Source organism: Rothia sp. HC945, from assembly GCF_051370785.1.
In the GTDB taxonomy this organism is placed as follows: domain Bacteria; phylum Actinomycetota; class Actinomycetes; order Actinomycetales; family Micrococcaceae; genus Rothia.
On sequence record NZ_JBFCSN010000001.1, the window covers coordinates 1,672,475 to 1,786,219 of the forward strand.

Below are 113,745 nucleotides of genomic sequence, written 5' to 3' on the forward strand. Positions count from 1 at the left end.
ACGTATCCGACGAGGGTGAAGACGAAGCTGTCGTAATTGTCCACCACAAGGATCTTGATGGTCATGGGATTCTCCTACTCGTCGACGGTCACGTTGGGGCTCAGCGGGCTGTACTCGGCAAGCCAAGGAAACAGGTACTCCACCATGAGGCAGACCACCGCAACCACCAGAACTATCGCAATGATGATCCGGACCCACAAGGGACCGGGCAAGTGGGCGAAGATCCAGCCGTACATCTATTTTCCGCCCTCTCCCACCTGGTCGGCAATCTCCATGGGTGGGCCCTCCGTCTGGGGCCGCCATCCCTCGTAGACAGCGTAGGCGATGATCCGTTCGGATGACCCGAAACGGGGGTTGCAACTGGTCAGGGTCATGAGTCGGTCCTGGGGTTCCGCCCCGGGGTTCCCGGGAACGGGGGTGATCACATCCGTGGCGGAGGGGAGCACGATTTCGTTGTTTCGGAAAACGTAGGTGTGGTACCCCGAAGCGGTCCTGACGTAGATGCGGTCTCCGGCCACCAACTGATCGATCTGGTCGAAAACCTTGCCGTTGGTCTGACGATGTCCGGCCACGGCGAAGTTGCCCACACCTCCCGGCATGGCACTGGATTCATAGTGCCCGATACCCAGGGTGTCCAGGACATCGCGCCCCGTTCCCTGCATGATCGGACGTTCGTAGTCGTGCCCGAATCGCGGAATGTACATGATGCCAAGGCCTTGCCCGTGACCCGGGGCGGCGTCGACGACAGGGTTCTCGGAGTCTCCCTGCGTGTTTTCCGGAGGCCAGGAGCGGAAGTCGTCCTTGAGGTGGGCGACGGCGTCGGCCTGCGTCTGGTCGGATTCCAGGTTGGTCCACCACAGCTGCCAGACAACAAAAAGAACCAGCACGAGTCCGACAGTGATGAGAAGCTCACCGAAGACCTGGACCACGGTTCCCACGACTCCGCCGCGACGTCGTCCGGCGCATTCGGGCCTCTCACCGGCCGACACGGCTACCTCCAGGCGCAGAATGTGTTGCCAAAATCATCTGGACGAGCTGTGAATCCACCTGCCCGTATCGGCAACACCCTGGCGGATTGGTTAGACTCGACAATCAGGCGAACGGACGCCGAAGAGGTGCCGTTGCGCGCAAGAATCATACCTGATGTGGACACCGCGGTCGTCGAGCGCGGGATTCCAGGAGGATCGAGAATGGCCGAGGACAAGAACAACGGCGAGGACACGCCCACCGGCGGCACCTCGCCCGACAAGAAGGCCCGGCGCGGGCGCTTCGGATCGCGCCGCTCCGGCTCGAGCGTCGCGGGTTCTGCAACCGACGCCGCGTCGAATGACACGGGCGACGCCGTCGCCGAAACGGACCGCCAGACCACACTTGTGGCCGACAAGCAGGACGAGAATGAGACCTCGGCGAACCGTTCGACCGCGAAATCCAAGCGGTCGTACGAGAGTGCCGAGGACGAGCGTCTCCGCAAGATCGCGGACGACATGACCTCCAACATCCGGCAGTCCTCACCGACCCCCACGTGGTACATCGCGATCATGCTGGGCTTCATGATCATCGGGTTGCTGTGGATCATGACGTTCTACATCTCCAACCAGGCCCTCCCCATTCCGGACCTCAGCTTCTGGAACATCGGAATCGGTATCGGACTGATGATGATCGGACTCATCATGACCACCAGGTGGCGCTGAGTGGCCGTTGACCGGTCTCCCCTCGGTCCCGAGGACGAGCCGGAGCGTGACCCCAACGCGGTGGACGGCACCGGCGGTGGGGTCGAGGACGGGCACGGTGACGACGTCGACCGTGGAGACGACGCGGATGCCGGGCCGGTCGCTCAACTGAGGACCGAGACCGACGCGGATGCCGACGCCCGCGCGCAGGAACCCCGCCCCGACATCAGGGCCGCGAAAACCGAAACGCGGCTCCGACGGTGGGCTCTTCTCTTGCTCGTTCTGGTGCCGGCGGTCTACTTCGTGATCCAGAAATTGGTCTCGTAGCGGGTTTTCCCGCGTGCGGCTTTCGGAACCGAGAGGACACAAGCCGAACACTCGGGCGGAGGCGCGGGTTCCGCCGCCGCTGCCGCTACCGAGGTGGCAGCGCCCGCGAGGCCGAACCAGGACGGGTCCGACCCCGGACCGGACTCAGGCGTTCAAGGCGGTGAACCCGGCGTCGATCGCCATAAACAGCGGGATCACCCAGAACACGGCCAGGACAAGGGGCGACGTCGAGCGCTTGAGTCGTAGCGTGGAGATCACCGCGATGGCCAGGACCCCGAGGATCGCGACCACGGCCAGCAATACCGGGGTTCCGGAAAAGACCATGGGGAGGTCGGCCCGCGAAAGGACCGCGCCCGCAACACCCATGACAATGGCGATTCCGAAGACGATGCCGAAGACCCATGCGTTGTAGATCGCGGTGCTCCCCCAGGCTGTCGTCGCCGTGGTGACCCCGACCAGGGCGACCAGAACGATCCAGCAGATCAGGGTGCCCATGTTGACCACGAGGTCGGTGCCCGTGATCCAGTCGCGGATCGCATATGAACCGACGAGCAGCAAGAGAACCTGCACGACGACCGGCAGAGCGATGTGGAGAATTCCTCGTTTCTCCGTGGACTTGGGTTCGAATCCCAAGGACCGCACGTAGCCCTGGGCGTCGCCGTATTCGTCCTCGGGGAATCGGTCAACGTCGTCGCAATGAGCGTGCACAGCAGAGAGCCGGTCGGCGATCTCCTCCGACGTCGCCCCTGCGCTCCTGAGGCTCAGAACGAAGTCATCGACCCAGGATCGGTGGGCTTTCGTCCAGTCTTCGAGCGTCGCCATGGCGAACCTCCGTCGGCGGGTCGGTCAATGTTTCTCCTTCGACCGTAGCGCACGGTCGAGGGCGCCCGAACAGTCAAGGCCTCCCGCCTCGGAATGAGGTCGGGAGGCCTTGCCCGGGATGCAATGCCGTCAGGCTTTCCTTACGCGGACGGAGCCACGAAAGCGACGTCGAGCGAGATGATGACCTTGTCGGACACCAGGACTCCACCGGTCTCCAGGGCGGCGTTCCAGGTGATGCCGAATTCCTTGCGGGAGATCGACGTAGCCACCGAGAAGCCGGCGCGGGTCGCACCAAACGGGTCGACGGCGACGCCGCCGAACTCGCCCGTGAAGGACACGGGGCGGGTCTCGCCCTTGACGGTGAGGTCACCATTGAGGGTGAAATCCTCGCCATCGGACTCGACGGAGGTCGAGGTGAAGGTCATCTCCGGGTAGTTCTCGGCGTCGAAGAAGTCGGAGCCCTTGACGTGCGCATCGCGGTCGGCGTTGCCGGTGTCCAGGGATCCGACGCTCACGGAGGCGGTCACGGAGGATGACTCGCCGACGTTGAGGTCCGCCGAGACCTCGTTGAAGGTGCCGCGCACCTTCGAGATCCCTGCGTGACGGACGGTGAACTCGACCTCGGAGTGAGCGGGGTCGAAGGTCCAGGTGCCGGGGGTGAGCTCGTTGAATGCGGTCATGATGATGATCCTTTCTCGATCTACGTTCTCCATTTACTTTACAGGTAAACCTTTTTCACCATAACCCCCCGACGTCAATATCTATTCCCGAGGCCACGCGAGCTTCCCGTTGCGCGGCAGCGGCAAGTCATGACGGAAATTTTCCCTCGATGACGTCCGGATCCCGACGCCGCCGCACATCTGTCACGCCACGAGAATTCCATCTACGCTGTTAGGTACACCTAAACCGATGGAGGACATGTGACTACCGCACCCGTGTTTGAGCCCCGAGAAGAATCCGAGCAATACGAGGCAGATCTCGTCGTGCTCGGTGCGGGCGGCACAGGAATTGCAGCAGCACTGGCCGCGGCCGAACAGGGAATCAGGGTCGTCCTGCTCGAAAAGGGCAACCGCCCAGGTGGGGCCGCGATGTTCGGCGCCACCGGCTTCGCCGCCTACGAATCGGACCAACAGCGCGAAGCAGGCGAGACCTTCAGCGTGCAGGACGCCTTCCACGCCATCACCGAGTACAACCGTCACCGGTGCAACGAGAAATTGGTGCGCGCCGTCGTCGGCCGGTCGGGCGAGACCGTCTCCTGGCTCGAGGGGCACGGGCTCAAAACCACCCTGGCCGAGCACGACGACGCCCACGTCGCCCCAGTCCGCGCCGAAACGGGGATCCTGACGGCCCATCGCAACGCCCGTACGTACCATCGGTACGCCTCCAAATTCGGCGGATTCAAGAAGATGTTGAAGTCCTTCGAATCCATGGGCGGGACCCTCCTGACCGAAACCGCGGCGACCTCCATCGAGATCGGCGACGAAGGAGAAATCCTGGGCATCCGAGCCGACAAGACGGAGGCCGGGAAGCCGATCTCGACCACGACCGCGCTCAGCAAGGATGCAGAGGAAGACCTGGCCTCGGACGAAAATTCTGCCCCCGTCCATGTCGATATTCGGGCGCGTGCCGTCGTGATCGGCACGGGTGGGTTCGTCGGGAACCTCGAACTGGTCCAGAAGGAACTCGGCCCCATCGACGCTTCGACCCTCCACTTCACCGGGGAACGCAAGTCCGTGGGAACCGGCCTGGACATCGCTTCTGCGGCGGGCGGCGTCGCGACCGCGGACCGGACCCTGGACATCCCGAGCTTCACGGTCCCCGGACGCTATTCCTCCCGGGCGCTCGCAGTGCTCGCGAACCTTCCTTTGCTGTGGGTCAACACCGCGGGCAAACGGTTCATCGACGAGGCCGTGACGTATCGGTTCGGTCAGCGCGGATCAGCGGTCTACCAGCAGGGCGGTCACTTCTGGATGATTCTGGATTCGGAAACGGTCGAGAAACTGTCCTCGGACGGGCTCGATCTTTCGCCGGCCGAGGACCACGGCGCACCACTGCCTCCCGGGACCGTGGGCACTCCGGCCCAGCCGCAACTCGTGGAGGCCCTGGGTGAAGCCGTGGACTGCGGATCGGCCTACATGGGCACTTCCGTCGAGGAGTTGGCCGGAGCCGTCGGTTTCCAGGCGCAGGAGTTCGCCGCGACCGTCGACCGTTACAACGAGGCCGTGGAGCACGGCGACGACGACGAATTCTTCTCCCCCTCCTCGATCCTGCGCCACCGAGTGAGCGAGGGCCCGTTCTACGCCGTCAAGGTGGTCAACACCGTCCGCGGGACGCTGGGCGGAATCCGAATCGACGAACGTGCCCGCGTTCTTGACGCACACAGTGTTCCGGTTCCCGGCCTCTTCGCCGGCGGCAACGAAACCACCGGTTTCTACGGCGGCACGTACCCTCAGATCGACGGCCTGACCCTTGCCTTCGCGTTCAATTCGGGCCGCATCGCGGGCGAGACGGCCGCGGAGTTCCTGAGCCGATAGAACCACCGCGTCCTGGTGCCGAGCACGCAGCGTCCGGGCGACCCGCTTCACCCCGCGATCCGCTTCGCCCACGGGACAGGGGGGGGCACCGTCATTGGCGGAGACGATCGTGAGCCGTGGCTCTGATTGCCTCGGTGAGCGTCTGGAGCGCCGGCGAGTCGATCGTCCACCGTTGCCAGTAGATCGGGATGTCGATGGGCCGATCGACGAGCTTGATGAGCTCGCCCCGTTCGAGCGCTTCCTCCGCCTGCAAGTCGGGCACGGCTCCCCACCCCATACCCAGGAGCACCGAACGGTAGTACTGGGTCGACGAAGGAATGTACACGCGGGGGGCCTGCGTTTGCGGCCTGAGACCGTGGCTCTCCGCGAGCAGCTGGACCATATCGTCGAGCATGATGTCCTTGCGTTCGAACTGGATCACCGGCGCCTCGCGAAGCCGGTGCTCCGTGAGCATGTACGGGACCCCTTCGGTACCAGGAAAAAAGTGGTCGATGAAGTCCGGGGACGCGGCAATGAAGTAGCGCGTGGATCCCAGGACTTCCACGGAACACCCCTGAACCGGCTGGGGATCCACGGTGAGTGCGCCCATGACCGACCCGGACCGCAACAGGGCCGAGGAATGCCTTTCGTCCTCTCGGTGGACCTCGCAGTATATGCGCTCGTCACGGGGCACCGAGGCGAGCGCGTCCAAGAGCCAGGTGGCCAGTGAATCCGAGTTGGACGCGATCGCCAGTCGCCGCGCTTGGTCCCCGCCGGTGAGTTCTCGTTCCGACTCCACGGTCAGCAGTTCGATCTGCTTCGCGAGTCGGAGGACCGTGGCCCCGGGGTCGGTCGGTTCGACCGGGTTGGATCGCCGGAGGAGGATCTGCCCACATGCTTGCTCCATGGCTTTGATCCGCTGCGAGACGGCGGACGCGGAGACCCCCAATACTGGTGCGGCTTCTTCGAAGGTTTTTTCTTCCACCACGGTTGCGAAGGTTCTGAGCTGCTCGGCGGTAAATCTCCTCATGCCCTTATCCTAAGCTGAGCTTAGGTATCCTGAAATAGTTTAGCTGTACTGTTTCCTGTGACCGCCTTACCGTGGTTCCATGACGATCGACTTCTCGCTGATTCTCCTGGGCCTGGGGACCACTCTCGCCCTCATCACGGCCATTGGCGCGCAAAATGCGTTCATTCTGAAACAGGGGATCCTGGGGCGCCCGATGATGCCGATCATCATCTTCTGCATCGCTGCCGATGCCCTGCTGTACGCGGCCGGTATCGGCGGAATGGGCTACCTGGTCCAGGAGGTTCCGTGGGTGCAGACCGTGTTGCTCTGGGCGGGTGTGGCCTTTCTGCTGGGCTACGGCCTCATGGCCGCCAAGAGGGCGATCTGGCCGAGCGGCGAAGCTCTGGTGGTGACACCCCAGGATGCCATCGGGCCGGGCGCGAGGGTTCCTGACGAAGGTTCGACCGCCCATCCCCGCGAGCGAGACGAGGTCGACGAGACACACCGGGGCGGCGTCGCCGTGAAAAGGCGTGCAAAGACCCGCACACGTTCCGCCGCTCGCCACGGCACGACGTCGGACCCCAGCGTGCTGGCCCTGCTTCTCACGTGCGCCGCGATGACCTTTCTGAATCCGCACACGTACCTGGACACCATGGTGCTCATCGGATCGGTCGGCAACCAACAAGGTGACCCGGGCCGGTGGCTCTTCTTCGTGGGAGCGGTATTGGGATCGACCGTGTGGTTCTTCGCCCTCGGCTTCGGAGCGCGACTCCTTCGCCCCTTCTTCGCGCGGCCCGGAACGTGGAGGATCCTCGACGGCTTCATCGCGCTGCTCATGTTCTTCATCGCAGGTCACCTGATCCTGGGCTAGGCATCTGCCTCTCTCGTGTGACGTCGCTTCCGTTCACGCGACGAGCGCCGTCCGTGCCTGGAGTTTGATGGCTCGCCGCGACCAAGGAGGATGAGCAGGGCCCATGTCGCGCCCTTGCGCTCCTCCGGTAAGGAATATCTGAAGGGCACTGTCATCCGTGTGGGTATCAGGAGGACCACGCTGGGGCACTATCCAGGTTTCACCGGAACCTCCGCCGCCACCCGGCGCTGCCTCTGGTTGATGCCCGAATGGCTCAGGCCTCATCGGGGTGGCACCCGACCATCGGTCTGGCCACCGTGGGCACAAACAGGCAATGAGCTTCCGGTTCTCATGGCGAGACCTGACTTGTGGCAGTTGACGGCCCGAGACGCCCCAGGGCAACGAAGGACGATGGGCGAGCATCAGCGAGGCCTACTCGACCGGTGACCGAGGCCAAGCCCCTGTATGTGGGCTGCGAGACACAACGCCCTCTCCCCCTGCCCCGCGAGGGGAACCACCGTCCGCGTGCGTTTCGCGGACAACCCTTCAGGCCGTCCCACGGCACCTCTGCGCGTCAACAAGCCTTGCCCTTTGGAGCGCAACGAGCGCACCACCGATCCAGCGACGCAACGCTCCTTCCGCAGACCTTCTGGGAGAGGTCACGGGCAGTTCAGCTCGAGTTCGCCTGGGCAAACCTACCGTGAAGCGTCGAGAGACCCGCCGGCCCGCTGCACGGGCCATCACATTCAAGGAAAGCAGCCATGAGAATCGCAATTTTTGGTTCGGGATACGTCGGGCTCGTGACCGGGGCCTGCCTGGCCGACGGCGGACACCACGTCACCTGCATCGATGTCGATCAAAGCCGTGTCGACATGCTCCGGTCCGGGGCCTGCCCCATTTGGGAACCCGGCCTCGAGGACATGATCCGTGCCAATACGGCTCAGGGGCGCCTGGACTTCACAGAAGATGCCGCCGACGGGCTCCGCGATGCCCGAGTAGCTTTCATAGCCGTGGGAACACCCCAGAGCCCGGACGGCTCCGCGGATCTGACGTACGTCGACGCCGTGGCCCGTGACATCGGTCGGCTCGCCGAGAACCGACTGCTGATCGCTAATAAGTCCACAGTTCCGGTGGGCACCGCCGCGCGCGTCCGAGCCATCGTGAACGACGCCTTGTCGCACCGCGAGAACCGCCCCAAGATCACCGTGTGCTCCAACCCGGAGTTCCTGAAAGAAGGGGCTGCGATCCAGGACTTCAAGCACAGCGAGCGCATCGTGATCGGCACGTCGTGTCCGGAGGATGAGCAGACGATGCGCGACGCATACAAGCCCCTCAACTGGCAGCACGAGAAGATCCTGGCCATGGACGTCCCCTCGGCCGAGTTGACCAAGTATGCGGCCAACGCGATGCTCGCCACCAAGATCAGCTTCATGAATGAAATCGCGACCATCGCGGAGGCCACCGGCGCCGACGTCGAGAAGATCCGCGTGGGCATCGGATCGGACTCGCGCATCGGATACCCGTTCCTCTATGCCGGAGCCGGGTACGGCGGGTCATGCTTCCCCAAGGACGTCGCCGCGCTCGCTCACACCGCCCGGGCCACAGGGTGTCAGCCGCGTATCCTCGACGCCGTCGGCGCCGTGAACGCGACACAGAAGGCCTCGTTGTTCCGGAAGCTGGCCAAGGCCGTACCGTCCCTCCAGGGCGCGACGGTGGCCGTCTGGGGCCTCGCGTTCAAGCCGAAGACCAACGACGTCCGGGAAGCACCTTCCCTCGACCTTGTTCGTTCCCTCATTGAGGCCGGCGCCAATGTTCGAGCATACGATCCGGTGGCCATGGAGACCTTCCGGTCCGCCCTGGGCCGGCAGGCCGACCAGGTCGTCTTCACCAGAGGCAACCTGGACGCACTCACCGGGGCGGACGCGTTGGCTATCTGCACCGAGTGGGAGGAGTTTCGCATGTTCGACCCCGATCGTCTCGCGTCCCGCATGCGTGGCCGAGTGATTGTCGACGGCAGGAACCTCTACGACCCGTCCCGCGTGGCAGAAGGCGGGTTCCATTACATCTCGGTCGGACGCCGGGAAGCGGAACCGGCGAATTGCGCGGAAGCCCGGTAGCGACCGACGACGCCGTTGCCCCTCGCGTGATGGACCCCCAGCATCCGAGACCGCACGATTTCACACTGTGGTCACATTGGGAGATGAGACGTAAGAATACGTCTTCGCCTGCGTGGCGCTGGACGGCCGCTCTATCGTGAGACGAAAGGCAGGCCTAGCGGGAATCTGGAGCGACCCCGCTGAAAGGATGATCGATGACTGACGCGAGTCCAGAGAACAGGGAGACCATCTCCGAGATCTTCAAGGAGATCTTCGGACACCACCCCGCGGGCGTCGCCATCATTACGGCCACCGATGAGGAAGGCCCCGTGGGCCTGACCGCCTCGTCCGTCTCCTCCATATCCGCCGACCCCGCGATCCTGGGGTTCTCCCTGGCCGCTCGGCGCGGGTCGGCGGCTCACATAGCCGATGCAGACACCTACCTGGTTCACCTCCTGGACGCCGAGAACGTGGAACTGGCGAAGACCTTTGCGACACACGGCGCACCCCGCTTCGGCGACGTCATGAACTGGGAAACTCTGCCCACGGGTGAACCCTTGCTCACGGACGTGAGTCGTGTGCTTCGGTGCCGCACCCTGACGCAGGCCCAGGCCGGCCCCGCCCTGGTTTTCACCGCCGAGGTCATCGAGGCCGCACGGAACGATGATCCGGGAACTCCCCTGGTTTATCACCGAAGAGCATTCCATTCTTTGGGCGACCACTCATACATAATTTAGTTACTGTCCAGTCCGCTATCAGGAAAAAATTTTTCTCCGTAATTTGTTGAAATAATTATTATGGCCCCTCATGGGCAGGCTAACTTTGTGGGGCTGGGTTGCTCGTGTGCACAGTGCGGCAATTCGGTGAGATGCGGTCAGACCCCCATAGACCGATCGCGTCATTCAATCACCGAAAATCACTACGGCATCTGATCCCCCAATTTTGATGCCGTCGGCACACGGCAACCCAGCGCGTCTCTTCGGTCAGCGGGGCCTTCGCCATCGCGCGAAACGAACTTCTTTCCGCCGGCGAGCCACAGACTAGGCTGGGCTCATGGGCGTTGACAAGGTTTCCACTGAACAGACCGTGCACACTTCCGGGCCGGCGGCCCTCCCCTCCTCGTTCGAGCAGATCGATCGGCTCCTCCGTTTTCCTACGGTGAGTGAGACCTCGAATCTCGACCTGATCGAGTACATCGAGGAGCAGTTCGAGCGCCATTCGATCCCGACGCACCGCACGTATTCCGACGACGGCGAGCGAGCCAACCTCTTTGCAACCGTCCCGGCCGCGGATGGTCGCACGAGTCGGGGCGTGGTCCTGTCCGGGCACACCGATGTCGTGCCGGTCGAAGGTCAGCCCTGGGACACGGACCCATTCGTTCCGACCATCAGGGATGGCAGGCTCTACGCCCGCGGCGGCGCCGACATGAAATCCTTTATCGGCGTCGCGCTCTGGTTGCTTCCGCGCGTGGTGGAGCAGGAACTCTCTGACCCGATTCATTTCGCCTTCACCTATGACGAAGAGCTCGGGTGCCTGGGCGCGCCCCGCATGATCGAGGAATTCGTGGAACGGGGCGTCCGACCCCAGTACGCGATCGTGGGTGAACCGACGCTGATGAATATCGTGGTCGCCCACAAGGCTCCGCAGCGCGGCCGCCTCACGTTCCGCGGGGTCCCCAAGCATTCTTCCCTGGCACCCCTGGGAATCAACGCCGTGAGACACGCCGGCGAATTCATCCACTTCTTCAACGGACTGGTCGACGACCTGCGGGACAACGGCCCCCGGAAGGAAGGTTTCAACATCACCTACACTACCGGAGGTGTGAACTTCGCGCAGGGCGGATCGGCCTACAACATCGTGGCCGACCGTTGCGTGCTGGAATACGACTTCCGGATTGTCCCCGGGATCGACCCCGACGACCTGGCCGAACGGATCCGCGAGTATCTCCGCACCACCGTCGAGCCGGCTCTCGAACAAGAGATTGACCGCGTACGCTCGTTCGGTGGTGCGGACGAGAAAGCCTTGAGCAAGGTCGGCGTGGACTTCGAGCTCCTGGCTCAGGTTCCCGCATTGAATACCGACGCCGATGCCCCGATCGTGAAGTTCGCCGAAGAACTCGGCGCGGTGCTCGATGGCGGCGGCGAGTCGCCGTATGTCTCCTACGGGACCGAAGGCGGACAATATTTTGCCGCCGGAATTCCGGCGATCGTGTGCGGTCCCGGTTCCATAGCTCAGGCCCATACGGAAAATGAATGGGTCGAGTTGTCACAGATCGAAGCCTGTGAACGGTTTATGATGGAAATCTTGAAAAAATCGAAGGCGTAAACCGACCGGCCTCACCGTTCAATGCGTGCCGCGCGAATAGCTTTTCATCGAAAAAATTGGCCGGGGAGGGTGCAGACATCACACATATTCGGAGGAGATGACATGCCCCGGAAGCGGCGTATGGAACACGAACAAGCACGCGAACTGATTCTCGGAACTGCGTTGAAGGCCTTTGCCCATCAAGGATTTCACAGCACCACGATGGATGAGATCGCGGAGACCTCGAACCTGTCCAAGCCGTTCCTGTATCGATATTTCAAGAGCAAGGACGACCTGTACCTGGCCGTTGTCGAGGACTGCTCCGAACAGTTCCTGTCCATGATGTACACGCCGCTCCACGCGGACTTGGCCTCCGAGGAACGCACGGAGAGCTCCATCCACGTGCTGACCGATTTCGTGATCCAGGAGCCCGATCGGTACACGATTCTGTTCGAGTCGGACATGCTCAACACCAAGGCGGTCGACCAACGTGTCGGAAAGTTGCGCGATCGTCTCGTGGACACCCTCACCCAGGTTCTGAGCGAGGAATCGAAATTCACGGAGGAAACCGCCTGCCGTCTCTGTGCGGAGGCCATCATCAGTGCGGCCCTGACGGCCTCAAAGGTGATCTCCACCGCCGAGACGCCCGAAGAGCAGAAAAGGCTCAGTGACGTTCTGGTCCGCTTCACCTGGGGCGGAATCAAGCACATGGACGACTGACCGACCAGCGGCCGTTCGCCTCCCGGCTCCAGGGCGAAACACCGGAACCGGGAGGCGACGCGACCTACGCGGCCGTCACTTTTCCTTGGTCAGGTCGTAGACCGTTGTGCCGCCGACGGTCGTGGCCTCGTAGTGGGCCTTGACCCATTCCTGGATTTCGGAGGACGACGATTCCCCCATTCCGCCGTCGCCCATGCCGCCGGCCACGAAGTAGCGGATTCGTCCCTCATCGACCATGGACGTGAATTCGTCGAGGGTCGGGTAGGGGTCGGAGCCCATCCAGCCACCGATGTCCAGGACCTCGGTATCCGACGACAGCATGTAGCTCGCGGCGCTCGTCGCGCCGACCGTGGCGGCGGAGTATTCCGTCCCGGCGTTCTTGAGAAGGTCGGTGAGCTCGCTGTTCGATTCTTCGCCACCCATTCCGCCGCCGTTGGCGCCGCCGTCGGGTTGCGACGACTGCCCCTGACCAGCCTGCTGGGCCGCCTGGTCCTGGCTGCCCTGGCCGTCGCCCTGTCCTTGGCCGCCAGCGCCATTCTGCGGGCCTCCCGCGCCTTGGCCCATTCCACTCTCGCCCGCGGCGGAGGGACCCGAAGTCGGAATCGACCCGCTGTGCGCATTGCCGACTGTTGCCAGGGTCCAGGCCGCGGACCCCAGACCGCCGAAGACGAGGGCCGCGACCACCAGGACCGCTGCACCGCGTCGGACCGACCCGGTTCCGGGCCTTCCCCGCCCCAGGAAGATCAGGACGGAAGTCACCGAGCCGCCGATCAGAAGCACCCACCGGACCCACGGGAGCCAATCCGGGGCCTCGCGCTGCATGAGGGCGAAACTCCAGATCACGGTCGCCAGCAGGGCCAACGCGGCGGTTCGTCGGGTCACCGAGTTTCGCCGTCCCCGCCAGAATTCGGCGACGCCGATGCCGACGATTGCGGCCACCGCAGGAGACAGAACTACCACGTAGTACGGGTGAATGGTCCCTTCCATGAAGGAGAAGACCCCGGCGTTGACGATCAGCCAGCCGCCCCACACGATGAGGGCCGCCCGCGTGGCGTCGGTACGCCGCGCACGGCGCGTCAACCAGAAGCCGGCGACCAGAATGATCACCGCGGCCGGAATCAGCCAGGAGATCTCGGCACCGAACGCGGAGTTGAACATGCGGAAGACTCCGACGTCGCCGCCGAACATCGTGCCGCCAGGCCCACCGCCACCGGGAGCTCCACCCGCCGCGGCGCCGGCCGCCGCGCCGCCCCCGGCGGTTTCCGCGGCCTGGTCACCCGCGCCTCCCGGCGCACCCGCACCTCCGGAATCTCCGAAGATCCTCGCCAGGCCGTTGTAGCCCATGACCAGTTCCCAGAAGGAGTTCGATTCCGTTCCGGCCATATACGGACGTGATCCCTCGGGCCACCAGGCGAAGACTGCTGCATAGGCTCCCACTGGGAGGCACACGCCGATACCGGCCACGACGACGTCGCGAATCCTGCGCAACCAGCCGACTTGGGCCGCGATCGCGAAGGCCACAACGAGAGCCGGAATGGTCATGAATCCCTGAAGCATCTTGACCAGGAACGCCAGGCCGAGGATGAGCCCGGCCGCGAGCATCCACCCGGCGGATGCGAACCTCACGGTGCGGTCGGACTGAATCGCGCGGATCGTGAAGTAGGCGCCCAGCACCAGGCAGAGCGTCAGCATGGCATCCGGATTGTTGAACCTGAACATCATCACGGCGACCGGGGTGAGGGTCAGCGCCGATCCGGCGACGAGCCCCGCGATCTTGCCGTTGGTCCGTCGGACGGCCAAAAACAGGACCCACACCGTGGCGATTCCCATGAGGGCCTGTGGGAGCAGGACCGTGAGGGAACTGAAGCCGAAGACGCGGGCGAAAAGGGATGGTATCCAGTAGGCCGCCGGCGGCTTGTCCACCGTGATGCCATTATTGGCATCCAGTGACCCGAAGAGCATCGAGATCCACGAGCTGCTCCCGGCTCTGACCGTCGCGGCGTAGAAACTGTTCCCGTAGCCGGAAATCGTCAAGTTCCAGACGTAGAGGGTCGCCGCAACGACCATCATCGCCGCAATGGCGGGGTTGATCCAAGCAGGCTCCCCGGGTGCTCTTCGAAAGAGGATGGGCCCGCGGCGCGGAGCAGGGTCGGCGTTCGGCTCCCCCGCGGTTGGGGCGGTACTGGTCATGGTGGGTGTGGTGATAGGTGAAGGAGTCATCGCAAGTCCTGGGTCAGTCAATTCGGGTGGGGTCGGGGTTACGCGACGGTCCGCGCGGCGTCGTCGGCCTCGCTCGGACGCGTGGATTCCGCCTCGGAGCGGAAGACCCACCACCGGAACATGAGGAACTTCAGCAACGTGGCCATCAGGTTGGCCATGACCAGCGCGCCCGTCTCGACGACGGCGTGGTCGCCTCGCAGTTGGTGGACGCCCCACAAGGCCCCCGAAGTCAGCGCCCATCCCAGTCCGAAGACGAGCAGCCCCTGAATGTGATGAGTCATGGCCTTGTTCCGCCCGGTCACGCCGAAGGTGAAGAACCTGTTGACCCCGGTATTGGCCACGGCCGTGATCAGCAGCGCGGCGAAATTGGCCCATTGCGCCCCCAACGCCGAACGGAGAAGCAGGAAGAGCACAATGTAGGCGAGGGTCGATCCGGCTCCGACCACGCAGAACCTCACGACTTGGCCGAACAGGTTGTTCGTCTGTCCTGCGATGGCGCCCCGGCCCAATTCCTCGCGTAGCGCCGAGATCGGGATCCTGCCGTTGGCCATGGCCGCGGAGAGTCGGACCATGCCTTTGAGGTCGTCGGTGGCGGTTCTGACGACGTCGACCGAGCTGTCGGGATCGTCCGTCCAGTCCACGGGAACCTCGGCAACGCGCAGACCGATTCTCTCGGCAAGCACGAGTATCTCGGTGTCGAAGAACCACGCGCCGTCGCCGGTGTGGGGGATGAGCTGACGGGCGACGTCGGCCCGGATGGCCTTGAACCCGCATTGTGCATCGGAAAAGTGGGCACCCATGAACGTGCGGAGCAGAAGATTGTAACTACGAGAAATGAACTCTCTCTTGGCGCCTCGCACCACCCGTGCGTTACGAGCGAGCCGGCTCCCGATCGCGAGGTCGGAGTGACCGGTGACGAGTGGCGCCACCAGCGGCTGAAGGGCGGCGAGGTCGGTCGAGAGGTCCACGTCCATGTACACGAGCACGGCGGCGCTGGGCTCGCTCCACACCCGCCGGAGGGCGTTGCCTCGCCCTTTTTCGTCCAGGTGCACGACCCGCACGTGGGGCATTTCCCGGGCGAGCCGCTCCGCGATCACCAGGGTCTGGTCGGTCGAGGCGTTGTCCGCGACCGTGACGGAAAAGGAGTAGGGAAAATGTTCTTCCAGGTAGTTGCCGAGCCTACGAATGCAGGTCTCGATGTCCTTCTCCTCGTTGTATACCGGGATGGTGATGTCCATGACGGTTTCGGCGGCGTCCGTATCAATCGCCCGCCGACCGATGTCGGTGATTCTGGACGACGCCGCGTGCAAAGTTACTGCCCGGTCGGATTCCGGGGAGGTTTTTCCTCCGAGGCCGTCCAAAGGTTCCGTGGGCTCGAGAGTGCCGGTACGGCCTGTCGTTGCGCTACTGGTTGATGTGATCATGCATCCAACGGTTCACGTCGGACTTATGCCGCCGATGGGGCTCTGCTGTGCCGCTCCTGTGACTGATTCCGGCGGCTCCGAGTGCGACTCGTCAAAAGGCCCAGTAGATAGAGAAGAGGCCCGTGTTTGGGGGAACCACAACCACAAACACGGGCCTCTTCGACCCCGAGCGTACCTTAAAAGTTTGAAACTTCATAAGGCCCTAGGGAGAGGGCTCGGGGCGATGAGCGTACCGACCGGTTACCCAGCGGTACAAGAATTATCTCCAGTCACCAACCTTATCGCAAGATCTTCACCGACGCATCGTCTCCGCCGAATGGAAGTGCATGCGGTGCGCCACGGTATATTCACGCCCCGGTACCACCCGGGTCCCCGGGCTTCTGCCCGTTCGTTCCGTCACCTGGCGGGTCGCCGACGCCCGGTGTCTGCTTCGACCCATCTGCCGCATCATTGCCGGCGCCGGAACCGCCGGTGGCACCAGCGTCGGCGTCGCCGTCCTGCCCAGAATCCGCGGCGTTTTCGGAGCCGCTGGCGCCTTGGGTGCCGTTCGCCCCCTGGGTTTCTCCGGCCTGCTGGGAGTCGGATGAGGCCTCCCCCGCCGAGGAGAGCCCATATGCGGTGGCCGTTGCGCCCCCGGTGACGGCGAGCGCGAGCGCGGCCGTGGCCACCGCCGTCTTGGCCGTGCTCGCGGGGCCCTTCGGGATTGCCGCCCCACGGTACTCATTCCATTCCGAGGCGGGCGCTCCCCAGGCGGGCCGGTCCGCGGAGGGCGTGGCCGGATACGTGGTCCGATCCGGATGGACGCTCCACGTTGATGTATTCATTCTCTTCGACGTCATGTACAGCCTTTCTGTCGACCGGATGGCCTTCCGTCTGGTCGTCTTCGCGGCCGTCGCCGTGGGTCATCCAGTAGGTCCTCGACCCGTTGGTCCTCGACTCTGTCCCTGCATCTTGTGAATCGCCTGTGTCTGGTCGAAGGCGTGTCTGTGAGCTCCGGGAATTCGCGCATTCGCCCTCCCGCCATGCCGTCCGCGGGATTAGTCTGGGAGCCATGAGCCAATCCCCTTCGTCCTCCTCGGCCGCGCAGGTCGCCAAGAACCTTCCCTTGCTGGAGCACCCGGACGGCAGTCCGATTCGTGCGCTCGTGGTCGACGACGAAGCTATGCTCGCCGAGCTCGTCGGCGTCGGTCTCCGCATGATCGGCTGGGACGTTCGGCAGGCGGGCGACGGCCCCACTGCGCTCGAAACGGCCCGCCGCTTCCTCCCGGATGTGCTGGTGCTGGACATCATGATGCCGGGCTTCGATGGGCTCGAGGTGCTCTCCCGCATTCGACGCACCCAACCCGAGGTTCCGTGCTTGTTCCTCACGGCCAAGGACGCCGTGGACGATCGGATCGAGGGTCTCGCGGCCGGCGCGGACGACTACGTGACCAAACCCTTCTCGATGGAAGAGGTCATGATCCGCCTGCACCGCCTGGTCCAGCGCTCCGGCGTGGCAGCGGTCGACGACGCCGAGCTCGTGGTCGGTGACCTCGTGCTCAATCAAGATACCCGGGAGGTCACGCGCGGTGGGGAAGAGATCCCATTGACGGCGACCCAATTCGATCTGCTGCGGTACCTCATGGAGAACCCCCGGCGGGTCGTCTCGAAGGCACAGATCCTGGACAACGTCTGGAAATACGATTTCGGCGGCCAGGCCAACATCGTCGAATTGTATATCTCGTATCTGCGCAAGAAGATCGACGTCGGCCGCGATCCGATGATCCACACGGTCCGGGGCGCCGGATACGTCATCAAGCCGGCGGTGTGATGCGGGAGGCGACCAGCAAGGACAGCGATTCGTCGACTCCCCGAAGGGGTCGCGCGTGGCGCCTGAGGACCCGACTCATCCTGATCCTGATGCTGTTCCTCGGGCTGGCCAGCATCGTGATCGGCGTCGTGAGCTACGGGGCCATGAACGCGACGCTGACCAATCAACTCGGTTCCCAGCTGACGGAGGCCTCGGACCGGGCGACGAATTTCTCGGGGGTCCGGCCGGGCGACGTCGGCGACGCTCCGCAGGGGGCGCCCAATCCCCTGAACGCGCCCGGACAGGCAGCGGGGACGCTCAATGCAAGGATCGACGACGGCCGGTTCCTCGCGGGCGGCATCCTGGACACGGGCGGATCGGTGGTGAATCTGACCGACTCGGATCGCGAGACCCTGAAGAATCTCGAACCCGGAAGCCCGGCCACGAAAGTCGACCTGTCGAAGGGCAAGTACTTGGTGGTCTCGGACGTCGACCACACGGGCCAGGTGGTTGTGACCGGATTGCCCCTCAAGAATGTTCAGCGAACCCTAAATATTCTGGTCGCGATCATGGTGGGGGTTTCGGTTGCCGCCCTGCTCTTGGTGGGATTGTTGGGTTCGGTCGCGGTCAGGCGCACCATGAAACCCCTCGAGCGTGTGTCGGCGGTTGCGACCAGTGTGTCGAGGCTCGACCTGGAATCGGGGCAACTTCCTGGTGCCAGCCGCGTGGCCCGCAGGGACGCGCACCAGGACACGGAGGTGGGCGCCGTCGGACATGCCCTGAACCGGATGCTCGACAACGTGGGCGCCGCGCTCACGGCTCGGCAGAAGTCCGAGGACCGGATGCGAGAGTTCATCGCCAACGCGTCGCACGAGCTTCGCACGCCGCTCGCCGCGATTCGCGGCTATTCGGACCTTCTGAAGTGGACCGAGGACTTCACACCGAACGGGGGGAAGTCCCTGGCCCGCATCGACTCCCAGTCTCAACGCATGTCAGGACTCGTGGAGGATCTGTTGCTCCTGGCCCGGCTGGACGAGGGCCGCCCGCCGGAGAAGGAAGCGGTGGACCTGACCGAGCTCGTGGTCGAGAACGTCTCGGACCTCCAGGTCGCCGCCCCGGACCACGAGTGGGAACTGGCCCTGCCGGAGGAGCCCGTTACTATCCGGGCCGACCGGAGACAGATTCAGCAGGTCCTGCTGAATCTGCTCTCGAACGCCCGCAAGCACACCGACCCCGGAACTCGGGTCTCCACGGGGCTGTACGCCTCGGCAAACCACCGCGATGCGATCCTGAGGGTTGCCGACGACGGCCCCGGGATCGACCCGGAATTCCAGGACAAGATCTTTGCGCGGTTCGCGCGTGCCGACCAGGCGCGTTCCGGGGAGGTCGGCACCTCCGGCTTGGGGCTGCCGATCGTCAAGGCGATCGTCGAGGCCCACGGCGGCACCGTATCCTTCACCTCTCGACCCGGGAATACCGAATTCGAGGTGAGGCTGCCGCTGCTGCTCAAGCCCGAGGACCCTGGCGAGAACGACCAGGCCACGGGCGAGCTGAGACCGTCACCGGAAGACTGAAGCGTCCATCCCCGCAACATAGGTGGCCTGACCCAAATGCTGCAGGGCGTCCTCGGTGACGCTGACCAGGCGGGCGCCCCGGCTCACCGGAGGATCCCACTGTTCGTCGATGATGTCGTCGAGGTCAGCGGGGCTCAAGGTATCGATGTAGTCCTGCTCGGCCGTGACCACGGCGTCGAGGTGTTCGAAGAGGAGACCGGCGTCGTCGACGACGATGGAACGTGCCCTCTCCGCCGACTGGCCGAAGCCCAATTCGTGCGGCTCCAGGTCGAGTCCGAACCGTTCGTCAAAGTTCTGCGAGACCCAGACCGTCTCACGCCCGGACAGGGCGCTGACTTGCTCGTCGATCTCGCGCGCGGTGTGCCAGAGCAACCATGCAACCGAATTGTCGTGCTCCCCGGGATGGGCATTGAGCATGTCATCCGTGACTCTGTCCTTGAGCCGGGCGGCGACTTCGGACGGACGGTTGGCCAGGTCCTTCAAGAGTTCGATCGCATCCATGGTTTCGACCCTACGCTCAGGCGCGCGGCGCCGTAACCCCTCCCCGCAGGGACCCAACAACGCGTCAAGAAATGCATTTGCCCAAGTCAGAGCGGGTTTATTAGAATAAGTATCGCTCGAGCGGCGTGTTGGCTCAAGAGCCGTTCGGGGGTTACCCCGGGCAGAGATCTTGTACGCTTCACCTGCCCGGGTGCCGGGCCGGTACTGAAGCTTCTGCTTTCGTACCGGCCCCTCACATGACCGCCGCCCAACGACGGAGACGGCAGATCCCCTCCTTCCGTGATGCATTGCCGGGGACGCCGTGCCATGCTGACGTCATGGCGCCCGGACATCGCCGCGTACCGCACCCTTCGCTTTTTGCAGGACCCGAATTATCCTTGCGATCAACAAGCCTGCCCTGACCAGGGAATAGAGGAGCTGAATTCTTGAGTACATCATCCGATTCGAAACCGAGCATCCTCGTAGTCTCAGACCCGGGGGTCCCGACGGCACGGGTCAAGCACTTCCTGCCGGACATCGAGACCGAGCTGAGCAAGGTGGTCGGCCACGAGGTCGACATCAAACACATCAAACATCTGATTCCGATCAGCCCGGAGAACGAGGTCACCAGCGACCTCGACCTCCCCGACGAGGCGCGCGACGTCGACTACGCCGTCCGGATCCTTTTCACCGAAATGCCCCTGCACCACAGTGGCCATCCCGTGGTGGCGCAGATCGACTTCAACCGCGGCATCCTGGTCGTTTCCTGCCCGCCCATGGGGATGCTCTATCCCCGACGTCGCCTCGTGAGCACCATCGGTCGCGGCGTGGAGTCCCTGATTCAGAATTCCGCGTCCGAAGGCGAACACGTCCAGAGCTGGAACGAATGGGGCAGCGAGGGCGACGACAAGGTCACGCGGCTGTACTCCAACACGTGGACCGGCGTTCCCCGCACGATCTTGGGCATGGTGCGCTCCAACCGACCCTGGAAGACCGCACCCAAGCTCTCCAGCGCGCTGACGGCTGCCTCCACGGCCGGGGCGTTCGGCATCTTCTACAACTCGATCTGGCAGATGGCGGAGTCGCTGTCGAGTCTCAGGATGGCGATCATCACTCTGGTCGCGATCATGGTCATGACCACCTGGCTCATCCTCCGCAACCGACTATGGGACAAGCCGCTCCACGACCGGCTGGCCCGGGTCGTCGCCCTCTACAACATCTCCACGGTGGTGACCCTGGTGATTGCGATTTCGATCCTCTACATCACCTTGTTCGTTCTCATTCTGCTCGGCGGACTCGTGGTGATCAGCCCCGGATTCATGCAGGAAACGCTGGGAATCCCGACCCATCCGAGCAACTACTTCGACATCGCGTGGCTCAGCGCCTCCATGGGGGTCATCGCGGGCGGGCTGGGATCCGGGTTCGATTCCGAGGCCGATCTGCAACAAATGACCCACGGCCGCCGCGAACGCCAGCGCGTTCTGAGCAAGGACAAGGACGAAGACGACTGAGTCCCGTTGACTGACGAGCCCGGGTCAATGGCATCCCAACGACTCCGGCTCAGGTGGCAGCCCAGGCGATGAGCACGCAAAGAGGGGCGGACTGTTCACAGTCCGCCCCTCTTCCGGTTCAGAGAAAGTTTCGCGCTATGCCTTGTTCTTCCGACCGAAGATCAGGCCCCAGATGAAGAGCACGATCAACGAGCCGACGAGGGCAAGAATCCAAGTGGTCAATGAGAAGAACCCATTGCCGTGGACGCCGAAGATGGCGCCACCCAACCAGCCGCCCAACAGGCCGCCGACGATGCCGAGGATCATCGTGACGATGATTCCGCCACCCTGACGCCCCGGCATGATGAGCTTGGCGAGAGCGCCGACGATAATTCCAATAATGATCCAGCCAATAAAACCGAGTCCCATGATATATACCTTTCGCGAGCAATTATATGTTTCTGGTGTTGGCTCTCTTTCAAGGATACCTTGTCGGACCCGAACAACAATAGTCCAAAATTCACGCATTGCACCGGCAGAATATATACTGCAGAATTCACATGAATATTGAGACAAAATGTGGTGCCGAGTTCGATGGTCTACGCAACTTGACGGTGCACCCAAAGCGCCCGGAAATCCGCCCGAAAACGGACAGAAAACCGGAGCATCAAGGCCTTGCCTTCGGCCCGTAACCGGGCCTCGGAGTCGTGGAGTCCCCCCAATACTCCCCGGCCGACCGTGTCGCGCGCCACGCCCGGTCCAGGAAACTCCACGACTCGATCCCCTACTGCAGCTTGACCTGTCGCTTGGATCGCGACTGCCGGGAGACGGCGTAGACGATCCCCACACTGCCCAGGGGGCTGCCCAGCGCGGACTTCACCGAGGGGAGCACCTGTTCTCTGATCTCCCGTGTGACATCGGTGAGGTCGGCACGCTCGTTGACCGTGACGTCCAGGACGAGATCGGCATTGGTTCGCTGGCCTTTGAGGCCTGCCTTCGCGTCCGTGACGTACGTCAGATCTTCAAGGTGCGCCGCCACCGCATCGGTGATGACTTTGGGCTCCACCTGCGTGAATCCGCGCTTGGGATCCTTGTGGAAGCGGAACGTCGAGGCTTTCTCGCTCCTCGGGATCTGGCGGACGAGCCACCAGAGCGCAAGGATCACGAGGACTGCACCCGCCACGATCAGCACGGGCGCAAGCCATGTTCCGTCAAGCGCGGACGATGCCCCCTGGAAGGGCTTGCCGGATGGTCCCCAGTGTCCGCTCGAGGCGCCGGAGGAGGCCAGCAGCCCCGCGGCCACAATTCCCCACAGCACGCCGGCCGCGAGAAGGACCACGCCAATGATCGTGAGCCATGTTCTGTTGAATGATCCAGCGGTTTTCTTCATGACACGTCCTTGGTCTGTGCGCTGACCCGCACCTTCGGGAATCGTGTGAGATCCGCCGAGGCGAGTCGCTCCTCGACCGCGGCCTTGACCTCGCCCACGAGTTCGGAACTCTCGTGCAAGGGCGTCGTCACGCGGACGGTTACGGACTTGGCCGTGGCCGATGACTTGACTCCCGACACGCCGTCGATCTGAGCCGCTGCGGATGAGGCCAGCGTGGCCAGACCCCGGTTGCCGATCACGGCCTCGATCGGGCCGCCGGAGTAGTCAGGATCCACCGGCTGCCTGTTCAGGCGTGCCGCGTTGAATCCGCCCGGCAACACTGCACACAGGAGCAGGATGAGTCCGAGAACCACCGCAACGGCAGCCGCACCCCACCCCCAAGCAGAGTTCCACGAGGCGGAGGACGCGGAATCCGCGGCGCTGCTCAGTTGCGGCCACCACTGTCCCGTGGACAGCTTCTGAATCCCGGCCCACAGCAGGCCAACGCCCACAATCAGCACAAGGATCAACACCACTACGGACGGTATGGCGCGAGAGGGGCGCCGTCGAAGTGATTTCACAGCAATACCCTTTCCTTCCGGCCCCGCTGAGGCACGAGATACGTGACCCTGATATCCACCTGCCGGACGTCGACGCCGGCCAGGTCGGACACCCTGCGCACGAGAGTCTCTCGGACTCTTTCGGTTGTTTCCTCGATGGGAAGCGGATACTCGATGCCCAGGTCCACGCTCAATACGGCGATCGAACCGGTCAGTTCGACCCTGACGCGCGGCCGGGAATCCAGATCCGCATGGCTCCCCACTCCGAGGAAACCTCCCTCTCGACCCCCGATGCCGGGGATTTCCGAGGCGCATTGCGCGGCGATCTTCTCGACGACGCGGTCCGCGATGACAAGATCCCCGCGGCTCTCCGCCGACGAGGAACCGTCGGTCGACCCGGCGTCCTCGCGATGGGACGGAGCCGGCCGATGTGCGCTGGCCATCATCTCTACCTCCTGTCAGAGCCGCGGCCGGTCATGGAGCGAAGATCCAGCCGACCCTCCAGGAAGAGCCCGACGCCCACACCGATCACGGCGAAGACGGCGGAGACGAGGAATGCGAAGAATCCGCCGAAGAAGGCGATCGCTCCCAACGCCAGACCGACGATGAGTCCCAATTGGCTCGGTTTCATGCTGATATCCCTTTCCATGGTGCGAGGGCAGGCCCCGAAGCTTCGGCTTCGGGGCCCGTTCTCATTACTGGAGTTCGCGGTCGTTGGAGTCCTTGTCGTCGTCCTCGTCGTTCGGGAGGTGGACGTCGGTGATATCGATGTTGACCTCGATGACCTGCAATCCGGTGGCCTGCTCGACCGTACGGATCACGTTGCGACGAATGCTGTCGGCGACATCGACCACGGAGGTGCCGTAGTCGATGACGATGCTCAGGTCGATGGCCGCCTGCTTCTCACCCTTCTCGACGGATACGCCGCCGGAGACGTTGGTCTGCGATCCGGGGATGCGCTCGGAGATGGAATCGAAGGCACGGCGGGCAGCATTGCCCATCGAGTAGACACCGGGGACCTCGCGGGCGGAGACGCCGGCGAGCTTCTGCACCACGGTGTCGTTGATGGTCGTGTTGCCCTTGGACGTCTGCAACGGGCTGTTCCGCTCGGACTCATTGCCCTGCTGTGCGGTCTTGACGTTGTTTTCGGTAGCCATGATTTCTAACTCCCTAAGTTCTGGTCGAAACGGGCTTGTACTTATACTGACGGGCCGTGTGCTGATTCGTCACGAAGTTTTTCGAAGAATTTTTTGAGGGTGCAGTTTCGGCGCTCATTCTGGAAGTATGGTCCGCGAGGGATGCGGCCGATTGCGGCGAAAAATGGATCGACGTCGAGGGGACTATGAGTTCGGACAGGAATGGCTCTTCCGAGCGCATCACCACGCTCGTTCTCCGTGCACAGGACGGCGACATTGATTCCTTTGAACAACTCGTGGACACCTACCAGGCTCCGCTCTTGCGATTGGCGTTCCGTATTCTCGGGAATCGGGCCGATGCGGAAGACGTCGCCCAGGAGTCCCTCATGAACGCGTGGGTCAAGCTCGACCTCCTGGAGACCCCGCAGGCCTTCCCGACGTGGCTCTACCGGCAGGCGGTGAACAAGTGCAAGGACATCCTCAGGTCGCCTCGACGCGATTCCACGGTTCCGATCGACGAAGCTCCCGACGGAAACCCCGTGTGGACGGATACTCGGGCGTCCTCGGATCCCCAGCGCGCCGCGGAGAACCGTTCAGGCATGGATGCCTTGTCGGCGATGTTGCAGAAGCTCCCGGCCGAGCAGCGCGCCTGCTGGATTCTCCGGGAACAGACAGGGCTTTCCTACGGCGAGATATCACAGACGCTGGCGATCCCTGAAGCCACGGTGCGGGGTCGTCTGGCACGAGCCCGCAAGACTTTGGCCAACGAGATGAAGGAGTGGCAATGACGGACGACGAGTCACTCGAGTGCGGACGCACGGTCGAGTCGGTGTGCGAGACCGTCGACTCCGAACCCGATGCCCATCAACGCGATTGCCCCTACTGCGGTGAGGTCCGCGAGCGGCTGAAACAACTGGATCGGTTGGCCCGCGAGGCGCAGGAGGCGGACAGCTCGCTGGAGATCGAGCCACATGTTCGACGCCGCATCGTCGACTTCGCACGAAGCAATCTTCGCCGCGGGGCGGACATACCGGTGCACCGAGAACCTGCGGCGACCGTCTCCTTCAGCGAGATGCTGATTGCCCGCACAGCGCGCGAAACGGTCGATACCTTCCCGGGCTTCACGGCGCGCCGGTGCAGGGTCAGGACCATTGCGACCCCCGATCACGGCCACCAGATTCTGGGCCTCTCGATCGGTGTGGTGATGGCCCCGGACGCGGTGGTCGAGATTCTCGACCGGAGCGTTCGCGACGCCGTCGTGGACGCCGTGTCCCGCAAACTCGGCGCTCGCGTGGCCGAAGTCGACTTCACGGTAGAGGATGTGCACTATGACTAGTGATCGCTCCACGGGTTCTCCGGATTCCGCGGCCGAGGAGACAGGATCGGCCGACCTGCTCGCAGCGGTGGCCCGCGCGGTCGACGCCGTGCCCGGCGTCGCGAGGAGGGAGCCCAGTGTGGGCGATTTTCTGCGGACGCTGTGGAAGAAGCCGGCGTCGGCGGAAGATCAGGCTCCAGACACCCGGGGACTGCGCCTGGACCAGGTCGACGGGAAGGCCTCGCTCACGGTTGCCGTCTGGGTGAGCCGCCAGGCACCAGGAAACCCCCTGATGATTTCCCAGGAGGTGGCCTCCAGGATCAATCACACGCTCATCGAGCGTGGGGTCGCACCCGGTTCCCACCAGGTCATCGTTCGCGAGATCGAGTAGGCGCCTCCGGGGCGACGCGTCCGACACTCCGTTGGACGAGCGCCGGACGCATCGTTGCGGGTTACTGGAGCCTGCCCGTGACGGATTCGACGGCGTCCAGAAGGGCCCCGGACGAGACGAGCTGGACGACGCTCTCGATTTCCGGCGCGAGGAACCGGTCCGTGCCCGGTCCCTGAACTCCGGACTCCCGGATGGCCGCGATGACTCGAGCCGTCGCCGGCGATGCCTCGGGTTCTCTCAGGTCGATGCCACGCGCGGCCGTGAGGATCTCGATCGCGAGGACCCGGGTCAGACCGTCGATGGCCTTGCGCAACTTGCGCGCAGCGGACCAGCCCATCGAGACGTGGTCTTCCTGCATGGCCGAAGACGGAATCGAATCGACCGAGGCCGGATTCGCGAGACGCTTCAGCTCGGAGACCACGGCCGCCTGAGTGTACTGGGCAATCATGTGGCCGGAGTCGACACCGGCGTCGTCCGCCAGGAACGGAGGCAGGCCCCGGTTCCTCGCGGCGTCGAGGAAACGGTCGGTGCGGCGTTCCGAGATGGAGGCGGTGTCGGCCACGGCGATCGCCAGGAAGTCCAGCACGTAGGCGACGGGCGCGCCGTGGAAATTGCCGTTGGACTCGACGCGTCCGTCCAGGGTGACCACGGGGTTGTCCACCGCCGAGGCGAGTTCGCGACCGGCGACCATGCGGGCGTGCTCGATCGTGTCTCGGGCCGCGCCAGCCACCTGGGGCGAGCACCGAAGTGAGTAGGCGTCCTGGACGTAGGTGCAATCATCGCCCTTGTGGCTGAACACGATTCCGGAATCGGCGAGGATCGCGGACATGTTCGCCGCGGAGGCCGCCTGCCCGGGGTGCGGGCGGAGCGCCTGGAGGTCTGCTTGGAACACCCGGTCCGTGCCGAGCTGCCCCTCGACCGACATTGCCGCGGCCAGGTCCGCCAACCTCATCAGGCGGTCCAAATCGGAGATGGCCAGGACCAACTGCCCCAACATGCCGTCGGTGCCGTTGATGAGCGCGAGGCCTTCCTTCTCCGCGAGTTCCACCGGCTCCAGACCGGCCTCGGAGAGGGCTTCAGCCGAGGTCGTCAACTCTCCGTCCCTGGTCCTGACCGGCCCTTCACCAATCACGGCGAGCGCGCAGTGTGCCAGAGGCGCCAGGTCACCGGAGCAGCCCAGCGATCCGTATTCGTGCACCACGGGCGTGATCCCTGCCGAGAGCATTCCGGCGTAGGCCTGTGCGACCTCGGGACGAACTCCGGTGCGTCCCGTGGCCAGAGTGGACAGTCGGAGCAGCATCAAGGCCCTGATGACCTCGCGCTCGACTTCGGGGCCCGACCCTGCGGCGTGCGAGCGGATCAGGCTCCGCTGAAGCTGGCGACGCATGTTCTGCGGGATGTGGCGGGTCGCGAGCGCGCCGAATCCGGTGGAGACCCCGTAAACGGGACGTTCGAAACCGGCCAGTTCACGAATCCGTGCGCTCGTCTCGGCGATAGCCTCGAGAGCGTCGTCGGAGATGCGCACCGGGGCATCGTGACGCGCGACGTCAACGATGTCCTGGATGCTGACCGGGCCGATGCCGACGACGACCTCGCGCCTGCCCTGCTCACCGTGGCTGTGCTGGTTTTCGTTCATTGCTCCTCCTGCTGGTGCGCACTCGTGTTCTGCGCGGTGGTGGCGATGCGGTGGACCAAGCGCGCGGCGCTGCGTGCGGTCCGGCCGTCGACGTCGTACTTCGGGTTCAGCTCGGCGACGTCGCACACGGCGAGCTTGCCGCTCGACGCGACGATGTCGCAGGCCAGTTGGACGATCTCGAGCGGAACACCGTAGGCCGCGGGGGCGCTGACCCCCGGGGCGGTCGATGCCGGGAGGCCGTCGAGATCGATGGTCAGGTACACCAGGTCCACGCCGTCCAGGAAGGATTCGACGAAACGGCGGACTTCCGGCGCATGGGTCACGGAGCAGTCTTCGTCCAGCATGTACTGGACGCCGTACTTCTCGGCGGTGTCGAAGAGGATCTGTGTGTTGCTCGGCTGGCTGATCCCCAGGACGGCGTACTGCATCGCCGTGCCGGCCGCCTCCTCGGCTTCGAGCATTTGGCGGAACGGAGTCCCCGATGAGGGAACCGGGTCGGGGCGGAGATCGAAGTGGGCATCCAGGTTCAGAACACCGAGTTTCTTGCCCTGTCGAGTGGCAGAGTTCGAGACACCCTGGTACGTGCCGAACGCGATCTCGTGGCCGCCGCCCAGGACGATGGGGAGCCGGCCCTCATCCAGCAGGGTGGTCACGGCCGCGCCCAAGCGCTCCTGACCTTCTTCCATCCGGTCGTCGGTGACGGCGACCGTACCTGCGTCCCAGGCCCGAATATCGGAGTCCCGGCCGGCTATGGCGAGCCCGCCGAGGGCTGCCCGCAATGCTTCCGGACCTTCTGATGAGCCTCGACGCCCTTTATTGCGTTCGACGCCCTCGTCGCTCGAGAAGCCGAGGAAGACGACGCCGCCCCGATTCTCCGTGCGTGCTCCCTCGTACGGACGCACCACTTGGTGCCACCGGAGGTGTTCGGTGCCCTGACCGTCGGTTCTCCCGGTCCAGGCGGGCGCGGGCTCGTCTACACGAAGTTCGGGTGCCGTGCTGTCAGTCATGCTTGACCTCCGATGCCGAGTACTTGAGCCGGCCTGCTTGCCACACCGACGAGACCAGGGGAACGCCGGGACGATACGCCAGGTGAAGGTGGTTCGGCGCGTCGAGGGCCATGAGATCGGCCCGCGCACCCGGGCGCACGACTCCGACGTCCTCGCGGCGAAGTGCGCGGGCACCGCCGGCCGTTGCGGCCCAAACGGCCTCGTCGGCGGTCATGTGAAGGTCTCGCACGGCAATGGCGATGCAGAACGGCATGTTGGTGGTGTAGCTGGTTCCGGGATTGCAGTCCGCGCCGAGAGCCACGGTGACCCCGGCGTCGATCAGGGCGCGCGCATCCGGATAGGCGTTGCGGGTCGAGAAATCGGCTCCGGGCAGGAGCGTGGCCACGGTCTCGCTTCCGGCCAGGGCCTCGATGTCCTCAGAATCGATGTGGACCACGTGGTCCACGGACGCCGCGCCGAGCTCCACCGCGAGCCGGACGCCCGGCCCCTGATGCAATTGGTTCCCGTGGACGCGGGGCGTGAGCCCGTGATCGATGCCTGCCTGGAGGACGCGGCGCGACTGGTCCTCGTCGAAGGCACCCTGTTCGCAGAATACATCGATCCACCGGGCGAGCGGCGCGCAACGGGGAATGATCTCCTCGCAGGCAACCCGCACGTATTCCTCGGTGTTTCCTTCGTATTCCGGGGGCACCACATGGGCCGCGAGCAGGGTGACCTCGTCGGTCAGCGACCGGGCGACCTCGAGGCTGCGCAACTCGGCCTCGACCGATTGACCGTAGCCGGACTTGCATTCGACCGTGGTGGTTCCCGAACGCAACGACTCGTCGAGCAGGCGACGCATGTTGTCCCGGAGTTCCTCTTCGGAGGCCTGTCGGGTGTGCTTGACCGTGCCGCGGATGCCGCCCGCGGTGTACTTCTCTCCGGCCATCCGCGCCGCGAACTCTTCCGACCGGTCTCCGGAGAACACCATGTGGGAGTGCGATTCCACGAAACCGGGCAGAACGGCCCTGCCGTGGAAGTCGTGCTTGGCATCCGTGGACGGCGCCTTGTCCGCTGGCCCGACCCAGGCGACGGCGTCGTCCTCGATGACCACCGCCGCCTCGTCCACGATCCCGAGCTTTCCCCGTCCGAGCCCGGGATCGTTGGTCACGAGTTCGGATATGCCTGTCAGCAGAGTCGATGTCATGCATTGCCTTCCGTCATCGGGATGCGGACGCCGCGCTCTTCGGCAACAGTGGCCGCGTGTTCGTATCCCGCGTCCACGTGACGGATCACGCCCATCCCGGGGTCATTGGTCAGAACCCGTTCGAGCTTCTGCGCTGCCAACTCGCTGCCGTCCGCGATGCACACCTGCCCGGCGTGGATGGAACGCCCCATGCCGACACCACCGCCGTGGTGGATCGAGACCCACGATGCCCCGGAGGAGGTGTTCACCAGCGCGTTGAGCAGGGGCCAGTCCGCGACGGCGTCCGAACCGTCCTTCATGGCCTCGGTCTCACGATACGGCGAGGCCACGGATCCGGAGTCAAGGTGGTCGCGTCCTATGGCGACGGGTGCCGAGAGCTCACCGTTGGCCACCATTTCGTTGAATTTGAGGCCAGCGCGGTGCCGCTCGCCGTAACCGAGCCAGCAGATCCGTGCGGGAAGGCCCTCGTAAGCAACCCTTTCCTCGGCCATCGTGATCCAGCGACGCAAGTGGTCGTTCTCAGGGAAGAGCTCCAAGAGCGCGCGGTCGGTGGCCTCGATGTCCTTGGGGTCACCGGACAGCGCCGCCCAGCGGAACGGGCCCAGGCCCTCTTCGAACAGCGGGCGGATGTAAGCGGGCACGAAGCCAGGGAATTCGAAGGCGCGGTCGTAGCCGGCCTTGCGGGCCTCGTCCCGAATCGAGTTGCCGTAATCGAAAACCTCGGCACCGCGGTCCTGGAACTCGACCATGGCCTGCACCTGTGCGGCCATCGACTCCCGGGACTTCTTGGTGAACAGCTGCGGGTCGCGCTGCGCCTCCTGCTTCATCTCGGCGAACGGGATTTCCGTGGGGAGGTAGGCCAGCGGATCGTGGGCGGAGGTCTGGTCGGTCACGATATCGATGGGTGCATCGCGCTTGAGGAGCTCGGGGAAGATCTCCGCCGCATTGCCTTCCAGGCCGATGGACAACGGCTTCTTGGCGTCACGGGCCTCGATGGCCAGCGCCAGGGCGTGGTCCAGGTTGTCTGCCTTGACGTCCAGGTACCGATGTTCGATGCGGCGGTCGATGCGCGTGACGTCGCAGTCCACGCAGATCGCAACACCCTCGTTCATCGTCACGGCCAGGGGCTGGGCACCGCCCATTCCGCCAAGCCCCGCGGTCAGCGTGATGGTTCCGGCCAGTGTCCCGTCGAAACGTTTGCGGGCGACGGCGCCGAAGGTCTCGAACGTTCCCTGAAGAATTCCCTGGGTCCCGATATAGATCCAGGAGCCGGCGGTCATCTGGCCGTACATCATCAGGCCCTCGGCCTCGAGTTTGCGGAAGTCCTCCCAGTTGGCCCAGTCGCCCACGAGGTTGGAGTTGGCGATCAGCACGCGAGGGGCCCACTCGTTGGTCCGGAAGACGCCGACCGGCTTGCCGGACTGGACCAGAAGGGTTTCATCCGACTTCAAGGTCTTCAGGGTGCGGACGATGCCGTCATAGGCCTCCCACGTGCGAGCCGCCTGCCCGGTTCCGCCGTACACCACGAGGGCATCCGGATGCTCGGCAACCTCGGGATCAAGGTTGTTCATGAGCATGCGCAGAGCGCCTTCCTGCTGCCACCCCAGGGTGTTGAGTTCGGTACCGCGAGGCGCGGAAACCGGGCGGGCCTGGTGCTCGGGCGAAGAAACCTCGTGCATGTCGTTTTCTCCTTACGGCTGATACGGGGCATCCTGGGCACGTGGCCCACGGACACCAGCTCGATGGGACGCTTCCGGCGTCACCTCGATGCAATGTGGATCACAAAAGTTCTATACGTCGTATAATCCTGTATATACAACCTGATGTCAAGCAGACGAGGAACCTGTGGATACCCAAGAGCTCACGAGGTCGTACCTCGCCCAAGGAACGCACAGCGGGCCGGCCTACCGCCGAATCATGGAAGCGATCCTCGCCGGCGTCGAGTCCGGAACATGGTCGGCCGGCGAACAGGTTCCTTCCGAGAACGAACTCGTCGAAGCCCTGGACCTCTCACGCATGACCATCAACCGCGCCTACCGGGAACTCACGACTGCGGGCGTGCTCAAACGCGTCCGCGGCGTCGGCACCTTCATTGCCGAGTTCAAGATGCCCTCGTCGCTGGTCGAGATCCGGAATATTGCTGACGAGATCCACGAGCGAGGTCATTCCCATCGCACCGACGTGTTGTTCGCGAGGGAAGAGACGGTCGAGGAAGACGCCCCCTGGCTGTCCGCGGAGGGGATCACGGGTACGGTGTTCCACTCGCTCGTCGTCCACTACGACAACGACGCTCCCCTTCAAATAGAGGACCGTTTCGTCGCCCCCTCGGAGGCCCCCGGCTACCTCGACCAGGACTTCACGACCACTACCCCGAATGACTACCTCACGCGCGTGGCCCCGTTGACCCGGGGCAAGCACATCGTGGAGGCGGTTCTGGGAACCAGCGAGGAATGCCGCCTCCTGGAGATCGACGCGTCCGAACCCTGCCTTCTGGTTCGACGTCGCACCTGGTCCAAGGAGGGCCTGGTCAGCCTGGCCCGACTCGTGCAACCGGGGTCCCGAGGCCGCCTGGAAGGAGAATTCGGGCAGTCCTGAAGCGAGCCTCCTGCCACCGGCCGACGACGCGGGGGTCCGCAACGTAGCGGGCCCCGCCCCGCGGCCGGCGCGGCAGGAGACAGGACTCAGAGTTTCGGTGTCCTCGCCTTCTGGCGCCGCGGCACGGTCATGGAGTCGGTCTCCTCGAGGGCCACACCCTTCGTCTCAGGGATGAAGAAGTAGGCGAACGGCAGGCTGATCAGTGCGAACAGCGCGAAGAGGCCGTAGGAGAATGCGAGCGAGAAGCCCGCAAGAACCGGGAAGAGCATGCTCACGGCGAAGTTGGCCAGCCAGTTCGCGCTCGTCGCGAGCCCCATTGCCTTGGCGCGGATCGTGTTGGGGAAGACCTCGCCCAGCATGAGCCACAACAACGGTCCCCAGGTTGCGCCGAAGGAAATGACGAAGACGTTGGCGAAGACCAGCGCGAGCGGCCCCCAGGCGCCGGGGAGGGACGGGCCGCCGTCGACCGTGACCGACTGGGTGAAGGCGATCGCCATGATTCCCAGGGACACGAACATGCCGACCGATCCCGTCAGCAGCAGAGGCCGACGTCCGACCTTGTCGACCAGCCCGATCGCGATGAGCGTCACCAGAACGTTGGTCACCGACGTGATCACGGAAATGGTGAACGAATTGGACTCGTCGAATCCGACCGAGCTCCAGAGCGTCGTCGAGTAGTAGAAAATGACGTTGATGCCCACGAACTGCTGGAGGATCGCCATGATGATGCCGACCCACACGATGGGCCGGAGCCCCAGCATGCTGCCGCGGAGGGACCCGGAGTTCGCGAGACGGTCCTTTTCGATGGCGTCCCGGATCTCGGTGACCTCGCCCTCAACCTGGTCCGCGGGGACGAGCGTCTGGAGGACGTTTCGAGCGTCGTCGTGCTTGTCCTGAAGCATGAGCGAGCGCGGCGATTCCGGCATACCCCAGGAAACGACGCCGTAGACGGCTGCCGGGATGACCCCGACGATAAACATCCAGCGCCAGGCCTCGACGCCGAACCAGAGGTCGTTCGCGGCCCCGCCGGCCCCGTTGGCGATCACGGCGTCGGACAGCAGTGCCACGAAGATACCGATGGTGATAGCGAGCTGCTGCATCGAACCGAGCCGCCCGCGGGAATCCTTCGGTGAGATCTCGGCGATGTACGCGGGGGCGGTCACGGAGGCGATCCCGATGCCCAGGCCGCCGATGACCCTCCAACCCACCAAGTCCCACACCGAGAAGGCGAAGCCGGCTCCGAGAGAGCTGACCAGGAAGAACACGGAGCCGAGAACCATCGCGCGGGTCCGGCCCCACTTATTCGACACCGGCCCGGCGATCCAGGCGCCGATCGCGCAACCGAGCAGGGCGCTGGCGACGGAGAAGCCCGTCATGCCGGAGGACAAGTCGAAGCGACCTTGGATCGAATCGACCGCACCGTTGACCACGGAGGAATCGAAACCGAACAGGAACCCGCCGAGGGCTCCCGAGAAGGCGAGAACTTTGACCCGGCTACTGGCCTTCGCGGCCGAAGGGGATGGACTATGACTCATGGTGCTCGCTCCTCAAAGGGGGATAGGGGTCGCTCCACCGGAAATTATGGTCCAACCTACTCCTTATAACCAGTCATCGCCCACCACGGCTCGGAGCGACGCGAAAACCGCGGAAGCATCGTGCGCTGAGCAGCGGAGCACGGTGCAGCGGGTGCCCGATCTGGCGGTCGCATGATGTGGCGGTTGCTTATTCTGGCGGTTGCCCGATTCAGTGGCGTTTTCCCCCGTTACGTGGGGGTTCAGCCACCTCCTGACGCGGGAAAACACCTCTCTTTCGGGCAACCGGCTCTCTTTCGGCGGGTCGGAGGCCCGAAGCACGTCGGCACCGCCGCCCCGCCCCTCGGAGCCGCCCGGAACCCCCTCGCAGGCGGGGACCGCACGAAACTGCCACCTCGGCACTTCAGGCTCGGACCGTACGCTCGGACCGTCGCACCGAACCCGCGGACCTCGTCGGCGCACCCTCGTCACAATGACCAAACCGGCCCTGACAAGGCACGCCATGGCCCGTCCCAGGTGTATTCGAAGCCGTCCGACTGTGTAGGGTGGAGCACAATTCTGGAAGGAGAGCCATGGCCGATTCTCGCGAGCCGAAACCCAAGAAGTCCGCGACGTCCGACTCCGCGTCTCGACCGGGCAGAGGCACATCGTCCCGCCCCGCATCCCCCGGACCCGAGAGCGCGGAGGCGGCACCCGCCGACAAGTCCGCAACGTCCCAGACCCCCGGCGGAACGGGAAAGCCCTCGCGATCCGGCGGTCCCGGCGGGTCCGGCAAGTCCGGCGGCTCCGACAAGCCCCAGTCCGCTCGCGGACCCGGAAAGCCTCAGGCTTCCGGCCGGAAACGATCGAATCGCAAGGCATCGAAGCAGACCGGCTCCCCCAAGTCTCCGGGTCCGGCCCAGACGCGCAACAAGGCTGGCAACACGACGGGGAACAACCGGGCGGAGCGGCCCACCGCGTCGCCGAAGGCGAACGCGAATGGTGCGCCCGCCGAGACCCCTCAGGAACAGGGCAAGCAGGCTCCGTCGGAGCGGCCCACGAACGCCAAGGGTCCTGGCACGTCGGCGGCCGCGGCAGCCGCCAGCTCGACTTCGAGTACGGGAGATACGGACACGCCAAACACCGGTGCACCCGGTAAGGAACAGGCCGCGACACCTCGGAACGGCGGGAAGCAGACAGCCGCACCCGGCGCGGGGCAGGGCAAGAAGTCCCCGGGCAAACCTCAAGACAAGCACCCGCAGGATCCCCGCCGCCCCAAATTCCCCGGAAGCACAGCCAACAAGGTTTTGCTGACCGGCTTGCTCGTCATCGGCTTCGCGCTGTTGATCACGGTCCTGGTGATTCTGATCGGATTCCCGCTCATGGAGTTCTAAGGGACGAACTCACCATTTTCTGCCCCGCCGTAAGATGAACCGGGAAGCGGCGGGGCACACAACTTCCACCACGCCGGGAGGAAGGAAGACTCAGGGATGCGAATCCACCGCATTTACAACAACAATGTGGTCCTCGCATGTGAAGATTCCGGCGACACCGTGGTCATGATCGGCCGCGGCCTGGGTTTCGGCAAAAAACGGGGAGACCCTGTGGACCCGGACAGGGTCGAACAAAAATTTGTCCCCGAATATCAGGGGGAAGATCATCTCACGACCCTCTTGTCCGACATTCCTCCCGACGTCCTGTCCGTGGCGACGGAACTCGAGACCATGGCGAGGGCGCACCTCCAGTCGAACATTTCCCATTCCTTCATCCTCCCTCTCGCCGATCACATCAATTACGCTCTGATTCGCGCGAGGGAGGGGCTCCGCATCGAATACCCATTGAGCGTGGAAGTCGGTCAGCTGTATCCGAAAGAAGTCGCATTCGGGCAAAAAGCCATTGGCGTGATCAACGAGCGCTTCGATACGGATCTCCCCGAGGACGAAGCGACTCCGCTCGCCCTGCATCTGGTCAATTCCCAGTTCGCGACCGCTGACCTTGTGAAGACCTTCAGAATGACGGAAGTCTTCACCCAGATCTTCGAGATTATTTCCTCCGCCTACGGGTACCAGGTCAACCAGTCGCACCTTTCCGTGGCCCGATTCGTGACCCACTTGCGCTACCTCTTCGTCCGCGCCGAGCAAGGAAAGGCCTCCAGGACCCAGGACCCTGCGTTCCCTGCGGTCCGGGACGCCGTCCGCGGTGGATACCCCCGGGCCTACGACTGCGCCCACAAAGTGTCCCTGCTCCTGCAAATGCACATGGATCAGGAGCTGACGGAGGATGAACACACCTATTTGACGATGCATATTGCGCGACTCGCCACGGACTTGTGGGGAGAGAGCTCGTCGACACACCACGCTTCCTGAGCCGTTGAGTCGGCGACAGATTCTCGGAAGACCCATTGGCAACCTTAGAATATGAGAACGATCCTGCACCTTCAGCGCTCCCAATAGAAGGAAGACCGTGACTTCACCCCAGAGCCCTCGGACATCCGTCATTATGCCGGTTTACAACACGGAAAAACGTGTTGTCTCGGCGATAACTTCAGTTCTCGCCCAGACCGACCCGGACTTCGAGCTGCTGGTCATGATCGACGCTTCTCCGGACCAGTCGTCGGAGACCATTCATCGATTCCTGTCCGAGCACCCGGACTCTCGGGTCAGGGTCTTCGACAATCAAACCAACCTCGGCGTCTCCGGGGTTCGCAATCAGGCGCTGGATGAGGCAAAGGGACGATGGGTCACGTTCATCGACTCGGACGACCGCTACCGCCCGAATTTCCTGTCCACCATGCACGCTTTCGCTCAGACGCACGACGCCGATTTGGTGGTCTGTGGGCACACTTTGGTGAGCACGGACGGGTCCCACCGGGACCGTTCGGCCGGATCGACGGGAGCACGTTCGGGAAACCAAGCCGGTCTCGAACTCCTCGAAGACAACCTCACACCGTATGTCTGGGACAAGCTGATTTCCGTTGATGCCATTGCGGACGTCCGCTTCCCCATGGACATCCACCGGGCCGAGGACGCCGTGTTCAGCCTGGGTGCGTACACAGGCTCGGAACGGATGGCCGTGATTGAGCCCTCCCTGTACGAATACACGGTCGACGCGAACTCGGCGACGTGGGGGAAAGTCGTACCGGTCGAGGAAAGCGACAGGCTCCTGGAACACCTGAGCCAACAGGCCGGGCCCCTGCTGGACGAGCCACAAGGACTCAGTGCATTCAAGATTTCCTGCATACTGACCTACCTCAACAATGCCCAACAGGCCATTGGTCTCGACAAGGCAGAGGGAGGCGAGATCATTTCCCAGTGCCAACGCAGAATCTCCTGGAATCAGATCGCCGCCGCCCTCCGAATCAAGCCGGTTTTCGGATTCGCGGGAATTCTGCTCAAAGCCTCTCCCGCCGCCTATCGCCGGCTCTACGGCACGTACGTTCGGCGAATGTACGGTATTTGAATCCGAGTCTTTAATTGACAAGAGACAAGCCCTGAACAAAAATTTGGCGCGAGACCCCACTCACCCCCGAAACCTCGGGTGGGGCCTCAACACTCGATTCATCACTCCATCTCTCGCACCTTTGACCAAGGGTTTACATGCGCACATTTCGCACTGTGGCCGGAATCTGCCTCGTGGCAGGCATCGCCATCTCAACCGTTCCTTCCGCCTTCGCTGCTCCCCCGAGCGGACCGACGAATCAACAACAGTCCCAGACCAAGTCATCGGGTGATTCTTCACTCGCCCAGGCTTCGGGCCAGGCCAAGGAGACCCCCTCGACCGTCGAACCGACCACGGATCGTCTGGTGGTCAGGTTCAAAGATTCCACGCCAGAGGACACCAAGTCTCAGCTCCTGCAGAAGACGGACGACGTCGCCCCCTCCGAAACCTCGAAGCTTCTCAAGGCGACGGCCAACCAGTCCGATGTCGTGCAGATGTCCAAGAAGCTGGATGAAGCCGCGCAGGACAAGGTTGTCTCGAAACTCGAGGAAGATCCTGCCGTGGAGTATGCGGAACCGGACAGGATCGTCAAGAATGCGGCGTCGTCCTACCCCAGTACCCCGAATGACCCGATGTACTCGTCGAACCAGTGGAACCTGAGAACCATCGGCGCCTCGGGAGCCTGGCAGCACGCAACGGGCGCCGGGCAGACGATTGGCGTCGTCGACACCGGGATCACGGACCACCCGGATCTCAATGCGAAGGTCACGGGCGGATACGACTTCGTCTCGCCTGACTACGACAGGGACGGTACGAGCGGTCGCGACGGGGACCCGAGCGATCCCGGGGTGCTCAACGATTCGGAGAACTGGCACGGGACCCACGTCGCCGGGATTGCCGGGGCCTCGACCAACAACGGCATCGGGATTTCCGGCGTCGCCCCCGACGCCAACATCGAACCCGTCCGCGCCCTCGGCATCGGGGCATCCGGCTACGAATCGGATTTCGCCGATGCCATCACCTGGGCCTCAGGGGGAGCCGTCGCAGGAGCTCCGGCCAACCCCCAACCGTCGTCCGTGGTCAATTTTTCGGCCGCCTGGGACGGACAGTGTTCCGCGACCATGAAGTCCGCCGTCGATGGGGCCCATGCGCGGAATGTTCCAGTGGTCGTCGCCGCCGGAAACGCAGGGGTCAACGCGAACGATGTGACGCCGGCGAATTGTCTCGGCGCGGTCGTCGTCGGGGCCTCCGCCTCGACCGATGTCATGACCGGGTACTCGAATTGGGGCCCGATGCTGGATGTTCTCGCGCCGGGCGGGACTACGGGTGCGGACATCTACTCCACGTACAACACCGGTAGCGAGTCGCCCGCGCAGGCCAGCTACGGCCCGCTCAACGGGACCTCGATGGCTGCACCGCACGTCGCCGGCGTCATCGCCCTGATGAAGCAGCGCGACCCGGGTCTGGACGTGGAGAGCATCCGGAATACTCTGGTCAGAACCGGCGCGGGCGTGAGCGGGTACTCACGCATCAACGCGGAGGCAGCGGTGGGCGCGGTCGAGTCGGTCGACAGCGGGCCCGTGGTCGTCAACGGGATCAAGGAGCTCTACGACGCCCAGGGCGGGGCCGCGAAGTTCGGGACCCCCAGGAACAACGAGAGCGGCGGACTGGTGGACGGTGGTGTCTTCCAGGAGTTCAGCAACAACTACACCATCTACTGGACTCCGTTCACGGGCACGCACTCGGTGAATTTCTCGGGCGCCATCGGTGCCAAATTCCGTGACGGCGGGTACGAGAACACCTACGGCTACCCCACGTCAGAAGAGGTCAGCGCCGACGGGTACGCGTACCAGTGGTTCCGAACCGCATCCGGCCAATCGAACCTCATGATGTGGACCCCGTCCGACGGCGCCCACACCATCATCGAGACCGGTGCCATCGGCGGTGCCTGGATAGAGAACGGCCGCGAACAGGGTTGGGGCAAGCCGACGACGGACGAGTTCCAGGGCGCGGACGGGAAAATCCACCAGAAGTTCAGCAATGGCGTCGAGGTGACGTGGACCAGCGACGAGGGTATTCGCGTGCTCGGCTGATCCTGGCCTTGGCACGGAGTCATCCGGATGCTGACTCATACTCGCCGATGTAATCCCTGATGGATGACCGGCAACTCGGAATGCAGAATAGGATGATCATGCTGGCGCCGATCGCGCATTGCAGACATCGGATGATGGGCTGCCACGGCACAGCGGGCTGGAAGGCCAGAAGACCGTAACCTAGGAAGCTGATGACGGCGTAGACAATGACGATAGCCAGCACGTGCCGGTTGCGGGCTTGCACCAGTTTGCGGGTGTAGAGCAGTGAGTTGATCCAGCCCAAGGCAAACAGGCTGCGCAGGGCGAGGATGAAGACCACCGCTTCGTGGGTGCGGATGCAGAAATCCGAATACTGCGGAAACAGGATCCACGAGAGGACCAGTGCAAGAAGCGAGAGTCCGATGATTCCGTAAACGAAGTACAGAAATGGTTTCAGGGCTCGGCGCACGGCGCGCTCTCCCGGTTTCACGGCTGATGGGGCTTCGGAATGGTGCGGGTGTCCGTCCAAGGACCGGCGTCGTGGCCGCATACAACGACTGTGCTCTCCCGGCTCAGCTCCCATAGCCGCGAGACCACGATATGCCGTCGTTCGTTGTCCAGTCCCGCCAACGGCTCATCGAACACGCTGATGGGTGCGGCCCGCAGGTGTTCAGTTAATCCTGAATGGGCAGGCCCCACGTGCTGACCTCTTGGTCCACCAGCGTGGACTGGTTGCCCCATCCACGTTCTTCCAGCGATGTACTCAGCTGTGCAAGGATACGTCGTCCCGATCCTGCTGTGATTTTTCTGCACGAGACAACAGGTCGCACCACCCGAGCAGCTCCTGCATCTCGTTTGAACCATCGCGACCGCAACCATTCCGGATTCGGGTCAACGAGTACGACCCGGCGTTGGTGGCAGCGATGGCGACTTCGGTTTTCGGAGCTTTGACCATCGTGAGCGTGGCAGCCACTGCGGAGACGTCTTCCGGAGTGGTTGCAACAGTCACAGCAGTCCGCGTGGACATGCTGGGCATACCTTCCTGAGTCGGTGCGACACCCTGCTCACCATTGACAAACGCCGAAGCGCCCGCGGAATCCAATTCCGGCGGGACACAGCAATCTCCGAATGCGACAGCCCGACCATGGTCGAACGAGACGGATCAGCAGTCTCAGTGGCTATGGAACGGCCAGCGCGGAAACACACAGAGGCCACTCACGGATCACAACGAAACGCTGGGGTCGATCCCTTGATGAGAATCAATCGGAAAGATCCTATGAATATCTATTGCTTCCTGGGTCTACAACGACAGCACCAGCCACAGTGCCGCCGCAATAATCAAAGGAGAGCAAGCAATACCATTGAGCAAACGGTACTGAACGATAATGGCAATAAATTCCCGAATAAAAGCACTCGGGACAAAATACCGAGCCGTAGGAGATCCGACAACAGTCGCATTGATCCCCGCCCGACGAGTCAGGCTCGCAGCCCGAAGGACGTGGTAATTATTGGTTACTACAACACACTCGTCCATTCGATCAGCCCGGGAAATGATCGATTCCGAAAACCGAATATTCTCCCAGGTAGTACGCGACTTCTCCTCTGGATAGACATCAGCTGGATCAGCGCCCTGCTCAAGCAAGTACTCTGCCATCGCTTGGCCCTCTGGTCGTGATTCATCACTGCCCTGCCCACCAGACGGAACCACAATGGGTCGCCCAGTGTCCTCAGCGGCGGTGGCCCCGTAAATCTGAAGAGCCCGGTCGAGACGACTGCGCAACAACGGAGACACTGCCCCGTTGATCAGCCCGGAGCCAAGAACAATAATTGCTGAAGGATGCACTTTGCGAGACATCCTGCCGTACACAATTGAATAGAATGCGAAAGAAACAAATGCGAGACTGTAATAGGCTATTATAAAGACTATAAAGAAACCTATTGATGCAGCAACAATATTCAGTGGGTAAGGTATCCTGCTCAGCGAAAACAAGCCGAAAAGAATTGCAGGAACAACCAGTATTAGCACGCCAGAAATTAGAGACAGCAAGTTCCCCAATCTGCGCCCCTCGTGCCTCAGCATCACGATTCCGTTTGCAATAAGAGCGATCGACAGAATCAGCACTGCCACCGGAACCAGAAACATTGCGGCAATAACGAGAGTCCAGGCAAACGGCACAACGCTCGCCAAAACGATTAACCCAAGTAGCGCCAGAGCGCTCACGCCGATCGTCAAGAATACGCCATTGCGCAACATGCGAGGGTCCTTGCGTCGCCCCCACCCGTAGAGCGCGAAAAAGAAGCCGGCAAGGACAAGGAGGGTAACGCCAATTTCCATGCATCAATCCTGACATAATCCAACACCAGGACCCACCACCGCGATCATCGCAGGGATCACGCCGGGGTGAAACTCACGCAATGAAGACATTGGCAAGATTGAACCACTCGACCATGGGTTCTCCGGGTCCTGGTTCCACGTTTACCGACGAGCACCGGCTCATTGACAGGATCAGCGACCACGAAATACGTATCACCGCATGTCGATACCACTACGGAAGCTGAAAACAGGATGGGCGAAATGAATGAGGTCTAGCCAGAACCGTGCTGGCTAGACCTCAGGCGGGTGGCAGACAGGCTGATAATTAGAGAACAGGCATCTACTGACTCACCGCCGAGTTTCAGGTGCTGCCTGTGATTGGTCGTCCAAGCGACGGAACCTGGGACGTTTCCACCAGGTCACGGCCCGCCAGACGTATTCCAGGGGTCCGTAGAGGAACGCCTTGAGCCACAGTGATGAGATGACCACCTGGCACGCCAGAATCACCGCACATCCCAGGATCATCATCCACCAACTCTTGTCCGTAGCGGGACCCACCCCGACTGCCCGGAAAACCGGGGCGGTCAGGATAACCACCAGGGTTGCAGCGACGTAGTTGGTCAGCGCCATTCGACCCAGGGGAACAAAGACACGGCTGAGAACAGCCCGCAGCGGCGTCCGGAGCAGAACCAGCGCCAGGGCGCAGTAGCCGATAGCCATGATCAGACCCACTCCTCCCGGGAAGCGGCTATCTGCACGCAACTCCTGGTTCCCCTCTACCAGGAGAATGCCGATGGTCGAGAGCACAGCAGTGCCGATCACGATGACAACGTTGGTACGGGTGGCAGTCTCAGCCCGCCGGACGGTATCCGTCAGTCCCACGGAATAACCCAGGACGATCAGACCGGGCACAAGACCGAGGCCGCTACTGCGAGTCAGCAAAACCCCTAGCAGCAGCACCGCACCAATGACAGCGCATATGCCAGGGGCCCACCGACGGGGGAGCCAGCTGAGCGGTAGCAGCAAGACAAGTCCGCAGAGGGCGTACGGCAGAAGCGCCTCACCGGGTTGGAGAAACTGGTGTATAACGCCCAGCACCAAAAGGGCAATGAGCCGGCGGAGCAATACCACCCGAGGGTGATTTGAACGTTGCATTGCCCCCCGTCAGAACGATGGCGAAGCTGATCCCGAAGAGAAAGGAAAAGATCGGGAAGAACCGCTCCTGCACGAACAAGTCCAACAGATGTCGAACCAACGTCGGGTGCCCTGGCGCGGTATAAGCATCGACTCTGAGCAAGTTAGGAGTGTTGACCAAGAGGATGCCTGCGACGGCGATACCTCGAATGACATCGAGCGACAGGATTCGCGATTGAGGGGCCGAGGGCTGAGGGCGCTGGTGCACCTGGCGGGAGGTTGCATTCGATACGTCACTTACGGTACCTGGGCGCGAAGAACGATCGATGTATTCGGGATTTCCTTGCATGGTTCCATTCCATCATCTCGATGGACGTTCCAGGCATCGGTGGGCGATGATCAACGTCACGGTTCCGAGGTTATCGTCGGACCCGGGATCTTGGAGATCAGCGCACGTCCGCGTGCAGTAGGACCAGAACTAGGCAGTAGACCCCCGCAGGGCCGGTCAGGTATATCGTTGCAAGCTCTCGACTACGCTTGACGTCTTGTCCAGAGTGCCGGTAAATCGTCGGCCCAGAGGCTCCGAAATCTCAGCAGGAGCGGAAGCAATGAGAGCGCTGGTAGAAGCTGCGGCGGTCCATGAAGTGATCACTCACCGTGACGCGCACCAGGAGCAACCTTCTGGTTGTTCGAGAGTCCGATTCCTGGGACGAGGACGGGTCTGATGAGGATGCTCTCAGTGTTCGAGTCCGCCGGAACGGTGAAGCCGAGGCACCCGTATCTGGGAAGAAGACGAGGGAGAAGAGCATCAGGGCCGAGGGGCACTCGATCACGCGTCCGCGCGGAATCGCGAGGCGTTCACCCTTTTCAGGCGAAGAGGGAATGCAATGCCAGCGGCACGGTATGGGTGCTTGGGTGGTTCCGCCAGGGGTCTACCCACGGGGCTCGCTGATGACACTGTTGACCTGCTAGAAGGACAAATCCGGGATCAGTGGGACGTCGAAAACCCCGGAGTCTGGCGGTTCTGGACCAACGGACAAGTAAAGACATCGCGGTTATTGAGGCCTACGCGATTAATGTACTGGGCAACCCGCGCGTATGAGGCCCTCAAGCCCGTCCGCGTGTACACGATATTGCGCTCACGGCAGTAGGACTCGATGATCGGGGCGATGCGACGCAGGTTGGGTCGGGGCATGGAGGGGAACAAATGATGCTCAATCTGGAAGTTCAGTCCACCCATCGCCGTGTCCAAGATGAGCGGTCCCTTGATGTTACGGCTCATCATGACCTGGCGAGAAAAGAAGTCGAGGCGACTTTTTGCGTCCACGATGGGCATACCCATGTGGTTCGGAGCGAAGGCCATGCCCATGTAGAACCCGAAGATCCCGAGCTGGACGCCCAGAAAGGCGAAAGCCAGTCCTGGCGTGAAGATCCAGAACACTAGGACTAGGTAACCGATGAGGCGCACGCTGATCTGGCCGAGCTCCGCCCACCGATGCTTGACCTTCCCGGGCGACGCCAGGCGTCGGATGCTGGAGACGTGGAGGGACAAGCCTTCCAGGAGCAGTAGGGGGAAGAAGGCGAGGGCTTGGTGGCCACGTAGCCACCGGATTATCGGCGAACGGTGCCGCCGCGCGGACTGCTCGGCAGTGACAGCGAAGATGGGCAACTCAATATCGGGGTCGGTGCCGATCTTATTGGGGCTGAGGTGGTGTTTGGTGTGCTTGCGCTGCCACCATCCGTGGCTCATGCCGACCATAAGGTTGACGAGCACCATGCTGGTCCAGTCGTTCCAACGGCCAGAACTGAAGATTTGCCGGTGGGCGGCATCGTGCCCCAGGAAAGCGATCTGGGCAAGGACCAAAGCTAGGGCGCCGGCCACGGCGAGCTGCCACCAAGTGTTTCCTATCCAGATCATGGCGAGCACTGCACCCACCAGCGCGGCCGTGAGGCCGATGATCCGCGTCCAGTAGTAACCATAGCGACGACGTAGCATGCCCTGCTCCTGCACGATGCGGGAAAGGTCAGCGAATTCTTGATTTGGGTTGGATGGTGATGAGTTTACTGGTGCCGCGTGTGAAGCAACCATAGTGATCCGATCCTGGCTCACGACGTACTACCTTGTGAGGGCAACCGGCGGTGAGCATGGAGTCCCATCAACGCGTTTTCTCGAAGAAGACCGAGAATGCGAGGTCGAGAGGGCCCGGAGGAGTCCGAAGTAGATATGGGCATAGACCTCTCTGTTACAAGGATAACAGGATGGCCTGGTCTCCGACGAGGAAGGCGGTGGGCCGCGGGCCGCGGGAGTGGAGCATAATCTCCAGTTCGCCGCCGAGTTCTTCCGTTACCGGCCACCGGCCGAGAGAGGCCTCCGTTCCCGCATGCTGCGTGAGCTGACCCGTATACACACCATGAGGGCATGGCAGCGGCCAAAGCCAAAGAGAGATGGCGGGACAAGAAACGGAAGGTCTCGGTGGCCCAGGAGAAGCACTTGGTCTCGCAGTATCGACGTGGTGAGCACACGACGGCGGAGGTTGCCGAGTTGTTCGAGGTAGCCCGGTCAACCGTCTACAGGGCCGTCCAACGAGCCGGTAGTTAACTGGCAGCGCCGGCCGGGGCGGGATTGATGAGTTGGTACAACACATCTAAGAAGAGGTCTTTCGCGTCGAGGGTACGTTGAGCGCGCAGAGCTCAAGAGTCGAGTAGTTTTTATCAGTAGTCAGTACCCAGAAGGACCATCATGAAGCATCATCACGCGTTGCGGAGTTGCAACGAGATGAATGCTTGCGGCCGACCCGCCGCGTCCCAAAGCTCCTCGCCCTAGGACCCTCGCAAAGAGACACTTCTCGTCCTCCTTGACCTTCGCGCCGAGGGGCTCCTCGTCCCGGACCTCGCCGGCACTCTTCGAAGCGGACTTGACCACAGACTCCTCGCCGACGGCCCCGCACCGAGGAGCTCCGCGCTCCTCGAACCTTCGCGAACACCACCATAGAGCTCCTTCGACGAGCCCAATTATTAAGAACGTTTCGACGCTTCGCTCGACGTGGACGGGTCGAAAAGGCGTAGCACACGACGGATCATGTCAACGAGGACAAAACGCCCAGGCCAGCCGAACAGCCGTGCGAAGAAGAAGCAACGGAAGTCTCAGATCGACCGGACCGACGAGCTGCGTCGCGCATACGGCCAGATGAAGCAGAACAAGCAGAACGTTGAGTCCGGCGAAACGTACGCCTCGCAGTATCGCCGCGCGCAGAAGCCCTCGGGTCGGAGCGACGGGCGGTGGATCTGATGGGTCTCCTGAAGCGGCTCTTCGGGCGGGACAAGGAACCCGAGGGGCGCGAGATGACCCCAGAGGAAATGACGGAGATGATCCGGACGCATCGTAAGGCAAGGATGCAGAAACTGATCCACCAGGCGCGCATCTCCTAGGGGCAGGTCTACGCGAACGGGACGCCGCGACCCCGAAACCGTTCCTCGGAGATCAAGGATATTGGAAACTTTCTCTAAGTCACGAACTAACAACACTTTGATAACGGTTTCATAACGAATCACAGATCGTGTTGATAATCCTCAGGACCTCTATGTACCCTCTGGTTGTGCTCCCGGTCACGTGACCATCTGAGCGCAATGAGCACAACACAGGAGGAGATCCCTAGCAAGCAGACAAGAAGGCCCACAGAGATGACCATCCCCTGAATTATTTCATTCTTTAATAGATAGAAGAGCAGGAATATTAGGGCGACGAACACGACGATTGCCATGTTGAGCGACTTGGTTCTCATGCTGTTCGCATCCTTTCGCAGGTCATGTCTGATTCTATCTATACAGCATCTACTGAGGAGAACCATGAGAAGCAGAACCACGAAAATTTTCGGATCAGTGGCCGCCGGTGCACTGGTGGCAGGTGGCATCACGATGTCTCCGCTTGGCGCGCAGGACGAAGCTCAAGCTGCCGTGTGCGGCTACTCGGTCGAAACGCAGAACTATGACTCCATCGTTCAGATCAACCTCCCGATCATTGGGTCAGTAGACGCTTTTGGTGGCGAACGCCGCGTGGCTCACTATGGACACTGCGGTGGCGGAAACGTCAAGATCAAGGTTGAAACTGAAAATGACGGCAATCAGGAGAAGTGCGTTACCCCAGGGGACACCGTCCTGGGATTCACGGAAAACGATCCAAAAATTAAGTTTGCTTCAGCAATCGGTGCCTGTTGAGAGGTTGAACTATGAATATTAAAAATATAGTATCGACAGGTTTGATTGCTTGTTCTGTCGCTATAGGTGTTTCCGCGGTTGGTGCTGTGCCTGCTTCGGTTGCCACCTGCGGCTGGTCTCCGGATTTTTCCAGCAATGTCGGCGGTCAGGATGATGGGTACTACGAACGTGGGACCTATAACCACTGCGCTGAGAGCGGGACAATTAAAATCAAAATAAACTACACGTACGCCAGTGAAGAAAAGTGTGTCACCAATGGGGAGACCAAACTTTATGCCAACCCAGACCTGGGTGCATTGCGTGATGCCGTGGCGATTGGTCAATGCTGACCCATTCTGGCACTCGGAAGGTCTCTGAAAATCTACCACTGAAATCGCTCATGACTGGTATTATGAGCGATTTCGAAGTCGAGTTGATCGTACGAGAGATCGAGAAGAGCTAGCGCTAGAAGGTCCCTCGATAGGACCCGCTCCGGCGGGCATGACCTTTTTGGGCATTTGTGCCCCGCGCCAGCGGGGATATCCCGGGATCTTCGGAAGGCCGGCAAGGCGAGTCAATGCCTTGCCGGCCTTCATATTGTCTTCTCAAGATGGATGAGTGAGGGGAATCTTCATGTGGGGTTGGGACTGGGGGACGGTGCCAGCTTGGGCTAGTGCTGCAACGAGTCTTCTTGCTTTTGGTGGAGTGATCTTTCAGCAGTGGACAGAGGCAGGGAGGCGCGAGTCTGACATAGAGAGAGAACGACACCTTCGGGAAGAAGGAGAAGAAGTAACCCGACTCCAGAAAGAACGTGCTCAAGCTGAGCAGGTTGCTGCTTGGGCGATGTAGTGATCGGGGAGGTTGGTTAACCGAGAGAACGGCGGCTGATGATTACACGCCGTGTGCGGGCGATGGTGATTGTAGTAGTGCAGCCAGCGATTCAGTTCTTCTCGGCGCTCAGCTTCAGAGGTATAGCAGCGGGCGTAGGCCCAGCCGTCAGCCAAGGTTCGATGAAAGCGTTCCACCTTGCCGTTGGTCTGTGGGCGATACGGTCGTGTCCGTCTGTGCGTGACACCGAGTCTGATACAGGTGTCTCGCCACAGATTCGAGCGGTATGCCCCGCCGTTATCCGACAGCACCCGTTCGACGGTGATGCCGCGGGCAGCGAACCACCCCGCCGCGCGGATCAGCACTAATGCGGCAGTCCTAGCCGTTTCGTCGTCGTGAACTTCGGCGTAAGCGAGGCGGGAGTGATCATCGATGATCGTATGGACGAATGCTTTGCCCATCAGCGGGTTACGGTGTTTGCTGCGGGGCTTGCCCGGTGTTGCGACACGGTGTTTCTCACCTTGTCTACGGCCAACGTAGCGCCATCCACCGCCGTCGGGGATATTGCCGAGTTTCTTCACATCGACATGCAGCATTGATCCAGGATGGTCATGTTCGTACCTTCTGATCGGTTCACCTGTCGCCCGGTCTGTGTACGACAGCCGGTTGAGATGGGCACTGCGAAGTATCCGATGGACCGTGGAGGCGGCGATGCCCAGCCGGTAGGCCAGTTGTACAGGTCCTTCGCGTAGCCGAAGTCGGAGCCTGATGCAACGCTGAGTGGTCTTGCCGCCGGTCTTGTGCGGCGAGCTGTGCGGACGTGAGGAAGCGATCTTGCATAGACTCTCCAGCCAGATAGCGCAGTACCCATCGCTTCACAGTGGGCCAGGAGACCTGGAATCTGGCGGCGACCTCGCTAATAGGCCAGTGTTCGTCGACCACGAGTTGGGCAACCTTGAGGCGATGTCTCGGGGTCAGGGCGGCGTTGGTGTGGCTCACGATATCCTCCCGGGATAGCGACGAAGAAAAGGGACCGGCCCAGGTGGGGCTAGTCCCTATGGATGAATTGCTTGGATGATCGGTTAGGCAGGTTGGACAGCAGTACTGCTGATCACTTCGGCCAATGCATCGGGACAGCTCCACATCGGCCAGTGGCCGGTGGGAAGATCAATGACGTCGATATTGTCGAGCTTGGACACCTCGGCGAACATCGGGTGTCCCCCTTCGGCCAACTCCAGTACTTGCCCACTGGGCATAGAGCAACACACCAGCGTGGTCGGTACGCTGGAGCGGTCATCATTTGTCAGATTCACAGTTGCACGCATGACAGGTGCCGGTTCGGCGACGGCCTTCTCGCGGAAGCGGTCGAGGTGCTCGGAGCTCAGGCCATCGAGGCTGGCCTGCTCACTGAGTGCCTCGAAAGCAGGCAGTGGCACCTCCATGACAGATTCGGGGAGATCCGGGGCAAAGGTGCTGCCTGGCGAGACCGGACCGGAGTCGACCCACACAACCCGCCGGACCAGTTCTGAGTGTCGGTCGATCACGACACTGACCGGAGCATTGGCACCGCTGTGTGCGACGAGAACAACATCACCTCCCTGTGCGTCGACTACTGATTGGATCGCCGCGACCTGCTCGTCGAGAGTCCTGGTTGCGCGCTGTGGGTCTTGATCGTCGAGGCCGGGAAGAGTGATAGGAATGGCCCGCATGCCGTCGGATGACAGCTGTTCGGCGACTTCGTCCCATGCCCATGCCCCAAGCCAATGGCCCGCGATCAGAATGATCACGGGAGGGGCCTTTTCCTGCTGTTTTGATGTCATGGTGCGATCATGTCAGTGCTGGTGGACAACAGATCGTTGACGTTCTTGATCCTCGGACGCGACAACAGGCTGAGCGACTGGCTGAGCGGGTGTGGGTCAATCCCCCCCCCCCCCCCCCGCCGCGTCGTTGAGGTCAATGCGTTCTGCATTGGAGCAAGCGATAACAGACCAGAAGGTAGTTCGGATCCAGTACGTCACCAACGAGGGGGCTGAAAGCTGCCGCGATGTCGAGCCGGTGTTGTTCGCTTCCACCGGCGGGCGTTGGTATCTGATCGCATGGTGCCCTCTACGATCAGCGGTCCGTTGGTTCGCGTTGTCGCGGGTGAAGAAGGCTGTTGTCACTAGTGAGCCTTGTTCTGGTCACGACATCAAGGAGGTTGGCATACCGCCTGTCAATGCGCGAAGCGTAAGCCCTCATCACCGGTAAATCACTCGATCAACGTTCCCGGACAGTACACCTAGCCGCGATGGTGGTTGTGGTGACATTCAAGCCAGGAACCACCTGAAGGCATACCGGTTCAACGATTGCGTGGGTTTTCAGCGTGTCGCGAGGTAGGTCGCCCATGATCCGGCTGAGGTGATGTCGGGTGCATCCATCGTCGCGAGGGGCTCGCAAAGGAACCCTAGTGCGGTGTCGCCGGTGTCGAGTTCGACCACTCCGACGGTCATGGGCGCGGCGAGCCCGGTGAGGAAGTTTCCGACATGTGCTGCGGGGATGGACCATCGTTCGCCCGTGATGGCTGCGCCCCCGCTCCCTACACGGACGAGGCCCGGCTTCGGTGGTGTGGTGGGCAAAGCGTGCAGGCGGTAGGTCGGCGCGGTGGTGATGGTCCCCCGGCAGACGGCACCGAGGTCGGTGAGCTGCCCGTTCAGGGGCTGGCCTGTCATGTGCGCACCGAAGACGGCGATGTCGATCGTGGGCGGGTTCCACGCTGCATCGACGGACGGTTCGTCGAGGAGCATTCGCCCAGCGAGGTCGGCGAGAGCGGCGTCGGAGAAGGCAGGCCCGATGAGGGTGACCCCGAAGGGCGCCCCATCGGCTTCGGTCCCGGGGACGGCAATGGCGGCGAGATCGAGCAGGTTGACGAAGTTCGTGTAGGTGCCGACCCACGAGTTGACGGCGATGGGGTCGGCCTGCACCTCGTCGATGCGGGGGTGTCCGGGCGCAGTGGGAAGGAGCAGGGCGTCGACGTCGGCGAGAACGGTCTGGGCGGTGAGTGCCGCACGGCGAAGGCTCTGCTGGTCTGCGACGAGGTTCACCGCGGTCTTGTCGCCGCCGCCGCGGATGATGGCGGTCACACTGGGGTCGGCGCGTTCAGGGTCGGTGTCGAGGTGGCGGCCGACGGCATAGGTGCGCTCGGCAACGATGGCGCCCTCGTACAGCAGTTTGGCGGCGTCGAGCAGCGGCGTGATGTCGGTTTCGATCAGCTCCACCCCGGCCTGCCGGAGGCTGTCGAGAGTCCGGTCGTAGCTGTCTTGCCAGGCGGGGCTCAGCGGGCTCAGGTTGTGTGCCTGCGCGACGGCGAGCCGGGGTGACGGGGATGCGGCGACGGGAGCGGTGGGGTCCCATGCACGGCTGGTCGCGTCCAGCGGGTCGACGCCGGTGATGGTGTCGACGATCGTGCGTGCGGTGGTGAGGGTGCGTGCGAAAACCGTGATCGTGTCGTAGGAGGGGGCGGCGGGCACCATGCCGCGGGCGGGGACGAGACCGAGGGTGGGTTTGATACCGACGAGCCGGTTGAACGCTGCGGGCACACGGCCGGAGCCTGCGGTGTCCGTGCCGAGGGCGGCGTCGACGATGCCGAGGGCCGTCGCCACGGCGGAGCCGGAGCTGGAGCCACCGGAAATCAGGTCCGGATCGAAGGCATTGCGGACCGCGCCGTATGGGCTGCGGGTTCCCACGAGGCCGGTCGCGAACTGGTCGAGGTTCGTCTTTCCGATCGCGATCGCGCCGGCCTCTTCGAGACGAGCGACGGCGGTGGCGCTGAGCTCGGGAACGTAGCTCGTTGCCGGTGCCGCGCACGTGGTGGGAAGACCCGCGACGTCGATGTTGTCCTTCACTGCGACGACCGTTCCGGCGAGGGGAAGGGAGTCAGCGCCGTCGTGGTCGAGACGCGTCTGCACCTCGCGGGCGATGGCGAGGGCGTCCTCGCGGGTACGGAGCGTGATCCAGATTTCCGGTCGATCGACGGCGGCGATGCGTTCGTAGGCGGCTTCGACGCGGCCAATCGGGTCGGCGGTGGATGAGAGGGGGCGGGTCAGATCATTGTTGGTGTTCATGCGGGTTCCTTTCGAGAGAGAGGCCGGGGGTGTCAGGCGGGTACGGGAACGTCGACGGAGGCGACGATCGCGAGGGGTTGGCCGGCGGAGACGGTGTCGCCTGCGGAGACGAGCACTTCCACGACGGTCAGGCGGCGCGGGGCTCGAACAGGGGTTTCCATCTTCATCGCCTCGAGCACAAGCAGGTTCGATCCGTCGTCGAGGACGTCGCCGGTGCTCGCGTCGAGTTTCCACACGGCCCCGGCCATGGGGGCCTCGATGACGCTGGCTCCTTCGGGAAGTCGCGCGTAGATGTCGTCCCCGGCTTCTGCGACGGCCGTGGCTGTGTCGTCCTTGGGGGCGAACTCGCCGGCAGCTTCCCAGGCGAGGCGTTCTTTTTCGAACGCGGCGGCCTGGCGCGCACGGAACATCTCGATGTCGGAGGCGTTGTCGGCGAGGAACTGTTCGTGCTGACGAAGCGAGAACTGACCCGGCCGGATGTCGAGTTCGAGCCGGTCCGCCGCCATTTCCGTGCGGAGCTCGGCGAGCTCTTCGGGGCTGACGAGGTGGAATTTGATGCGGTCGAAGAACCGCAGCAGCCAGGGGTGACCTTCGGTGAAGGAGGTGCGGCGTTCGCGCAAGCCTGCCCAGATGGGGATGGTCCTGCCGATGAGCTGGTATCCGCCGGGGCTGTCCATGCCGTAGATGCACATATACGTACCGCCGATGCCGACGGCGCCCTCGGCGGTCCAGGTGCGGGCGGGGTTGTACTTGGTGGTGAGCAGTCGGTGCCGTGGATCCAAGGGGGCCGCGGCGGGGGCCCCGAGGTAGACGTCTCCGAGGCCGAGCACCATGTATTCCGCGTCGGTGACGATGCGTTGGACATCCTCGACGGAGGACAGGCCGTTGGCGCGGCGGATGAACTCGATGTTCGACGGGTTCCAGGGGGCGTCGTCGCGGATGAGCGAGGAGTAGCGGCTGATCGCTTCGGTAACCGTCGGGTCGTCCCACGACAGGGGCAGGTGCACTTCGCGGCTGGGGACGACGAGGTCACTCGTCGAGGGGAGCTGGTACTCGATCTCGACGAGCATCTCGACGAGGTGTCGGATGGGAAGGATCGCGGGGTCCACGTGCAGATGCAGAGATCGCACTCCCGGGGTCTGATCGATCAGGCCCGCCGGTGCCCGCTCGGTGAGACTCTGCATGAGGGCGTAGATCCGCATGCGCAGGCCGAGGTCGAGGGTCATCGGGCCGTATTCGACCAGCACGTTGTCGTCGCCGCCGCGCCGGTACACGACCTCGGGGGTCGTGTCGGTCGCGGACACGCGGGCGAGGACGCCGTTGTCGCTATCGCGGCGAGACGCGGTGGGCGCGTACACGGAGTTGGAGCGGTTGGCGGCGGCGATGAGCGGCAGTTCGGTCGTGTCGACGGGCACGAAACGCAAGGTGTCTCCGGGGCGGAGCTGCCCCAGCTTCCACCGATCGGAGCTGACCACCGTGAAGGGGCAGGCGAACCCGCCGAGGCTCGGTCCGTCGGGACCGAGGATGGAGGGCGTGTCACCGGTGAAGTTGACCGCGCCGACGGAGTAGGCGTTGTCGTGAAGGTTGGAGGGGTGCAGGCCCGCTTCGCCCCCGTCGGAGCGCGCCCATGTCGGTTTCGGGCCGATCAGGCGGACACCGGTGCGGGCGGCGTGGAAATGCACCGTCCAGGTAGCTTCGTACAGCTTCTCCATGTCCTCGGCGGTGAAGTATTCGGGCGCCGGCTGCGGGCCCTCGGTCACGTGCAGGCTCCACTCGCCCGCTGTGGTGATGCGATCCTCTACCGGGATCGGCGCGGGAGCGGACGTTTCGACATCGGTTCGGGCGCGGAGGACGTCGCCGGTCGCGAGGGGGCGGCCTCCGTGGCCACCGAAGCGGGCCTGTTCGAAGGTCGAGGCGCTACCGAGGTAGGTGGGGACGTCGATTCCGCCCCGGATGGCGAGGTAGGTCCGTGCGCCGGTACCGCGCACGGTGCCGATGTCGAGGATGCCTCCGGCGGGGATGGAGAGCGGTTCCCACTGCGGTGCCGGGACGCCGTCGATGGTGACGGGGGCGGGCGCTCCCGTCACCGCGATGACGGTTTTGACCGCGAACTGCAGGGCCGGTCCCGTGACGGTGCACTCCAACGCGGGCGCACCTTCGTCGTTGCCGACGGCGGTGTTCGCGGCGCGGAAGGACCTATCGTCCATAGGCCCGCCTGGGCTGATGCCGACTTGCCAGTATCCGATCCGGCCGGGCCAGTCCTGGATGGTGGTCGATGCTCCCCCGCGGAGCAGATCGATGCGGGGGCGCACGTCGGAGACGTCGCAGAGGAGGTTGGTGGTCAACGTGGCCGCAAGTACGGTGTCGGTGGTGCAGATGGCATCCAGCAAGCCCAGGTTGGTTTCGATGCCGGCCAATTCCGTGGCGTCCAGTGCAGACCGAAGCGCCGCGAACGCCTCGTGGCGGTTATCTGCGGTGACGATGACTTTGGCGATCATCGGGTCGTAGATGGGCGATACCTCGTCCCCGGTTTCGACACCGGTTTCGATGCGGACGTCGCCTCGTTCGTGTCCGTCCGCCGTGGGGAACCGCACCCGCGTGAGCAGCCCGGTGGAGGGCTGATAGTTCTTCTGCGGGTCTTCGGCGTAGACACGCGCTTCGATCGAGTGACGGCCGTTGCTGCGTGGTGTGATGTGGGCGAGGAACCCTTCGGGGCCAGTGTCGCCGAGGCCGACCCGCAGCATCCACTCGACGAGGTCGACGTCGAAAATCTGCTCGGTGACGGGGTGTTCCACCTGGAGGCGGGTGTTGAGCTCGAGGAAGTAGACCTGCTCGGTGTCGGTGTCGTAAACGAACTCGACGGTTCCCGCCGACCGGTAGCCGACATGCGCGGCCAACGCGCGGGCGCTGTCGTGCATCAGGGCGCGAACGTGGTCGGGGAGGTTCGGTGCGGGGGCTTCTTCGATCACCTTCTGGTGTCGGCGCTGGAGGCTGCAGTCACGGTCACCGAGGATCTGTATCGTGCCGTCACCGTCGCCGAACACCTGCACCTCGAGATGACGTGCGCGGGCGATGAATTTCTCCACGAACACGCCGGGGGTTGCGAAGTTGGCGGCGGCGAGTCGGGTGACCGAAATGAACGCGGCGCGGAGGTCCGCCTCGTTCCAGCACGTGGCGATGCCGACTCCGCCACCCCCGCCCGACGCCTTCACCATGACGGGATACCCGATGCGTTCTGCTTCGATGGCGGCGGCGTCGGCCGTTTCGACCAGTCCGGAGCCGGGCACACACGGCACACCGCTCTCGGTCGCGATGGCGATGGCGCTGTGCTTCGGTCCGAACGCTTCGATCTGCTGCCAGGTCGGGCCGATGAACACCAGGCCTGCGGCCTCGACGGCGCGGGCGAAGTCCGGGTTCTCGGAGAGGAACCCGTACCCGGGGTGAACAGCGCCCGCACGGGTGGCGCGTGCCGCGGCGAGGATCCGGTCGATGTCCAGGTAGCTCTGCTCAGGCGCGGCCGGACCCAGCCGGAATGCCTCGTCGGCTTCGCGGACGTGCGCGCTGGCGCGGTCGGCGTCGGAGTACACGGCGATCGTGCGCAGCCCCATGCGCTTGGCGGTGCGGATGATGCGGCGTGCGATTTCACCGCGGTTGGCGACGAGAACGGTGTCGAATGCGGGGAGGTGCTTTTCAGACATGGCGTTGAGGTCCTTCCGGGGATGGCGTACGGAGTCGGAGCTCACACCGACGGGGGTCGGTACGAGTAAGGGGGGCGGGTGCTCAGAGGACGCCGCGGGTCACCATGTTGGTGATGGCGCGTGTTGCGCGCTGTATCACGGTGTCCATGGAGTCCCCGATGTGCGCACCCAGCGCCCCCTTGGCCTTCTCGAGGTGTCCGGTGATGAGGAGGTCACCGATTTCGAGATGCTCGTCGATGGTCGCGGTGATGCGGTCCTCGGTGACGTAGTCGTACATCCGCACGGCGCGGATGCGGTGGTTCACGCTTTCGAGGGCCTCGACAAGCGCCTCGTTACCCGCGGCGCGGCACAGTGTGACGTGGAAGCGCTCGTCATCCATCACGAACTGGGGAGTCGGTGCGGGCGGCGACTGCTGCAGGTCACGCCACCTGTTGAGTTCGGCGCCGAGCAGGGCGAAGTCGTAGCCGGCGAGTTCGCGTTCGGTGACGCGCTGCACCCCTCGCATCTCAAGCGTGACGCGCAGTTCGTACAGCTCGGTCAGGTGGTGAAGATCGGGCATCACGACGCGGTAGCCGTACTCGTCGTTGTCGATCAGACCGTCGGAGCGGAGCATGAACAAAGCGGCGCGAACCGGAGTGCGCGACACCTGGAGCTCGTGAGCGATCGCGTCCTCTCGGAGCCGCGCGCGCGGCGCGTAACGGCCGCTCATGAGCTGTTCTCTCAGGTGCTCGTAGACCGCATCGGTGCGCGAGACTTTCGCGCGAGGCACCACGGGTGAACGGTCGCTGGCGGGGGTCATCGCTGCTCCGGGAGGACGTAGCGACCCATCTTGTCGGTCGCGAGGGCGAGAGAGGAGATGTACTGCGGGGAGCCATCGGGGGCGGGCTCGGCCGAGAGCAGCATGTCGGGTCGTTCGAAGTCGAGGCCGGTGACGTGGCAGCGCAGCAGCTCCCCACTGGGGTTTCCTTCCGCGTCGAGCATCGGAAGGTCGATGCCGTCGTCGGTGCGGCGAAGGTAGAAGCGCCCCCGCGTGAGCGCGGCCATGAGCAGTGTCACGATGACGGGGATGGCCACGGCGAAGATGGCGGAGAAGGGTGCGATCTCGGGGCCGAAAGTGCCGAAGAACATGGCGATCGACACACCCGCGGCCAGGAGGAGCGAGACCACACCGACCGGGTTCCAGGCGTAGAGCATGCCACGGCGGAACTCCGGTTGCTTCGGAGACAGTCCGAGCAGGTACTTATTGATAGCGATGTCGGCGGCGACAGTGACGATCCAGGCAATGGCGCAGTTCGCGTAGAAACCAAGGACGGTGTTGAGGAAGTCGAACATGTTCAGTTCCATCAGCGCCAGCGCGATCACCAGGTTGACGATGATGAAAACGAGCCGGCCGGGGTAGGTCCGGGTGACGCGGGTGAAAGCGTTCGTCCAGGCGAGAGAGCCCGAGTAGGCGTTGGTGACGTTGATCTTGATCTGCGAGATCACGACGAGGATGACCGCCAGCGTCATGGCCAGCCAGCCCGGCATCATCCGTTCAAACACCCCGAGGAACTGGTGCACCGGTTCGTTCGCGGTCTCTGATGCCGCCGGGTCGAGGGTCGCGATGAGGTAGACGGCGATGAACAGGCCGACCGCCTGCTTCAGCGCCCCGAACACAACCCAGCCGGGGCCGGCGATGATCACCGCGCGCCACCACGTGCGACGGTTGGCGCCGGTGCGGGGCGGCATGAAACGCAGGTAGTCGATCTGCTCGGCGATCTGAGCGATGAGCGACAGGCAAACGCCGGCGGCCAACATCACCGACGCGAAGCTCACACCGGAGCCGGAACCGTCTTGGCCCGTGTACGCGAAGAAGGTCGACACGGACGACGGGTCCGACAAGAGCAGGTACGCGAGGGGGACCACCATCAGCACCAACCAGAAGGGCGTGGTCCACACCTGCAGCTTCGACAGGGACTTCATCCCGTAGACAACGAGGGGAATGACGATCAACGTGGATACCGCGTACCCGATCGGGCGGGGAATGCCGAGCCCCAGCTCCAGTCCCTGAGCCATGATCGAACCCTCGAGGGCGAAGAGGATGAACGTGAACGTCGCAAAGATCACGTTCGTGATCACCGACCCGTAGTACCCGAAGCCGGACCCTCGCGTGATGAGGTCCAGGTCGATGTTGTATCGGGCGGCGTAGTACGCCAGCGGAATGCCGGTAACAAAGATGATCACCGCGGCGACCAGGATGCCCAGCAGAGCGTTAGTGGTGCCGTAGGCGATGCCGGCGTTGGCGCCGATGGAGAAGTCGGCCAGATAAGCGATACCGCCCAGGGCGCTTGTCGCGACGACACCCGCTGTCCATTTGCGGTAGGAGCGCGGGGCGAACCGGAGGGTGTAGTCCTCCAGGCTCTCGCGGCTCGCGGAGCGCGTGGCAGCAGATGCGGAAAGGCGAGGGGCAGAGGAGGAGCCGTCGTGAGGTGCCTCGAAGTCAACAGACATGACAGACCCTTTCGATCGATGGAGCGCGGGTGGGATGACTAATGTGGAAACTCCCACCACGTCAGCGAGCAACCTCGGTGACGCGGCTCCAAGTCTGGCTGGCGAATGTTTCGTTTGTGTTTTCCGGATGGAACATCTCTGTGTCGACAGCCATGTGCACAATGTTGTGTACAACTTCTGGTTGCTAGCTTTTTGCTCTCAGGGAGCAACGTGACGATCTCCCTTCTTCCCGCATCGCGGTGCAGCGGCGCCGACCAATCCATGGCGGCGGTGCGAAGATCTGTTACCTCGTAAATGACGGTTACTTCAGGCACAAAATGCCCCGCGATCCGATGAGGGATCGCGGGGCATTTTCTCGGTGCGTGTCCTTAGGGAAGAGCCCTTAGTCCAGGCGGACTTTCTGGCCTGAGCTTGTCGCGTACGCACGGTCGTTGCTCTCACCTTCCAAAGGTGACGACAGCTGTAGAAGTCGCTCCCCCGTCATTGATGACAGGGTTAGAGACTGGACCCGCAACCCACCAGGTATCCCGGGTTGAAGGTTCTCTGGGTTTGGTTCCACCCTTCAGGCCGGTCGTCATCCCGACGCCAGCCATGCGAGACGAGCCGCGGTATCCGTCTGGGGCGAGGACGTCTCAAATCGACTTGCCACCATCATGACGACAGCAAGTCCGGGCCCCCGCTGCCCCCGCCGCCACCTGGGCCGGCCCGTGCTTGCGCTCCAGCAACTGGTATCAACAGTGACGCCCTTGCAAGCCTCGATACGGCAAGGATTTTTGATCCGTGGTTCTTGGTTTGCACGACCTTACCTATTTGTGACAGGAGTCATGTACTGCACATATAGCACGGAGAAGAGAGAATATTTAGGCTCCACTATTCGTACAAAGCTCTACTTTCCCGCTCTTTCCTTCGGGTCGGCATCGTGGAGAAATGATCCCCACCCCATAGGGCCATAGCTGCACCAACAGGAATGAGCGCCAGGATGGGGGTCCACTGCGTGATTATGAGTACAAGTACTGACACAAGAATCATGCACAGGGCAATAATTCGTACAGTTTTTTCCATTTCAGTCACCTGCTCTATGGTCCGACCAGGCGAATTCATAGAATACGCTAAGTATGCTTAGCAGTATATAGTACGCGTGATATTTGGGGTCCGAGGTCGGTTGAGCTGCTGAGTTTCTGGGGTGGTCTTCGCCGTTCGTCGGAGGGTCCCTCAGTGGGACACGTGCTGGGCCTCCACTTCAGCTCGATCAATGACATGCCGTCCCATTCAGCAAGCCGGGGCGCGTGCATAGCACCTGGAAATACCATCTGCCCGGCCCACTGGACTACGTTGCAACAAAAGGGGCCTGGATGGATTGACGCCCCCATTCGTGGTCACCTGGTCAACCTTTGTTGTGGACCGTGATCACACAGCCTTCCAGGTCACTGAAGCTGAATACGCGCCCACACAAGGCTCATCGGCCAGGTGAAGCCACGATCTGGACTCTGTCTCCGACAGTTACCGGCTCCAGCCGTGGATGCCCCTGCGGAAACCCGGGTGTCGCACGGGAGCCCGAACGGTCGCGCTCCATTGATGAAAGAATCCACGGCCATCACTGGGAGTACCTTTCAGGCGGGGTCTCCTTCCACATATGGAAAGCCCACGGGGGGAAGTGGCCTTTGAGGACACAGAGGTCACGGGGCCTGCCCCGGACCCGCGTCAGGACTGCCCCGGCCCCTTCCTGAGGGTCAGGATCTGCTCCGCGCGGCCGAAGGGGCCGTCCTCGTCATGGAAGATCGAGGAGGTGAGTCCGATCCCGTCAGCCCCGAAGGACACGGAATTGTCGATCCCCAACCATTCGCCCGCAGGTTCCCGGTACATGTGAATCTGCAGGTCGACATTCGGGAAGATCCAGCTGTCCGGCCCGGGGGCCACGCGAGTTGCGATGCCGTTGGTGGCATCGGCGACACCGATGAGTCGGACCCAGTCGGGCGAGTCGACGCCGTCGATCAGGGGAACGGTCGGCCGGATCCACGCGGTACCGCGACCCGGCCGGTGCGTGGACGAGTGGACCGAGTCGATGGACCGAATAAAACCGCCGGGCCACACGTCCGAACCGTTCCACACGACGCACTCGTCCCTGGGCGGGATGGAAGGGTCTTCGATCGCGGCGATCGGGGTGGTATCGGAGGTGATGAGCCGCCAGGCCTGGGCCCTGATCGCGACCCGACCACCGGCCACGAACTCGGCCTGGATGAGTTCGATGGTCCTGCCCGGGCGAATCGTGGAGGTGACGACCTCGAAGTCGCCACCGGGGATCATCCCCAGAATCTCAAAACTGATGCGCGCGATCCGCATGTCCTCGCGAGGTTCGTGCTGCTCCAAGCAGTGGGCGAGAATTCCCGAGGCGGGCCCCATGTGCTGCTCGCGCTCGTTCCAGGCGCCTTGCGCGTGGATCGAGGAACGAAAATGACCGTTGCCCCGATCCTCGTAGTAGGCCTCCACGTCGGCCAGACCCGGAATGTCCGTCCGCTCCTCGTTCTTGCCCATCATTTCTCCTTGTCCCTTACCTGTTCGTGCTCGAATCCAGATCGAGCATATCGGCCCCGAGTGATCGACGATACTTTGACGACGAGCCGTCCGACCCACCGCCGCACGCTCGGCACCCGTTCTCCCCGTAGAGTTGTCCCCAGGCCATTCCCCGTACAACTTCGCAAAGGAGCCCGCATGACGCCGAAGCTCATGGCGTTCGACCTGGACGGCACGCTCGTGTTCGACGGCAGGATCGAACAGGAGAGCATCGATGCGATCCACGAGTGGCAGGCCGCGGGCCACCTGGCCGTATGCGCCACCGGCAAGTCCATTGCCGCCACGAAGCATTCGCTGGAAGCGACGGGACTGAGCTTCGACTATTACGTGCTCTACACCGGTGGTGCGGTGACGGACTCCGAATTCACCGTGCTAATGAGCCATACCCTGCCCAATGAAACCGTCCGGGAGATCGTCGGCACGCTGACACGCCAGGAGGGCATCGCGGTCTACGGGACGACCCTGGATGCGCCCGACGACGTGCAGTTTCCTTCCACCACGGGCGAGAAGGCCAGCTCTATCCTCGCCTATTTCCGGCCGATGGAGCCGAACGAGATTCCTCAGCACGAGTTCGTCGGCATCCCCCTGTGGATCGAGAGCGACGAAGCGACCCTGGAACGGGCCCGATCCTGGATCGAGGAACACTTCTCGGACCAGGTCGACTGCCACAGGAACCAGGACTTCCTGGACATCGTGCCGCCCGACTGCACCAAAGGCACTGGTCTGATGTGGCTCGACGATGCGCACCTCGGTGACCGCTACGAGACCTATTCCATCGGGGACTCGTGGAACGACCTGGCCATGCACGCTTGGGCGAAGCATTCGGCGTCGTTCGATTACTCGCCGCAGGTCGTGAAGGACGCGACCGACGTCGTCGTCGATACGACCGCCGAGTACATCCGCACGGTGCTGGACCGGAACGACTGACGCCGCCCCATTCGGACTGCGGGAAGCCGCCGGATTGTATGACGGCCCACTAACCTCCGAAAGCACCCGTCGAAACGCGGTGTCACTTGCGTACACGCCGCGACGCATCCTTTGGGGAACCGCGCGAGGGCTCCATAGAGTGATCGAAATCTTGTACCTCGATCTCTGGAGCGACCATGCGCACGTTGATCCTCTTGGGCCTGATCGGACTGGCCGCGCAACTCGTGGACGGTTCGTTGGGGATGGCCTACGGCGTGACGTCCTCGACGTTGTTGCTGACCGCCGGCCTCGCCCCGGCCTCGGTCTCTGCGACCGTGCACCTGGCCGAAATCGGGACGACGCTCGCCTCGGGGGCCTCGCACTGGCGCTTCGGCAACATCGACTGGAGGGTCGTCGGTTTCATGGCCGTCCCCGGCGGGATTGCCGCGTTCCTCGGAGCGAACGTCCTCACGGCCTCGGGGGAGGCCGCCGAACCGGTCATGTCGGTTCTCTTGCTGCTCTTGGGCATCTACGTGGTCTGGCGGTTCCTGCGCCTTCCGGACCGACGCCCCAGTTTCTCCGGTAAGGTTCCGGGCTTTCTGCTGGTGCCGCTCGCGATGGTGGCCGGTTTCATGGACGCGATCGGCGGAGGCGGATGGGGCCCAGTAGGGACGCCGACGCTGTTGGCCTCCGGGCGGATCCGCCCCCGCAAGGTCGTCGGGTCGATCGATGCATCGGAGTTCGTGGTCAGTCTCGGCGCCTCGGCAGGTTTCCTGCTGGCCCTGGGCCACACCGGCATCAACTTCCCATTCGTTCTCGCGCTGCTGATCGGCGGAATAATCGCTGCCCCGGTCGCGGCCTGGCTGGTTCGACTGATGGCCCCGCGAATTCTGGCGGTGGGAGCCGGTGGGCTCATCATTTTCACCAACGCCCGCACGTTGCTTTCGATCGACGCCGTCGACGCCGTTCTTCCGGCCGCGGCCACCGCGATCATCCTGCTGGCCGTCGCCGCCCTGTGGGCCGCGGCCCTGACCTGGGTGATCCGCAAGGAACTGGCTGAGAAACGAGCGGAAACGTCCCTGCGGGAAGAACGGGTCGAGGCGTAGGAAACCCGGCGTCTACCGCGGGAACTCGCCCGAGACGAACGCCGTCCTGATGGAATCGGCGTCGCCCCCGACGAGTCCGAGGGATTCGGCCGTGCGACCCTCGCGTTCCCACTCGCGCCCGCAGAGCACTCCGCTGATGTTCACGAACGAATCCGTGATGGGCATCGCGACGCCGATCTGCGCGGCAATGGTGCTCCACGTCAGGAGCCCGAAGGGGATGTCCTCCGTGAAGTAACGGTGTGTGAGGGAATCGGGTTCCGGGAAGGCCTGACGCCCGTACCCTGCGACCACACGGTCGACGAAGCTGCCCTCACGGACCCCGTAGGACGTTTCGAGGAAGTCCCAGAAAGTGGGCAGCTCGACGCCCAGTGCACGGCCGAAGGCCACGCGCTCCTGGTCGAGTTCGTTGACCACTTCCCCGATCCGGTCGGTGACGAGCGTGTGCTGCGGACGCTGCTCGGCGTCCTCGACGGTCTTGAAGTTCAGGACCGCCGGAGGCACGTGGTAGACGGGGTTGATGTTGGTCAGGCCGACCCTGAGCGTGTCTCCGCCGTCGACGTATCGTTGACCGAAGAACGGCTCCAAGCGTTCCAGTACCGTGGGGGTCGCCGATCGGGGAATGGCCGAGACGGGCACAGCATTCTTGACCGCCCCCACGTATACCTCGGCCGGTCTCTGAAGCCTGCAGGTGTACAGGCTGGTCGAGGTCTCTGCGACCACGCCGGGTTCGCGGCCGGCAAGCTTCGTCTTTCGCGTGAGCTCGAGAGCGCTGCCCAGAACGGCCGGCTGGAAGAGCACCAGCTGGTCGGGCTCGATCACTTCGGCAAGTTCTCCGGACAGGTACGGGTGGGCGAATGCGGGAGCCGCCACGACGATCACGTCCACGCCTTCGACGGCGAGCGCCAGATCGGTGGTTAACCGGTCGGGAACGGCTTCCCCTTCGATTTCCCCGGTGAGCCGGATGCTGCCGCGTTCTTGGATGGCGGCATAGTCACTTTCGAAGCGTGAGAAGACGTGGACGCTGTGCCCTTTGAGCGTCATGTGGCCGGCTATGGCCTGACCCACATTGCCCGCGCCGACGATTGCGATTTTTCCCATGAGATTTCCTAACGGTTGGAGAACGAAAGACGGTTCGCCGTTTTCGGCGGCGACGGAGTGGTCAGCGGACAGGAACGCCGGGGCCCAGCGGTATGCCCAGCACGTACCAGAGGATGAAGAGACCGACCCACACGATAAGGACGACGCCCGCGATGGGGATCGTGAACGAAAGCTGGGTCCCGATGCCGGCACCTTTGCGGAATTGCTGGACGAAGCCGAGGGCAAGTACGAAGTAGCCGTTGAGCGGGGTGAGGCAGTTGGTGACCGAGTCCCCGATCATGAAGGCGACCGTGGCCGCCTCAGGCGTCATGCCCACGTACATCACCAGTGGAACCACCACGGGGGCCAGGATCGACCACATCGCCGATCCGCTCGTGATCAGCATGTTCAGAATGCAGATCGCGAAAGTGATGGTCAGGAGGATGACCAGGTGGGGCGCTTGGAGAGACCGAAGCAGGTCGGCGCCGTTGACGCTGATCACGGACCCGATGTTGGTCCAGGTGAAGAAGCTGAGGAATTGGGCGACCACGAAGAACAGCACCAGCACGGGCGCCAGGGACCGAATGCCCTCGGCCATGGCCGGCGGCACGTCGCCCAATTGTGGAATGGTTCCGGTGATCCGCCCGTAGGTGATACCCATGAGGGCGAAGACGATCGAGATGAAGATCGCGATGTGCTCGACGACGTACGAATCGAGGAGTCCTCCGTTCTCACCCCGGAACGGTGAACCCGGGAGCAGCATCAGAATGATCACGGCGACGCACAGCGCAAACACGGCCCCTGAGGCCAGTGTTGCTCGCCGTTCGGTGGTCGAGAGCTTGATCTCGCCCACGGCAGGGGCGGAGTCATCGGGACCCGTCGTATTGAACAGGGTGTCGGCGACCGCGAAGTCCGCGTCCAACTGTGTCGAGGAAAAATCGGGGCGCCGGGCGAGAATGCGGTCGACGACGAGGGCGATCGCTATCGAGAGGACCACCGACGAGGTCGCGGTGAAGAACCAGGTCGCCACCGGCGTCATGACGTAGTCCGGATCGACGATCTGGGCGGCCGCGGTGGACAGGGAGGAGCGAATCGCGTCCTGCGGGGTGACGAGAGGGCTCGCATTGAATCCAACGGCCGTGGACGCATAGGCGACCATGAGTCCCAGAACAGGGCTGCGCCCCGCGGCCCGGAATGCCAGGGCGCCCAGGGGGATCATCACCAAGTACGCGGAATCGCTCATGATGTGCGCGGTCATCGAGCTGAAAGCGAGAGCGAAGGTCAGGAGCCGATTCGGGAGGCGGCCCACGGTACATCTCAGGAGCGCGGTGAGCAGACCGCTGCGTTCGGCCACGCTCACGCCCAAGAGGACGACCACAACCATCGCCAAAGGCGGGAACGTCGCGTAATTGTCCAACGCATTCTTGATCGCGTACTGGGCACCTTCGACCGAGAGCAGGTTCTTGACCGCCGCGGTCTTCCCTGACGACGGGAGAGTGACCTCCACGTTCAACGACGCCAGGACTGCGCTCGCCACGGCCAGGACTGCAATGAGAATCACGAAGAGCCAGAACGGGTGTGGCAACCGATTGCCCGCTCTCTCGATCGCGCTCAGGGCTCGGTAGAACCGGTTGAGCGGTTTGCTCGCGTTCATCTCGTCTGACGTCGTCGTCATACTCTTCGCCTCGCCTCGATGGCCGACGCCGCCGGGAAACCGGCGGCCGGTGTGGAAACCACCTGATATCACGGTGATATTTCTGTGATATTTCTGATAGACGCTAGACTAGGCTCCTAGCGAAGTCAACAGGCAGAAGAAGCGAAACGGAGACCGGCATGGGGCGCCAGCAGTCGATGGCCGATCGAGCCTACGAGGCGATCAAACGGGACATCATTCAGTGCACTCTGCGCCCTGGAGAGGTCATCGTGGACGCCTGGCTGGCCGACAAATACGGCATGAGCAAAACGCCGATACGCCAGGCGATCAATCTTCTCGAGCGAGAGTCCCTCGTGGTCGTCGTGCCCCGTCGCGGAACCTTCGTCAAGAACGTCGACTTCACCGAAACACAGGACACGTACCGGTTGCGAGCGCTGCTCGAGCCGGAAGCTGCCGTCCTTGCGTCCAAGCGCGCCAGCAGCGAAGAACTCGATGAACTCGAGGCCCTGAGCCAGGCGACGGTGCACGGCGGTTCGGACAGCACGGCTCGGAACGAGGCGAACCGAAACCTGCATGTCCGCATCGCTGAGTTGACCCGCGTGCCCATCCTCGCGCGGACCATCACGGCCCTCAACGAAGAGATCGAACGGTTCCTGAACCTTCGCAAGGAGCTGGGCAAGCCATACACGGCCGTGAACCATGGCCGGATCGTCGAGGCGATTCGCCGAGGCGACGAGGCCGAGATCCACGACGTCGTGACCACGGGTATCGAACGGGCACGGCGACACATGGTCGAGACGATGCTGGACAGCGGGACTTTCTCAACCGCCCAGCAGTCCTGAGGGTCCCACCGGTCAGGCGAGCGTTCGTTTCAGGGACGCGCCGACGTCGGTCGGGTTCAGACCGTGCTCCTCGGTCAGCACGCCCGACCGGAGAATGGCGGGACGGTCCCAGAGGTATGCCTGGTTGCGCAACTCCGCCATCATGGGGTTGATCCGACCGGTTGCAGCCAGGAGGGCTCGGGGAATTCGTACGAGCTTCTTGTGGCGAACGCCGACCCTGCCTGACACGGTCCGGTTGAAGTCCTCCAAGGATCCCGTGTCCTGCGATGGGGCATGGAGGATGGCGTCGCCCTCGGGCGCCACTTCCGACGCGTGGTCGGCCGCATAGGCCATCGCTCGGGTGAGATCGGGAATGAACGTCAGCGTATGCGGCATGGTCGGGTTGCCCATCGCGAAGCCACGTTTGTTCTGGGGTCGCGGCACGAGAACGGACAGGTGCGCGACCGACGTCTTGGGTGCGGCCGTCGGCCCCCAGAGATCGGAGGCCACGACGCTGATCGTGCGGGCCCGGTGCTCCTTTCTGGCCTTCAGCAGCCGAGCGCGCACTTCGCCCAGGGGGCTGATCGGGGCGGGTTCTGCACCTTCGGACAGGTCCACGGATTGCTCGCCGAAACCGTAGACCGATTCGGGGAAGACGACGGGGACCCCGGCGTCAGCCGCGGCGTCCATAACCGCCAGCTCGCGGGTCGGCAGCACCTGCTCCCATTGTTTCGCGTCATAGGCGGTGTGGATGCAGTGGAAGACGGCGTCCACCCCGTCCATCGCCGTCGCGAGCAGATCGCGGTCCAGCACGTCTCCCCCAAGCACCTGGACACCACCCACATCTACTTGCCGACGACGCAGGACCACGACGTCGTGCCCGGCGTCGACGAGGTCATGGGTCAATTGCGATCCGATTTGCCCTGCTCCGGTCACGAGGTATTTCATGATGACACCCTTTCCGAGAGCACTGCTCTCTATTTGATGCTCTCAGCCTAATAGGGCGTATGGCATACTTCAAGAGCACCGCTCTCGTTTTAGGAATGGCACACTGAGGTCATGAGCACCCCACACCTGTCTCGGGCGGAGGCCCGGGCGCACATGGAGTCCGCGATCATCACGGCGGGTCGTGAACAGCTCGTTTCACGTGGAGCGGCGAACCTTTCCCTGCGCGAGGTGGCACGGTCGATCGGCGTCGTCTCCTCCGCGGTGTACAGGTATGTCTCGAGTCGCGACGAACTGCTGACGCTCCTGGTGGTCGACGCATACTCCTCGCTGGCCGACCATGCGGAGAGTCGCGTGGACGGAGTCGTGGCCGCCGTCGAGCGCTTCCGTCGACTCGCCTTCGGCATGCGGGAATGGGCGCTCGACCATCGGGAACAATGGGCCTTGCTCTATGGCTCGCCGGTCCCCGGATACAGCGCGCCGGCGGACAGGACAACGGGCCCTGGCACGCGAGTCATCAGTCTTTTCCTCGCATCGATCCCGTCTGAAGTGGACAGCCCCGAACCGAGCAGCGAATTCGCAGCCCGAATCCAGCCCGAGCTCGAAACTCTGGGAGTCGCGACCTCACCCACTCAGACGGCATTTTGCATCGAGGCATGGGGAAACATCGTGGGGTGCATCAGCATGGAAATCTTCGGACAACTCGGCCCAGGGATGGACGACCTGGGGGAGGAAATCATGTCTCGAACGGTCGATTCCTTGACCCGGAGGCTTGGGAAAGGCTGACGTTCAGGGGTGGAGTTCATGCTCCGGCGAAACCGCAGCCGGAAAGGTTGCGCGGCGCCACCCTCAGATTGACGTCCCCTTCAGGGCGTCAACGATCTCGAGCAGATCCTCCAGCCCTTGCGGACTGACCGTGGAGATGCCGAAATTGGTTCCCTTCGGAATCGCATCGAGCACACCCTCGACTCCCCCGCCCGCGAGGGCGGCGTTGTAATAGAGGCCGTCGCCAATCAGGAGGATGGCCGACGCGATGGCGGGTTGTCCGACTTCCTCGAGAATTATGTCGTACCAGTCCGCGTGGATCCGGCTCATCGCCTCCCGCGCCTTGGGCTGGGCGTCCTGCCCCAGGCTCAGCACCGCAACGAAAGTTCGGTCGATCCCTGCGGCCTGGCCCGAATCCTGGTCCAGATAGAACGCGGAGGTGCGGACGTAGTACCGGGACGGGCCTTCGGGCGACGCCCGCATGGCGGCATTGTCCTCCGCGGCGTACTCCAGGAGGCGTTCGATCAGCCCCTCGGCGAGCGCGGTCTTGTCCTTGAAGTGATAGAGCAATCCGCCCTTGGAGACTTCCGCGCGGGCCGCGACGGCATCCATGGTGGCCGCCCGCTCCCCCTCAGCAATCAAGATCGACTCATAGGCGTCCAGGACACGGCATTTCGCACTCATGGCCTCGACCATACTTGCTTGGCACTAAACCGTCCAGACGGTACAGTAATGCGGAAACGATCGTCCCGACCGGAGAGGAGAGCCATGCCTATCGCCCCGAAACGCCGCGCCGAGCGTCCGGCACTGCACGACCGTCGCTGGCTGGCTCTCGCCGCCTTGATGTCGCCGGTTCTCCTGGTTTCGGTCGACAACACGGTCCTCTCCTTCGCACTTCCCCCTATCTCGGCGGCCCTGAACCCGAGCGGAACGCAGTTGCTGTGGATCGTCGACATCTATTCCCTCGTGTTGGCCGGGCTGCTGGTTCCGATGGGCAGTTTCGGGGACCGCATTGGGCGCCGTCGGCTGCTCATGATCGGCGCCACGGGGTTCACCGTCATCTCCGTGGCGGCCGCTTTCGCCCCCAGCGCGGCGTGGTTGATCACCGCCCGCGCCGCGATGGGCCTCTTCGGCTCCGTGCTCATGCCGGCCACGTTGTCGCTGATCAGGAACATCTTCATCGACCCGAATGAGCGGCGGAAGGCCATCGCGATCTGGGCGTCGGCCTTTTCCGGCGGGGCCGCGCTCGGCCCCATCGTGGGTGGCTTCCTTCTCGAGCATTTCTATTGGGGGTCGATCTTCCTGATGGCCGTACCCATGCTCGTCCCGTTCCTGATCTTCGCGCGGCACCTGATTCCCGAGTCCCGCGATCCCCAGCCCAGCCCGATCGACATCACCAGCATCGTTCTGGTCATGGCGACCATGACTCCCCTGGTCTACGGCATCAAATCCTTCGCGAGCCACGGGCTCGGGGTCGCCGTGATCACCTGCTTCGCAGTAACCGTGACGTCCGGGGTCTGGTTCGTCCGCCGTCAGCTTCGCCGGCCGGACCCGATGCTGGATGTCCGGCTCTTCACCAACTCCGTGTTCTCCGGGGCCGTCGGATCGAATCTTCTGAGCGTGTTCTCGCTCGTCGGGTTCCTGTACTTCGTGTCCCAGCACCTTCAGCTCATCAGCGGGATGACGCCGATGGAGGCCGGCGTCGCCCTGATCCCGGGACTGGGAGCCACCATTGTGGCGGGACTGGCCGTCGTCCCCGTGGTCCGGAGGTTCAAACCCGCCCACGTGGTCGCAACCGGTCTCCTTCTGAACGCGATCGGTTTCGGAGTCATGTTCTTTGCCGGCCCTGCCGGGTCGGACGCGGGCCTGATCCTGGCGTTCGTGATTCTCGGCGTCGGCATCGGGTCCGCGGAGACCATCTCGAACGACCTCATCCTGGACGCCGTCCCGGCCCACAAGGCCGGCTCGGCGTCCGCGATCTCGGAAACCGCCTACGAGACCGGAGCGGTTCTCGGGACCGCGGTACTGGGATCGATCCTCAACGCCACGTACCGAGCGAACGTCTCGATCCCCGACGAGGTTCCGGAGGCTTCCCGCGACGCCGCCCGAGAGACGCTGGGCGGTGCGACCGACGTCGCCACACACATCGGCGGACCCGCCGGAGACTCCCTCCTGCACTCGGCTCGGGCCGCATTCGACTCCGGGGTGGGGATCACGTCCGGAATCGGCGTCGTCCTGATGCTCGGCGCGGTACTCATGGCCCTGCGGACCCTTCGCGATGCCAAGTCGTAGCGCCCCTCGGGCGCCCCGGGCACCGAAGTACTGAGAAATATCCCCGGTCTGGGCGATCCACGAGACGCGCAGACCCCCGAGAAGTGAGCATGACGGGAATCCTGCCCTGACGCTGCCGCCCGCATCTCGTCCCGCGCATACACATGTCGGAGTCCACCTGTTGTCCAGATTACATATTGCATGTAAATTGGCCGCCAAGGAGGAAAGACATGACTCAGCTCACATTGGATACGAGATCCATCAGTAGAGGCGATGGCCTCACGGACCAGGCCTACAAGGTAATTCGCGACGCAATTCTCAGTCGCCGCCTGGCCCCAGGAACCCGGTTGTCCATCCCCGAGCTGTCTCGGCAACTTGATATCAGTCGAAGCCCGGTGCGGGAGGCCATCGCTCGCATCGAGTACGAAGGCCTGGCAGAGAGCGTCTCCCACCGCGGAGCCGTCGTCGTGGAGATCGGGCTCGACGAACTCGTCGCCATATATGACGTGCGCGAAGTCCTCGAAGGCCTGGCGGCCCGGCTCGCAACTCGAGCAGCGGACGATGCATTCATCGATGTCCTGGAACGGAACTGGCAAGCCCACCGCGACGCCGTCGAGGCGGACGATGTGGAACAGCACATGAAGCTCGATGCCGCATTCCACCGTCACATCCGCGAGGGCAGCGGCAACCTCCGACTTTCAGAGAACCTTCGACAGTTGCAAGGGCAGATCCGCGTCGCCATGACTACCACCGTTGCTCGTCGTGGCGGTATGCCTGCGGCCCTCGCCGAGCACCGCTCTCTTATTGACGCCATCCGGGGTGGAGATCCCGCCACGGCGGAACAAGTGGCTCGTGAGCACATCACCCGCTTGCGCGAGAGCCTCCACGATGCGGCTTCCGCGGAACGTCACCACAACAACGAAAGGCGCAAGCCATGACATTGACCGCTGTTATCGGACTCGGAACTATGGGCAGTCGTATCGCCCACTCCATCAGCGCCGGGGGCCACGAGGTCCGGGGGTTCGACCCTTCCGAGGGCGCTCGTGAAAAAGCCTCCGATTCAGGCATCACCGTCTTTGATACCGCCGAAGAGGCATTGCAGGGAGCGGATCTGGCCATCATCTCCGTACCGCGCCCCGAGCACGTTCTGGCCTCGGCGCGCGGACCGCTGTCCACGGCGAGGGGAGCCGTGGTTGCCGATATGTCAACGATCGACCCGGGCAGTGCCCAAGAAGCTGCCGGAATCCTTGCCAAGCACGACGTCACCTATGTTGACGCTCCCGTCTTGGGCCGGCCGGACAAGATCGGCAGCTGGACGCTACCGACCGGTGGACACGAACCTGCGGCCGCACTCGTACGGTCTGTGCTCGAAGGTACGGTTGCCAAACGAGTCGTCCGCGTCGGCGACGTCGGGGCTGGTCAGGCCGTGAAAGTTCTCAACAACCTCATGTTCGGTGCCATCAATGCGATCACCGCCGAAGTACTCACCACCTGCGAGGCCGCTGGCGTCGATCCCGAAGTCTTTGTTGACACCATTGCTGACTCCGGCGCAGCGACCGTTTCAAACCTATTCCGCGAGATTGCCCCCAAGATGATCGCGCAGGATTTTGAACCGGCCTTCGCCTTGGAACTACTGGCAAAAGACAACAAGCTGGCCATCGATCTTGCCCGCTCGGTGGGAACCCCTACCCACCTCGCCGAGATCATTGACCGCGTGAACACCGGGGCCATGGACCAGGGCCTGGCCGATCGCGACACCGGGGCCGTCCAAGAGCTCTACCGCTCACAATCCGGAGCCAGTCAATGAGCAGCCTGCCGATCGAGCGCATCGTCGCCCGTGTCCTCGAAACGCCTCTCGAGGAACACGTGCCGATGTCCTTCTCTCAGCTCAACGCACGACGCACGTTCCTGATCGAGGTCCACGCGGGTGGTGTGGTGGGTATCGGCGAGAGCTGGATCAACTACCCCGAGTGGGCTGCCACCGAACGAATGGCAACCCTGCTCGAAGGGGTAGCCCCTCTCGCCCTGGGACGCGACGCGCTCGACCCCGGTTCATTGCTCGATTCCCTCGTCACTGCGCTTGGCGGAGTGGGACGGCAGTGGGGTGCCCACGGTCCGATCTGGCAAGCGATCAGCGGCATCGACATTGCCCTTTGGGACTTGAGGGGTCGTCTGGCCGGAACCTCTACCGCACAGACCCTTGGTGTGGTCCGCGATCGTGTCCCGGTCTACGCCAGCGGCGTCGGACCCACCAAGGTCCACGAACTTACCGAGCGGGCTCTCGAAATGGGCCTGACCGCAGTCAAAACCAAGGTTGGTTTCGGCCAGGAGACTGACCGGGCCACCATCGCGGCGGTTCGTGAGACAGCCCCGGACATAACCATCTTTGCCGATGCCAATCAGGCGTGGACCCTCGAAGAGGCCGTTTCGAACACGACATGGCTTCAAGATCAGGGTGTCGAGTGGCTGGAGGAGCCAGTCTCCGGAGATGACACCCGTGATCTCGCCATGTTGCACGAGGCCACCGGCATGCCGCTGACCAGCGGTGAAAACGTCTACGGACTGGATAATCTAGTCCGTCTCTCCACCAGTGAAGGTGTTGTTTATGCCCAACCCGACGTCGCCAAATCAGGCGGACTGACCGTCCTCCTACGACTCGACGAACAACTCGACGACACCGGTTGCGGGCTGAGCCCTCACTGGTACTCCGGTGCCATCGGCCTTCGCGCCTCATTGACACTGGCCACCACCGTGGCCCACCCCGGATGGATCGAACTCGACGTGCGCACCAACCCGTTGCGTGACGATCTGCTCTCCGGCGGCTTTCCCCTCCGAGAAGGCGCTGCGCTCGCCCCCAACGCTCTCGGCCTTGTCGGTGACATCGACGCCGAGGCTGTGAACCGATTCCAGGTTCATTCCGAAGAACGGAGTATTTCGTGAGTACTACTTCCATACCCGCAGCCCGCATCGGAGGTCACGCCCTCCCAGGTATCGCCCGTGACGTCCTCGACCCCGCCAGGACCCGCGCTGCAGCTCTGCGTGCCATTGCCTCGGATCTGCCGGCCGAGGCCGATTTCGTGCCTCTCATCGACAACGTCGCGGTCGAGCGTCTGACCGGTCTCGTGGACCGTGCCGAAAGCAGCGAAAAACGCGTGGTGCGCGGCCGGGCGGGGCCGGACCACGGTGCCTCTATGGCCGCCGCCCTCATGGAGGATGCCTGCGGCACCGAACAGCAGTCGATCTCGATCGCTCGCTGACCGCTCCGCTTCCCAGGAAAGAGGCCATCATGAATACAGTCGTCTTGCGCACCAAACGTGATGTGATCACTTTTGTCAATAACCACCCCACCGGGAGCTCCCGGGGGAAACTCATAGCTCTCATTGCCTTGGGATCCATCTTTATCGACGCGTACGATTTCACATCACTCGCGATCGGCTTGGATTCGATGAAAGCGGAGCTCAGCCCGACTCCGTTCCAGGTAGGTACCACCACCTCCGCGATGGCGATTGGCGCCCTCCTGGGTGCGATCTTCGGCGGGTACCTCGTCGACAAGCTCGGCCGCTACAAATTGCTGATCCTCGACCTGATACTTTTCGTTGTCGCGGCGATCGGCGCTGCATTGTCGCCTTCCATCGAGGTACTCATTATTTGGCGCTTCCTTCTGGGGCTGGGGGTAGGCCTGGACATGCCCGCTGCCCTGAGCCTGGTTGCAGAGTTCACCCGCAACAAGGACAAGGGCAAGTTCGTCAATCTTTGGCAACCAATGTGGTACGCAGCCACAATTGCCTCCGCGGCCTTGGTCCTACCGCTGGTATTTCTTGGTCTTGAGGAACACATGTGGCGCTGGGCCGTCGGGTTAGGCGCTGTCCCGGCCTTGCTGGTCCTGGCATTACGCTTCCTCTTCGCTGACGAGAGTCCCATGTGGGCGGCCCACAACTTGGGCATGGAAGAGGCCGTAAAGATCCTCGGCAAGAACTTCCCCGCCACAGAATTCGTGGTGGGAGAGGGAGAAGAGGAAAAGGACGCCGATACTCGCATCGGTCGCATCTTCGAGCGTCAATATCGTGTCCGGTCCCTTGTTGTTGCGGTGGTGAGCGGCTTCCAAGCAGTCCAATATTTTGCCGTCGGATTCTATCTGCCCGTGATCGTGGGGCTGATCTTCGGGCTGGACGTCATTTCCATCGTCACCGGTACCATTCTGCTGAACGTGTTCGGTCTCCTGGGCGGCGGTATTCAGCCATTCCTCACGCATCGATTTGGCGGGCGCATGCTCACGTTGATCGGCAGCGGCATCTGCGTCGTCGCACTGATCGCCGTCGGTCTGGTGCAGGTGGAATCCGCACCGTACCTGGCTGCGACTCTCGTGGGCGCTTTTATTTTCGGCCATTCCTTCGGGCCGGGGGCACAGGGCAAGACGATGGCGACGCTGTCATATCCCACCGATCTGCGTGGCACAGGAACGGGTTGGGCCGAGGCGTGCAGCCGCCTGGGGTCCATCGTCGGGTTTTATGTCTTCCCCTTGGTCATAGCCGCGCTGGGATTGTCCCAAACGATGCTCATTCTCGCGGCTGTTCCTCTGATCATTTTCGTCACCGTCCTAGTGGCGCGCTGGGACCCGAAGAACGTCGAAATCGAGGCCGAATCCGTCATGCCTGAACGCGTCCGAGGCACATAGGTCGTGGCCCTCGAGCCTACACACTGGTTATGAGGGTCGACGCACAGTTCGCAGTTCAGGACGAACTGTGCGCACGCCGTCGTACCCGCTGCCCGCTCGATGAAATAGGCTCGAGACAGGCACTCATCCGCCGTTGAACCACGCCGATGCCGAAAGGAACCATTGAAGTCACCCGTAAGGAAGTACCTGCACCAGCTCTTCAATGACACGACCGCCATGGACGGCGGCAACCTCGCCGATTACATTCCCGAGCTCGCCAAGGCGGACCCGGAGGTTTTCTCGATCGCCCTGACCACCATCGACGGTCGCACCTATTCGGTGGGCGACGACGAGCGCGAGTTCACGATCCAATCGATTTCGAAGCCGTTCGCCTACGCCTCTGCCCTCACCGACAGGGGCCTGGAGGCGATCAGCGCGAAAGTCGGCGTCGAGCCCACGGGTGAGGCTTTCAACGAGCTCTCCCTCGAGAAGGGCACGAACCGACCGAAGAACCCCATGATCAACGCGGGGGCCATCACCATCCACAGCATGCTGGCGGAACCCGATTCCTCCCTGGAGGACAGGGCCAACCACACCGTGGAGTTCTTCTCTCGCCTCGCGGGTCGAAAACTCGAAATGGACGAGTCCGTGTTCCGCTCGGAGCTCGAGACGGCGGACCGGAATTTTGCTCTGGCCCACATGCTGAGGAACCTCGGTGTCTTCGAGGAACACGCACACCAGGTCGTCGCCGGGTACGTCGCCCAGTGCGCCATCAAGGTCAACGTCCGTGATCTCGCCGTCATGGGCGCAACCCTGGCCAACCGGGGTATGCACCCCTTCACGGGTGAACGCGTGGCGAGCCGGGACGTGGCCCGCCAAGTGCTCGCGGTGATGGTCTCGGCCGGGATGTACGACGCCTCGGGGACCTGGTTCTCCGACGTCGGAATCCCCGCGAAGTCGGGTGTGTCGGGCGGAATCCTCGGGGTCCTGCCCGGTCAGGTCGGTATCGGCGTGTTCTCCCCCCGCTTGGATCCGAAGGGCAACAGCGTCCGGGGAGTCAACGTGTTCAACAAGCTCTCCCAGGACATGGGCCTCCACCTGCTCAACGCCGGTATTTTCGGGTCCAACACCATCCGCTCGGTCAGCGAGGGCGACGACGAGACCGTGATGCGGCTCCAGGGAGTCATCCAGTTCTCCGGTGCCGAGGCGATCCTGCACCGCATGGCATCCCTCGAATGCGACCCGGGAACCATGGTCTTCGACCTCACCAAGGTGACCCGTTTGGACGCCATGGCCCGCCGCATGTTCCTGGAGGGCCTCCGCCGGCTCACCGCCGACGGTCACCGTGTGGAACTCATCGACCCGGATGAGGTCCTTCCCGACCCGGATCTGGGCGGCAAGAGGTACCCGATCCAACGTGAAACCCCTTAGAGACTGCTGGTCGAGACTCCGGGGTCAGCGCACTCCGGCCAGGGCTCGATCGAGGTCGGCCTGCAAATCCTCGACGTCCTCGATGCCCACTGAGAGGCGCACGACGTCGCTCGGCGGGGCCTCGGGGGTGCCCTTGGTCGACCCGTGGGTCATGGTCGCGGGGTGGGATATCAGCGACTCGACTCCCCCGAGACTCACGGAGAGCCCGAACACCTCGGTGGACTCGGCAAACGCCCTGGCCGCGGCTTCGCCGCCGCGTACACGCAGGGACACGATCCCGCCGAATCCGGACATCTGTCTCGCGGCGACGTCGTGCCCCGGATGCTCCGGAAGACCCGGGTACCAGACCTGTTCAACGTCGTTTCGGTCCCCGAGCCATTCGGCAATGGTCTGAGCATTTTCGCAGTGCTGCCGGATGCGGACGCCGAGGGTCTTGAGGCCGCGCGAGGTGAGGAAGGCATCCTGCGGACCCGCGACGGCGCCGCAGGCAAATTGTTGGAATTGCAACAACTCGGCCAGCGACTGCTCCTCCCACACCGCGTCACCGACGACCAGGGCACCGCCCAACACATCGGAATGCCCACCGATGTACTTGGTGGTCGAGTGGACCACGACGTCGGCGCCCCACGTCAAAGGATTCTGGAGCGCGGGCGAGGCGAACGTGTTGTCCACGACCAGCAGAGCTCCGGCGGCATGAGCGGCCTCAGCCCATTCGCGGAGGTCGACGATGCTCAGCAAGGGGTTGGTCGGGGTCTCGACCCAAAGAACGGTCGCGGACGGATCCGCCAGCAGGCGGTCGCGCTCGTCGGTTCTGGCCGGGGGCACGAACGCGGTCTCGACTCCCCACCTGGAATACAACTGGCTGAGGAGGCGATGGGTCCCGCCATAGGTCTCCGCCGCCGCCACCACGGTGTTTCCGGGACGGAGCACCGAACGCAGAAGGGCGTCCTCCGCGGCGATCCCCGACGCGAAGGCAAAGGCGTGGCTCCCGTTCTCGACCTGCGCGAGTTGCGTCTCCAGGGCGGTGCGCGTCGGGTTTCCGCCGCGCGAGTACTCGTATCCGCTCTTGAGCGTCTCGACCCCGTCCTGCGTGAACGTCGAGGTCTGGTAGATGGGCGGGATCACGGCCCCCGTCAGCGGGTCCGGTTCCTGACCTGCATGGACAGCAGTCGTTCTGAATCCGGGCCGAACCACGGACGGCTCCGTCCTCGCGGAGGTCCCGTCCTGCGCAGGCCGGCGTGACCCGAGATCGTTGATGTCTTGCGTCGCGGTCATGCTCGTACGGTCTCCTTCTCGCGTGCGGTGGGTGCCTGGTTCGGGCCGGTTCCGGTGACCCTGTCGAGCGACGTCGAGAGGTCCTGCCACAGGTCCTCGACGTCTTCGCGCCCGAGAGCCAACCGAACGGTCCGCTCGGTGATCTCTCCTGCCTCCCTGAGTTCGGGCGTGAGCCGACAGTGGGTCGTCCACGCGGGGTGGGTCGCCATCGAGCGTCCGTCGCCGAGGTTGGCGGCGAGCTTGAACAGTTCCAACGAGTCGAAGAATCGCTCGACGTCGTCCGTTGTCCCGTCGATCTCGAAGGAGAGGACCGCCCCGGTACCGCGCGGGAAGTCGCGATCGGCGATCGCGGCGTCGCTCGAGCCGGGGAGGCTCGGGTGCCGCACGCTCCGCACGCGGGGATGGGCGGCCAAGCGCCGGGCGATCCCTTCCGCGACCCGGCAGTGACGGTCTACCCGGACGTCCAGGGTCTCGATGCCTTCCAGTGCCTGCTGTGCATTCCACGGCGCCAGGCTCGGGCCGAGATCGTTGAGCAGCTGCGCCCTGACGAGGTGAAGGAAGGCCCCATGCTCGCCGTGCCCCGCGACCAACGACTGATTGCCGAATCGGCGGCGCGGCGCGGTGAACTGCGGCCATCGGGCCGCATCACTGCTCGGCGAGAACCGTCCGGTGTCCACAACGATTCCGGCCAGCGCGCTGCCGTTGCCGGTCAGGTACTTCGTGACCGAGTGAACGACGACGTCGGCCCCGAGTCTTCCCGGTTGCAGGAGGTGCGGCGTCGCAAGGGTGTTGTCCACCACGAGCGCGGCTCCGGCGGCGTGTGCGACGGCTGCGAGCTCAGGAATGTCCGGGAGATCGGCGTGCGGGTTTCCGATGGATTCCACGAGGAAGGCCCGGGTCCGTTCCGTCACGGCTCGTTCCCACTCGTTCGGGCGATGAGGGTCGACCCACGTCACGGCGATGCCCGCCTCGGCGAGCGTGTCGTTGAGGAGGTCGGCGGTGCCGCCGTAGATGCGGTTCGAAGCGACCACGTGTCCCGCGGGAATCTCGGGGTGCGGCTCGCCGTCCTGGCTCTGCCCCGAGCGCCCGGCCAAGGCAAGAAGGGTCAGGGTCAGCGCGGCCTGTCCGGAGGACGTCGCGACGGCACCGACGCCGCCCTCGAGCTCGGCCAGGCGACGTTCCAGAAGTCCCACGGTGGGGCTTCCGGTCCTCGAGTACGTGAATCCGGGTTCCCGCTGGCCGAAGCATTCCCTGGCATCGCGCAGAGTATCGAATTCGTAGGAGGCGGTCAGGTAAAGCGGCGGTCGAACCGGGCGGGCCGACGGCTGGTCGGCCGTTCCACCGTGGATCTGCACCGTGCCGAGCCCGGGTGCCTGCGGGTATTCGTCTGCTGACATCGTGATCCCCCTCGAAGGCGGGGCGCCGAGTCCTTCTCGTGACGCCGTGCTTGCCGGGGAGCGGTGTGCTCCCGGCCGGATCTTCATCTGGGGCACCCCATCACAGCGGAAAGGGTTGCCGACCGGTCAGCCAGAGCTTCAAGACCGGTGCTCGTGATCCTGATAGTGAACTTACAACCTAGTCAGCGGCCTCGGAAGGACATGACCTCCGATTCCGCCGCCACGTCACACACGGTTCACCCGAAGCCCGAAGACGTCATATGACGTTCGCGGGGTCGCCATCGTGACGGGTTCCGGGGACCGCGTCGATGAGTGTCCGAGTCAGTCGCTCCCGCGGGGCGTCGAAGACTTCCCCCGCCGGTCCGGACTCGATCACGCGCCCCTCGGCCATGACCAGGACGTCGTCGGAGATCTGGCGGATGACGGCCAGGTCGTGACTGATGAACACGTACGAGAGCCCCAGTCGCTCCTGGAGGTCGGCCAGGAGATCAAGGATCTGGGCCTGGACCGAAACATCAAGCGCCGAGACCGGTTCGTCCAGCACGATGAGCTCGGGATCGACCGCGAGCGCCCGAGCGATCGAGACGCGTTGCCTTTGGCCCCCGGAGAGCTCCGCGGGTCGGCGACCGGCCAGGTCACGAGGGAGAGCCACGAGGTCCAGGAGCTCGGTGACGCGTTCCGCACGCTCCGCGCGGGATCCGATGCGGAAGCCGCGCAATGGTTCCCCGATCGATGCGGCCACGGTGTATTTCGGGTCGAGGGAACCCGTCGGATCCTGATGGACGAAGCGCGCCCGAGTGGCCAGTTCTCTCCCCTGTCGCCTGTTCCGTGCCAGGGTTTTCCCGAAGACCTCCAAGACCCCCTGGTCGTAGGATTCCAGGCCGAGGAGAATGCGTGCCGTCGTCGATTTTCCGGACCCCGATTCGCCCACGATCCCCAGCGTGCGCCCGGGGGCCAGCTCGAGGTCGACGTCGGTCACTGCCTGGACCCGGTGCGGTCCCGCACCGAAAGCCTTGTTGAGCCCCTTGGCTCGCACCACGGGCGTGGTTCCCTCCGGAACGGCGCCGGTTTTCCGGTCCGGTACCGCGTGCACCGCCGGCGACGCCGACATCAGTCTCCGAGTGTATTCGTGCTGGGGGTCGGCGAAGACGCGTTCAGCGCGCCCTTCTTCCACCACACGACCTTTCTCCATGACCAGGATACGGTCCGCGCGATCGCGGGCCACACCGAGGTCGTGCGTGATCAGCAACAGGCCTGCTCCTGCACGGGCGACCCGATCCTCCAGGAGGTCCAGGATGCTCTTCTGGGCCGAGACGTCGAGCGCGGAGGTCGGCTCGTCGGCGATCACGAGACGGGGTTCACGCGCGAGAGCGAGGGCGATGAGGACCCGCTGGCGCTGGCCCCCGGAGAGTTCGTGCGGGTACCGCGACCCGTGGAGTTCGGGGTCGAGTCCGACGTCGGCGAGCGCCGTCGTGATCCGTGCGGCGGCCTGGCGACGCGCGATTCCCGCGGCCCGCAGCGTCTCGGACAGCTGGGAAGAAATCGTGCGCACCGGGTTGAGACCCGTCCCGGTGTCCTGGGGAACGTATCCCAGCAGGTCGCCGCGGACGTGCTTCCACGCCTTCTCGGAGGCGCCGCGCATGTCCTGTCCCATCAGCCGTTGTTCGGCCGTTCGTGCGTGCGCGGAACCCGGGAGCAACCCGGCGGCCACGGCGGCGGTGGTCGATTTGCCCGATCCGGATTCCCCGACGACGGCCAGGGTCTGCCCGACCGGTACGGTCAGCGATACGCCCTCGACCGCGGGAGACGCGGTGGGTGCGTAGCGCACGGTCAGTTCGCGCAGGGTGAGGGCGGCGATCTGGTTGTCGGGCCCGTGATCCACGTGAGCGCGGCCCGACCCTTCGGTATCCGCCTCGTGATGGTTCGCGTCCATGGGTCCGGACGCCGCGGGTTGTGTTTCCGCGGCGCGCTGCTGTGCTCGGGATCGTGCCAGGGTTGGGGTCCAGGGAGTCATGATGGTCTCCTCTCCGTTTGGAGGGCGTGGGCAATGCGATTGACGGATACGACGACGCCCGCGATCACCAGCCCGGGGATCACGGTCATCCACCACGAACTGGCGAGGTAGTCCCGGCCCTCGGAGATCAGGAGGCCCCATTCGGGGTCGGGCGGCTGGGTCCCGAATCCGAGAAAGCTCAGGGCCGAGATCGCGAGAACCGCCGCACCGAACTCGATGGCGGCGAGAGCGCCGACGGGTCCGATCGCGTGGGGCAGGACGTGGCGGAAGAGGATCTCAGGTGTCCTGATGCCTGACATGGTCGCGGCCTCGATGAACAGCGAATTCCTCCAGCGCAGCACTTCGCCCCGCATGAGCCTCGCGAAGGAAGGCACGGAGGCCACAGCGACGGCGACCGCGATGTTCACCGGCCCCGAACCCAGGGACGCGACCACGGCCAGGGAAAGAAGCAGGGAGGGGACGGACTGGATGACGTCCACGACTCGCATGAGAACGGTGTCCACCACCCGGCCCGCGGTCCCGGAGACCAGTCCCAGGAAGGTACCGGTCACGAAGGACATGAGGACGGCGATGGCGGTGGTTCCCAGTGAGGCGCCGGCGCCCTGGACGACACGGGAGAAAATGTCTCGACCCAGGTGGTCGGTCCCGAACCAGTGGTTGGTGTTCGGCGGCGACAACCGGATGTCGGGGTCACCCAGCAGCGGGTTCTCCGTGACGAACAGGGAGGGAAGGACGGCCCAGGCCAGAACCACCAGGACCACGAGAGAGGGCACGATCAGGCCGAAGGGAAACCGAAGCATCGTCGTCGTGTTCCTGCGGGCGTGGCCCTGGGCGTCCAACGGTTCTTTCTCGGGGTCCTCACGGCGCGTGCTGAATTCGGTAGCAGTCATGGGCGCGACTCCTGGACGGGACGGGTTCTGGGATCGAGGATCGGGTAGAGCAGATCGACCACGAGGTTGACCACCACGAACACGAGAGCGGACAACATCACGACGCCGAGGACCACGGGCATGTCCTGCCCCGTGACCGATGTTTCGGCGAGCCGACCGATCCCGTTGCGGGTAAAGACCGTCTCGACGATGACCGCGCCACCCAGAACGTTGCCGAGGACCACGCCGGCGATCGACAGGAGCGAGACCCCGGCCGGGGGAAGCGCGTGCGAGAGGAGGAGACGCATTCGACTCAGGCCGGCGGCACGGTACGTCGTGACGAATTGCCGCGTCCACTCCTGGGTGAGGGACCGCAACAGCACCTGGGCGATCATCGCGCCGAGAGGCAGCGAGAGCGTCAGGGCGGGGAGGATGACTCCGGCGAAACCGCGCGCCCCGATCGCCGGGATGAGGCCCAGTCGGAAGGAGAACAATTGCAGGAGGAGCAGGCCGACCCAGAAGGTCGGTAAGGAGACCCCTACGCTCGGGAGACCCGAGAGCAGATTGCGCAACCACGGGTTCCGCACGCCGACGGCGGCGAGTGCCACCAGGATTCCCCCGGGGACGGCGATGAGCAGCGCCCATGCCGCCAACTCGATCGTTACGGGCAAGGCCTGGCCGATGGCCGCCGTCACCGGCTGCCCGGTGGAATACGACGTTCCGAGGTTTCCTCGCACGGCGTCCCCGAGAGAGGTCAAGTACTGGACGATCAGCGGCTGGTCGAAACCATACTGGTGTCGGATCTCGTCGATTTCCTGTTGGGTGGCTGTCGAGAGGTCTCCACCCAGCACGGCTGCTACGGAGTCTCCGGGCAGGGCGTACAACAGCAGGAAGGCCAGGGTGTAGGCGGCCCACAGAACGAGCACACCGAAACCGAGGCGACGCAGGATCATCGCGACCACCGGGTTCATCGGGTGCCTCCTCTCGCGGAGCCGGAGCCGGTCGCGCCGTCGGCGTCGTCCAGCCACGTGTCGTACAGCTCGAAACGTGAAGACGCCTCGTACCGGAAGCCCTGGACGTGCGGCGACGTCGCCATCACACCGGACAGCTCGACCAACGGGACCGAGTGCGCGTCCTCGATCAGGGTCGACACGGAATCGTCGACCAGCTTCTTCCGCTCCGTCGGATCCTTGACGCCGGCAGATCGGTCCAGGTCCTGGTCGACCTGCGCGGGCTCCCGCCTGTTCCGGTTGGCACCGTTCGCGTCGAAGACGGTCCGGAGCACGTCCGGATCCGAGCGGGTCAGATTCATGAACTCGGCGTCGGCTTCTCCGGATTGCCTGGCCGCTTCGGTGTTGGCGACCGTCGTCTGCTCGAGCTTCATCTCGATGCCCGACTCCCTCAGCTGCTGCTGCACGAGTTCCAGGAAGGGCGCGGACTGCCAGTACTTGACCGTGAAGCTCAGGGTCTGGCCGTCCTTCTCCCTCAGACCGGTCTTGTGGTTCATCGTCCATCCGGCCTGGTCGAGAAGTTTCGAGGCGCCGTCGGGGTCGTGACCCAGCAGGCCGGAGACGTCCTGATAATCCGGCGTGGACCGGGCCAGCAACGATGTCGCCGGCTCCTGGTACCGGGAGAGCAATGCCCGCAACTGGTCGCGGTCGATGGACTTGGTCAGGGCCTTGCGCACGCGTTCGTCGGAGAAGAGCGGCCTGGACTCGTTGAGGATGAGATTGTAGACGACGCCGGGGTTCGGCCGGTCGAGGATCTTGTAGTCCGAGGCCTGGAGGAGCTCTTCGTCCTGGGGCTGGACCACGGTATCGACGTCGATCTGGTCGGAGGCCAGGCTCCCATTGCGGACGGTCGCTTCGGGGACGATCGACATGTCCACGGCGTCGAGGTAGGCCGCACCCCTATGGTCTGCCTTGCCAGGGGCCCACGCGTAGTCATCGAACCTGTCGAGATGGATGCTCTGCCGCGGAGTGTATTTCGCGAGCTGGAAGGGTCCGGTGCCCACGACGTCGCCCCCGCACCGGTCCTCGGCGGATTTGGCCAGCGTGGCGTCGGAGTAGAAACCAAGGGTCATGGTGGATGTCGCCTGGAGGAACTGGGCGTTGGGTTCGTCGAAGTCCACCGTGACGGTCCGGTCGTCGGGCGTCCGTACGTCCGACAGGCCCGTCAGGTAGGTGGACCCCAGGCTGGCCTTGGCCCCCAGGTCCTGGATCGCCCGCAGATTGTTCTTGACGGACTGCGCGGTGAAATCCGTTCCGTCCTGGAATGTGACCCCGTCCCGGAGGTGGAACGTGAACTCGGTCGAATCGTCGTTCACGTCCCACGATTCCGCGAGCCAGGGCTCCAACTCACCGGACTCCGGGTCCTGGTAGGTCAACGAGTCGGTGACCTGTCTGGTCACGTTGAGGGCGACGTTCTGACCGGCTTGTTGTCCGTCCACGCACCCGGGGTCGGCGTCGAAGGCAAGGCGGAGGGTTCCTCCGGAGACAGGGGAATCCGAGGTGTGCTTGTTTCCGGTGTTCTCGGAGGATCCGCACCCGGTCAGCACGAGCAAGGTGCTGAAACCGAGAGCAAGGAGACTGGCCCAACGGAAGTGAGGCTTCCGATCTCGGGGCGGCAAGGGCATGAGAATCTTCCTGGGGAATTGTTTCGGGCATCATGACGACGGCGACGCCCGACCCGCCCAAGATTCTCGGGGGATTGCGGCGCCGCTCAGCGGATAGGACAGTCCAATGCCTCGAAGCGCGAGGCCAGCGCCCAGGCCTGGGAATTCCTGAAAGCGGTCACGATGCGGTTCCTCTGGATTGCGAGTGACACGGGGTCATGCCGTGCGTCTGCCATCAGGCTATCCATCCCCGTCGCCAGAGTCAGAGGAATTGAAAGAATCCGTCATCTGGCTCAAGAAAACGCAGTCTTGGGCGATCGACGTCGTCCCTCCCCTGCGCAGAGCCTGCAACCGGGACCGCGAGGTGGCAACGCCGTGCACTTTTCACGCCGAAATCCGCACAAACCTGCCACCTCGCGGCAAAAGATGCACCGAATTGCCACCTCGCGGCGGGAAGTAGGGAAGCAGCCAACCTGAGGCGTTCCGTTGGCACCGAGCTCGTCGGAGCCGGGGTTACTCCGTCAGCCGCAGTTCGGGTTCCGGTGCGGTTTCTCCCCGGACGGCCTCCTGGAATGCTTCCCGGCAGGCGAGGATGGCGGGGTGGCTCGCGCGGCCCGTGCGATTCGACGTGTAGACCATCCGGTGGTCGTCCCCCGGAAGACCGATCAGCCGGGTTCCAGCCAAGTATTGCCGGTTGAGCAGGGCGGGGATCAGGGCGACGGCGTGCCCCGTACGAACCAGGTGTGCCTGGATGAGGGGGTTCCTGGTGTCGAATCGGACCCTCGGTTCGAATCCGGCGCTGCGGCAGATTCCGCGGGCCCACTGGCCCGTTGGTTGGTCCTCGGGATCCATCGCCCAGGGCGCGTCCTTGAGGTCGCTGAATCGACGAGGCATCTCGGCCAGAGGACCCTCTCCCGGGATGACCAGGTTCAGCGGGTCCCTGATCACGGTGATCCGGTCCACCCCTTCCCGTACCGGTTCGGCCAGCCCCGGGTATTCCTCTCCGATGATCACGTCGAATTCATGCGCGAGGAGTCCTTCATAGGCTTCCCCGACTTCCCGCTGAGTGATATCGACCGCAAGCTTCGGGTGCCTCTCGTCGAGAATGTCCAGAGCCCGCGAAGCGACCGTCATGACCGCGGTCTGGAAGGCCCCGATGCGCAACGTCCCGCCCACCTCGGTGTGGGAACCCGCCAGCTCGGACTCGGCGAGCTCCATGCGGGCGAGCATGGCGTCCGCGTGGTGGACCAGATTTTCCGCCTCAGGAGTCAGACGAACCCCGCGCCCCACGTGTTCCAGGAGCACGACGCCGGCCTCCCGCTCCAACAGGGCCAACTGCTGGGACACGGCGGAGGGTGTGTACGCCATCGATCGGGCGACCTTCGCCAACGTCCCCATGCGTTGGACTTCGCGAAGCATACGGAGCCGCTGAAGATTGAGCACGGTTTTCTTCCTCCCGGGATCCGCGGGCGCCAGTCGTCTCCCCGGCTGTTCCGGGATCTCGTCAGTGCGGGCTGTCGGTGAGTGGCGGTGCCCGACGTCGGCGGTCGACGTCGTTCGACCATTCCGCCCGATGATTATTTTTTCTTATCTTTCGGGATTAGATACATTCGCTAGACTACCCATTCCCTGAAGGATCATGCTTAATACAGGCCCCTCCCGCGTTGTTCCGGGGATCGGGGCGCCATCATGACATTCGTTCCTTCAGGAGGTGAGCCGTGAACACCATGAACACCGGACCCGCAACAGGTGTGACCCCGGCAGTCGTGACCACCGGCTCGATACCCACCGTGAGCCCGGGGGCGGGCTCTCCCCGGAGCATGGCACCCGGGATCCTGTTCGTCATCGGTTCCTGCACGTCCCTCCAGCTGGGTGCCTCGATCGCGACGTCGCTGTTCCCGCAGCTCGGCCCCTGGGGCGTTACCTCGTTGCGGATGATGTTTGCGGCGGTCATTCTGCTGGTCATCACGCGGCCGCGGGTCGCCGGATGGACCGGCAAGCAGTGGCGTTCCGTGGTCCTTTTCGGGCTCGCTCTGGCCGGCATGAACGGCTTCTTCTACGCTGGCATCGCGCGCATCCCTCTCGGAGCGGGTGTGGCCATCGAGTTCCTGGGCCCCTTGGCGCTGGCCGCTATCCTCTCCCGCAGGATCGTGGACTTCCTGTGGGTGCTGCTCGCCCTGGCCGGGATGGCCGTGCTCGGCATCGAGAGCGTGACCACCGCGAGCGCCGCTCTGGACCCCATCGGTGTGGTCTGCGTGCTCATCGCCGGCGCGTTCTGGGCCGTCTACGTCCTGACGAGTGCCCAGGTCGGGCGCACCGTCCCCGGGACCGGTGGTCTGGCCGTCGCGATGGCGGTCGCGGCCGTGGTTCTTGCCCCGGTCGGTGGGCCTTCGGCGGTCCATGCCTTCTCCGACCCGAATCTCCTGGTCATGGGGGCCGTGGTCGGGCTGATGTCCTCGGTCATTCCCTACAGTCTCGAGCTCAAGGCGTTGCGCCGTCTGCCGAATGCGACCTTCAGCATTCTGCTGAGCCTCGAGCCAGCTTTCGCCGCCCTCTTTGGTTTCCTTCTGCTGCATCAGGTCGTCGGTCCGCTCCGGTTCCTCGCCATCGCGCTGGTGATTCTCGCGTCGATGGGCACCACGCTGTCCGCGACCAAGGTCCGGCTGCCGGGCTCGGCACGTCGTCGTGACAGGAAAGCCCAGCGGTCAGAGGAGGAGAGCCGCGAGCAGGTCGCCGCGAGGTGAGACACGGCTCGCCCGGGAGGGCTATGGTCGGCTCATGCGAACATTCGTGTACGACGACGCCTGCGGGCCCTGCGTTCCTGCGGCCCGGTTCCTGGATCGCCGGACTCGCGACCGCCTCGACGTCGTGCCCTTCTCCCGGGTCCAGGAAGAACTCACGGACGGTGAGTGCGAGAGGTTCCTCGAAGAAGCCGTCTATGCGGAGGGCCCACGACCGCCCGAGGGGAAGCTCCTCCCCGGGGCGCGGAGGTTCTGGGGACACGAATCCATCGGCAAAGCCCTTCTTGCCTCGCCGCATCGTGTCGATAGGCTCGCGGGCCGACTGATCCTGGCCCCCGTGGCCTCGGTCGGGGCCCGGTGGGTCTACGCGTGGTTCTCCTCCAACCGGTGGCGCTTCGGCGGGGGATCCTGCGGCGTCGGAGGGTAGACGCGTCACGGTACGTCTCGCACGTCCGGACCGATGTCCACCCCTCCCGGTCGAGGTGGCAATCCCGTGCGCTCCCGGCCACGAGGTGGCAGTTTTGGGATCAAAACCCGCCAAAAACCGCACGATTCTGCCACCTCGGCCAGCAATTGCCCCCAATGAAGACTCCTCCTCAGCTGCCCAGGGACAAGCCGGCACAAGTGATCCCCGGACCTCATCAATAATCACGGCAGAAACGAGACCGCGTAGCTCGGATCAACGAAATCCTTGAGGTATCACGTTGTCCCTTCAAGGCAGAGGAGAGGCCCTTCATGAAGTTGTCCCCCGATTCCGAAGCCATCGTCGCGCAAACCGCCGGCGTCGTCTCGGAGCACTCGGACGAAATCACCACGGTGTTCTACAAGGACATGTTCGAGGCTCACCCCGAGCTGCTCGATGTCTTCAACCAAGCGAACCAGGCCATAGGCGAGCAACCCAAGGCACTGGCGGCGTCAGTCGTGGCATTCGCCGTGCAGCTCATCGATCCCGATACGCCCGACTTCACCCCGGTCATGCAACGGATCGCCCACAAACACGTTTCTCTCGGCGTAACCGCGACTCAGTACCTGATCGTGGGCCACTATCTTCTCGGCGCGGTCAAAAAGGTTCTCGGAGCAGCGATCACTCCGGAAGTGGCCGCTGCCTGGGACGAGGTCTACTGGCTCTTCGGCACCACACTCATCGCCGAGGAGGCCAAGCTGTACGCCCAGGCGGGGACGGACCCCGATCAACCATGGAGGAAATACCGGGTCGCGGAGAGGTTCGAGGAATCGGACGAGGTATTCTCTCTCGTTCTTTCCCCGGTCGAGGGGGTCGTTCCCTCTCATCGCACGGGCCAGTACGTGGCCATCGCGGTCGATCTCCCGGACGGACGCCGCCAGCCGCGTCAGTACACCATTTCATCGGGACCGCGCGGGGATTCGCTCCGCGTCACCGTCAAGCGAGTTCGTGGAGCCAATGGCGCACCTGACGGCGAGGTATCGGGTTGGCTTTACGAAAATGCCAAGCCCGGAACCGTCCTTGATGTCTCGCAACCCGCGGGCGACGTCGTTCTCGATGAATCCGATACGCCGCTGGTCCTGGTGTCGGCAGGAATCGGGATAACGCCGGTGGCCGCCATCATGGAAGATCTGTCGCGCCGTCAGCCCGACCGACAGGTTCACATCTTCCACGCGGACAAGTCCCACTCGACCCACGCGCTTTACGGCGACCTCCGCCGCCAGGTGCTTGCCATGCCGAACGTCAAGGCACAGAACTGGTATGAGGAGGACGCCGACAAAGCTCCGACCCTCTACCCGGCGAAGTCCGGGTTCATGGACCTTTCCGACGTCGAAGTCCCACGTGAGGCGCAGGTCTTCATGTGTGGTCCGTTGCCATTCATGCAGAGCGCCAGGCGGACCTTGTTGTCACAGGGTGTCGCGAGCGAGAACATCCACTACGAGGTATTCGGACCCGACCTGTGGGCCCAACAACCCGAGTAGGTCAGGATCCCGCTGTCTCACGGCGGGTCGCACCATAACTCCTGCATCGGCAATGAGGTGCGCACGGGCTGCGGAGCGGTTTACTCACCAGGGTGGGACCGTTGCTCCGCGGCCCGACGTGCGTCCAGTGCTGCGCTCTCCAACTGATGATCGTCCTGGTCCGGGTCGACGCCGCCGTCCCGATCTGACCTGGTCTGCTGTCCCCGGAGTCCCAGGGCGATCACGCACCGGCGAGGTTCGACAAACGGGTGGAGCCGACGGAGCTCCAACGGACCGTCCATCTGTTCGAGTTGGGACTCGACGAGACGCGCGTGCACCGAACAAACGAAGGGTTGGCTTTCGTCGAGCATATCCTGATAAAGGCACGGCAACAGGCTCACAGTGAGGTCTTCCTCGTTGACCCGCGGCTCCAGACCGGCGTCGTCCAAATGCTCGTAAAGACCGTCGATCTGGTGGACGGCATCGGAGCCAATGTGATCGCTGTGATCGAGCTCGGGTTCCAGCGCCCTGAACGCGTCACCCCGGCGTCGTGCGTTTCGGACCCGATCTCTCGCCGCCTCGCTGTGTTCGGTGCTCCGCACCGGGAAAAAACCGTGCGGTGGCCGACCTCGACGCCCGGTCTCGGCCCGGGTCCTCATGACGAATCCTTCGTCCTCGAGCACCTTGAGGTGGTCACGGAGGGTGTTGACGTGCAGGTCGGTTTCTTCGGCCAGTTCCCGCAACTGGAGGCCGGGTCCATTCTGAACGGCATGAAGGACCTGCAACCTGCTCTTCTGAGTGAGTCCGCGATAATCTTCAACTCGCCTCGGCATACGACCTATCTTAGACGCCGCATGAGTCAAGCGTCGCCGTCTCGTCGACCTCCCGGTCGAGGTGGCAATCCCGTGCGCTCCCGGCCACCGCCTCCCGCCCCAGACTTGCTTTACGCTTCAAATAATTTTTGCCGGGAATAAGCGGAAGTGTAACCGTGTTGTGGAGGATGATTCGCCCAAACCCCCACGGGTCATGCCGGCAGCGCCGGCCCCGAACCAGCCAGCAGGAGGTCACCATGCAACTCGGAATCATGACGATCGGGGACGTCACCCAGGACCCCACCAACGGCACCACTCCCACGGAGCACGAACGCATCAAGGCCACCATCGAAATTGCCAAGAAGGCTGAGGACATCGGCCTAGACGTGTTTGCGACCGGTCAACATCACAATCCGCCGTTTGTGGCCCCGGGAAATCCGCCCACGCTCATGGCCTACCTCGCGGCGCAGACCGAGAATCTGATTCTCTCGACGTCGACCACCCTCATCACCACGATGGACCCGGTCCGTCTGGCCGAGGACTACTCATACGTCCAGCACCTTGCGGAGGGGCGCGTGGATCTCATGCTCGGGCGCGGGAACACCGGCCCGGTCTACCCGTGGTTCGGCAAGGACATCCGACAGGGCGTGAACCTGGCGGTGGAGAACTACAACCTGCTGCACCGTCTGTGGAACGAGGACGTCGTGAACTGGCAGGGCAAATTCCGCACCCCGTTGCAGTCGTTCACCTCCACGCCTCGGCCCCTCGACGGCGTCGCGCCGTTCGTATGGCACGGGTCCATCCGTACGCCGGAGATCGCGGAACAAGCGGCTTATTACGGTGACGGCTTCTTTCACAACAACATTTTCTGGAACAAGGAACACACGGCCCAGATGATCAATCTGTACCGCGAGCGCTATGAGCATTACGGCCACGGCAAGGCCGAACAAGCGATCGTCGGTCTGGGTGGGCAGTTCTTCATGCGCCAGAAGACACAGGATGCGTGGCGCGAGTTCCGTCCGTACTTCGACAACGCACCGGTCTACGGCCACGGCCCCACCATGGAGGAGTTCACGGACCAGACCCCGTTGACCGTGGGTTCGCCGCAGGAGGTTCTGGAGAAGACCTTGTCGTTCCGGGAGTACGCGGGTGATTACCAGCGCCAGTTGTTCCTGGTCGACCACGCCGGCCTGCCGCTCAAGACGGTTCTTGAACAGTTGGACATGTTCGGCGAGCAGGTCCTGCCGGAGCTCCGCAAGGAGTATGCGACCTCGCACAACCCCGAGGTCCCGGAGGCCCCGGTGCATCCGCGCGTCGCCGAGGCCCGCAAGGTTCAGGAAGGAGAGCATCATGCGTAAGGCCAAGCTGGTCGTCGTGACGGCCGGTCTGTCCGAACCGTCGTCGACCGCCCTTCTGGGTGGGAGGATCTCGGATTCGGTGCTCGCTCGGCTCAGGCGTGAAGACTATGAGGTCGAGGTCGAGACCGTTTCCCTGCGCGGCCTGGCGCACGGGATCGCGGACTACATGACCATGGGCTTCCCCTCGGGGGAGGTAGGCCGTGCGCTGGACAGCGTCCGGTCCGCGGATGCCTTGATCGCGGTGACGCCAACGTTCAAGGCCGGCTACACCGGGCTGTTCAAGTCCTTCTGGGACCTGACGGACGACGACGACCTGGTCGGCGTCCCCACGGTCGTCGCGGCCACGGGCGGCACCGCTCGGCACTCGCTCGTGATCGAGAGTTCTTTGCGGCCGCTGTTCGCGTACCTGCGCGCCGACGTCGTTCCCACCGGTGTTTTTGCCGCCACGGATGATTTCGGCGCGGACAGTTCGTTGCAGCATCGCATCGACCGGGCGGGAACCGAGCTGGCGGACCGCATCACGTGGGGGCTCGGCGGCCAACACCCCGGCGAGACCGACCCGGTGACGGCGGAACCGGAGCCCGCGTCGCCTTCCCTCGCCGGAGGCAACGGGCTTCCTCCGCTCAAGGTCACTCCTTTCGAGGATCTCCTGAACGGCTGATCACGGTGAGCGGACCGCGACTGGGGCTCGGGGCGCCCCGACCCCTGTCGGCCAACCGGCTTTCGCAGTAGCCTGTGGTCACGATCCACGCCCGAGGAGTCGAGTCGCATGAGCACCCCAGCACTGTCCGGAGTCCACCACGTGAAGATTCCCGTGACCGATATAGAGCGCAGTCGTCACTGGTACGAATCGACGCTGGGTCTGAGGGTCCAGAGGGATTTCCGGGACGACGACGGAGTGGTGCGCGGTCTCGCCGGGACGCTGTCCTCCCCAGAGGGCGAACCCTTCCTCTCGATCGCCCTCCGCCAGAATCCGCAGGTCGCCCAGGGGATCCACGGATTCGACCCGCTGTCCCTGTATGTCCCGAACCAGGGAGAGCTCGAGGCTTGGAAGGACCATCTCGAACGCCTGGGCCATGGTGTCCCCGATGCAACCCCCAACGGCAACGTGCTTCTTCTCCACGATCCGGACGGCATCGAAATCCGAATCTTCGGCACCCGGCCCTGACGCTTCGATGGATACCCGAACGCGCCTCGGCGTGATTCGGTGATGACGCGAGCTTTCACGTTCTGTGTGCGCCGAACGTACGATGATGCGGTGAGCACTTCCCTGACCGTGAGCCGAGAGTCGATCGGGCTCCAGGGGCGCGAGCGCACCCTGACCGTCGTGGCGCCGAGCCATGTGGAGGAGAAAGCACCGCTCGTGCTCCTTTTCCACGGGTCGCAGCAGAATTCCCGGGTCTTCCGCAAATTCACCGCCGGAACCTTCGACGGTGTCGCTGCCCGCACCGGAGCCGTGATGGCGTACGTGGACGGCTTCGAGCGGCACTTCAACGATTCCCGCGTGGGCGCAGACTTCCGGTCCCGTGAACTCGGGATCGACGACGTCGCCTTCACCGCGGCCACCATCAGACGACTCCGACAGACGCACGACATCGATCCGACCAGGGTCTTCGCCGTCGGGTATTCCAACGGCGGCCAGATGGTTCTCCGGCTGATCCATGAGGCGCCCAAACTCTTGTCGGGCGCGGCGACGATCGCAGCGACCCAACCCACCCCGGAGAATTTCTTGCTCGCGGACGGATTGCCCACTGTTCCGAAGCCCGTTCGCCTGCTCGCGATCCACGGCACGGCGGATCCCTTGGCGCCCTACGCCGGAGGCCAGGCATCACTCTGGGGGAAGCAATCCCGCGGCGCCGTCCTGTCGGCGCCAGAATCCGCCGGCTACTTCGCCGAGCGCAATGGGATCAGTACCTCCCCGTCCGAGAAGCATCCCCACCACGGCGTTGTCGTGTCCGAATGGTCGGAGCGAGGCAAAGAACCGGTGCACTTGTGGACAGTGCACGGCATGGGGCACGTGGTTCCCGCACCGCACGACGTCGTCGCGAGTCTCGGACCCGGCACCCGAGCGTTCGTGGCCGCCGATGTCATTGCGGATTTCTTCGGCTTGGGCGCTCGGGTCTGCGCACGTCCGGCGACCGGATCCGAACCGTTGTCCCCGCCGGATCCGACGGGGTAGAGCCAGCTCTACCCCGGGTTCAGAGCGTTCCCCACTGATCCCGGCACGGGTGTGCGAGACCATGGAAATGTAGCGTCCGGCCGACCCCGGAAGAGCCCGCTCCCGCTGGTGGCGGCGAATCCGTCTCGACCACAGCACCTTCGCCCACCAAATCATCGGGCACTTCCAGGGTCGGCCCGGACGCGACGAACAGGGTAACGTCTCCCGCACGAGCGACGGACGTCAACGAGAGGAACCATGAAAGCATCGATGTGGCGCAAGCTGGCGAGCCCCTGGTACCTCGTCTCTTCGGGCCCGTGGGTTGCCCTGTGCGCGCTCCTTCTCCAGCCCATGATGTTCCTCGTCGCGATGGTGGCCGCATTCACGCTCGTCGGCCTCGTCTCGACGAATGATTCTGTCCTGAGCATCACCTTCTTCGGATTCCCGGTGCTGGCACTCGCGCTCCTTCCCATCATTGGGCTGTGGTTCGGATACATTGAGCGCGGCCGACTGTGGATGTTGGGCTTCCCGGAGGTTCCTCAGGCCAATGTGAGCATGCCCCTCAGACCGTTCATGGAGTGGGTCAAGACCAGGTATCGAGAGCCGGCCTCCTGGCGCAACGTGCTGGCCCTCGTGGTCGCCGGGGTCTTCGGGATCTTTTCGACGATCCTGTTGTTCTTCGAAGCTTTCACCCTGGCGAGCATGGCCGGTCTGTGGTTCTTGACCGGGTCCCTCCACAGAACGTTGTCGAGGGGCGAGGTCCCGGGTATCTTCTCGTTCCTCCGTCTCGTCATCCACGGCGACATCACGCCCGAGGACTGGTGGAAATTCCCGCTCGTCGCCCTTGTGGCGCTCATCGTCTTCGCCTACATCAACGGCCTGGTCGCCGCGACCACCGGGTCCGTCTCGAAGACCCTGCTGAGTCCCCGGCCCGAGGAGATCGAGCGCCAGGTCCGACAACTCACCTCGTCCCGGGCGCGCATCATGGACTCTTTCGAGTCGGAGAGACGGCGCATTGAACGGGACCTGCACGATGGTGTCCAGCAGGAACTCGTGAACCTGACCCTGAGGCTCGGAATGGCCGAGTTCGAGCTCCAATCCCTCGAAAGGCAGGGTATCGACGTCGACGCCGCCCGACACGAGGTCTCCCGCGCCCAGGAGCAGATGGACCATGCCCTGCAGACGCTGCGGAACACGGTTCGAGGAATCTACCCTGCCGTCTTGGAAGACCACGGCCTGCGGGCAGCCCTCGAGGAGCTCGCGACGCACTCGATGCTTCCGGTGGAACTTGTCTACCGGGCCGAAGACCGACTCCCGAAGGATATCCAGCGCACCGCGTATTACATCGCGAGCGAAGCCGTGACCAACGCCCTCAAACATTCGACCGCGAACACCATCTGGATCACCGCCTACACGGAAAACAACGTGTTCACCATCGAGATCACGGACAACGGCCAGGGTGGCGCCGACTCCAGCGCGGGCAGCGGGATCTCTGGCCTGAACGAGCGTGTCCAGACCATGGACGGAAGCGTCCGGCTGGTCTCACCCTTGGGCGGCCCGACCACGCTCTACGGGTCGATACCCTTGGGGGAGAACCGACCCGCGGCCGACGACGAAGCCGCCACCATCCATCACCCCTAGATCACCAGCCTTCCCCACCGACACAGCAGTCTCCCCAGAAAGGGCACCGTGCGCATCGTTCTCGCCGAAGATTCGACCCTCCTCCGCGAAGGGCTCGTGATGGTCCTCAAACGCCTCGGGCACGAGGTGATCCGTGAGGTCGGGGATGCCCCCGGGCTGCTGACTGCGGTGGACCAGGCGCAGAGCGAGGAAGGGGTCGACGTCGTGATCACCGATGTCCGCATGCCCCCGAACAACTCGTCGGACGGATTGCAAGCCGCACATTCGCTTCGAGCGAAGTATCCGCAGCTCCCTGTCCTGGTTCTCTCGCAGTACATTGCGTCGGCGTACGCCCGCGAGCTGTTCTCCTCGGATTCCTCGGGCCTGGGGTATTTGCTCAAGGACCGGGTGGGCAAGATCGAGGACTTCGCACGCGCCCTGGAGACCGTGGCCGAGGGCGGGACCGTCATCGACCCCGACGTCGTCAAACACCTCATGGGCAATGCGGCTGCGGACAGCAGATCCACCGCCATGGACCGGCTGACGCCGCGGGAGCTTGAGATTCTCAAACTCATGGCCGAGGGGAAAGCGAACACGGAAATCGAACAGGAACTCTATGTTTCCTCCGCGACCGTCGCCAAACACATTGGAAACATCTTCGACAAGCTGGGCCTGGATACGGATGCCGGAAATCGGCGCGTACGTGCGGTCCTCGCTTTCCTGGACCGCTGAATCGTGCTCTGACTAGGGAGATTACACCCGTTTCCGAATCCGGACGCTCTCACAGGATGGTCACATAACACTGTGAAGCGAATGCTTTGACGAGAAGAAATGCTAGTACTCTTTGAATTTGTGGCGTCATAGCCGTCACCTCGCGTTGCCGCGCGGGACGGATGGCTCCGCGCACAATAGGACCACCAAGGGGGAATCAAGTGACAGAGTTGCAACAGGAACCAGTTGATACTGATGCACGAATAAGAAAGACCTCGTGGCGACAGTTCTTCGAGACATCGCAGATGCTCACGAACCGCCTCGATCAGTTGCTCCGCAAGGACACACCGTTGCGCCTGGCCGACTACGACGTCTGCCAGTTGTTGTACAACGCGCCCGACAACCGCATGCGGCTCGGAGATATCGCCCACATCATGGTCTTCTCCCCGTCACGGCTGAGTTATCAAGTCGGAGTCCTCTGCGACAAGGGAATTTTGCGTCGCATCGAGGACGTATCGGACGGCCGGGCCGCGTTCGCCGAATTGACGAATCACGGTCTCGAGGTCTTCCTCGAGGCCCGTGAGATGCACGGACGCCACGTGGAGGAGCTCGTCGCGGACCTCGTCACGGTCGAAGAGGCCGAATCCGTGGAACGTATTTTCGCTCGCGTGCGCGAACGCCTGCTCAACGATTAGGCCCTAGGGAGGCACGGAAGACTTCGACCCGGGGTCGCGACCGATGTCGCGGCCCCGGGTCTTCTTCTGTCTGCCCTCGCTCGAAGATCAGGCGGCCTCCGGAGCCTTACGACGCCGGGGTCTTGCCCTCACTTTCGGTACGGCGGAGCTCCTCGCGATTGTGGCTCACCATGGACGCCACGACGTTGAGGGCGACCCCTGCGAGAACCAGGATCCACCCCAGGATTCCCAGGTGGGCGGTGATGAGAACGGCCCCCACGAGGAGCACGAGCAAAGAGGTCAGATACGCGGGAGTGAGGAAGACGCGATAATTCATACTCCTATTTCATCATGGCCCGCTGTGCCTGCTGTATGAGGCCAGGACGTTCTTGACAGCACTGGGAGCCGCCGATGCTGGTGGTTGACCGTCGTGTGCGCCGTGCGGCCGGTGGTAGTTGTAGTGCAGGTTCCAGAGCACAAGCCCGTCAGCTCGTTCTTGTTCTGAGCGCCAGGTTCGGGCGTAGAGGAACTCTTCGGCGAGGATCCTGTGGTATCGCTCAACTTTCCCGTTATGGCGCGGCGTGAAGGGTGTGATTCGCTGATGCCGTGCCGGGAGCACCGCTTCTGCGAAGACCTTGGATCGGTAGCACGCGCCGTTGTCGGTGACGACCCGCTCAATCGCGGTGATGCCGTGGGCTGCGAACCATGTCTTCGTGCGTTCGAGAAATCCAGCAGCAGTCGTTCCCTGCTCATCGTCGAGGGCTTCGGAGTAGGCAAGGCGGGTATGTCCGTCGACGGCGGAGTGGAGGTAGGCGTAGCCGCTCCGGCTGCCGCGCTTCTTCGTTCGCTCGACCGCGCGAGCCTGAGGACTATCGCGTCCGTGGACGCGCCAGCCGCCGCCGTCGGGGATGCGACCGACCTTCTTCACGTCGACATAAACCATATGGCCGGGGCGTTCGGCGACGATCCGCTGCGGTTCTCGGTTTGACTCGCCGTTCGGGTCGATGAACCTGCGCCGGTTGAGGCCGAGCTGGAGCAACACGCGGGACACCGTGCGACGGCTGATCGCGATGCCTTCGCGTGTGAGTTCGAACTCGATTCGCGCTGCCGACCACTTGTGTTGTCGCCGCATCGATTCGACTTGGACGATCGTGGCGGAGTCCGTTGCGGATGGTTGGCATCGTGGTGTCGAGGAGCGGTCGAGTAGGCCGATGTCGCCGAAGCGCTTGTATCTGCTGACCCATTTCGACGCGGTCGCGCGGGAGATACCCATCTCGGCAGCGACATGCGAAATGGGCGGGTACGGCAGCGTTCTATCAGTCGGTATCGGCCTTCGGTCGTGAGTGGGGCATTGGTGTGGGGCATATCATTCCTGTGGAGAAAGTTGCCCCCCGGTGCGAGGGTCGCACCGGGGGACAAGGCATCGAGGCCAGGCGTTCAGGAGGCTGGCGTCTTCTCGACGGGAATCCACAGTTCGTACCGGCCGTGCGTCTGCTCGTGGTCGACGAAATCCGTGACGACCATCTCCGGGCCAGGGACACTCTGGTACGGGTTCGCGGGGAACCACTCCCCGAATGCCTTCGGCCAGAGTTCCTGCAACGCAGCGGGGAACGCGCCGTTCGACTCCACGACAAGCCACGTCATCGCGGGCACATCGAGCCGGTCGAAATCGTCCGGAACCGGCCTGCTCGTTGCGGCCGCGACGTAATAGTCCAACTCGGTGCCTTCTTCGCGCGACGGAGAGATCGCATCGTGGACACTGAGCACCCCAGCAGGGTCTTGGTCGGAAAGATCATCGACCTTCGCCCACTGCTCCTCCGTGATCTTCTCGACGAACTCTGCTGCGGTCGGGTTCACCCCCTCATAGATGAGGGGGATGCGGGTGCATAGCCCCGCCAGCGTGAACTCGTCCTTTTCGACGATGCGGTAGTTCATGGTCGTGCTCCCTTCGATCGTGATGGTGAAGGTGAGCTTCGGCTGCGACCGGAGAACTGCTCCTGGCCGACGTGCGCCCTCGGGGCCGATGCCGTGGACAGCCTTGAATGCGCGCGAGAACGCATCAGCAGAGGCGTATCCGAACCGGACGGCGAGGTCCTGCAACGCTTCTTGTCCCGAAACGACCGATGCAGCCGCGAGCGTCATACGCCGCCGCCGCACGTACTCCGAGAGTGGCATGCCTGCCAAGGTGGAAAACATCCGCCGGAAATGGTGCTCGGACATCAACGCTATCTGGCTCGCGCGACACACATCGACCTCGCCCTCGCCCTCAACGAGCTGATGCTCAACCGATGCGATCGCCTGGTTCAGTCGCTCCATGCTCACCTTCCTTCCACCTCGACGTTAGGGAACCACAAGGGCGCAGGCCCGATGATCTATGCGCGAGATTGTCGGGGGCGTCAAGCAGCGCACTCACAAGCTGTCACAAGGTTGAGCCTGTGCCCCTACAAGACGTGTAGACAACGTCACGGCCAGCAACGGCTAGGCGTCGGACCGTGGTGTCTTCCGGGTTGAGGGCTGGGCCCTGTCCTGGGTCTTGCCCGGTGGCGAGGACGTGAAACCCGGTTGGAAACCGGGAAGGATCGTAGCCATGTCGGGATTCTGGACCGCCGACATCTGATCGAGTTTGCGGAGCACATGGTCCACGGTCGCCGGATCCACGCCTCGATCGGAGCGCGCACTGATGATTTCGTCCTGGGCCGCGCTGAGGGCGGTGTCTCTCATGGTGGCGAAGAGCTTCCGCCGTTTGTTCCTCTCTGCCACCTGCGCCTCGTAGACCTCCTGGTTCTCGACCTCTTGCGGGCTCTTCGGAACCATACGCCGGTAGATGTCGGAAACCATCGACACGACTTCCGGCGGCGCATCCTCAGAGTGCTGCCGCACGGCTTGCATGGCCGCGTGCCGGGCCCGTTCGAGCAGCTCGCGCTCTTGGCGGTCCTGTTGGTCCTCCCGATCCAGTCCGAGCATCTTGACCAGGATCGGCAGAGTCAGACCGGGGAAAACCATGGTGAACAACAGAACCATCGTCGCGATCACCAGGACCTCGGAACGGAATCCGAAACCCTCGGCCGGAAGGGAAAGGGCCAGGGCCAAGGTCACGAGTCCGCGCATTCCGGACCAGGTCATCACGAGCGCCTCGCCCAGGGACCGAGGGGTCATCGGCTGGCTCTTCTTGACGTGGTTGAAGGCCACGATCAGAACCATCCAGGCCAGGCGGAGCAGAATCACGACCGCGGCGATGATGCCTCCGTGAAGGATCATCTCCCCAATGCGGTCCCCGGCATCGATGATCACTTGACGCACCTGAAGCCCGATCAGGCCGAAGGCGACGCCGGTGATCAACATTTCGATGACTTCCCAAAATGCGGTACCAGTCAGTCGGTCCTCGGGTTCCAGATCGCCCATCGTGCTGGACATCTGGACGGCCGCGACCACCACGGCAATGACGCCGGAAGCATGCACTTCTTCCGAAGCGATATATACGGCAAACGGAATAATCAGGGTCAGCCCGGACCGGGCGACGCTCGAGTTAAGGTGACGACGTGCAACGCCGCCGAGCCACCCGAAAAACAGACCGATCGCCACGGCGGCGACGGCCGTGTACAGGAATTCGAGAACCAACAACGGCGCAGACAGGTGGCTGTTGACCGTGATGGCTGCGAGCGCGGCCTGGAAGGCGACCAAGGAGACGGCGTCGTTGAAGAGCCCCTCGGTCTGGAGCGTCGCGACGATACGCCGGGGGATTCCCACGGGCTCCGACACGGCTTCCACGGCGACTGGGTCAGGCGGAGCGACGGCGGCGCCGATCGCGACGGCCGCCGCGACCGTCATCCCGGGGATGAAGACCATCGACGTCCACATGACCGCAAGTATGGTGAGGGTGACCAGAACCACCGAATAGGTCACGATAGCGCGCCAGTTGGTCCGGAACATCTGCCAGCTGGCCCGTTGGCCGAGCGCCCACAACAGGGGCGGCAGGAAGATCGGCAGAATGAGTTCGGGCTGGACCTTCACGTTCGGAACGCCCGGGATAAAAATCATCGCGGCCGTCGCGAGGGTCAGCAGAACCGGCCACGGCAGGTTGAATCTGTCGCCGACCCCCACGAGGACGAGGGTCACCAACAGAATCACGATGACGACGATCAAGAAATCCACAGTGGGACCACTTTATCGGACTACTACTTCGCGCGCGTCACACGATCGCTCGTTCCCCACGCCGAAGTGGCATCCTTGTGCAGATTTTGACCGAATTCGTGCACGCGAATGCCACCTCGGCTCGATGTGGCTTCATTCCGTCTCAGGCATTCGGGGCGACCGAGGTTCCGACGCCGCGTCGGCGGATGGTCAGGGGGACGGATCCCGATTCGCCGCTCCCCTTCGAACAGCTCGCGGCCTGCCCGCAGGGTGCCACGGCTTGGGCAGGCGCCGAGGCTTCTTCGGCACCGGCATCCGCATCGGACAATTCCTGCTGATGTGCCTGGAGGTATGCTTCGTGCTCGGCCACGAGGTCCCGATCCTCCGCCCCGAGGACCACGAACCCCGAGTCCTGGATCATGCGGAGATCGTCCACGGCGGATTGGCCCTCGCTCGTCAGGTAGTCACCGAGGAAAAGCGAATTGACCACACGCAACGCGGTCGGCTGCAACGAGCGCAGGTGCATCTCGCGCCCTCCCGCCATGCGAATCTCCTTGTCGGGAGCCGCGAAACGAACCATGGAGAGGATCCTCAGACACTTCAGCGGAGTGAGCTCCCAGGTTCCCTCCAAGGGGGTCCCTTCGAAGGGCATCAGGAAGTTGACGGGGATCGATTCGGAATCCAGTTCAACCAACGAGAACACGGCGTCGACCAGCTGCTCCGGGCTCTCCCCCATGCCGACGATCAGACCCGAGCAGGCCTGAAGTCCGGCGTCGTGCGCCTGGTTCACGGTCGCAACGCGTTCTGAGAAGGAGTGCGTCGAGCAAATCTCGGCGTAGTGGTCCTCGGAAGTATTCAAGTTGTGGTTGTACGCGTCCGCTCCGGCCTGTTTCAGCCGCTGGGCCTGGCCGTCCTTCAGGATGCCGAGGCACGCGCACACTTCGATGTCGGGGTTGGATTCCTTGAGCCCCTCGATCATGCGTGACACACGGTCGACGTCGCGGTCGGTCGGCCCCTTGCCACTCGCGACCATGCAGATGCGAGAGGCCCCTCCGACCACGCCCAGACTCCCCTGGCGCACGGCCTCTTCGGGCTTGATCCACGAGTACTTCAGGATCTCGGCCGCCGAACCGAGGCGTTGGGAACAGTACGAACAATCTTCCGGACACAGCCCGGACTTGAGATTCACCAGGTAGTTGACCTTGACGGTGTTGCCGAAGTGTTGGTGTCGCAGGGTGGAGGCGGCGTGGACGACGTCGAAGGTTGCTGCGTCGTCGGCCGAAAGGAGTTCTAGGGCCTCGTCGCGGGTCAACCGGTGACCTTCCGCGATCCTGTGAGCGAGTTCCGTGTACGAAGTGTGCATGGATGCATTGAACCGTGTTTTTGAACACTGTTCAAGTAATGACGGTTCGCGTGTTCCGGGCCATCACCAGGCGGTTGGCTCTGAGCGCACACCTGTTCCCAAGAGATCGTCCGAGCCTTAGATTGGTGTCGACAACACCACACAGCAAAGGGGTATCGGACCATGTCAGACCTGTCCGGCAAGAAAATCGCATTCCTTCTGACCAATGGCGTCGAGGAAGTCGAACTGACCCGGCCGCGCAAGGCGCTCGACGACGCCGGCGCCCAGACCGTGATCGTCTCGCCCGCGGAGGGCAAGCTGACGGCGATGAACGGCGATTGGGACCACGGCGATTCCTTCGACGTGGACTTGCCGCTGTCCGAAGCGAAGCCCGAGGAATTCGATGCGCTGGTTCTGCCCGGCGGCACCATCAACGCCGACACCCTGCGGATCGCCGAAGGCGCCACCGAATTCGTCCGAGCCTTCTTCGATCAGGAGAAGACCGTGGCGGCGATCTGCCACGCACCGTGGATCCTGGCTCAGGCGGAGCTGGCCCGCGGTCGACGGCTCACGTCGTTCGAGTCCATCCGGACCGACCTGATCAACGCCGGTGCCTCGTGGGAGGACTCGCAGGTCGTGGTGGACGGCAACCTCATCACGAGCCGTAACCCCAACGACATCGACGCCTTCAACGCGGCGGTCTCCGAAGCACTCTCCGCCTGAGGTTGACGGGACCGGGTCGAGGGGCACGGGAATCGAATCGGTAGACTCGTCCCGTGGCCCTCACCCGTGAACGCATCCTCGAAACAGCCCTGTCGCTGCTGAGCGACTACGGGCTGGGCGACCTGTCCATGCGCAGGCTCGCCACAGAGCTCGGCGTCGCCCCCGGAGCGCTGTACTACCACGTCAGGAACAAGCAGGAGCTGCTCACCCGTCTGGCGGGCAGGATGCTTGGGCCCACTCCGGACGTCTCACGGATCGCCCCGGAGGATTCGCCTCACGCACAGAAGGTCAGCGAGCGCGAGGTCACCGAGACCGTCGTCGAACTGGCCCGTACGGCCAGGGAGTCCGTGTTGCGCTACCAGGACGGTGCGGACGTCATCGGAATCGCCCTAGTTGCGGACCAGGAGTCCGTCTCCTCGTTTGTGGCGATGCGGGAGACCTTCGAGCGCGGCGCAATCAGCCCGACCCACGCGGATTGGGCGGCCAGAACCGTCCTGCACACGGTCCTGGGATTCGTGTCGACGGAGCACAACCGACTCAGGCTCGAGGCGTCCTCCGTGCCGGCCGATGATTCGGGCGCCCGGAGCGTCCAGGACGCGCGCGCCTGCGAGTTCGGAGTCCGGGCTGTGATTCGGGGTGTTCTCGACGAGGCTTCCGAACAGTAACGGGGACGGCGGGACCTCGCCCTACAATGTATAGCGCGCCCAGTGAACCAGGCAGTCCGCAGCGAGTGCCGTGGTCGGGCGCAGCCCGGCTCTTCGCCGAATCACGTCGCCGAGAAGAAGAATTCAGGTACAACTCCATGACCGAGGCCTCGATCGCGGCCCAGTGGGCCACCTTGCCGGACCACACCGCGCAGGTGGAATCGTTGCGTGAGGCTTTCATCGAGAGGTACGGATCGGAACCGGACGGCATCTGGTCCGCGCCTGGCCGCCTGAATCTCCTGGGCGAATACGTCGATTTCAACAGTGGGTCCTGTTTCCCCACCCCTCTTCCGTACAGAACCCTCATCGCAGGTCGACTGCGGCGTGACGGCATCCTCCACGCGGAGTCCTTGCAGATGCCCACCCCGGTCGAACGCCCCCTACGCGAAATCGCTCCGGGCACGGTCTCCGGCTGGTTCGGATACGTCGGCGGCGTCGCCTGGTCGATGACTCAGGAAGGCGGCGAGGACATTTCCTTGCCCCCGGATTTCGGAGCGGATCTTCTCATCGATTCCACCGTTCCCGTCGGTGGCGGCCTCTCCTCCTCTGCGGCGCTCGAGTGCTCCACGGCGCTGGCTCTGCTCGAACTCTCCTGTCCCCTTCGCACCGAGGCATCCCTCGAGCCGCTCCCGGTCGGTGGTTGCGGCCCGGACAATGACGACCTCCGTGCTCGCCTCGCCCAAGTCTGTATGCGGGCAGAGAACGAGGTCGCGGGAGCCGTAACCGGTGGCCTCGACCAGACAACATCGTTGCGGTCGCTTCCCGGGCAGGCGATGGTCGTCGACTTCCGTGACTTCTCGATCGAGCCCGTGGACGTCAATGTGACCGGGGCCGGGCTGGCCTTCCTTGTGATCGATACCCGCGCACCCCACGATCTGGCGGACGGGCAGTATTCGAGCCGCCGCAATACGTGTGAGGATCTCAGAAAGGCCACGGGTGCGAAGAACTTGCGTGAACTTCTTCCGGACGAGCTGGGCTTCCCGGACCTTGATACCGAGGAGGCACGCCGGGCACGGGAATCGACCGTCGCGGAAACGCTCGAGCGTTGCGCGCGGGTTCCGGGTGTCCTCGAGAGCCTGGGCGAGGACAAGCTCTATGGCTGGACCAAACACGTCTTCACGGACATGATGCTCGTTGAGCGGGCCCGAACCCTGTTCACGGATCGAACCCCCACCACACCGGAAACATGGCGGGAGCTGGGACAACTGTTCACGACCTCGCACGCATCCATGAGGGACGACCTCGGTGCGTCGCGGGATGAGCTCGACGTCGCCGTCGACACATGCTTGGATCACGGTGCGCTGGGTGCGCGACTCGTCGGCGGAGGATTCGGCGGCGCCGTTCTGGCCCTGACGACCCGCGAGCGCGTGGCCGAGACGGCCCAGGCCGTCGCGGACGCTTTCGCCGATCGAGGATATGAGAAACCGGTGTTCCTGCCGCTGGCCCCGGGGCGTCCCGCGAACCGGGATCTCTAGAACGCGGAGCCAGAGAGCCCGGCCGCAGGCTACCCGGCACGCGAGAGCGGGGACGGAGCGGTACTCGACCGATCCGCCCCCGTGCCTGGCTCACGTGGTTCATTCCCTCGATTCCGCCGCATTGCAGGCGCATGCGGCCGAATATTGGATGTGCGCACACATCCGTCGATATCGACGGGTTCAAATAAAACACTCGCGAGTACACCTCACAAGGTGGCACGCGGGTCGTTATCAAAACGTGATGTCGCGTGGGTCGCCCTAGGGTGTGCGATGCGCGACAGTGACGGCCGTGGGCGCGGTGCAAGGGAATAACAGCCCGTCGTCCCAAGTTGCGATGGGCGGATTCTGCAACACACCGTCCCTCGAAAGGCGACCCCATGGCGTATTCGTATCTCTTCCAGCCGTTGACCCTGCGCGGTCTTGAATTCAAGAACCGTGCCTTCGTCGCTCCCATGTGCCAGTACAGCGCGGCCGACGACGGCATCCCTACCGATTGGCATCTCATGCACCTGGGATCCTTCGCGACCGGGGGCTTCGGACTGATCATCGCCGAGGCTTCGGGCGTTGTTCCCGAGGGACGCATCTCGCCAGGGGACTTGGGCCTCTGGAATGACGACCAGGCTCGCGAGTTCGCGCACATCGCAGATTTCGTGCATACCCACGGTCAGGGTGCGAAATTCGGGATCCAACTGGCCCATGCCGGACGGAAGGCCTCCACATACCACGCCCTGCCCGGTTACCCGGAAGGATCTCTCAGCCCGGACGACGGCGCCTGGACCACGCTGGCTCCCACGGACGAGCCCTTCGGCCCGTTCGATGCTCCCCGAGCGATGACAGAGTCCGAGATCCTCGAGACCGCCCAGGCTTTCGGTGATGCGGCACGCCGCGCCGTCGCCGCCGGGGTGGACACCGTCCAGATCCACGCCGCCCACGGCTACCTGCTTCACGAATTCCTCCAGAAGGACGTCAACACGCGCGATGACCGCTGGGGCGGAGCCGACCTCGAGAACAGGATGCGGTTCCCCCTCGAGGTCGTCCGCCGGGTCCGCGAGGCGATCCCCGACGATATGCCGTTGATGCTCAGGGTTTCCGCTGTCGACTGGAAGGAAGATGCGGGCACGGACGCAGCCCGTGAGGCCAACGACGCCGACTTGGCGGACATCACCGAGTTCGTCCGGCAGGCCGCGGCTTTGGGTGTCGACATGGTCGATGTGTCGTCCGGTGGCAACCTGCCCCAGCCCCAGGTGCGCCCGGTTCCCGGGTACCAGACGGAATTCGCGGCGCACATCCGCCGCGAAACCGGACTGCCCACGAGTGCGGTCGGCATCATCACGGATGCGGTCCAAGCCGAGCACGTCATCGCCACGGGACAGGCCGACGCCGTCAGCCTGGCTCGCGAGGCGCTGAGGGATCCTCGGTGGGTGCTCAGGGCCGCGCAGGAGTTGCGCCAGGACGTCGAATGGCCCGACCAGTTCTACCGCGCCAAGCGGTAATTCGGTCTCCCCGGACGCCAGCACCACAAAAACTGAACAACCTTTCTTTCGTCTCACAACAACCTGGGGAATTCTTAGGAATTGGTGCATGACGTTTTGCCAGGGGTGAACAACGGACCGTGTTCCGCACCAACGGTTCACATCACCCGCCATTTGCCCTAATGTCGAAGGCAAGTGGCGATTCGCATCACTGACAGAGTATGGATCGCCGGGATGAAAGGAGCCGATTATGGGTTTCGATATTGGTGACAAGGCAGGCGACGCTCTGAACAAGGGCAAGGACGCCGTCAACGGCAAGACCGGCAAGGACACCGTCAAGGACGAGCATGTCGACAAGGCCAAGGATGCGCTGAGCGACAAGTTCGGCAAGAAGGACTAATTCTTCTTCCTGAGGTCATTCTTGCTTGTCCCTCGGATGATTCCTGAGGGAACCCCAATGAAAGGAGTCCCATATGGGTATCGAGGACAAAGCCAACAACAAGTTTCAGGATGCCACCGGCAACGCCAAGGAAAAAGTCGGCGAAGCTGTGGGCAATGATGATTTGAAGAATGAAGGAAAGGGCGACCAGCTTGGCGCCGCCGTGAAGGACGGCGCGGAGAAGGTCAAGGATGCGGCTCGCAACATTGGCAACAAGTTCAAGGGCTGAGGCCAGCATCGCCTGAACCTGCCTGTGGCGGGCCACCCGAAAGGGTGGCCCGCCACAGGTTTTTTGTGTCCGGTTCGAGACCGTACGGGATTCCCCGATTCGGCCAAGTCCCTCACCGGGACCCAAGGACGTCGCCCGCCGGCCCTCAACCCCTGGAGCCTCCGCCACCCAGGCAGAGGCGCCATCGACGTCGCGCCGTTGCCCATCCATCTGGACACGGAAAAGGGCCGGCTGCCGAGCCCGTCCGGGAAATCGAAGTCCCGTCCGGTCGCCAGCCGGCCCCGCCCCTTGAAGGGCCCTCCGATGGTTTTAGCCGAGGGCCGGGGACGAGTAGTACCCGTCCACGGTCATCATTCCGCCGCCATCAACGGCAGTGACCTGGGTTCCTTGTTCCGGGTTGAGAGCAGAAACCATCTGCCCGTCCCCCAAGTAGATCCCCACGTGCGCGTAGTTGTTGGTGAAGACGACGTCGCCCGCCTGCGGATTCGCGGTCGGGGTCAGCTGGTTCATCATGCTGTAGGTGTACGAATCCAGGTTGACCCCGGACTGCGCGTAGACATAAGAGACAAAACCTGAGCAATCCCAGGCCATGTAGTCGCTTCCGCCCCAGACGTAGGCACCGCCCACGCCCGCCATCGCGTCCTGCACGACCTGTGCACGGCTGCCGGTGACGGCGTCGGTCTGCGCTGCGGGCTCGACCTCGGTCGCCTGGCCGTTGTAGGCCTCGGCCGACTGAGCCTGGTCCGCAGGCGCGACCTGGGCCTGATCGACAGCCTGACCGTCCGCGGTCTGCGGGTCGGTCTCGACGGCCGGAATCGTTTGGATCGTGCCATCGGCTGCCACCTGAGTGCCATCCGCGGCGGGAGCAACCGCCTCGGTCTGGGCCTGCGCAGCCGGATCCTGCTGAGCTGCGCCAGAGTCCCACGGTGCCACCCCACCGTCGACGGCGGGTGCCGCATCTTCGGCGGCAGTGATGTCCGCGGCGGGTTGAATCGTGGCATTCTCAGTCTCCGGAGCCGCAGGAGCTTCAGCCGGTGCGGCCTGGGCAGTTGCCTGCTGCGCCCACGGTTCCTGAACCGTGTTGTCGGTCGGCTGCGCCTGGACGGAGGTGGTCGGAGCGGCCTGTTCGGGCGCCTGCTGCTGGACAGCCGGTGCCGCCTGACCGGAAGCCTGCGTAGACACGAAGTCGTGCGAGACCGACGGTGACGTCGCCAGCGCCAGGCTCGGCGTGACCTGAGGCGTCGAAGGAGTAGTAGTGGACGGTGTTGCGGTTGCGAAGGCGTTCGCCGAAGTCATGGATCCGGCGACTGCTCCGAGAGTCGCCAATCCGATTCCTGTGTTGCGGAAGAAGTGTGACTGGGTAACTGGGCGAACACGAGTGATTTGCTGAGCCATGAGAAATGGGTTTCTCCTCTTTGCCTGCGCGGTTGGTGCAAGATCCATCAAGGAACCCCAGTCAGCAAAACCACTTACCCTCGGAGTCTTGTGAGGAAGAGAACCCTCATCCAACACCTCGCCCCCGCCAAAGGTTGTCCTGTGTACAGGTTCCTTGGGCCGCGGCGGGGTTAAGCAAACACCCCAAGGAAGCCGACCTGAATTTCAATCGGCGGACTCAATATAGCACAGTGACTTTTTCTTAGGTATCCCCGGTCACCCCTAGTCAAACGTAAGTCAATGGATCCCCGGCACAATGCCGATGCGCGCGATTTATTTGAATCTCGGAGCGCCTTCTCGATATTCGAAGATTTGTCCTATTGCCTCAGGGAAAGAAGTATTGTAATTGACCTTTTTGTTCGAATGGAACGAAGTTAGTCAATTGTTCATGTTCTTCCGGATCGAGATTCCGAAGGTCTCGGCCGCCGCCGGCAGCGCCTCGAAAATCTCGCCGGTCGACCAAAAATTACAACTTTCGGCGCTTGCACTCCATCCGGAAATCCCCAGCTGTGCACAGAGTTTTCCACAGGTGTGGGTAACCGAGGGATGATTCACAGGCCAAGACTCCTCATCTCCCCGACCTGGCGGGCAGGACCGCCATCCACAGGGTTATTAACACGTGTGGAGTTACAGCCCTGTAGTTATTAACAGCTGTGGGTAACTCCTGTGGAAAACCTGCCATCGACGGAAGATCTTGTAATCACATCTTTCCGCCGGATCGACCCGTACGCCGGCCCCGATGCTGCGTGATGTCGAAGATCCACGCCACCACGGCTCCCACCACAAGGCCTCCGACATGCGCTTGCCAAGCGATCCCTGGAACCAGGAACCCGAACACCAAGTTGACGGCCACGAGAACCAGCAGCCCTCGAGTGTCTCCCCCGCGGAATCGGGTCCAGGCAAAGAGGGCACCGAACAGGCCGAAGACCCCACCCGAGGCGCCGACCACCAGTGTGTACGGACTCGCCAACAGGTAGACGGCGAAGGAACCGCCGATGATCGACAGCAGGTAGACCGCGAGGAATCTCCATCTCCCCATGCGTGGTTCAAGAGCGGCGCCGAAGATGTACAACGTGTACATGTTCAACGCGATATGGAGCAGGTTCCCCGGCGAATGGACGAAACCGCTGGACAAGAGACGCCACGGCTCGGCAGTGGTGAGGATCGGGGCGTAGGCCAGGGTATTGAGGACCAGGTGCCGCGGGATGACCCACTGCAGAACGAAGACAACGACCGTCACAGCGATCAGGGTCCAGGTGACGGTGAGCCCCGATCCGCCAGGCAGGAATCCCACGCCTCGCCCCCGTGCATGGTCACGACGTCGGGCATTCTGGTCGACCTCGTGCACACAATCCACGCACTGGATACCGACAGGAGCCTGGACCTGGCAGCGCGGGCATACGGGGCGCTGGCATCGAGTACAGGTCACGTAGGAGACAGTGTCCGGGTGCCGAGGGCAGACCGGCCGGCCTTCACCAGGGGAGGCGGCGTCGTCGCGTTGTCCGTACCGTGGCGGTTCCTGATTCATGAACGGGGGGTTCCTCTCAGAAGGTGGCAGGCCCAGAGCCAGAACGAGGCCCAACCGCAGTACAGCGGAAGGGCCTCGCTCGTCGATACACCGGGTTCTCCCGGTTCCGATCCTCTCGGACTCAGAGTTGTTCGATATCGATGTTCTTGATGACGACGTCCTCAACCGGACGGTCCATCATGCCCGTGGCAACGCCCTCGATCTCGTCGACGACCTTCTTGGAATCGTCATCGGCAACCTGACCGAAGATGGTGTGCTTGCCCTGGAGCCAAGTGGTCGGAACGGTGGTAATGAAGAACTGGGAGCCGTTGGTTCCCTTGCCGTTCTGGATGCCGGCGTTGGCCATGGCCAGCATGTAGGGCTCGTTGAAGTCCAGGTCCGGGCTGATCTCGTCGTCGAACTGGTAGCCGGGACCGCCGATTCCCTGGCCGAGCGGATCGCCGCCCTGGACCATGAAGTCCCGGATGATGCGGTGGAAGATCACGCCCTCGTATAGCGGGGTGTTCTTCTTCTCGCCGGTCTTGGGATCGGTCCATTCCTGGGAACCATCGGCCAAACCGACGAAGTTCTTGACGGTTTTGGGCGCTTGGTGACCGAACAGGTTAACCACGATGTCGCCGTGGTTCGTGTGGAGGGTCGCTTTGGCAGTGGGAATCGCAGTCATGACAAATATTTTCCCACGGTGCCGCCCTACCCCCAACACTGTTCCGCCTACAGTGAAAACAACACGCTCCCACCCCTTGAGGTTGGGGACACTTCGGGCCGTATTACATATCCTGAAGGTGGACTACAACTGACTCGGTAAAACATCCCGTTTTCCACGGATGGCGTCGACAGAGATTCTGTCGACGCACCGGATCCACGAGGAGGTAACTCATGGGATGCCAGAAGAAGGCTGAAAAGAAGGCCCAGCAGGCCGCGAAAGAGGCCCGGAAGACGGCGAACGCCCGCTACTCCGAGGGTGTCGACAAGGTCAATGAGCTGAGCAACAAGTTGCAGCAGCGCGCCGATCAGGCCAACGACTGGGCGCAGAAGGAGGTTGCGCCCCGTCTCCAGGAGCAGATCGATCGTGCGACCCCGGCCGTCGAGAACGCCGTCGCCAATGCTCGTGAGCGTGCCGGTGAGGCGGCCACGGCAATCGCAGGCAAGCTGAACTCCACAGAGGCACACCCGCAGGTCGAGGCGCTGGCGGCCAAGGTCACCGGTGACAAGAAGTCCGTGAAGAAGGCGCAGAAGGCGGCCGCGAAGCGGGCCGAGGAATTCGCCAAGCAGCAGAAGAAGGCCAACAAGAAGTCGCACAAGGGCCTTGTCTTCTTCGGGTTGCTCGCAGCGGCCACCGCTGCCGGCGTCGCCGCGTGGCGTGCATCCCGCCCGGTCGAGGACCCCTGGAAGACTCCGGCGGATGCCGAGAAGAAGCCCGTTGCCAAGGATTCCGCCGATTCCTCGGCCGCCGGGGCCAAGGCAGAGCCTGCGGAGCAGAAGGTGAGCAAGCCGTCCTCGGCCGCCGCGCCTTCCAACCAGGAGGTCAAGTCCCTGAACGATCCCAAGGACACGAGCCACCCGGCTCCCGGTGCCCCAATGGACAAGCCGGCCACTCCGGTTCAGGGCACTCCCGCAGCGGACAAGGCCTCGGAGACCAAGAAGGCCGACGAGACCAAGTCCTCGGCTCCTCGCCAGGGCGGCACCTCGCAGAACAACGCCGAGGGAAAGCCCGCAGGCAAGCACCAGGCTCCGAAGTCGGGACAGGATGACAAGTAACTGACTGCCCCGGCGTCCCGGACGCCGCACAACGCCGCCGCGCTCCATGAGCGCGGCGGCGTTTTTTATGGGCCTGATGGCTGTGCCGGAACCACGTCCGCCTGAGGACGGCACCATCCGGAGCCGCGCCTCGGCGCAGTCGGCCACGACCGGCCCCGGCATTTTTCGCTACAGGTCCCAGCCGACGTGTTTCAAATGTTCCTCGACGCGGGCGACGTCACCCGGCAACGGCATCTCGTCGGTAATTTTCGTGATTTCGACACCGATGTCCACGCTACCGGCGGGCATGACGCCTTCGTCGATGAGTTGGCGGCAGATATCGACGACTTCGTCCTCGGCCAGTCTCCGCCGGAGTACGGCGACGAGAGGTACGTAGTCCTGCGAGGGCAAGCCATTGGGGTACCCGGCTCGGAGCCATCTGATCACGGAGGCAGCAAGGTTTCGCATGTCGCCCCCTTTCCTAGAGCTCCGCTGCGGTCCCTACTTCTTGGCGAGACCCAGGAAATTGAATCCGGTCATGTGGAACAGAAAATCTTTGGCGATCCAGAGGATGCCCATAACGATGGCCACCAGGATGATCGCGAAAATCAGCCCTCCGATGGCTCTCATGACCGTGGAGGGAGGGCGCACCTGGATGACGCCGCCGTCTTCGGTCCGTTGAGTCTGTCCGGCCGAGATCCGCATCCCCAAGGCAAAGAGCGCGGGGAGGCCGGCGCCGAGAAGCAATCCCGCGATCGTCACGGGAACGAGATTCGAGAGAAGGTGGAGAAAGTTCATGCTCGGACTCCCGGGTTACTGATTGGAAAAGTGCTTGTGGGCGCCGGCTCGTGAATCATGACCGATGATCTCGCCTACCTTGGCGTGAACCATGGTTCCGGTCAAGGAGTTGTCCGGGTCTGCTGTCTCGACCTGTTCCACGACCGGCGTTTCGGTCTCTTCCTCGGCCCACTGGTCATTGACGTTGTCCTGCGTGACGGGGGCCTGACGGGAGCGGTGCCACATGTACCCGGCGAGCACCACGAGCAGGGCGAAGATGACCAACGCTCCCACGAGTTCGTTGGAGACCATGGCGACCATGTGCCCGATGAACCAGGTGACGGCGCCGACGAGCGCGGCCGCCGGGATGGTGATGATCCAGGCGACGACCATCCGACCGGCTACTCCCCACCGAACCTCGGCGCCCTTACGACCGAGTCCGGTGCCCAGGATCGATCCCGTGGCCACGTGGGTCGTCGAGAGGGCCATACCGAAGTGGGAGGAGGTCAGGATGATGGCTGCGGAGGCGCCCTCGGCTGCCATACCCTGCGGGGACTCGATTTCCACGAGACCCTTGCCCAGGGTGCGGATGATCCGCCACCCGCCGAGGTAGGTTCCCAGGGCGATCGCCGCGGCGCAGGTGAGCTTGACCCAGAAGGGGATATCGGCGCTCGGGTCGATCGAGGAAGAGGCGACCAGGGCCAGGAAAATAACTCCCATGGTCTTCTGGGCGTCGTTGGTTCCGTGGGCCAATGACACCAGCGATGCGGTGCCAACCTGTCCCCAGCGGAACCCGCGTTCTTTCTGTTCGTCGCCTACGGAACGCGTGAAGCGGTAGATGAGAGCGGTGCCTACCGTCGAGATGATTCCGGCGACCAGCGGGGCAGCGACCGCGGGGATGATGACCTTGGCGACAATGCTGGTCCACAGGACGCCGCTGAGTCCGAGACCGGCAATCGTGGCACCGATGAGGCCGCCGAACAGGGCATGTGAAGAACTTGAGGGGAGGCCGAGCAACCAGGTCAGGAGATTCCAGGTGATGCCGCCGACCAAACCGGTGAACACGATAATCATCAGGTCGCTGCCAGAGGTGAGATTCAAGTTCACGACCTCTTTGCCGACCGT

General features: G+C 63.6%; 109 protein-coding genes, 2 pseudogenes and 1 riboswitch (2 of these 112 only partly in view). Of the genes and pseudogenes, 54 read left to right on the forward strand and 57 right to left on the reverse strand.

What is annotated here, in order from left to right; translation table 11 throughout:
* The 3 genes in view from AB0Y14_RS07375 to AB0Y14_RS07385 are tightly spaced (at most 9 nt apart) and all read right to left on the reverse strand, a layout consistent with a single transcriptional unit that may run on beyond the window.
* A protein-coding gene (locus tag AB0Y14_RS07375) for an anthranilate synthase component II (RefSeq protein WP_129315934.1) crosses the window boundary here: on the reverse strand, positions 1–65 show its beginning. 574 nt of this gene lie to the left of the window's left edge; the window shows 65 of its 639 coding nt (coding positions 1–65); the start codon lies at positions 63–65; its stop codon lies beyond the left edge, outside the window.
* A 9-nt stretch (positions 66–74) separates the two neighbouring features.
* On the reverse strand, positions 75–236 hold the full coding sequence (locus AB0Y14_RS07380; protein WP_178979144.1) for a hypothetical protein: 162 nt from the start codon (positions 234–236) through the stop codon (positions 75–77).
* A complete protein-coding gene (locus AB0Y14_RS07385) occupies positions 237–989 on the reverse strand; it encodes a class E sortase (protein WP_436588531.1) in 753 nt (250 codons plus the stop codon).
* Positions 990–1,190: 201 nt separating this feature from the next.
* On the opposite strand from AB0Y14_RS07385, the gene AB0Y14_RS07390 reads away from it, so the two are divergent.
* Together AB0Y14_RS07390 and AB0Y14_RS07395 are read left to right on the forward strand one after the other, a co-directional pair.
* Positions 1,191–1,691 carry a cell division protein CrgA gene (locus AB0Y14_RS07390; RefSeq protein WP_436588532.1) on the forward strand — a complete coding sequence of 167 codons (501 nt, stop codon included), beginning with the start codon at positions 1,191–1,193 and terminating at the stop codon, positions 1,689–1,691.
* A complete protein-coding gene (locus tag AB0Y14_RS07395) occupies positions 1,692–1,997 on the forward strand; it encodes a hypothetical protein (RefSeq protein WP_436588533.1) in 306 nt (101 codons plus the stop codon).
* 144 nt (positions 1,998–2,141) lie between these two features.
* Here AB0Y14_RS07395 and AB0Y14_RS07400 read toward each other — a convergent pair whose 3' ends face one another.
* Entirely contained in the window at positions 2,142–2,819 is a 678-nt protein-coding gene (locus tag AB0Y14_RS07400) for a hypothetical protein (RefSeq protein WP_436588534.1), read from the reverse strand.
* Positions 2,820–2,959: 140 nt separating this feature from the next.
* Positions 2,960–3,499 carry a YceI family protein gene (locus AB0Y14_RS07405; protein ID WP_436588535.1) on the reverse strand — a complete coding sequence of 180 codons (540 nt, stop codon included), beginning with the start codon at positions 3,497–3,499 and terminating at the stop codon, positions 2,960–2,962.
* Between the two features lie 240 nt (positions 3,500–3,739).
* On the opposite strand from AB0Y14_RS07405, the gene AB0Y14_RS07410 reads away from it, so the two are divergent.
* Positions 3,740–5,353 (forward strand): FAD-dependent oxidoreductase, encoded by a 1,614-nt coding sequence (locus tag AB0Y14_RS07410; RefSeq protein WP_436588536.1) that lies wholly within the window; start codon positions 3,740–3,742, stop codon positions 5,351–5,353.
* Positions 5,354–5,444: 91 nt separating this feature from the next.
* On the opposite strand, the gene AB0Y14_RS07415 is transcribed toward AB0Y14_RS07410, so the two are convergent.
* Positions 5,445–6,362 carry a LysR family transcriptional regulator ArgP gene (locus AB0Y14_RS07415; protein ID WP_436588537.1) on the reverse strand — a complete coding sequence of 306 codons (918 nt, stop codon included), beginning with the start codon at positions 6,360–6,362 and terminating at the stop codon, positions 5,445–5,447.
* Positions 6,363–6,441: 79 nt separating this feature from the next.
* On the opposite strand from AB0Y14_RS07415, the gene AB0Y14_RS07420 reads away from it, so the two are divergent.
* The 5 genes from AB0Y14_RS07420 to AB0Y14_RS07440 all read left to right on the forward strand — a co-directional run bounded on the left by AB0Y14_RS07420 (position 6,442) and on the right by AB0Y14_RS07440 (position 12,311).
* Positions 6,442–7,212: a LysE/ArgO family amino acid transporter gene (locus AB0Y14_RS07420; RefSeq protein ID WP_436588538.1), complete on the forward strand. Its 771-nt coding sequence runs from the start codon at positions 6,442–6,444 to the stop codon at positions 7,210–7,212.
* 740 nt (positions 7,213–7,952) lie between these two features.
* Positions 7,953–9,308, forward strand: a complete 1,356-nt coding sequence (locus tag AB0Y14_RS07425) for a UDP-glucose dehydrogenase family protein (protein ID WP_436588539.1) — start codon at positions 7,953–7,955, stop codon at positions 9,306–9,308.
* Positions 9,309–9,502: 194 nt separating this feature from the next.
* The gene (locus AB0Y14_RS07430; RefSeq protein ID WP_436588540.1) at positions 9,503–10,024 is read left to right on the forward strand and encodes a flavin reductase family protein; all 522 of its coding nucleotides are present in this window, start codon (positions 9,503–9,505) and stop codon (positions 10,022–10,024) included.
* Positions 10,025–10,340: 316 nt separating this feature from the next.
* Entirely contained in the window at positions 10,341–11,612 is a 1,272-nt protein-coding gene (argE, locus tag AB0Y14_RS07435) for an acetylornithine deacetylase (protein WP_436588541.1), read from the forward strand.
* Between the two features lie 102 nt (positions 11,613–11,714).
* On the forward strand, positions 11,715–12,311 hold the full coding sequence (locus AB0Y14_RS07440; protein ID WP_436588542.1) for a TetR/AcrR family transcriptional regulator: 597 nt from the start codon (positions 11,715–11,717) through the stop codon (positions 12,309–12,311).
* A 75-nt stretch (positions 12,312–12,386) separates the two neighbouring features.
* Here the strand turns inward: AB0Y14_RS07440 and AB0Y14_RS07445 are convergent, their stop codons facing one another.
* The 3 genes from AB0Y14_RS07445 to AB0Y14_RS07455 form a co-directional block, all read right to left on the reverse strand.
* Complete coding sequence (locus AB0Y14_RS07445; RefSeq protein WP_436588543.1) at positions 12,387–14,531, reverse strand: glycosyltransferase family 39 protein; 2,145 nt, start codon at positions 14,529–14,531, stop codon at positions 12,387–12,389.
* Positions 14,532–14,569: 38 nt separating this feature from the next.
* Positions 14,570–15,955, reverse strand: coding sequence for a glycosyltransferase (locus AB0Y14_RS07450; RefSeq protein ID WP_436588544.1), 1,386 nt, complete (start codon positions 15,953–15,955; stop codon positions 14,570–14,572).
* A 347-nt stretch (positions 15,956–16,302) separates the two neighbouring features.
* Entirely contained in the window at positions 16,303–16,794 is a 492-nt protein-coding gene (locus AB0Y14_RS07455) for a hypothetical protein (RefSeq protein WP_436588545.1), read from the reverse strand.
* Between the two features lie 212 nt (positions 16,795–17,006).
* Between AB0Y14_RS07455 and AB0Y14_RS07460 the strand changes: the two genes are divergently transcribed.
* Together AB0Y14_RS07460 and AB0Y14_RS07465 are read left to right on the forward strand one after the other, a co-directional pair.
* Positions 17,007–17,765: a response regulator transcription factor gene (locus AB0Y14_RS07460; protein WP_436588546.1), complete on the forward strand. Its 759-nt coding sequence runs from the start codon at positions 17,007–17,009 to the stop codon at positions 17,763–17,765.
* Positions 17,765–19,318, forward strand: coding sequence for a HAMP domain-containing sensor histidine kinase (locus AB0Y14_RS07465; protein ID WP_436588845.1), 1,554 nt, complete (start codon positions 17,765–17,767; stop codon positions 19,316–19,318). The genes AB0Y14_RS07460 and AB0Y14_RS07465 overlap by 1 nt, the downstream gene beginning before the upstream one ends.
* Here the strand turns inward: AB0Y14_RS07465 and AB0Y14_RS07470 are convergent.
* Complete coding sequence (locus tag AB0Y14_RS07470) at positions 19,304–19,819, reverse strand: mycothiol transferase (RefSeq protein WP_436588547.1); 516 nt, start codon at positions 19,817–19,819, stop codon at positions 19,304–19,306. The genes AB0Y14_RS07465 and AB0Y14_RS07470 overlap by 15 nt on opposite strands.
* A gap of 425 nt (positions 19,820–20,244) precedes the next feature.
* Here AB0Y14_RS07470 and AB0Y14_RS07475 point away from each other — a divergent pair, with 425 nt between their 5' ends.
* Positions 20,245–21,309 (forward strand): hypothetical protein, encoded by a 1,065-nt coding sequence (locus tag AB0Y14_RS07475; protein WP_436588548.1) that lies wholly within the window; start codon positions 20,245–20,247, stop codon positions 21,307–21,309.
* Positions 21,310–21,444: 135 nt separating this feature from the next.
* Here AB0Y14_RS07475 and AB0Y14_RS07480 read toward each other — a convergent pair whose 3' ends face one another.
* From AB0Y14_RS07480 to AB0Y14_RS07505, 6 genes are all read right to left on the reverse strand, one after another.
* A complete protein-coding gene (locus AB0Y14_RS07480; RefSeq protein WP_436588549.1) occupies positions 21,445–21,717 on the reverse strand; it encodes a GlsB/YeaQ/YmgE family stress response membrane protein in 273 nt (90 codons plus the stop codon).
* Positions 21,718–22,072: 355 nt separating this feature from the next.
* Positions 22,073–22,678, reverse strand: coding sequence for an alkaline shock response membrane anchor protein AmaP (amaP, locus tag AB0Y14_RS07485; RefSeq protein WP_436588550.1), 606 nt, complete (start codon positions 22,676–22,678; stop codon positions 22,073–22,075).
* Positions 22,675–23,238 (reverse strand): DUF6286 domain-containing protein, encoded by a 564-nt coding sequence (locus tag AB0Y14_RS07490; protein WP_436588551.1) that lies wholly within the window; start codon positions 23,236–23,238, stop codon positions 22,675–22,677. The genes amaP and AB0Y14_RS07490 overlap by 4 nt, the downstream gene beginning before the upstream one ends.
* Positions 23,235–23,663, reverse strand: a complete 429-nt coding sequence (locus AB0Y14_RS07495; protein ID WP_436588552.1) for an Asp23/Gls24 family envelope stress response protein — start codon at positions 23,661–23,663, stop codon at positions 23,235–23,237. The genes AB0Y14_RS07490 and AB0Y14_RS07495 overlap by 4 nt, the downstream gene beginning before the upstream one ends.
* A gap of 2 nt (positions 23,664–23,665) precedes the next feature.
* Complete coding sequence (locus tag AB0Y14_RS07500) at positions 23,666–23,848, reverse strand: hypothetical protein (protein WP_436588553.1); 183 nt, start codon at positions 23,846–23,848, stop codon at positions 23,666–23,668.
* Positions 23,849–23,912: 64 nt separating this feature from the next.
* Positions 23,913–24,374, reverse strand: coding sequence for an Asp23/Gls24 family envelope stress response protein (locus AB0Y14_RS07505; RefSeq protein ID WP_436588554.1), 462 nt, complete (start codon positions 24,372–24,374; stop codon positions 23,913–23,915).
* A gap of 185 nt (positions 24,375–24,559) precedes the next feature.
* On the opposite strand from AB0Y14_RS07505, the gene AB0Y14_RS07510 reads away from it, so the two are divergent.
* From AB0Y14_RS07510 to AB0Y14_RS07520, 3 genes are read left to right on the forward strand one after another with little or no spacing between them, the layout of a single operon-like run.
* On the forward strand, positions 24,560–25,141 hold the full coding sequence (locus AB0Y14_RS07510) for an RNA polymerase sigma factor (protein WP_436588555.1): 582 nt from the start codon (positions 24,560–24,562) through the stop codon (positions 25,139–25,141).
* Positions 25,138–25,689: a hypothetical protein gene (locus AB0Y14_RS07515; protein ID WP_436588556.1), complete on the forward strand. Its 552-nt coding sequence runs from the start codon at positions 25,138–25,140 to the stop codon at positions 25,687–25,689. The genes AB0Y14_RS07510 and AB0Y14_RS07515 overlap by 4 nt, the downstream gene beginning before the upstream one ends.
* The gene (locus AB0Y14_RS07520; protein ID WP_436588557.1) at positions 25,682–26,059 is read left to right on the forward strand and encodes a hypothetical protein; all 378 of its coding nucleotides are present in this window, start codon (positions 25,682–25,684) and stop codon (positions 26,057–26,059) included. The genes AB0Y14_RS07515 and AB0Y14_RS07520 overlap by 8 nt, the downstream gene beginning before the upstream one ends.
* A gap of 61 nt (positions 26,060–26,120) precedes the next feature.
* On the opposite strand, the gene hutH is transcribed toward AB0Y14_RS07520, so the two are convergent.
* From hutH to hutU, 4 genes are read right to left on the reverse strand one after another with little or no spacing between them, the layout of a single operon-like run.
* Positions 26,121–27,695, reverse strand: coding sequence for a histidine ammonia-lyase (hutH, locus tag AB0Y14_RS07525; RefSeq protein WP_436588558.1), 1,575 nt, complete (start codon positions 27,693–27,695; stop codon positions 26,121–26,123).
* Positions 27,692–28,702, reverse strand: coding sequence for a formimidoylglutamase (hutG, locus tag AB0Y14_RS07530; protein WP_436588559.1), 1,011 nt, complete (start codon positions 28,700–28,702; stop codon positions 27,692–27,694). Before hutG ends, hutH begins: the two co-directional genes overlap by 4 nt.
* Entirely contained in the window at positions 28,695–29,888 is a 1,194-nt protein-coding gene (gene hutI, locus AB0Y14_RS07535; RefSeq protein ID WP_436588560.1) for an imidazolonepropionase, read from the reverse strand. The genes hutG and hutI overlap by 8 nt, the downstream gene beginning before the upstream one ends.
* Positions 29,885–31,567, reverse strand: a complete 1,683-nt coding sequence (hutU, locus tag AB0Y14_RS07540) for a urocanate hydratase (RefSeq protein ID WP_436588561.1) — start codon at positions 31,565–31,567, stop codon at positions 29,885–29,887. The genes hutI and hutU overlap by 4 nt, the downstream gene beginning before the upstream one ends.
* Positions 31,568–31,733: 166 nt before the next feature.
* Here hutU and hutC point away from each other — a divergent pair, with 166 nt between their 5' ends.
* On the forward strand, positions 31,734–32,483 hold the full coding sequence (hutC, locus tag AB0Y14_RS07545; protein WP_436588562.1) for a histidine utilization repressor: 750 nt from the start codon (positions 31,734–31,736) through the stop codon (positions 32,481–32,483).
* Positions 32,484–32,569: 86 nt separating this feature from the next.
* Here the strand turns inward: hutC and AB0Y14_RS07550 are convergent, their stop codons facing one another.
* Entirely contained in the window at positions 32,570–34,018 is a 1,449-nt protein-coding gene (locus AB0Y14_RS07550) for a sugar porter family MFS transporter (RefSeq protein WP_436588563.1), read from the reverse strand.
* A 569-nt stretch (positions 34,019–34,587) separates the two neighbouring features.
* On the opposite strand from AB0Y14_RS07550, the gene AB0Y14_RS07555 reads away from it, so the two are divergent.
* The 4 genes from AB0Y14_RS07555 (at position 34,588) to AB0Y14_RS07570 (ending at position 39,525) form a co-directional block, all read left to right on the forward strand.
* Entirely contained in the window at positions 34,588–35,388 is an 801-nt protein-coding gene (locus AB0Y14_RS07555; RefSeq protein WP_436588564.1) for a hypothetical protein, read from the forward strand.
* Between the two features lie 96 nt (positions 35,389–35,484).
* Complete coding sequence (locus AB0Y14_RS07560) at positions 35,485–36,360, forward strand: PRD domain-containing protein (protein ID WP_436588565.1); 876 nt, start codon at positions 35,485–35,487, stop codon at positions 36,358–36,360.
* 97 nt (positions 36,361–36,457) lie between these two features.
* Positions 36,458–37,453: a glycosyltransferase family 2 protein gene (locus AB0Y14_RS07565; RefSeq protein WP_436588566.1), complete on the forward strand. Its 996-nt coding sequence runs from the start codon at positions 36,458–36,460 to the stop codon at positions 37,451–37,453.
* Between the two features lie 137 nt (positions 37,454–37,590).
* A complete protein-coding gene (locus tag AB0Y14_RS07570) occupies positions 37,591–39,525 on the forward strand; it encodes a S8 family serine peptidase (protein ID WP_436588567.1) in 1,935 nt (644 codons plus the stop codon).
* Between the two features lie 19 nt (positions 39,526–39,544).
* On the opposite strand, the gene AB0Y14_RS07575 is transcribed toward AB0Y14_RS07570, so the two are convergent.
* The 5 genes from AB0Y14_RS07575 to AB0Y14_RS07595 form a co-directional block, all read right to left on the reverse strand.
* Positions 39,545–39,994 carry a hypothetical protein gene (locus AB0Y14_RS07575; protein WP_436588568.1) on the reverse strand — a complete coding sequence of 150 codons (450 nt, stop codon included), beginning with the start codon at positions 39,992–39,994 and terminating at the stop codon, positions 39,545–39,547.
* A 273-nt stretch (positions 39,995–40,267) separates the two neighbouring features.
* Positions 40,268–40,540: a hypothetical protein gene (locus AB0Y14_RS07580; RefSeq protein ID WP_436588569.1), complete on the reverse strand. Its 273-nt coding sequence runs from the start codon at positions 40,538–40,540 to the stop codon at positions 40,268–40,270.
* Positions 40,541–40,804: 264 nt separating this feature from the next.
* Positions 40,805–41,839, reverse strand: a complete 1,035-nt coding sequence (locus AB0Y14_RS07585; RefSeq protein WP_436588570.1) for a YdcF family protein — start codon at positions 41,837–41,839, stop codon at positions 40,805–40,807.
* Between the two features lie 327 nt (positions 41,840–42,166).
* Positions 42,167–42,760 (reverse strand): DUF418 domain-containing protein, encoded by a 594-nt coding sequence (locus AB0Y14_RS07590; RefSeq protein WP_436588571.1) that lies wholly within the window; start codon positions 42,758–42,760, stop codon positions 42,167–42,169.
* A 1,180-nt stretch (positions 42,761–43,940) separates the two neighbouring features.
* A complete protein-coding gene (locus AB0Y14_RS07595) occupies positions 43,941–44,948 on the reverse strand; it encodes a fatty acid desaturase family protein (protein ID WP_436588572.1) in 1,008 nt (335 codons plus the stop codon).
* Positions 44,949–45,371: 423 nt separating this feature from the next.
* Between AB0Y14_RS07595 and AB0Y14_RS07600 the strand changes: the two genes are divergently transcribed.
* The 3 genes from AB0Y14_RS07600 (at position 45,372) to AB0Y14_RS07610 (ending at position 46,381) form a co-directional block, all read left to right on the forward strand.
* Positions 45,372–45,551: a hypothetical protein gene (locus AB0Y14_RS07600; protein WP_436588573.1), complete on the forward strand. Its 180-nt coding sequence runs from the start codon at positions 45,372–45,374 to the stop codon at positions 45,549–45,551.
* 480 nt (positions 45,552–46,031) lie between these two features.
* Positions 46,032–46,241, forward strand: coding sequence for a hypothetical protein (locus AB0Y14_RS07605; protein WP_436588574.1), 210 nt, complete (start codon positions 46,032–46,034; stop codon positions 46,239–46,241).
* Positions 46,241–46,381, forward strand: coding sequence for a hypothetical protein (locus AB0Y14_RS07610; protein ID WP_436588575.1), 141 nt, complete (start codon positions 46,241–46,243; stop codon positions 46,379–46,381). Before AB0Y14_RS07605 ends, AB0Y14_RS07610 begins: the two co-directional genes overlap by 1 nt.
* A 119-nt stretch (positions 46,382–46,500) precedes the next feature.
* Here the strand turns inward: AB0Y14_RS07610 and AB0Y14_RS07615 are convergent, their stop codons facing one another.
* Entirely contained in the window at positions 46,501–46,734 is a 234-nt protein-coding gene (locus AB0Y14_RS07615; protein ID WP_436588576.1) for a hypothetical protein, read from the reverse strand.
* A 64-nt stretch (positions 46,735–46,798) separates the two neighbouring features.
* On the opposite strand from AB0Y14_RS07615, the gene AB0Y14_RS07620 reads away from it, so the two are divergent.
* Together AB0Y14_RS07620 and AB0Y14_RS07625 are read left to right on the forward strand one after the other, a co-directional pair.
* On the forward strand, positions 46,799–47,167 hold the full coding sequence (locus tag AB0Y14_RS07620) for a DUF6355 family natural product biosynthesis protein (RefSeq protein ID WP_436588577.1): 369 nt from the start codon (positions 46,799–46,801) through the stop codon (positions 47,165–47,167).
* An 11-nt stretch (positions 47,168–47,178) separates the two neighbouring features.
* Positions 47,179–47,496, forward strand: a complete 318-nt coding sequence (locus AB0Y14_RS07625) for a DUF6355 family natural product biosynthesis protein (RefSeq protein WP_436588578.1) — start codon at positions 47,179–47,181, stop codon at positions 47,494–47,496.
* Between the two features lie 465 nt (positions 47,497–47,961).
* On the opposite strand, the pseudogene AB0Y14_RS07630 reads toward AB0Y14_RS07625, so the two are convergent.
* Both AB0Y14_RS07630 and AB0Y14_RS07635 read right to left on the reverse strand, forming a co-directional pair.
* Positions 47,962–48,973, reverse strand: a pseudogene (locus AB0Y14_RS07630) (IS481 family transposase).
* An 83-nt stretch (positions 48,974–49,056) separates the two neighbouring features.
* Positions 49,057–49,794, reverse strand: a complete 738-nt coding sequence (locus tag AB0Y14_RS07635; protein WP_436588579.1) for an alpha/beta fold hydrolase — start codon at positions 49,792–49,794, stop codon at positions 49,057–49,059.
* A 136-nt stretch (positions 49,795–49,930) separates the two neighbouring features.
* On the opposite strand from AB0Y14_RS07635, the gene AB0Y14_RS07640 reads away from it, so the two are divergent.
* Positions 49,931–50,221, forward strand: coding sequence for a helix-turn-helix transcriptional regulator (locus AB0Y14_RS07640; protein ID WP_436588580.1), 291 nt, complete (start codon positions 49,931–49,933; stop codon positions 50,219–50,221).
* Between the two features lie 110 nt (positions 50,222–50,331).
* Here AB0Y14_RS07640 and atzF read toward each other — a convergent pair whose 3' ends face one another.
* From atzF to AB0Y14_RS07665, 5 genes are all read right to left on the reverse strand, one after another.
* Complete coding sequence (atzF, locus tag AB0Y14_RS07645; protein ID WP_436588581.1) at positions 50,332–52,074, reverse strand: allophanate hydrolase; 1,743 nt, start codon at positions 52,072–52,074, stop codon at positions 50,332–50,334.
* Positions 52,075–52,106: 32 nt separating this feature from the next.
* Complete coding sequence (uca, locus tag AB0Y14_RS07650) at positions 52,107–55,772, reverse strand: urea carboxylase (RefSeq protein WP_436588582.1); 3,666 nt, start codon at positions 55,770–55,772, stop codon at positions 52,107–52,109.
* Between the two features lie 82 nt (positions 55,773–55,854).
* Complete coding sequence (locus AB0Y14_RS07655) at positions 55,855–56,571, reverse strand: GntR family transcriptional regulator (RefSeq protein WP_436588583.1); 717 nt, start codon at positions 56,569–56,571, stop codon at positions 55,855–55,857.
* Positions 56,568–58,262: a purine-cytosine permease family protein gene (locus AB0Y14_RS07660; RefSeq protein ID WP_436588584.1), complete on the reverse strand. Its 1,695-nt coding sequence runs from the start codon at positions 58,260–58,262 to the stop codon at positions 56,568–56,570. Before AB0Y14_RS07660 ends, AB0Y14_RS07655 begins: the two co-directional genes overlap by 4 nt.
* A 1,701-nt stretch (positions 58,263–59,963) precedes the next feature.
* Positions 59,964–60,794: a thioesterase family protein gene (locus AB0Y14_RS07665; RefSeq protein ID WP_436588846.1), complete on the reverse strand. Its 831-nt coding sequence runs from the start codon at positions 60,792–60,794 to the stop codon at positions 59,964–59,966.
* Between the two features lie 177 nt (positions 60,795–60,971).
* On the opposite strand from AB0Y14_RS07665, the gene AB0Y14_RS07670 reads away from it, so the two are divergent.
* Complete coding sequence (locus AB0Y14_RS07670; RefSeq protein ID WP_436588585.1) at positions 60,972–61,760, forward strand: HAD-IIB family hydrolase; 789 nt, start codon at positions 60,972–60,974, stop codon at positions 61,758–61,760.
* Between the two features lie 176 nt (positions 61,761–61,936).
* A complete protein-coding gene (locus AB0Y14_RS07675) occupies positions 61,937–62,845 on the forward strand; it encodes a sulfite exporter TauE/SafE family protein (RefSeq protein ID WP_436588586.1) in 909 nt (302 codons plus the stop codon).
* A 12-nt stretch (positions 62,846–62,857) separates the two neighbouring features.
* On the opposite strand, the gene AB0Y14_RS07680 is transcribed toward AB0Y14_RS07675, so the two are convergent.
* Entirely contained in the window at positions 62,858–63,943 is a 1,086-nt protein-coding gene (locus AB0Y14_RS07680) for an NAD/NADP octopine/nopaline dehydrogenase family protein (RefSeq protein ID WP_436588587.1), read from the reverse strand.
* Between the two features lie 61 nt (positions 63,944–64,004).
* Positions 64,005–65,597: an AbgT family transporter gene (locus AB0Y14_RS07685; protein ID WP_436588588.1), complete on the reverse strand. Its 1,593-nt coding sequence runs from the start codon at positions 65,595–65,597 to the stop codon at positions 64,005–64,007.
* A 158-nt stretch (positions 65,598–65,755) separates the two neighbouring features.
* Between AB0Y14_RS07685 and AB0Y14_RS07690 the strand changes: the two genes are divergently transcribed.
* Positions 65,756–66,418 (forward strand): GntR family transcriptional regulator, encoded by a 663-nt coding sequence (locus tag AB0Y14_RS07690; RefSeq protein WP_436588589.1) that lies wholly within the window; start codon positions 65,756–65,758, stop codon positions 66,416–66,418.
* A 12-nt stretch (positions 66,419–66,430) separates the two neighbouring features.
* Here AB0Y14_RS07690 and AB0Y14_RS07695 read toward each other — a convergent pair whose 3' ends face one another.
* A complete protein-coding gene (locus AB0Y14_RS07695; protein ID WP_436588590.1) occupies positions 66,431–67,345 on the reverse strand; it encodes an NAD-dependent epimerase/dehydratase family protein in 915 nt (304 codons plus the stop codon).
* A gap of 111 nt (positions 67,346–67,456) precedes the next feature.
* Between AB0Y14_RS07695 and AB0Y14_RS07700 the strand changes: the two genes are divergently transcribed.
* Entirely contained in the window at positions 67,457–68,128 is a 672-nt protein-coding gene (locus AB0Y14_RS07700; RefSeq protein WP_436588591.1) for a TetR/AcrR family transcriptional regulator, read from the forward strand.
* 63 nt (positions 68,129–68,191) lie between these two features.
* On the opposite strand, the gene AB0Y14_RS07705 is transcribed toward AB0Y14_RS07700, so the two are convergent.
* Positions 68,192–68,791: a TetR/AcrR family transcriptional regulator gene (locus tag AB0Y14_RS07705; RefSeq protein WP_436588592.1), complete on the reverse strand. Its 600-nt coding sequence runs from the start codon at positions 68,789–68,791 to the stop codon at positions 68,192–68,194.
* Positions 68,792–68,875: 84 nt separating this feature from the next.
* On the opposite strand from AB0Y14_RS07705, the gene AB0Y14_RS07710 reads away from it, so the two are divergent.
* From AB0Y14_RS07710 to AB0Y14_RS07740, 7 genes are all read left to right on the forward strand, one after another.
* On the forward strand, positions 68,876–70,399 hold the full coding sequence (locus tag AB0Y14_RS07710) for an MFS transporter (protein ID WP_436588593.1): 1,524 nt from the start codon (positions 68,876–68,878) through the stop codon (positions 70,397–70,399).
* A gap of 209 nt (positions 70,400–70,608) precedes the next feature.
* On the forward strand, positions 70,609–71,316 hold the full coding sequence (locus AB0Y14_RS07715) for a GntR family transcriptional regulator (protein WP_436588594.1): 708 nt from the start codon (positions 70,609–70,611) through the stop codon (positions 71,314–71,316).
* Entirely contained in the window at positions 71,313–72,185 is an 873-nt protein-coding gene (locus AB0Y14_RS07720; protein WP_436588595.1) for an NAD(P)-dependent oxidoreductase, read from the forward strand. The genes AB0Y14_RS07715 and AB0Y14_RS07720 overlap by 4 nt, the downstream gene beginning before the upstream one ends.
* Entirely contained in the window at positions 72,182–73,318 is a 1,137-nt protein-coding gene (locus tag AB0Y14_RS07725) for a mandelate racemase/muconate lactonizing enzyme family protein (RefSeq protein ID WP_436588596.1), read from the forward strand. The genes AB0Y14_RS07720 and AB0Y14_RS07725 overlap by 4 nt, the downstream gene beginning before the upstream one ends.
* Positions 73,315–73,635, forward strand: coding sequence for a hypothetical protein (locus AB0Y14_RS07730; protein ID WP_436588597.1), 321 nt, complete (start codon positions 73,315–73,317; stop codon positions 73,633–73,635). Before AB0Y14_RS07725 ends, AB0Y14_RS07730 begins: the two co-directional genes overlap by 4 nt.
* Before the next feature lie 29 nt (positions 73,636–73,664).
* Positions 73,665–75,053, forward strand: coding sequence for an MFS transporter (locus AB0Y14_RS07735; RefSeq protein ID WP_436588598.1), 1,389 nt, complete (start codon positions 73,665–73,667; stop codon positions 75,051–75,053).
* Positions 75,054–75,215: 162 nt separating this feature from the next.
* Complete coding sequence (locus tag AB0Y14_RS07740) at positions 75,216–76,463, forward strand: glutaminase (RefSeq protein WP_436588599.1); 1,248 nt, start codon at positions 75,216–75,218, stop codon at positions 76,461–76,463.
* Between the two features lie 24 nt (positions 76,464–76,487).
* On the opposite strand, the gene AB0Y14_RS07745 is transcribed toward AB0Y14_RS07740, so the two are convergent.
* The 7 genes from AB0Y14_RS07745 to AB0Y14_RS07775 all read right to left on the reverse strand — a co-directional run bounded on the left by AB0Y14_RS07745 (position 76,488) and on the right by AB0Y14_RS07775 (position 86,075).
* The gene (locus AB0Y14_RS07745; protein ID WP_436588600.1) at positions 76,488–77,738 is read right to left on the reverse strand and encodes a cystathionine gamma-synthase; all 1,251 of its coding nucleotides are present in this window, start codon (positions 77,736–77,738) and stop codon (positions 76,488–76,490) included.
* Positions 77,735–79,135 (reverse strand): PLP-dependent transferase, encoded by a 1,401-nt coding sequence (locus AB0Y14_RS07750; RefSeq protein WP_436588601.1) that lies wholly within the window; start codon positions 79,133–79,135, stop codon positions 77,735–77,737. The genes AB0Y14_RS07745 and AB0Y14_RS07750 overlap by 4 nt, the downstream gene beginning before the upstream one ends.
* A 41-nt stretch (positions 79,136–79,176) precedes the next feature.
* Positions 79,177–79,294: riboswitch (SAM riboswitch) on the reverse strand.
* A gap of 97 nt (positions 79,295–79,391) precedes the next feature.
* The gene (locus AB0Y14_RS07755) at positions 79,392–81,149 is read right to left on the reverse strand and encodes a dipeptide ABC transporter ATP-binding protein (RefSeq protein WP_436588602.1); all 1,758 of its coding nucleotides are present in this window, start codon (positions 81,147–81,149) and stop codon (positions 79,392–79,394) included.
* On the reverse strand, positions 81,146–82,039 hold the full coding sequence (locus AB0Y14_RS07760; RefSeq protein WP_436588603.1) for an ABC transporter permease: 894 nt from the start codon (positions 82,037–82,039) through the stop codon (positions 81,146–81,148). Before AB0Y14_RS07760 ends, AB0Y14_RS07755 begins: the two co-directional genes overlap by 4 nt.
* Positions 82,036–82,989: an ABC transporter permease gene (locus AB0Y14_RS07765; RefSeq protein WP_436588604.1), complete on the reverse strand. Its 954-nt coding sequence runs from the start codon at positions 82,987–82,989 to the stop codon at positions 82,036–82,038. Before AB0Y14_RS07765 ends, AB0Y14_RS07760 begins: the two co-directional genes overlap by 4 nt.
* The gene (locus tag AB0Y14_RS07770; RefSeq protein ID WP_436588605.1) at positions 82,986–84,653 is read right to left on the reverse strand and encodes an ABC transporter substrate-binding protein; all 1,668 of its coding nucleotides are present in this window, start codon (positions 84,651–84,653) and stop codon (positions 82,986–82,988) included. The genes AB0Y14_RS07765 and AB0Y14_RS07770 overlap by 4 nt, the downstream gene beginning before the upstream one ends.
* 492 nt (positions 84,654–85,145) lie before the next feature.
* The gene (locus AB0Y14_RS07775; protein WP_436588606.1) at positions 85,146–86,075 is read right to left on the reverse strand and encodes a LysR family transcriptional regulator; all 930 of its coding nucleotides are present in this window, start codon (positions 86,073–86,075) and stop codon (positions 85,146–85,148) included.
* A 284-nt stretch (positions 86,076–86,359) separates the two neighbouring features.
* Here AB0Y14_RS07775 and AB0Y14_RS07780 point away from each other — a divergent pair, with 284 nt between their 5' ends.
* From AB0Y14_RS07780 to AB0Y14_RS07790, 3 genes are all read left to right on the forward strand, one after another.
* Positions 86,360–87,376, forward strand: a complete 1,017-nt coding sequence (locus tag AB0Y14_RS07780; protein WP_436588847.1) for an EamA family transporter — start codon at positions 86,360–86,362, stop codon at positions 87,374–87,376.
* A 34-nt stretch (positions 87,377–87,410) separates the two neighbouring features.
* A complete protein-coding gene (locus tag AB0Y14_RS07785; RefSeq protein ID WP_436588607.1) occupies positions 87,411–87,800 on the forward strand; it encodes a DCC1-like thiol-disulfide oxidoreductase family protein in 390 nt (129 codons plus the stop codon).
* A gap of 308 nt (positions 87,801–88,108) precedes the next feature.
* Positions 88,109–89,317 carry a globin domain-containing protein gene (locus AB0Y14_RS07790; protein ID WP_436588608.1) on the forward strand — a complete coding sequence of 403 codons (1,209 nt, stop codon included), beginning with the start codon at positions 88,109–88,111 and terminating at the stop codon, positions 89,315–89,317.
* 80 nt (positions 89,318–89,397) lie between these two features.
* On the opposite strand, the gene AB0Y14_RS07795 is transcribed toward AB0Y14_RS07790, so the two are convergent.
* Positions 89,398–90,129 carry an ArsR family transcriptional regulator gene (locus AB0Y14_RS07795; RefSeq protein ID WP_436588609.1) on the reverse strand — a complete coding sequence of 244 codons (732 nt, stop codon included), beginning with the start codon at positions 90,127–90,129 and terminating at the stop codon, positions 89,398–89,400.
* Between the two features lie 236 nt (positions 90,130–90,365).
* Between AB0Y14_RS07795 and AB0Y14_RS07800 the strand changes: the two genes are divergently transcribed.
* From AB0Y14_RS07800 to AB0Y14_RS07830, 7 genes are all read left to right on the forward strand, one after another.
* Positions 90,366–91,466 carry an LLM class flavin-dependent oxidoreductase gene (locus AB0Y14_RS07800; RefSeq protein WP_436588610.1) on the forward strand — a complete coding sequence of 367 codons (1,101 nt, stop codon included), beginning with the start codon at positions 90,366–90,368 and terminating at the stop codon, positions 91,464–91,466.
* Positions 91,459–92,127 (forward strand): CE1759 family FMN reductase, encoded by a 669-nt coding sequence (locus tag AB0Y14_RS07805; protein ID WP_436588611.1) that lies wholly within the window; start codon positions 91,459–91,461, stop codon positions 92,125–92,127. The genes AB0Y14_RS07800 and AB0Y14_RS07805 overlap by 8 nt, the downstream gene beginning before the upstream one ends.
* 108 nt (positions 92,128–92,235) lie before the next feature.
* On the forward strand, positions 92,236–92,634 hold the full coding sequence (locus AB0Y14_RS07810; protein ID WP_436588612.1) for a VOC family protein: 399 nt from the start codon (positions 92,236–92,238) through the stop codon (positions 92,632–92,634).
* Between the two features lie 90 nt (positions 92,635–92,724).
* On the forward strand, positions 92,725–93,645 hold the full coding sequence (locus AB0Y14_RS07815) for an alpha/beta hydrolase family esterase (protein WP_436588613.1): 921 nt from the start codon (positions 92,725–92,727) through the stop codon (positions 93,643–93,645).
* Between the two features lie 237 nt (positions 93,646–93,882).
* Positions 93,883–95,265 carry a sensor histidine kinase gene (locus AB0Y14_RS07820; RefSeq protein ID WP_436588614.1) on the forward strand — a complete coding sequence of 461 codons (1,383 nt, stop codon included), beginning with the start codon at positions 93,883–93,885 and terminating at the stop codon, positions 95,263–95,265.
* 48 nt (positions 95,266–95,313) lie between these two features.
* On the forward strand, positions 95,314–95,976 hold the full coding sequence (locus AB0Y14_RS07825; protein ID WP_436588615.1) for a LuxR C-terminal-related transcriptional regulator: 663 nt from the start codon (positions 95,314–95,316) through the stop codon (positions 95,974–95,976).
* 284 nt (positions 95,977–96,260) lie between these two features.
* Positions 96,261–96,650 carry a MarR family winged helix-turn-helix transcriptional regulator gene (locus tag AB0Y14_RS07830; RefSeq protein WP_436588616.1) on the forward strand — a complete coding sequence of 130 codons (390 nt, stop codon included), beginning with the start codon at positions 96,261–96,263 and terminating at the stop codon, positions 96,648–96,650.
* 106 nt (positions 96,651–96,756) lie between these two features.
* On the opposite strand, the gene AB0Y14_RS07835 is transcribed toward AB0Y14_RS07830, so the two are convergent.
* From AB0Y14_RS07835 to bioB, 5 genes and pseudogenes are all read right to left on the reverse strand, one after another.
* The gene (locus AB0Y14_RS07835; protein WP_436588617.1) at positions 96,757–96,966 is read right to left on the reverse strand and encodes a hypothetical protein; all 210 of its coding nucleotides are present in this window, start codon (positions 96,964–96,966) and stop codon (positions 96,757–96,759) included.
* 12 nt (positions 96,967–96,978) lie between these two features.
* Positions 96,979–97,994, reverse strand: a pseudogene (locus AB0Y14_RS07840) (IS481 family transposase).
* A 72-nt stretch (positions 97,995–98,066) separates the two neighbouring features.
* Positions 98,067–98,945 carry an AraC family transcriptional regulator gene (locus AB0Y14_RS07845; RefSeq protein ID WP_436588618.1) on the reverse strand — a complete coding sequence of 293 codons (879 nt, stop codon included), beginning with the start codon at positions 98,943–98,945 and terminating at the stop codon, positions 98,067–98,069.
* Positions 98,946–99,107: 162 nt separating this feature from the next.
* Positions 99,108–100,781, reverse strand: a complete 1,674-nt coding sequence (locus AB0Y14_RS07850; RefSeq protein WP_436588619.1) for a cation:proton antiporter — start codon at positions 100,779–100,781, stop codon at positions 99,108–99,110.
* Between the two features lie 142 nt (positions 100,782–100,923).
* On the reverse strand, positions 100,924–102,123 hold the full coding sequence (gene bioB / locus AB0Y14_RS07855; RefSeq protein WP_436588620.1) for a biotin synthase BioB: 1,200 nt from the start codon (positions 102,121–102,123) through the stop codon (positions 100,924–100,926).
* 162 nt (positions 102,124–102,285) lie between these two features.
* Between bioB and AB0Y14_RS07860 the strand changes: the two genes are divergently transcribed.
* The 6 genes from AB0Y14_RS07860 (at position 102,286) to AB0Y14_RS07885 (ending at position 107,144) form a co-directional block, all read left to right on the forward strand.
* On the forward strand, positions 102,286–102,825 hold the full coding sequence (locus tag AB0Y14_RS07860) for a type 1 glutamine amidotransferase domain-containing protein (protein WP_436588621.1): 540 nt from the start codon (positions 102,286–102,288) through the stop codon (positions 102,823–102,825).
* A gap of 53 nt (positions 102,826–102,878) precedes the next feature.
* Positions 102,879–103,490, forward strand: coding sequence for a TetR/AcrR family transcriptional regulator (locus AB0Y14_RS07865; protein WP_436588622.1), 612 nt, complete (start codon positions 102,879–102,881; stop codon positions 103,488–103,490).
* Between the two features lie 137 nt (positions 103,491–103,627).
* A complete protein-coding gene (locus AB0Y14_RS07870; protein WP_436588623.1) occupies positions 103,628–105,004 on the forward strand; it encodes a galactokinase in 1,377 nt (458 codons plus the stop codon).
* 377 nt (positions 105,005–105,381) lie between these two features.
* The gene (locus AB0Y14_RS07875; protein WP_436588624.1) at positions 105,382–106,497 is read left to right on the forward strand and encodes an NADH:flavin oxidoreductase/NADH oxidase; all 1,116 of its coding nucleotides are present in this window, start codon (positions 105,382–105,384) and stop codon (positions 106,495–106,497) included.
* Between the two features lie 229 nt (positions 106,498–106,726).
* Entirely contained in the window at positions 106,727–106,876 is a 150-nt protein-coding gene (locus AB0Y14_RS07880; protein ID WP_436588625.1) for a ribosome recycling factor, read from the forward strand.
* A gap of 73 nt (positions 106,877–106,949) precedes the next feature.
* Positions 106,950–107,144, forward strand: coding sequence for a CsbD family protein (locus AB0Y14_RS07885; protein WP_436588626.1), 195 nt, complete (start codon positions 106,950–106,952; stop codon positions 107,142–107,144).
* Between the two features lie 309 nt (positions 107,145–107,453).
* On the opposite strand, the gene AB0Y14_RS07890 is transcribed toward AB0Y14_RS07885, so the two are convergent.
* Positions 107,454–108,539: a C40 family peptidase gene (locus AB0Y14_RS07890; RefSeq protein ID WP_436588627.1), complete on the reverse strand. Its 1,086-nt coding sequence runs from the start codon at positions 108,537–108,539 to the stop codon at positions 107,454–107,456.
* A 385-nt stretch (positions 108,540–108,924) separates the two neighbouring features.
* Between AB0Y14_RS07890 and AB0Y14_RS07895 the strand changes: the two genes are divergently transcribed.
* Positions 108,925–109,128: a hypothetical protein gene (locus tag AB0Y14_RS07895; RefSeq protein WP_436588628.1), complete on the forward strand. Its 204-nt coding sequence runs from the start codon at positions 108,925–108,927 to the stop codon at positions 109,126–109,128.
* Between the two features lie 150 nt (positions 109,129–109,278).
* On the opposite strand, the gene AB0Y14_RS07900 is transcribed toward AB0Y14_RS07895, so the two are convergent.
* Both AB0Y14_RS07900 and AB0Y14_RS07905 read right to left on the reverse strand, forming a co-directional pair.
* Positions 109,279–109,926, reverse strand: a complete 648-nt coding sequence (locus tag AB0Y14_RS07900) for a rhomboid family intramembrane serine protease (protein ID WP_436588629.1) — start codon at positions 109,924–109,926, stop codon at positions 109,279–109,281.
* 301 nt (positions 109,927–110,227) lie between these two features.
* The gene (locus tag AB0Y14_RS07905) at positions 110,228–110,770 is read right to left on the reverse strand and encodes a peptidylprolyl isomerase (RefSeq protein ID WP_436588630.1); all 543 of its coding nucleotides are present in this window, start codon (positions 110,768–110,770) and stop codon (positions 110,228–110,230) included.
* A gap of 212 nt (positions 110,771–110,982) precedes the next feature.
* On the opposite strand from AB0Y14_RS07905, the gene AB0Y14_RS07910 reads away from it, so the two are divergent.
* Positions 110,983–111,864, forward strand: coding sequence for a hypothetical protein (locus AB0Y14_RS07910; protein ID WP_436588631.1), 882 nt, complete (start codon positions 110,983–110,985; stop codon positions 111,862–111,864).
* Between the two features lie 168 nt (positions 111,865–112,032).
* Here the strand turns inward: AB0Y14_RS07910 and AB0Y14_RS07915 are convergent, their stop codons facing one another.
* The 3 genes in view from AB0Y14_RS07915 to AB0Y14_RS07925 are tightly spaced (at most 33 nt apart) and all read right to left on the reverse strand, a layout consistent with a single transcriptional unit that may run on beyond the window.
* Positions 112,033–112,311 carry a DUF3349 domain-containing protein gene (locus tag AB0Y14_RS07915; protein WP_436588632.1) on the reverse strand — a complete coding sequence of 93 codons (279 nt, stop codon included), beginning with the start codon at positions 112,309–112,311 and terminating at the stop codon, positions 112,033–112,035.
* A gap of 33 nt (positions 112,312–112,344) precedes the next feature.
* Positions 112,345–112,641 (reverse strand): hypothetical protein, encoded by a 297-nt coding sequence (locus AB0Y14_RS07920; RefSeq protein ID WP_436588633.1) that lies wholly within the window; start codon positions 112,639–112,641, stop codon positions 112,345–112,347.
* Between the two features lie 15 nt (positions 112,642–112,656).
* Positions 112,657–113,745 carry the 3' portion of an anion permease gene (locus AB0Y14_RS07925; RefSeq protein ID WP_436588634.1) on the reverse strand. 195 nt of this gene lie beyond the right edge of the window, so 1,089 of the gene's 1,284 nt are visible here — the last part of the coding sequence; the start codon falls outside the window, past its right edge; it ends in the stop codon at positions 112,657–112,659.

Coding starts and splice junctions, on each gene's coding strand:
- AB0Y14_RS07780 (WP_436588847.1), top strand. CDS start 86,360: ATGAACACCGGACCCGCAACAGGTGTGACCCCGGCAGTCGTGACCACC.
- AB0Y14_RS07660 (WP_436588584.1), bottom strand. CDS start 58,262: ATGTCTGTTGACTTCGAGGCACCTCACGACGGCTCCTCCTCTGCCCCT.
- AB0Y14_RS07920 (WP_436588633.1), bottom strand. CDS start 112,641: ATGAACTTTCTCCACCTTCTCTCGAATCTCGTTCCCGTGACGATCGCG.
- AB0Y14_RS07570 (WP_436588567.1), top strand. CDS start 37,591: ATGCGCACATTTCGCACTGTGGCCGGAATCTGCCTCGTGGCAGGCATC.
- AB0Y14_RS07820 (WP_436588614.1), top strand. CDS start 93,883: ATGAAAGCATCGATGTGGCGCAAGCTGGCGAGCCCCTGGTACCTCGTC.
- AB0Y14_RS07580 (WP_436588569.1), bottom strand. CDS start 40,540: ATGCCCAGCATGTCCACGCGGACTGCTGTGACTGTTGCAACCACTCCG.
- AB0Y14_RS07710 (WP_436588593.1), top strand. CDS start 68,876: ATGCCTATCGCCCCGAAACGCCGCGCCGAGCGTCCGGCACTGCACGAC.
- amaP (WP_436588550.1), bottom strand. CDS start 22,678: ATGAAGAAAACCGCTGGATCATTCAACAGAACATGGCTCACGATCATT.
- AB0Y14_RS07810 (WP_436588612.1), top strand. CDS start 92,236: ATGAGCACCCCAGCACTGTCCGGAGTCCACCACGTGAAGATTCCCGTG.
- AB0Y14_RS07515 (WP_436588556.1), top strand. CDS start 25,138: ATGACGGACGACGAGTCACTCGAGTGCGGACGCACGGTCGAGTCGGTG.
- AB0Y14_RS07505 (WP_436588554.1), bottom strand. CDS start 24,374: ATGGCTACCGAAAACAACGTCAAGACCGCACAGCAGGGCAATGAGTCC.
- AB0Y14_RS07440 (WP_436588542.1), top strand. CDS start 11,715: ATGCCCCGGAAGCGGCGTATGGAACACGAACAAGCACGCGAACTGATT.
- AB0Y14_RS07615 (WP_436588576.1), bottom strand. CDS start 46,734: ATGAGAACCAAGTCGCTCAACATGGCAATCGTCGTGTTCGTCGCCCTA.
- AB0Y14_RS07885 (WP_436588626.1), top strand. CDS start 106,950: ATGGGTATCGAGGACAAAGCCAACAACAAGTTTCAGGATGCCACCGGC.
- AB0Y14_RS07390 (WP_436588532.1), top strand. CDS start 1,191: ATGGCCGAGGACAAGAACAACGGCGAGGACACGCCCACCGGCGGCACC.
- atzF (WP_436588581.1), bottom strand. CDS start 52,074: ATGAACACCAACAATGATCTGACCCGCCCCCTCTCATCCACCGCCGAC.
- AB0Y14_RS07880 (WP_436588625.1), top strand. CDS start 106,727: ATGGGTTTCGATATTGGTGACAAGGCAGGCGACGCTCTGAACAAGGGC.
- AB0Y14_RS07705 (WP_436588592.1), bottom strand. CDS start 68,791: ATGAGTGCGAAATGCCGTGTCCTGGACGCCTATGAGTCGATCTTGATT.
- bioB (WP_436588620.1), bottom strand. CDS start 102,123: ATGCACACTTCGTACACGGAACTCGCTCACAGGATCGCGGAAGGTCAC.
- AB0Y14_RS07500 (WP_436588553.1), bottom strand. CDS start 23,848: ATGAAACCGAGCCAATTGGGACTCATCGTCGGTCTGGCGTTGGGAGCG.
- AB0Y14_RS07455 (WP_436588545.1), bottom strand. CDS start 16,794: ATGACGTCGAAGAGAATGAATACATCAACGTGGAGCGTCCATCCGGAT.
- AB0Y14_RS07495 (WP_436588552.1), bottom strand. CDS start 23,663: ATGATGGCCAGCGCACATCGGCCGGCTCCGTCCCATCGCGAGGACGCC.
- AB0Y14_RS07860 (WP_436588621.1), top strand. CDS start 102,286: ATGTCAGACCTGTCCGGCAAGAAAATCGCATTCCTTCTGACCAATGGC.
- AB0Y14_RS07595 (WP_436588572.1), bottom strand. CDS start 44,948: ATGCTACGTCGTCGCTATGGTTACTACTGGACGCGGATCATCGGCCTC.
- AB0Y14_RS07470 (WP_436588547.1), bottom strand. CDS start 19,819: ATGGATGCGATCGAACTCTTGAAGGACCTGGCCAACCGTCCGTCCGAA.
- AB0Y14_RS07795 (WP_436588609.1), bottom strand. CDS start 90,129: ATGCCGAGGCGAGTTGAAGATTATCGCGGACTCACTCAGAAGAGCAGG.
- hutH (WP_436588558.1), bottom strand. CDS start 27,695: ATGAACGAAAACCAGCACAGCCACGGTGAGCAGGGCAGGCGCGAGGTC.
- AB0Y14_RS07620 (WP_436588577.1), top strand. CDS start 46,799: ATGAGAAGCAGAACCACGAAAATTTTCGGATCAGTGGCCGCCGGTGCA.
- AB0Y14_RS07910 (WP_436588631.1), top strand. CDS start 110,983: ATGGGATGCCAGAAGAAGGCTGAAAAGAAGGCCCAGCAGGCCGCGAAA.
- AB0Y14_RS07465 (WP_436588845.1), top strand. CDS start 17,765: ATGCGGGAGGCGACCAGCAAGGACAGCGATTCGTCGACTCCCCGAAGG.
- AB0Y14_RS07430 (WP_436588540.1), top strand. CDS start 9,503: ATGACTGACGCGAGTCCAGAGAACAGGGAGACCATCTCCGAGATCTTC.
- hutU (WP_436588561.1), bottom strand. CDS start 31,567: ATGCACGAGGTTTCTTCGCCCGAGCACCAGGCCCGCCCGGTTTCCGCG.
- AB0Y14_RS07745 (WP_436588600.1), bottom strand. CDS start 77,738: ATGACCGCGACGCAAGACATCAACGATCTCGGGTCACGCCGGCCTGCG.
- AB0Y14_RS07520 (WP_436588557.1), top strand. CDS start 25,682: ATGACTAGTGATCGCTCCACGGGTTCTCCGGATTCCGCGGCCGAGGAG.
- AB0Y14_RS07915 (WP_436588632.1), bottom strand. CDS start 112,311: ATGCGAAACCTTGCTGCCTCCGTGATCAGATGGCTCCGAGCCGGGTAC.
- AB0Y14_RS07625 (WP_436588578.1), top strand. CDS start 47,179: ATGAATATTAAAAATATAGTATCGACAGGTTTGATTGCTTGTTCTGTC.
- AB0Y14_RS07445 (WP_436588543.1), bottom strand. CDS start 14,531: ATGACTCCTTCACCTATCACCACACCCACCATGACCAGTACCGCCCCA.
- AB0Y14_RS07830 (WP_436588616.1), top strand. CDS start 96,261: ATGCTCACGAACCGCCTCGATCAGTTGCTCCGCAAGGACACACCGTTG.
- AB0Y14_RS07560 (WP_436588565.1), top strand. CDS start 35,485: ATGCGAATCCACCGCATTTACAACAACAATGTGGTCCTCGCATGTGAA.
- AB0Y14_RS07400 (WP_436588534.1), bottom strand. CDS start 2,819: ATGGCGACGCTCGAAGACTGGACGAAAGCCCACCGATCCTGGGTCGAT.
- AB0Y14_RS07665 (WP_436588846.1), bottom strand. CDS start 60,794: ATGGGCAAGAACGAGGAGCGGACGGACATTCCGGGTCTGGCCGACGTG.
- AB0Y14_RS07765 (WP_436588604.1), bottom strand. CDS start 82,989: ATGAACCCGGTGGTCGCGATGATCCTGCGTCGCCTCGGTTTCGGTGTG.
- AB0Y14_RS07450 (WP_436588544.1), bottom strand. CDS start 15,955: ATGATCACATCAACCAGTAGCGCAACGACAGGCCGTACCGGCACTCTC.
- AB0Y14_RS07870 (WP_436588623.1), top strand. CDS start 103,628: ATGACCGAGGCCTCGATCGCGGCCCAGTGGGCCACCTTGCCGGACCAC.
- AB0Y14_RS07685 (WP_436588588.1), bottom strand. CDS start 65,597: ATGACGACGACGTCAGACGAGATGAACGCGAGCAAACCGCTCAACCGG.
- AB0Y14_RS07605 (WP_436588574.1), top strand. CDS start 46,032: ATGTCAACGAGGACAAAACGCCCAGGCCAGCCGAACAGCCGTGCGAAG.
- AB0Y14_RS07555 (WP_436588564.1), top strand. CDS start 34,588: ATGGCCGATTCTCGCGAGCCGAAACCCAAGAAGTCCGCGACGTCCGAC.
- AB0Y14_RS07415 (WP_436588537.1), bottom strand. CDS start 6,362: ATGAGGAGATTTACCGCCGAGCAGCTCAGAACCTTCGCAACCGTGGTG.
- AB0Y14_RS07600 (WP_436588573.1), top strand. CDS start 45,372: ATGGCAGCGGCCAAAGCCAAAGAGAGATGGCGGGACAAGAAACGGAAG.
- AB0Y14_RS07755 (WP_436588602.1), bottom strand. CDS start 81,149: ATGACTCCCTGGACCCCAACCCTGGCACGATCCCGAGCACAGCAGCGC.
- AB0Y14_RS07875 (WP_436588624.1), top strand. CDS start 105,382: ATGGCGTATTCGTATCTCTTCCAGCCGTTGACCCTGCGCGGTCTTGAA.
- uca (WP_436588582.1), bottom strand. CDS start 55,772: ATGTCTGAAAAGCACCTCCCCGCATTCGACACCGTTCTCGTCGCCAAC.
- AB0Y14_RS07510 (WP_436588555.1), top strand. CDS start 24,560: ATGAGTTCGGACAGGAATGGCTCTTCCGAGCGCATCACCACGCTCGTT.
- AB0Y14_RS07425 (WP_436588539.1), top strand. CDS start 7,953: ATGAGAATCGCAATTTTTGGTTCGGGATACGTCGGGCTCGTGACCGGG.
- AB0Y14_RS07890 (WP_436588627.1), bottom strand. CDS start 108,539: ATGGCTCAGCAAATCACTCGTGTTCGCCCAGTTACCCAGTCACACTTC.
- AB0Y14_RS07805 (WP_436588611.1), top strand. CDS start 91,459: ATGCGTAAGGCCAAGCTGGTCGTCGTGACGGCCGGTCTGTCCGAACCG.
- AB0Y14_RS07845 (WP_436588618.1), bottom strand. CDS start 98,945: ATGGAGCGACTGAACCAGGCGATCGCATCGGTTGAGCATCAGCTCGTT.
- AB0Y14_RS07715 (WP_436588594.1), top strand. CDS start 70,609: ATGACTCAGCTCACATTGGATACGAGATCCATCAGTAGAGGCGATGGC.
- hutI (WP_436588560.1), bottom strand. CDS start 29,888: ATGACATCGACTCTGCTGACAGGCATATCCGAACTCGTGACCAACGAT.
- AB0Y14_RS07690 (WP_436588589.1), top strand. CDS start 65,756: ATGGGGCGCCAGCAGTCGATGGCCGATCGAGCCTACGAGGCGATCAAA.
- AB0Y14_RS07680 (WP_436588587.1), bottom strand. CDS start 63,943: ATGGGAAAAATCGCAATCGTCGGCGCGGGCAATGTGGGTCAGGCCATA.
- AB0Y14_RS07695 (WP_436588590.1), bottom strand. CDS start 67,345: ATGAAATACCTCGTGACCGGAGCAGGGCAAATCGGATCGCAATTGACC.
- AB0Y14_RS07675 (WP_436588586.1), top strand. CDS start 61,937: ATGCGCACGTTGATCCTCTTGGGCCTGATCGGACTGGCCGCGCAACTC.
- AB0Y14_RS07420 (WP_436588538.1), top strand. CDS start 6,442: ATGACGATCGACTTCTCGCTGATTCTCCTGGGCCTGGGGACCACTCTC.
- AB0Y14_RS07835 (WP_436588617.1), bottom strand. CDS start 96,966: ATGAATTATCGCGTCTTCCTCACTCCCGCGTATCTGACCTCTTTGCTC.
- AB0Y14_RS07480 (WP_436588549.1), bottom strand. CDS start 21,717: ATGGGACTCGGTTTTATTGGCTGGATCATTATTGGAATTATCGTCGGC.
- AB0Y14_RS07800 (WP_436588610.1), top strand. CDS start 90,366: ATGCAACTCGGAATCATGACGATCGGGGACGTCACCCAGGACCCCACC.
- AB0Y14_RS07405 (WP_436588535.1), bottom strand. CDS start 3,499: ATGACCGCATTCAACGAGCTCACCCCCGGCACCTGGACCTTCGACCCC.
- AB0Y14_RS07735 (WP_436588598.1), top strand. CDS start 73,665: ATGAATACAGTCGTCTTGCGCACCAAACGTGATGTGATCACTTTTGTC.
- AB0Y14_RS07670 (WP_436588585.1), top strand. CDS start 60,972: ATGACGCCGAAGCTCATGGCGTTCGACCTGGACGGCACGCTCGTGTTC.
- AB0Y14_RS07635 (WP_436588579.1), bottom strand. CDS start 49,794: ATGACATCAAAACAGCAGGAAAAGGCCCCTCCCGTGATCATTCTGATC.
- AB0Y14_RS07785 (WP_436588607.1), top strand. CDS start 87,411: ATGCGAACATTCGTGTACGACGACGCCTGCGGGCCCTGCGTTCCTGCG.
- AB0Y14_RS07725 (WP_436588596.1), top strand. CDS start 72,182: ATGAGCAGCCTGCCGATCGAGCGCATCGTCGCCCGTGTCCTCGAAACG.
- AB0Y14_RS07585 (WP_436588570.1), bottom strand. CDS start 41,839: ATGGAAATTGGCGTTACCCTCCTTGTCCTTGCCGGCTTCTTTTTCGCG.
- AB0Y14_RS07640 (WP_436588580.1), top strand. CDS start 49,931: ATGCGTTCTGCATTGGAGCAAGCGATAACAGACCAGAAGGTAGTTCGG.
- AB0Y14_RS07905 (WP_436588630.1), bottom strand. CDS start 110,770: ATGACTGCGATTCCCACTGCCAAAGCGACCCTCCACACGAACCACGGC.
- AB0Y14_RS07550 (WP_436588563.1), bottom strand. CDS start 34,018: ATGAGTCATAGTCCATCCCCTTCGGCCGCGAAGGCCAGTAGCCGGGTC.
- AB0Y14_RS07610 (WP_436588575.1), top strand. CDS start 46,241: ATGGGTCTCCTGAAGCGGCTCTTCGGGCGGGACAAGGAACCCGAGGGG.
- AB0Y14_RS07380 (WP_178979144.1), bottom strand. CDS start 236: ATGTACGGCTGGATCTTCGCCCACTTGCCCGGTCCCTTGTGGGTCCGG.
- AB0Y14_RS07700 (WP_436588591.1), top strand. CDS start 67,457: ATGAGCACCCCACACCTGTCTCGGGCGGAGGCCCGGGCGCACATGGAG.
- AB0Y14_RS07655 (WP_436588583.1), bottom strand. CDS start 56,571: ATGACCCCCGCCAGCGACCGTTCACCCGTGGTGCCTCGCGCGAAAGTC.
- AB0Y14_RS07790 (WP_436588608.1), top strand. CDS start 88,109: ATGAAGTTGTCCCCCGATTCCGAAGCCATCGTCGCGCAAACCGCCGGC.
- AB0Y14_RS07460 (WP_436588546.1), top strand. CDS start 17,007: ATGAGCCAATCCCCTTCGTCCTCCTCGGCCGCGCAGGTCGCCAAGAAC.
- AB0Y14_RS07760 (WP_436588603.1), bottom strand. CDS start 82,039: ATGACTGCTACCGAATTCAGCACGCGCCGTGAGGACCCCGAGAAAGAA.
- hutG (WP_436588559.1), bottom strand. CDS start 28,702: ATGACTGACAGCACGGCACCCGAACTTCGTGTAGACGAGCCCGCGCCC.
- AB0Y14_RS07720 (WP_436588595.1), top strand. CDS start 71,313: ATGACATTGACCGCTGTTATCGGACTCGGAACTATGGGCAGTCGTATC.
- argE (WP_436588541.1), top strand. CDS start 10,341: ATGGGCGTTGACAAGGTTTCCACTGAACAGACCGTGCACACTTCCGGG.
- AB0Y14_RS07750 (WP_436588601.1), bottom strand. CDS start 79,135: ATGTCAGCAGACGAATACCCGCAGGCACCCGGGCTCGGCACGGTGCAG.
- AB0Y14_RS07770 (WP_436588605.1), bottom strand. CDS start 84,653: ATGCCCTTGCCGCCCCGAGATCGGAAGCCTCACTTCCGTTGGGCCAGT.